The organism is Paenibacillus sp. DCT19 (genome assembly GCF_003268635.1).
Taxonomy (GTDB): domain Bacteria; phylum Bacillota; class Bacilli; order Paenibacillales; family Paenibacillaceae; genus Paenibacillus.
On sequence record NZ_CP029639.1, the window covers coordinates 3,412,250 to 3,527,592 of the forward strand.

Consider the following 115,343-nt stretch of genomic DNA (forward strand, 5'->3'; position numbering starts at 1 on the left):
TGGCAACCGTTGCATTAACAGGTAAGATCAGCGGCGTAACAATGCGGAAGAACACACCGAACACACTTGCGCCTTCCAGAAATGCTACCTCGTCCAGCGCTCTTGGAATCGTTTTGATGAAGCCACTGTACAAGAAAACACTAAAGGCTGTATTTAGCGCAGCATAGATTAGAATAACACTTGTGATACTGCCATAGAAGCCTAAGCCCTGCACCACGCGAATCGTTGTGATGATCGACATTGGAGCAATCAGACCCATGAAGAAATACATATAGATCGTGCCTGATAATTTCGTTTCCCGACGAGCTAGAATGAACGCTGCTGCTGAAGAGGCAACGATGTTGATGATAGACGATATACCTGTAATCCAGATGCTGTTGAGAAATGCCCGGGATAGACCACCTTCTTGGAAAACCCGAACATAGTTCGAGAACTGCCATGTGTCAGGCAACCGTAGAGAGAAGCTGAGCACCTCTGCACTGGTTTTGAATGATCCAAGAATCAGGATGACAAGCGGCAACAATACGATCAGGGAGGCCAGAATGAGGAACCCTTCCACGATATAATTGCGGATAGCAAGTTTGCGTGTATAGCCCATCTTATTCCGTAACCTCCTTACGCCGCATGAAAATCAATAGCGGTATAGCGATAATGGTGACAACTACGAACAGTAGCGTGTTCACTGCGGTACCCAGACCCCAGTTACCTTCACCGAAGGAACGTAGAATGATCGTACCTACAACCTGTGATGCATTACCTGGTCCGCCGCCTGTCATGACGTATACCTCGGAGAACACTTTCAGTCCACCAATCAACGTTAGCATCAGGTTAATGTTAATCGCTGGTAGCAGAAGTGGCAGTGTAATTTTGAAAAAACTTCTCCATGAGCTTGCACCATCGATCTTGGCAGCCTCGTAATATTCCTGCGAAATAGACTGTAGACCAGCCAGATAGATGGCCATCTGGAATCCGGCGCTCTGCCAGATTGAGACGATGGCAATCGTCCAGATCACAATGGAGGGGTTGGTTAGCCAGGCTTGGCTTAATGAGTGTAGCCCGACAGCTTCCAGCATCTGATTAATTGTACCTTCGGTGCGAAGCATAGGTGTAAACAGTATGCTGATTACAAGTATGCTAAGTATGGAAGGGGAGTAGAAGATGGCGCGCAGCAGGTTTTTGGTTCGCAATCGCATATTAAGTCCCACAGCGAGCAGTAATCCGATAACGTTTTTGCCGACTACTGTAACGAGGGCAAATATCGCCGTATTTTGCAGAGCTAATATAAGCGTTTTGTCCGAGAAAATTTTCTTGAAGTTATCCCACCCGATGAAGGTTAGCTCCAGTCGATCCAGTCGCCAGTCCGTGAAGGAATAATAGAATCCCGCAATGGCAGGCACCACGAAAAAGACAGAGTAGATGATCAGTGCGGGAAATATCATGTAGTACGAATATAGGTTTTTGGTTCTTTTCATATCTCACGCTCCGTTATAGCAGGCAGTATAACTTATAATCGATTTCATTCGACCAAGTCATACTGCCCTGTATTTCAACAATGATGTTTTCCTTAGAATCCAGCTACACCTTTATCCTGCATCAATTGGCTGAATTTCTCATCCCAGGATTTCAATACTTCTTCCGGCGTTAAACCACCTGCGAATTGATCCTGTAACAAACGGTACAGTTCGCTGCGATCCACTAACATGAATGCATCTGTCGTCAGGACTGTTTTCTTCGGCGTAATATAGTTGTCTACGATATCTTGTTTGTATGCCGGCAGCTCCGGCGTTGTCACATCATTGAAGTTCGATACATAGCCTTTGGAATCTACAATCCGTTGGGCTACATCCTTAGAAGCGATAAAGTCGAGGAACTGTTTGGCCTCTTCCAGATGCTTGGATTTCTTCGGAATAAACAACTGTCCACCGAGTGGACTTGCCCCCAGACTTGCCTCCTCAGTCGACGGAATAGGGAATACACCCAGCTCCATACTTGGATCCTGCTCGGCAACACCTTCAATCAACCAATCACCCATAAACATCATGGCCACTTCTTTGTTCAGGAATTTACCCACGGCCATATCATAGCTGTCACTGAGCACATCGGTGTTGGTGTACCCTTTGGTGTACACTTCGTACTGCTGTTCCAAGAATGTCTTGAATTCTGGAACGTCAGACCACTTCTTCTTGTTACTATTCAGGTCATCAAAAAATGTCGGTTCATTCTTCGCTACAAAATCCGCAAACGCGGCAGCAGGCCAGATGTTCGCTGCCCATGCATCTTTGTAAGGCATGAATACTGGCGTTATGCCGCTAGCTTTGATCTTCTCGCAGACCGCCAAAAACTGCTCATAGTTGGTTGGGATCGTTAAACCGAGTTCTTCAAAAATCTGTTTGTTATAAACGACGCCTTGCATCCCCGTATCTTGGCTGACATGGAAACTGTAGATGTGACCACCAGCCGAAAGTACGTCCTTATTCACAATACGACTCGCCCAAGGTTCGTCATCCAGAATCTCAAAGTTACGTTCAAGGTTGAGATCCGTAACTGCACTGGCAAGATTGTACTGGATGATATCAGGCGTTTCGTCTACCGCAAGCTTCGTCTGAAGTACAGTAGTTGTCTGCTCGGCAGGAATTAACTGCAGATTGACCTTTACATTAGTCTGCTTCTCGAACTCATCGAGGATATCTTGCTGAATAAAAGCTGAATCCTGAGAACTCTTAGAAATGGCTAATTCCAATGTGACCTTGGCTTTATTGTCCCCGCCTGTCGAACTGCCAGTGCTGGAATCACCTGCACCACAAGCTGTTAATGAGATGGTTAGTAGACTAGCCAGCACCACCGTAGCAACCTTTTTTTGTTTAAGTATCTTCAATGTGAATCCCCCTCTATAACATGTGATTGAATCCGTTTACATTCCCGATTATAAATTTTTCCTCATCCAAGGTACATGTCTGTGCTTGAAGGTTGATGTGTAATATCCTGAACTTGAAATCGCTATCATTTCATATAATCCCATGATACAGTTATGGATGACTAATAGAATAGACATCTTGATGCGAAAGGAGACTCCCTATGAAAATGACGAAATTCATACATAGATCCACGCAATTCAGTTTACAAACCAAGGTTTTTTTGACCTTTTTGGCATTACTTTTGTTTGTTTTATGTTGTTTTCTCGTGTACGTCAATGTCGTCGTTATTCGTCCGCTCAAACAAAAAACAGTGCAGGATACACTAGTGACTACAACAAAAGTGAGAGAACAAGTAGATCTATACTTGGATCAACAGAACCAGCTCTCCCAGCGGCTTTTGTCGAGCAAAGACATCTTTACCACGATGGACAAGAGTTCTTCTGCACATAGTGATTACGAGCGGCTAAAACAAATTCGCAAGCTGAAGGACATTATTTTCCAAGCGATTGGACCAAGCATGAATATTAAGGATATGTCCATTTATGACAAGCAAGGTATACTTCTTACTTCGTATTTAGGAGCAGGTCAACCACCCGTTTCTATTCACACATTGTTAGGAGATAGTAAGGTTGGGCGAGAATGGGCAGGGAACGGTTTTATTCTACTGAGGCAGGGAGATATCATATCTTTTGTACGAACGGTGAATGATCAGAATGGTAAAGTGTACGGTTATCTATCCATCCAGATGGATCAAATGGTAATTCAGAACCTGACCGAAGGAATTACAGCCGGCGAAGTTTATATTTTGAACCAACAGGGAGAGCAGATGACAGGTACTGATCTTGGCATAAAAGCGAAGCAATGGACGATACCTCCATTGGAGGAAGGTCTGGAAGTCGATGAACATAACAATTACGTTACCTACTCCACATCTTCTAGTACCGGATGGGTTACGTATATCGTTACGCCTAGCAAGTCGGTGTTAGGCTCGATCCAGAAGGTTCAGACGATTTCCATTTTGCTGATTACAGCACTCATGCTCATTTCTTTCGTCTATATTTACTTATCTACTCGTAATCTGTTGCTTCCAATTCGTAAACTTCGCAGTCAAATTTGGCGCATCAACTACAGTAATCTCAACCTGAAGGTCGATGATCGGCCGAAAAACAATGATCTCTTATTGCTGAACGAAGCATTCCAGGATCTAATGGAACGACTGCAACAATCTATCGATCGGGAGAAAACGGCGCTACATGAAGAGGTAAAAGCAAGAAATTCAGCACTGCAGGCTCAGATAGCGCCTCACTTTATCCATAATGTTCTTTATTTGATCAGCATTGCTGCTCAAGAGGGTAAAACCAAAGTGGTGTCGGATATGTGCAAGCATCTCTCGGAGAGCCTACGTTATATCGTTTCTTCTCCTTACGCGCATGTGACTTTATCTGAAGAGCTTGAGCATACGAGACATTATCTATCACTTGTGCAGCAAAATATGAAGACGATCTGGAATGGGATATCCATGCAGATCCATTAGCGAAGGAAGTTCGTTTACCACGCCTGGTGATTCAGCCTTTTGTAGAGAATTGCATTGAACATGCATTTTGCAATACATCTCCGCCGTGGCATATCCAGATTACCGTGAAGCAATATAACGGATTATGGGCGCTTGAGATTAGAGACAATGGAGAGGGCTTTTCTGCTGAGAAGATTCAAGAGATTCTAGCGAATATTCAGCATTCCCGCTCAGGGGCAAACATGATGAACAATCAAGAGACGGCACTGGGCAATATGGGGATTGTCAACAGCGTTAATCGGCTCAAACTGATGTATAGCAACCGGCTATTTTTTAATATATTCAATAATCAAGGCCATGGAGCAAAAGGAGCAACGATTCAAATCATCGGCTCGTTAACCGAGGATTTTTATTAAATGGGGAGGGCAGATAACCATGTATAATGTCATGATTGTCGAGGATAGTAAACCGATATTGCGTAATATCAGATCACATTTGGATACATTGAATTTGCCGCTTCGAGTAACGGCTACGGCAACTAACGGAGAGGAGGCACTGGCAATCATTCGGCAGGAACCAATTCATCTGTTGTTAACGGATATCAGAATGCCTAAGATGGATGGCTTAACGTTAATTGAACAAGCCAAGCTTACGAACCCCTATCTCAAGGTAGTGCTGATCAGCGGTTATAGTGATTTTGAATATACACGCAAAGCATTGAACCTGCAGGTGTTTGACTATTTATTGAAACCTGTGGAGCGAGAGGCTTTGGAGGAAGTGATGGGAAGGATTGTGGAGCAGCTTGATCGACTTATATCCAGAAGCCTGCAAGAATTGCAGGAGATCGTTGACCCTGAATGTTATGCTGAACTTACGTTTGGTGAGGAATTCCCGCTATACTCACATATGATGATTATTCTACGGAAGCAGCCTTTCAGTCAGGGGAAGGATCGCTGGAGTTTGGAGACGTTGAAGCAAAGTCTAGCAGAGTTTTTCCATGCTCAGCCATGTCGCGTATTGCTAACGCAGACCCCGCATCAATATATTATTATGGCAAACAGAGGCGCGTTGGATTGGTATTCTTCCATGCACGAATGTCTCGAATCATTGCGGCGGCATCTGCTCGAAGCGGGGATGGATGGAATGATTGGAGGTCAGTTGATGTCCGCTGATTCGGATCAGTTATCTGAGCTCTATTACCGGATCACTTCAGTTCTAACGACCCAGCAGCGATTAAAGCATGGACTGGTGCTGGATACGGGAAATCCTGTCTCGATAGCAAGATCAGAAACAAATGGTCTGGATTCTTCGTTGGAATCTACTTTTGTGCACATGATACAAGGTTGTCGGAAGGAAGCATTTGCGCTCAAGCTGACCGAGCTGATGAATCGATGGACTGAAGAGAATGCACATTGGACGGAGGTTGAGCGTTTTGTAGGACTTGTGGTGGATACCTTCGCACATCTCTATGAGGAACGAGGTTCAGGCATGCGATTAGCATTGGAGCTTAGAGCCAAACAATTATATGAGTTGAAGACTTATGCGGACTTTGGACATGAGCTACTTGAATGGACAGCCCAATGCTTCGACATGCTGCAATCGCAAGGACGGAAGAGTGGGGAGCTGCTATTTGAGCAGATTGATGAATATGTCAAAACAAATCGTTATGTCTCGTTATCTATCAGCGATCTTTCAATGAAATTTCACGTCAGTCCCTCATATATCAGCAGGGTAATCAAACATGTCACACAACGTACTTTCGTTCAGTATTATACCGAACTTCGAATTCAAGAAGCTTGCAGATTGATGGCCAGCCAACCCGACATGAAATTCAAGGAATTATCGGAGCTGTTATCGTTCAGTGATCAGCATTATTTCTCGAAAGTATTTAAGGAATATACAGGCGTCAGCCCTACGGATTACAAGGAACGCTTGCTAACCACGCAACCCGAATAACTATAGGTTAATGAATAAACAGGAGTATTTCGTGAGCAAATGCCTTGAAATCTGGATAGAATACCTTAATATTAAATAAGGTGTGGTCATGAATATAGTTTGATAACAAATAAAGCAACCTGGTTAAGGGAGACTGGAATTATGCGAAATGCATTAGATCTAAAACGTTTTTATATGGGAGCTTGTTACTATCCTGAGCATTGGGACGAGTCGTTATGGGCAGATGATTTAAAAAGAATGAAGGAAATGGGCTTTGATCTGATCCGCATCGGAGAGTTTGCATGGTCCATTTTTGAACCACAGGAAGGGCAATTCAATTTCGAATTCTTCGACCGCTTCCTTGAGCAAGCGATTACATGGGACATGAAGGTGATTATGGGAACACCAACAGCCACGCCACCAGCATGGCTTACACATAAGTATCCTGAAGTGTTGAACGTCTCAATGGAAGGCATTACATACCATCACGGCCAGCGTAGACACTATAATTATAGTAGTCCAATATATCTGGAGCTCTGCGCGCGCATTACAAGAGAGATGGCTCAACATTACAAGGATCATCCTGCGATTATCGGATGGCAGATCGATAATGAACTGAATTGTGAGACAAACGTATTTTATGCCGAAGCGGATCACCTTGCATTTCGGCGCTGGTTGCAACAAAAATATGGTGCGTTGGATAGCCTGAATCAAGCGTGGGGCACTGTCTTTTGGAATCAGACGTATGATCAATGGGAGCAAGTGCACCTCACTCGTCCAACGGTATCCGATTCACCTAATCCACATCAGGCATTGGACGAGAAACGCTTTATTTCGGATAACACGATTTCATTCGCGAAGCTCCAAGGTGACATTCTAAGAGCAGAAGCACCTAATCAATGGGTTACTACTAATGGCATATTCGGACATCTAGATAACCACAGCATGTCAGATGAGATTCTGGACTTCATGTCTTATGATTCCTATCCGCAATTTAGCACCATCTATCCAGATCCTGGAGAACAGCCGTTGCTTGATCGGAAATGGAGCTTGTCCTTGAGCAATGTCAGAGATATATCGCCGAATTTTGCTGTGTTAGAGCAGCAGTCGGGACCTGGCGGTTGGGTGAATCGAATGCAGATGCCATCCCCACATCCGGGGCAAATGCGTTTGTGGACGTATCAGAGCATTGCTCATGGTGCTGATATGATACTGTACTTCCGCTGGAGAACAGCTACCATCGGTACCGAAATCTATTGGCATGGAATTAATGACTATCATAATCAGCCGAATCGTCGGGTTGCAGAAGCGGCGACTGTGGGTAAGGAATTGCAGAAGGTGGGAGAACGTATTGTTGGCAAACGTTATGTTGCGCAAGTAGCCATGCTGCGTGATTACGATAACGAATGGGATGGCGAGCTGGATCAATGGCACGGCTCACTAAACAGACCAAGTGAGCTAAGCTGGTTTAAAGCGCTTCAATATGCACATATCCCAACAGACGTAGTGACCATTCGTCCTGGGGGTGAAACGGAACAACTGCAGGATCTTGCGAAATACCAAGTGTTAATCTATCCTCATCCTGCCATTTTACGAGAAGATACAGCTGAGATGCTTCAGAAATATGTAGAAAATGGTGGGTCAGTTGTATTCGGCTGCCGGACAGGGTACAAAAATGAGTCTGGTCATTGTCGTATGCAGCCGCTGCCAGGTCCAGTTGCAGAACTCAGTGGCATTCAAGTTGAGGATTTTACAATGGTTAATGGTACAGCTAGTCCAGTAAGCGTACAACTGAGCCAACATACGAACCTGTTTAATGCTCCAAGCTTCAATGATATTCTGCGGGTACATGCAGATACGGTTGAAGTGCTCGGCACATATGCATCCAGTTATTATAAAGGTAAACCGGCATTAACGGTTAATCGTGTTGGTAAAGGCAAGGTATATTATTGGGGAGCAGCCTTTGATCTGTCCGTAGCAGCTGAGCTGTTAAGTCAGCTTCAGATTACATCTCCACTTAAGGACTGGTGCGAGGTGCCTGAAACGGTTGAGGTCGCTATTCGTGCTGATGATCATGATGAACTCGTATTCTTACTGAACTACAGTAGTGAAGCAGCCGAGATTAAGCTTCATGTACCTACAGAAGAGTTGCTCCAGGGCAGCCAGCTTCAAGGGACGGTTACGCTGGAACCTTATGGGGTATGGGTCCTGAAGAGATAGAGCGCGAGCAGACAGAAGATAGTACGATGAGCATTAGTTGTTCATTGTACTATCTTTTTTTGTTTTCACACGTTGGCTTATAGGTAGGAAAATTGTTCATCAAGTCAAGCGGGCTAACGGGTTTAGATAAAATGATTTCACTTAGATTACATATAATGGAGTGACGCGTGTCGTTTTATCCTCTATAGTAGTATATAGTACAGACAAGCGTTAAGGAGTCCTTATATGAGCAAACAAGCCATTCCTTTGAATTCGTTGACTGAGGTCACGAACGGAGGACATATTATTTATTTTTTCGAGGATTTCAATAGTTATGTTGATAATGCTGTATCTTATATCGTAACGGGGATCGATCAAGGTCATCATATATTACTTATTGAGGAAGCTGTCACATACGATAAGATTTTGCAAAAGCTTAAAGACAGTATATCTCATGATCAGCTTCAATATCTTCATTATGCTAACAATACAGAATACTATGGAGAACATGGTAACTTTGAGTTCCAACATATTCTTGCACATTTTGAAGATATCATGGGCTTCATTCAGGAACAAAACAAGCCTATACGCACTTGGGCGAATGTGATGACATGGGGAGATCACCCGGAAAAGCAGATTCTAGAAAATCTAGTCACTTATGAACGGCAAACCACCTGTGTTGTTCGGGATAATGGAATGTTGTCGGTTTGCGCCTATAATACGGAGATGATCTCTTCCTCATTACAGCTTAAATTAATGAGAGAGCATGAATACATGATGACAGATATGGAGTTTGTAAAATCCCCTCTGTATCACTATCGTGCTTCGGACGACGTGATTTTCCCGTCGTTATCGGTTCAAAGTCAATTGTTGTATGAACAAAAGCATCTAAAGATCGAAAAAGAAGCGGTGGAAATGGCTAGCCAAGTTAAAAGTGATTTCATAACAACGATGAATCATGAGATTAGAACACCGATGAATGGTTTGCTGGGCATCTCTGAGTTATTAGCAGCTACTGAACTGAATGCTGAACAGAGAGAGTATGTCACCACAATACAAAGTAGCGGAAAGTCTCTGCTTCGTATTGTTAATGATATCTTAGATTTTAATAAGCTGGAATCAAGCTACGATCAATTGTTAAGTGAGCCTTTCAATCCTCGTGAATCCGTCAAGGAAATGTTGGATATCCTTCATACCGCAATCTCGGAAAAAAATCTTCAAGTGAATATATCCATAGATTCTCGTATTCCACAGATTGTTGTTGGAGATGATGGTCGATTCAGACAGGTATTGCTGAATTTATTAGGAAATGCCGTGAAATTCACTCCTGTAGGAAGCATCGGCATTAATGTTGTACTTCTAAATGCCGATGGCAGCAAGCTTAAAATGCAAGTCAGCATACAGGATACGGGGACGGGAATACCCCAGGACAAGCGAAGCCAGCTGTTTCTACCATTTTACCGAGTGGATAACAGCATTACCCGACAAACAGAAGGAACAGGTCTTGGGTTAGCAATCTGTAAACGGATCATAGAGCTGATGAATGGGGACATACGCCTTGAAGACGAGCATAATGATACCCCAGGCACTACGATCACGTTCACTGCGGAGTTTAATAAATATCTAGAGGTTGATCTTTGAACTGGTATCATCGAACTTTGAAATAACTAGTTACTACGGAAAGTAGGATGCCAAGTGTTAACGTTGAAGAAGGTTGAGCTTCAGGGACATGATGTATTTGAACTCATGCAGGGACATCTTCAAGACTCACACTGGTTAGATAGTTCCATTTATTTAACAGAAGAAGTAATTAATAAGACTGAGTTTGTAAAGATATGTAAGCATTGTTTAGTGAATTTTAACTATTACGGTCCGACTGAAGTCAACCAAGTCGAATGGAAACAGATGAAGCAAATGGCCGATTCATCTGAATCCGAAAGTACTAAACAATTGTTAGCGGAAATTGATTTTTGGGCAATCGAATGCTTCGAAAATCATTCGTGCTTCACAATCTGTGGTATATAACTTGCGGAAATACATTAAAGCGAAATTTCATACTAGTTTAATAGAGAAAAGGCAGTCGTTCTTAAGGAACGTACTGCCTTTTTCGCTTGTTGTGATGTTAATTACGACTAGTTAATCTGCTAGTTCAAGATGAGCGAGTGGATATTTTCGCAATTATAAGCAGATTGGATAAATCTATTAGAAAGGGTTCTGATATCAAATCAGACGGTAGCCCGGTGGCAAGTTGCCTGTACGTCTAATTCTACGGATCTGAGCCAGTGTCAGCCGCTCATTCGATGCGATTAGCGACTCAACATCCCCTCTGCGCAGGAAATCATCCAATTCTCGAATGCTACGGTTACCCCGCAGTACAACGAAATTATCTCTGAAGCGAGACCGATCGAACAAAACCAGAGTAGCGAACGGGTTGGTAGAGAAGAATCGCAGGCTCTCGATCCCTGTCAGGACTGAGTCAATATCGCTTATGCCGAGGTTGCCACGGTAGACTCTTCTTAATCCTCTGAAATTCTCTTCACTATACACGGTTAAGCGGGGTAGATAATTTGGGAGATTGAAGCATTTTTGTTATCCATATAATATACCTCCTTAACATAGTAAACATTCATCCTGGAAGCAGGAGATGCTATGAGACATCCTATGAAAAAGAGAGGACAAATGTGTGGACGAATCTATCGGATCAAAATGCTGATGCGAAATAGTACGCGATTATAAAATGAACTTGAATAGTGTTCTGTAGCTTGACAATCACAAATTTTTTTATAAGAACAAAGACTGAAAGATTTAAATTAACATCATAAATATTATGTAAACTAAATATAAATTTTATTTTTTACTTAGTTCAAGAAGAAATAATAAAAGTACCCAACAGAATGGGTCTGATGGGTAGTATTGTGGTTATTTACTTATTATCTTTAATGGGGAAGGCACATCAGTTATTGTTCATCAGCTTTAAGGGGTAAAATCGACCATTATGAGCTATTTTGTCCAACGGTGCATGGCCTGCTTCATTCGCATAAATGGACACTTGGAAGGTGTTTGTTCATCATCGGATAGGAAATATTGTTTCCATTCCAGGTTACCTTCCTGACCGTACCATTTCAGAGAAGGGTGCGCTGGGACAGCGTCGTAGTCCGTCAGACGTTTACGGATAAGAGTTTTCATTTTACGACCGAGAGGCGTGCTGTCATTAATGGATTCGAACACCCAACGCGGCTGAAAAGCCAACATGAAATATGGGAAATGCCGACTCGCTCTGAGCTTATGAGCAGGTGTCGCACAAAAGCAAAAATAGGGCTCCCCGTCAAAGCAAAATTCCCAAGTCGAATCATTCGGTTCTGTTGATATGTGTTCGGGCCAGGGAGATTCATCTTGTGCAGTAATCCGACTGAGTAATTCCCAGAAAAGAGACTGGTACTGTTCGACTGAGGTATGTTCAAGTAACTCCTTTGGTGTGTCACAGATAATGACTAAGGAAGCATATTGCCCTGTATCTCTGGAGATTGTTCCGTACTGACCTAACAGATGGGCTATGTCTTCGACCGCTTCTTGGGAACGTGGATCATGTGCAAAACCAAACCTTAAATGTCCGGACAGAAAGCCAACTCTTCCCGGTACACAGGGGTACGTGTTTCCATCGTCTGCGATCATATTTGAAAACTTCAAATAAGCATCCTGCTGCCAATTCGGTAATTGCTCAAACCCATGCTTTATTTGATCGGCACTGAACAGTTCCGTCATCTACTCCCAACTCCATTCCACGTGATGCTATTACAGTATTAATGGAGGAGGTATTGGGTGACTGTCCCGCAGTCGAAGTTATTCAGAAAAACACGGAGCGGATCGCTTCAACTCCGAAGTATACTCCAAAACCAATCAGACAAATACCGGACAAAATGGAGATAGAGCGCAAAACGACTTCATTCTTAAACTTGTGGAACCGACTTGCCATCCAGGCCATAATAACGTCCCAGATTAGAATGCCGATGAATATTCCCAGACTGTATAACAACAAATGTGGCGTATCGGCATGTTTGGCTGTAGTTGCGAGAATAGATCCATAGATGCCAAGCCAAAATAAAATATTGAGTGGATTGGAGAGAGCCATTAGAAATCCAGATATAAAGGACTTTTTAATTGAAACCTCTGTGAGAGAGTAGCTTTTTGTGCTTTGTTTCAGTTTGGATAGTGTCTCCACGCCCGTATACAGAAGAATAAAACTACCAAAAGACCATAGAAAGGATCTTAATAATGGCGTGTCCAAGAAATGAGCGACACCAAAATAGATGAACAACATGTACACTAAATCTGCGAACATTGCACCTAAACCAAGAATCCATGCATGCAAAAAACCGTGCCGGGCTCCCGATCCAATTGTGCAGCGTTAATGGGACCGATTGGAGCCGACAAGGATATTCCAAGAATTACATAACTCAGTAATACAGACATATCTGATTCACTCCCAGTAGACGAAATCGATCCATTGAACCTTACATCACAAAGACATGAGATGAGATGCAGGGTACAAGTTATCGTATTCTCCGTAAGAATGAAAAAGAACAACACAGAGATGTAACTATGTAGAATGAATGTTTAAAGGTTCGATTCAGGCACGATATCCAGTTGAATAGGGGTGGCATGGTATCCATTGCATGAACTCTCTTCGCATGGACATGCTGACAAACCAACAATGAGGTCGGTTAGAGCTTTCATTTCAACATAATCACCAGCACGGGACTCAGGTGCGACCACATTGATGTTTCCCTTATCATCCACTACCGTATTCATAAACAAGTTAAACGGATAATGTTGATCTGGTGGTAAAATTCCAAAAGGTGCGAGTGCCATGTTTAAATTATGATAACAACTGGCGTGATCCTTCTTGTCGTACAACACCTCATACATTTCAGGTCGACAAGCGGAGTTGAAGAAATCATGAACTCCGACAGTATCCTTAGTTATCGTTAGTATAGGTTGGTATCGATTAGAATATAGAGATTGCCCAGGTTTGATCCGGTACGAGCACAACACGTCAAGGGTTACTCCGGGATCAAGGCGATGATTAGCGTCAAGTGCATCATAAGCTACAAAGTCAACGACCTGTTGTCCTTTGAGGTCGGTTATCCGAATTAATGCTCCCTTACGAACCATAAGTGCATAGCCTGTTTTTGCAGGAATTGTAACCGGATAAGCTGGGTTCTCTTGTTTGGTTGGATTCATTCGTAAACTGACCTCCGCATACTTTTGACTACAGTATGCGGAGCATACTTCGCTTTCATGCACAAACGCAATTAGGAAGGAAATAATGGGTTACCCTTCATGCCAATCCAGAGCTCGGATGCTTCAAGCTGTCCAGCAAGATGTAACAGCCAGTCCTCACGTCCTTTGGTTGCCATCACCTGAACACCCATCGGCAAACCTTCAGGCGTCATATGAACAGGCACACTCATCGCAGGCTGACCGGTTAAATTGGCAAGCTGCGTATAAGGGGTGTATGTGAGGCTAGGTTCAAACATTTTATAGATCATATGCTGCTGTTCTAGCTTGTCTAGTTCGCTAACACGCATTAAATGTTGGATCTGCTCGGCATGAGGTGTGAGCTCTCCGATCTGAGGTGCAGGATACGCATTGACTGGCGTAACATAGAAGTCATAACGGGTGAAGAGGGTAGACATTTGCGCCGCAGCAACGTCCCATTCAGCCAAACTATGAACAAACTCAGCAGCAGATACCTTTTTGCCTGCTTCAGCTAGAACCCAAGACTCAATCTCCATATCATCTGCAGTTAGCTCTCTACCCATAGCATGCTCCATAGAAGCGATCATCGCGGCCATTTCGCCGCTATTCATCATGTAATAGTTTTCCATTAACCGTACACCATTGACTGGGCTTAATTTCTCTTCAACCTCATGGCCTTGCTCTTCTAACCAACGAACGACCTTATACACGGCTTGTTTCGCTTCCTCACTTACAGGAGTGCCTACTGGAGAATCAGTGGTATATGCAATTTTTAATTTGCGTTGATGAGGATAATTGAGGTCTGCCAAGTAGCTGCCCGGGAAAAGAGGGCATGGAAGGCAGCTTCAGGTTGAATGACTTGCAACGTATCCAGCAACGCAGCGCTGTCTCGAACCGTGCGGGATAATGCAAAATCAATAGAAGCTCCCTGCCATTGACGACCAACACCAGGTCCTACTGGAGTACGTCCTCTGGTCGGCTTCAGACCGAACAATCCGCTGAAGGAAGCAGGGATGCGGATTGAACCTCCTCCGTCACTGGCACCAGCAAGAGGTACAATTCCAGATGCTACTGCGGCTGCGGCACCTCCGCTTGAGCCACCAGGAGAGTGATTCGTATTCCATGGATTGCGTGTAGGTCCATGCAGACGGGGCTCAGTAATATTTTTCAGACCAAACTCTGGGGTGTTCGTATGTCCGATAATAATAAAACCAGCTTCACGCAGCCGAGAGACAAAGTTAGAACTTCGTAACGCCCGGTGCTCCTTCAGAAGACGGGAGCCTGAAGTTAAGATTTGACCCTCTAGGGATTGAGAAATGTCCTTAAGTAGCAAGGGAACACCAGCAAATGGTTGTTCTCCTGGGCGAATCATGCTTGCTTCCTGACGGGCTTGTGCTTCATATGTACGAATTACCGCATTAAGCTGTGGGTTCACTTCTTCAAGTCGTGCATATGCTGCTTCGAGCAGTTCGATCGGTGATACTTCACGGGAGCGTACAAGCTCTGCTAAACCAATAGCATCATAGGATGTATATGAAAATGAAGACATTAAGCATCGTTCCTTTCTAAGGTGGGTATCCAGTGTTCCATATGTCATCGTACCATCGGATTGCAGAAAAGACAAAAGCACTGTTCATCCATTGGGATAGACAGTGCTTTTTTTATAATATCGTTTGAGAAGTTAACGTATATGTTAGGGATGCATCCTGCGTAAGGAATTACTCTGTACGAAGCTTAGGGGCTGCATCAGTAACGCTTGATGAGCGCTCCTGCTGTTTGGAAATGGCAAAGAGTGCAATCCATATTAGGATAAAACCAACGAGCTGTTCCCATGTAATCAACGTACGGAAAGCGATCCAGTTAACGAGTACACCCGCCATTGGGAAGCTAAGTTCTGCCAGTGTAGCCACAGAGGCTTTTGTAGAGGACAAGCCTTTATAGTATAACAACAGGCTCAGAAGTCCAGGCAATAAAGCTTGACCCAATATATTTAGCACTACAGCCGCTTGTTCGCCTGTTCCGGAAGGCAATGTCCATGCGGCTCCTTCATGCCATGTCATCAAGAAGAGCAGGGGCAGAGCAACTACGAACCGCAGAGAAGTGACTGTCTCATATCTTGCTTGACCTAGCATCAATCGACCCATTACCGTAGATCCGCCCCATAGAGCAGCAGCTCCCAAGGATAAAAGGCTCCCTGCATGAACCCAGGTATTCCAGTTTCCAAGAGGGAGTGTGAATCCAAACGTGAGCAAATAAGTTCCTGCAAGTGCAATGAAGAATAGTCCCCCAAAGCGACGCGGCAGCGTTTCTTTGAGAAGTAGCTTAGCCAGTACAATAGCGAACAATGGCTGCATTTTTTGCAACAAGAGAACGGTATTGGGATCATTGTTGGTTAGCGCCATTGTGAACAACACCGTTGCGAGTGCTGATCCACCCCAGGAAATGAAGATTACAGCAATCCAGTGTCTAGCACGTAGATTTTTCAAGTCTGCACGGAATTTCCATAAGACAGGAATGGCGACTAGACTGACAATGATGTGCTCAATAAGTACAATTTGAGTCGAGGTCATGGTCTGAAGCAAAATAATTCGGAACAAGGGATCTACGCCCCACAATGCAGCGCCAATCACAACAAGCCAAAATCCAGTGTTGCTTCGTTCTTTCCGATAGATCGTTGAGGCAGTTTGATTCTTTTCCATATTCAGGACTCCTTCGTCAGAACACGGAATCTTCAGTTGGCAAAATCGACAAAAGCCCCCGTTCTGGTGAATCACCAAATAAACGGGGGCTCATCCATGCATATGTCGTTAGGGAAGAAGACTTCCCGTATAACGGCATGACATGTGTTGATCTTCTCTCATCCGGACTGTACCGTCGGCCTTGGAGTCTCACCAAGTCAGTCGCTGATACCTATATCAGTCAGCGAGTCGCGGGCTGGTTCCGAAGAACATCACCGCCGGTTGGGAATTGCACCCTACCCGAAGATCCTATTCAATTGTTTAGTATGTTGAACAAGTTGTAACATCAATGATTTCATCTTAATCTTGTAAGCGCTAGCAGTTCAAGTGTTTTTTTCAGAAGATGATATTCCAGCTTCCTTGCTGTCTGCGAAGAAGAACAATCTGTCCAGAATGATATGCATCATGTATGATCCATCGGCTAAGGGCAAGTCCCCAAGTGTCCTCGGTATCCATGTATTGTGCATCTAGATGAGATTGTTGCAAGGCTGCAAGTTGGGTTCGTAATTGTTCAGCAAGTGCTGTAACGCTCTTCACTAAGTCATTCCATCCTTGCTCGTCTGATGCATCTCCCGAATCACCAAATGTCGCGACATTACTTGCTGCGGCTGGAACGGAGGTAATGCCCTGTATACGTTGCGAGATGCGAAGGTTGTAATAGTGCATATGGTTTACCAGCTGCCAGATGCTCAGTCCACCTGAAGACGGAACCCAGGCAGCTTGTTCAGCGGTGAGCCCCTCCAGTGCCTTGGCTACAGGTACAATCCAACTACATTGATCCCATATGCTGTCTTTTTGCGTTAATAAGATGTCGATTGCAGATACAGTCATTCGTTGTTCCTCCTCGTTATCGTGGTTTGCTAAGTGAAATAAGTTGATCATCAGCACGACAAAATAGATGACCTGCAACTTAGATGACACTTTCATTCAGCATAGGAAATATAAGGATAAATATACCATAACTACGCGATCTTGTGATGATACATCCTTCATTATGGATTACAGAGCTACAGTGGTAACAGTCTATAATCATCTGATGTATATTTATGTTAATATTAGGAGGGACGGAGGGACATTTTGCGAAAAAGTTTAATTATAGTTGGTCTATGTTTGCTTGTTATATTAGGATTTGGCGCGATGCAAGGGTTACATGTGAATGAAATCAACGCATTGCCCCATGATGGTCAGATTGTAAAATCCAAAGAAATTCATGGTTACGGCCAAGTGGTATTGTTTGTAGATCATCAAGACCAGAGTTTTGGCATAGCCAAACTTGAAAAGAAGTTCGGTTTCTTACATCGTTTTGATGGAAGCTCATATGGTCGTACGGTCGAGGAAGGCAAGCCGTTTGAGGCTACTAGTCTAGGTGATCCTAATCGCTTTATAGTTGGGGTAGTAACACCCAGGGAATCCAACATCGAATACATAGCGGTCGGTAATCATCTGAAGGATGTTTCGTCTTCGCAATCTTACGAGCTCTCCCTTGAAGAAGTGAAAGCTCATCCGAATGACTACCAACTTGAAGAGATTGACGATCAGTATGCACTGTTTGTATTAGATGAGTATACCGAGGAGAACTGGACAATAAGAGCTTTTGATCAAGATGGAAATATCGTTGCAGACAAGATATTTGGCGATGAAGTAAGATACATGAATGAGGAGAGAGCCGATTGAAAAGAGTTATTGTTACGACGATTGGGATAATTGTGATCAGCTTTGTATTGTTAATAGGCATGAATCTCCTTGGTTCACCTTTTCCTGTCGTTGTTGAGGAGCGTCCGGCAGTTCCAGGAGAGCGCGAAGTGAAGGTTCATGAAGGAGGTAATTCAATGCTTCAATTAATCTGGTGGAAAGAGTAGGGTTGAAGCAGAGGAATTATATCAAGAAATGAAAATATCTATGAAGTGTTCTGACTGTGGGAGGTTATGGTTTTTTGGATGGGTTTGATGAGAAGCCGAGTGAGTATGTGCTAGTGATAGACAACAAGTGACCAAAAAATGTATAAAACCTTGTATAGCTACGTGCTATTCGAGGTTTTTTTAATTCCAAAATTTGCAAACTTGAAGAATTAACTATATAATACATATATACTTTATAAAAATAAGTATTAAATCATCATCGTTCAGCGCTGATTCATACCGTCATACAAGTCATATCCAACTAAAACTATGATTGGAGATGTGTCTAATGGGGAAAAGTTATTTGCTGAAAAATGGTTGTGTCGTATCAATGGATGCCTCGGTTGGTCAGTACAAAAGGGCAGACGTCTTGATTGAGGATTCTTTAATAATAGCTATCAAGCCTGATCTGGAGTGCGCCGAAGCAGAGGTTATCGATGCATCCGATATGATTGTGCTCCCAGGGCTGGTAGATACCCATCGTCATGTGTGGGAGTCCCTGGTTAAGACAACAGGAACGAATTGGTCGCTTCCTGTGTATTTGCAGAATCTCTATTATGGAGCAATGGGAAGCAAGCTTCGGCCTCAAGACAGCTACATCGCGAATTTGTTAGGATCTTTGGAAGCGCTTAATGCTGGAGTGACAACGGTATTGGATTGGAGCATGCCATACTCTTCAGAGCACACAGATGAATTGATTCGCGGGCTTCAGGATGCTGGAATTCGTGCGGTGTTTGCGCAGGGTGTTCCTGGAGAAACGAATTACTGGAATAGAGATAGTCTCCTTACATACTCCAACGATGTACGTAGAGTGAAGCAGCAATACTTCTCATCAAAGGATCAATTGCTGACGTACGGTCTTGCCATTCGAGGTCCGGAATTCAGTCACTGGGATACAACGGTCAAAGAGATTCATCTTGCAGAGGAATTAGACGCCATATGTTCCATGCATGTAGGATTCGGGACTTGGGGAAGTGTGGATCGTTCGGTAACAAAGTTACATGAGGCTGGTCTATTGAGTCCGCGAATCAATGTGGTTCATGGCAATACGATGGGAATTGATGAGTACAAAATGCTTGCTGATCAAGGTGCATCACTTTCTGTTACACCTGAGGTAGAAATGATGATGGGGCACGGATATCCGGCGACTGGATATTTTCTGGAGAATGGAGGCACACCAACACTCGGTGTGGATGTGGTAACATCTACGGGTGGCGATATGTTTTCCCAGATGAAGTTTGCCCTGCAGGCAGAGCGGTCAAGAGCGAATGAACAATTGCTGCAGCAGGGAGAAATGCCTGGAGAGCTGAATCTGCAGTCGAGTCAGGTGTTAAGATTCGCCACATCGGCTGGCGCGCAAGCGTTGGGACTGGGGCATAAGATTGGTACACTGACACCGGGCAAAGAGGCCGACCTGATTATGATTCGTGCTACGGATCTGAATCTGTTTCCGGTTCATGATCCAATTGGAGCTATTGTGCAATTCGCCAATCCATCCAACGTTGATACTGTATTTGTGGCAGGTCAACCGGTGAAGAGAGAAGGTAAGTTGTTGCATGTGGATCTAAATGCAGTTCGTCGTCAAGCGTTGGAGAGTACCAGCTATCTTCTATCACAATATCAGATGACTGATGCAGAACGGATCATCTTTTCATAATCTTGGGGTATTATTAATTGAATCGAAAATAAAATAAAGAGCGTAGATGAAGGACATCGAAAAAAAGCTTAATCCAAGAGCCGCATGGGATCATGCGGTTTTTTTTGCGCCTTGAGGAGCTTTAGACAGACAGGAATCGTGAGGGAAGGACAGCGTAAACAAACGAAATAAGCTGTTATTCACATAAATGCATATAACAACGATTTTAAACACTTTATGGATTCGAAAAAGCGAATCAAAAACTGCGCATAATATAAATTATACGCAGTTTTCGTTTAAATCGATTTTTATTATCTTTCATGGGCAAGATTTCATGATAGTTTTCGCTTAAAACGCACAACATATGACATCTCTCTAAATAAAATTTTAATCAAGCAACGCGATAACGTGTAGAATTGACTAGTTTTTTATAGGTGGTCGATAAGATAGAACAAACCACTTTTTTATAGAACAGATGAACAGGTGATACTTTCACGACGAGAGGAATTTATGTATGATCAAAAATGAATCACGATCTTCATTGTTTCGCAAAAAACCAATTGCTGTAAGTGGGGGAGAACGTAGTGCGCTGAAAAGAGTGTTAGGGCCACTGGATCTGATGACCCTTGGTGTAGGTGCTATTATCGGCACGGGTATATTTGTACTCACAGGTGTGGCCGCTGCTAAATACGCAGGACCGGGTCTCGTGCTTTCCTTTTTGCTGGCAGGGCTAATCTGTGCTTTTGCTGCACTATGTTATTCTGAATTTGCTTCAAGTGTACCCGCTTCGGGGAGTGCGTATACTTACAGTTATACTGCCTTTGGTGAAGTGATTGCTTGGATCCTTGGATGGGATCTGATTCTGGAGTATGGTTTTGCGAGTGCGGCAGTGGCTAGTGGATGGTCTGGTTATTTTCAAAGTCTATTGTCTGGATTTGGATTGCACTTACCTCATGAGCTAACGAGTGCCTTTAGTCCAGAGAAGGGAACGTATTTTGATATCACAGCAGCGGTCATTACGTTGATTATCACCTTTTTGTTAACCCGAGGAGTGAAAGAAGCAGCACGTGCCAATGGGATTATGGTTGCCCTCAAAATAATCGTTGTGTTGATCTTCATCGGTGTAGGTGTGTTCTATGTTCAGCCTGATAATTGGCAGCCATTTCTGCCTTTTGGCATTTCGGGTGTTACCGCTGGAGCGGCGACGGTATTCTTTGCGTATATCGGGTTTGATGCTGTATCTACCGCAGCGGAAGAAGTTAAGCTGCCTCAGCGAAATTTGCCGATTGGCATTATCGGATCGCTCGCGATCTGTACCGTATTATATATCGTCGTTTCGCTAATTCTGACGGGAATTGTACCGTACCATATGTTGAATGTTAGTGATCCAGTAGCTTTTGCCTTTGAGTTCGTTAACTTGCATGGCTTATCTTGGATCGTTGCACTTGGCGCTATTACGGGTATTACTACGGTACTGCTGGTGATGATGTATGGTCAGACGCGATTATTGTATTCGATGTCAAGGGACGGGCTGTTATCCCCGGTATTCTCGAAGGTTAGTGGCAAGAGTCAAACTCCTGCCGTAGGGAGCTGGGTTGCGGGGATTATTGTAGCGTTATTTTCTGGATTTATCTCCCTCGGACATCTCGCGGAATTGACCAATATCGGGACATTGTTTGCATTTGCGGTGGTCAGTCTGGGGATTATTGTGCTCCGTAAAAACAATCCTGATCTCAAACGTGGCTTCCGCGTCCCATTCGTTCCATGGATTCCGATCCTCAGCGCCATCGGCTGTGTGTATCTCATGACTCGACTTGCGATGCTCACGTGGATTACATTCTTCATCTGGTTACTGATTGGTCTGGTGATTTATTTCTTATATGGCCGCCATCACAGTCATTTGAATTCAAAATAAACCGAACAGTAATCTCGATCATTAGATCATGTGGAAACAAAATAGGTCATACCTCCTGATCTTTCGCTTATGCGAAGAAGACAGGAGGTTTTTTTATTTCAATTTCGCGGGTTATCCACTTATTTCGGCTGAATCCCATATTCGATGCTGAGATGCCACTCGCGCATCCTTCGTAATCAAAAGCGGACTTTTTGAACAACCTTTATTAGAATAGCGGTTCCTAAGACCTGTTTCATGGGTATGTATTAAGGTGCATGTAGACTCATATCATTGTCTTGGGGTTGCGGGTTGTTCCAATATGACATATATTTGGGGTTGTGACATGCCATCAGACAGAGGAGAGGGGATGTATCATGAATACACATTTACATACGAATCAACATATGAATTCGAATTTTGGGTTTGCATTAACAGACTCTGCTGTACTTACAGAGGCGAAGTTGATCATTAGACAGGAAACTGAAACTGAGCATTTAGAGTTCGACCTTGATCCACAACGCTGCTTGAAGGACGGACGTAAAGTCTCAGTTATTGCTCAGCAACTTGATGCTCCTATCGTAAGGCAAGATGCTTCCATTATATATGGGCAAGAACTGAGCTTTGTACAATATACAGTGAACTTAAATTCAGAAACGAAGCTTTCCATAGGTTCCATTGAAGGTATAGACTATAGTGTAGACTTAGGATGGTCTGATTTCACTGAAGGAGAGTACGAGCTTCGTATATCAATTCATAGGAAAACACCGCGAATCGCAGAAGTGCCGCTGGAACCAGAACAGATGGCTATGGTCAAATATGCCCAGGTGGTAACGGTTGTTATCGCACTTTTCCCAGCGCAACCTACGCAAGAGCAACTTGCATCAGCACCGGTATGGACGAGAGAACATCATGTATTTGACTCTTATGGTAGTGCTGGCTTTATACTTGCGGATCTGCCCCGCATGGTTGCGCGTGTAGAGGAGTTGCTTGGCGTGGGAAACCACAATTTAGTTGAACGTTTTAATGAAGGTGTTCTGTCTTCTCAGCTATTAAATGAAGGATTGATGGCCACTGCATGGGGCATTTCGCCTTGGTGTTATTCCATCTATGCAGCGCCTAATGGGGCTGAACAGGCTAAATTGCCGATGGACAAGCTCGGAGAAGAGCCTGTATGTACGGGAATATACCGTATTGCTGCCGAAACAACACGTTTAAGCATTATTCCTGCTAATGAGCTTGCAAACTGGCCGGCTTGCACGAACAAAGAATGGCCGCAAATTCATATTGCTGGTTCGGGAGAAACGCTACGCATGGAATTGGTTGTGCAAAATTGTGAATCTGTAAACGGACTTCACGAGAATCCACTACCGTCATTTGTGATTACACGTAGTGAGGGTCTCCCAGAGATGGTTGAGCCTTTGATAAATATCGTTATTGTCGACTGACGAATACTACTAAATAAACACTACCCATAGAATTGTGGTGACTAACATAGATGATATCTGAAGAGATCAGGGAGCAATATGCAGAGGAGCTTGAGGCATTTCATATATGGATGAAGGATGCCGGCTACACGGGTATACCGTGAAATCCTATACTGGTGATGTGGCTGAATTTCTTGTTTCGATTAAGGGTAAAGCGGTAGATCAGGTCAAAAAACTGCATGTGTTATCGTACTTGTCTCAAGCTCGGGAAAGAGGAGTAAGTGATGCGACTAGAAACCGAAAGCATGCTGCAATTCATTGCTTTTACAAATCACTCATTGAATTAGAGCTAGTAACAGCGAATCCTGCCTTTGGAATCAAGAAGTCCAAAACCGAGAAGAATCGTGCGCCCGTTTTCCTGGATGAGAGCGGGTTGGAGCGGTTCTTGCAATCGGTTGAGGGCAAGTATCGAACGCGGAATTTGGCTATTTTTCTCCTAATGGGGTATATGGGATTACGGGTCGGAGAGGTACACGCCCTTAACTGCAAGGATTATAATGCAGAGAGACGCACGCTAAATGTCTTCGGGAAAGGACGGAAGTGGCGCACGCTGCCCGTTCCTGATACAGTTGCGGATCTATTGTCCGAAGCTTTAGGGGAACGTTTAGCCCATGGCGTGCGAAGGAAGAGGCGCTCTTTGTATCACAAAAGGGTAAACGACTGTCTATTCGCAGCATTCAGCTCATCTCGACTGAAACCTTTGAACGATTCCAGCAGCAATCCCCATCCGCGCAGCGACAGAACTATTCCAGTCATAAGCTGCGGCACTCATTTGCTACGATGATGTTACGCCGAGGGGCGGATCTGCGAACGGTTCAAGAGCTACTTGGTCACTCATCTATTCAAACTACAACCGTCTACACGCATGTCACCAGTCGGGAGAAAGAGGAAGCGATGGCGCTGCTTGATGTAAAAATACCTACCTTTAACACCTAAGTAATTCATAAATAAGGAAGAAGCCGCAGATCAACGGAGATGCGGTTTTTTCCTGTTTGGGACGGAGTGTGATTAAAAATGTTTGCCTAGGTAAAATTAACTATGAAAAATCGCTTTTAGTTGAAGTTTAAAGTGTTTGATCTTTTATAGTTAGAAGTATAAATGTTATGTGATTAAAGTTATATTTTACGTAATTAATATTATGTAAACTAAACGCTAGATGGTTATTTATTATTCTAAAAATATAATAAATTGTATCAAACGTTAAAATAGTAAATGTAGAATGTCTAACTCAATTTTCTTAATTAAACGTCTTCTTAAACAATAAAAAACCATCTGGATATTCTTGAAAGGTAAATCCAGATGGTTGTATTAAATGATGATGATGCTTATTCTTAACAGCCCAATATCCATAGGGGTTATGATGTCATCAAGTTTACTATTCCAAACCTGCAATTTGCTCTTTTAATTTGTCTGCGGAAGCCTGGAAAGCGATCTTTTCCTTCTCATTCAATGGCAGTGGTAGAATCTCGCGCACACCGTGACGATCTACGACACATGGAACGCCTAGATAGACATCAGACACGCCATTGTAATCTTCAAGCAAGGTAGATACATTCAGGACAGAGCCTTCATTCCCAAGAATTGCTGCAACAATACGATCAAGTGCTAATGCGATTGCATAAGAAGTAGCGCCTTTGGCATTAATAATCTCATAGGCTGCATTCTTGGTGCGATCAAAGATATCCTCTTGCGTTTCTTCATCCAGCTCCAGGTTCGTTCCTGCAACGTTCGCAAGACTCCATACAGGTACTTCGGAATCCCCATGTTCACCGATAATATGAGCGTGGATGCTGCGTGGATCAATGCCTTTATTTTTACCAATCAGATAACGGAAACGCGCGCTATCTAGCAACGTTCCTGAGCCGATAACACGGGACGCAGGCCAGCCGCTTTGTTTCCAGGACGTGTAGGAGAGGATATCTACAGGATTAGTAGCAATCAACAAAATACCATGAGAATTAACGGCTGTGATCTTCTCAATAATGTCTTTGAAAATGCTTGCATTTTTCTTCAGCAGATCAATGCGTGTCTCGCCAGGCTTCTGTGATGCGCCCGCTGTTATGATGATGATGTCAGCGTCTTTGCAATCTGAATAATCGCCAGCCCATACTTTTACGCCCCCGGTAAAAGGAAGACCGTGGTTCATATCGAGCATTTCACCTGTTGCTTTGTCATGATTCACATCCACAAATACCAACTCGGATGAGCGCTGTCTTAACATCAGCGTGTATCCCGTTGTTGTTCCTACCGCACCCATGCCTATAATAACGACACGACTGGGTTTAAGGTTCGTACTATTTGCCATGTTTATATCCTCTCCTTTTTAGGTGTACTTCCATCCATATTAAGGGATATCTTCCGGAAAAGCGAGGTCTGTCTATAAACTTTTTCACAATAGATTTTCTGTTATGGTAATTTTACGTCGAATTATATCTTCATCCTTCGAACCCTTAATGGCCTTACAAGTGTACTTCTTGGTACTGGGTGTACGTGCCCACGAGCCTTTTCGACATGTTTTGTGGTAGAATGATTGAAGTGTATATTGTTGTGTTCGTAAAAGTGACCCGTTAAGCTAGGCATGCGCGCCTTCTTATGGGATGAGAGAGGTGGAACCACTTGCGTTGGCATTGGATCAAAATCGCGCAGACAGCTCTGCTGTGTGTAGGTATAGCAGCCATATTGGCCGCCTGCACGGATTCAGAAGAAACTCCGGTGGCTCAGCCACCTCAGGAGACGGATGAGACCGGAAATACCGGACAAACATTAACCGTTGTTCCACCAGTAAACAGTACAGAAGCGGCTGATATGGCCAAGTATCAGATTCAGACTCGCTTGACCGATTTTCAGCTCCTGAATTCGAACGGTGGTTTAGCATGGGGAGTCACAAGAAATGCACTACGGTTGTATTATACGCAGGATGAAGGGGCCACCTGGACGAATATTTCTCCTTCAGAGAATGTGCAGTTTCCAGCTAATCCACAGTACGGTCAGAGTATATATTTTGTAGACCGTACACACGGATGGATCGTGCGTGAAGGTATGGGTGGAACAGATACGATTGTGCTTCGCACCAACAATGGGGAGCTAGCTGGAGCTTATCCTCGCTGTCTAAGACCGATAAGGTGACGGCAATTTCTTTTGTTTCTCCGGAAAAAGGATGGATTCTCACTACAGTAGATACCTCGATCGGTAAACAGGACAAAAAGCTGTATGTCACTGAAGATGGTGGAACTACCTGGAAAGCGATGTCTGAGAGTGATGATGACGAGCAAACTGGTTTGGGAGAGATTCCTACACGTGGGTATACAACAGGATTAACGTTTTCAGATGCAAAACATGGATTCTTAACAGCACTTGATTTTGGGACACCGAAGTTGTACGTTACGACTAATGGTGGAGAGGATTGGAAGGCTGGAGCTTCGTTCTTCGATCGTGAGAAATTTAGTGGATGTGGTAATTTTGGTATTAGCTCACCCCAATTTTTCGGACGAGAAGCCAAAGGAGCTTGGATGGCATTATCCTGTTCAACGGGAGATCGCACCAAGTTTAATGGTTTTTTCACAGACGATGGAGGTAAGAGCTGGAGTTTATCAACGTTCTCGCTCAATAAGCAAACAGGGCTTAATCGCAATCTTGCGCCAACATTTCTTAATGCTACGCATGGATGGACGATACATGAAGGTATAACCTACCATACAGAAGATGGAGGGAAGACCTGGAGCGCACTTCCGAGAAGTAAAGTGTTCGATCAGATTCAGGAAGACTATCCGGAGATCGTGAAGATCCAGATGGTATCTACGAAGCTGGGTTGGGTGCTGGTTGAAAATACGGATACCAAACGATCCTTATTGTTGCAAACGGAAGATGGCGGTATCCGCTGGAAGGTACTATAATCGCAAGGTACAACAAATATTACAAGAAGGAAACCTAAGGGTTTCTTTTCTTTTTAGATACTTTGTGAAATAAATCACAAAATAAAAATTCAAAGGATGTTATATTGAATTCAAGAAGAGAAGGAGTGATGAAGATGAGAACAAACGAACAAACTCAATTCACGCAGGCGGACGAATTAACCAGATACATGCTTCACTTATGCTACACATGTGATGATGCCAATCGTTGCACAACCGAAGAAGCCGTGAAAGCTTGTATGGCAAATAACGCACAGGTAGACCAGCCAGAAACGGCTGAAGGCGCAGACGTAACTCGCGGGTTTATGGACATGATGTACGCTTAGGCTACTGGTAAGCTCGGAATAACATTCAAATATTAAGTCTAGATCACAGAATTTCTACAGAAACGCTCCTAAATAAGGGCGTTTCTTTTTTAGTAGGAAAGGCTAATTTGTCCTTCCGTGTGCTTCGCAAATAAAACAGCATGCGTTATCATGTAGATAATGGAATGAATATAAGAATCTAACCATTATTGATTTCGATTTAGATTGTTGGAACGAAGGGATTAATAGAATTGACGAGGATCTATTCAAAGCGTTTGGAAATCAACTAATAGGCTGGATGAAACAGAACAATAAAAGGCATTTTATCATATCTCATGATGGAAGCATAACCAATTATCGGATACTATTAGGAGAAGTTGGACTTACAAAATCGGATTTTTTGGGAGAAGCAGGCTTGTATAAGATGATTTTATAGTAACTTGAAGACCTAATTGAAAATTCCGGGGGAGTAAGTTATGGCACATGGAAGAATATTAGGAATCGAGAAGAAGTGAGTGTCGGAAGTATTAGTGATGAAGGTCAATATGGTAAGATCTTTGTTCTAGAAGATCTTATTTAGTCTGATTCTTAAATGATCATCCTATTTTATTATCAATGGAGGGATTAAAATGGGCATCATTGTTGCTATTGGTGGCGGAGAAATCAGCACATTTGAAACATATGAAATAGATCAGACGATTGTAGGCTTGAGTAATAAAATGAACCCCACAGTGGTTTTTATTCCTACTGCCAGTATGGACGCGGAAGGATATTGTGAATCCTTTGAACGGTTATATCGTGATCGATTAGGTTGTGAGGTCAAACATTTGCTTTTGACAAAATGCACATATACTAAAGATGAAATTGAAGGCATGATTATGTCGGCAGATATCGTATATGTAGGTGGCGGAAATACCAGAAAGATGTTGGACATATGGCAACAGCATGAAGTGGATAATTTACTGAAAAAGGCATACGCCTCGGGAGTTATTTTATCTGGCATGAGCGCCGGTTCAATTTGTTGGTATGAATACGGACATAGTGACTCAGGAGCGTTCGAACATACTGGAGTATGGCATTATATTAAATTAAAGGCTATGGGCATTCTGAGCGGAATTCATTGTCCGCATTACAACGAGGATATTCGATCTGTAGATTTCGCGAAAATGGTTAAGGGAATGAATATGCCTGGGATCGCCATCGAAAACAACTGTGCGGTTATTTATAAAGATGATCAATATAAAGTAATTACTTCTCAAGAAAACGCCAAAGCTTATATGATTCAAGAAATTGATCAGACCGTGATCACAAGGGAAATTTACAAACATCCGATGTATCAAGATATAACTAACATGTAAGAGCCTATAATTTATTTTTCCTATTAAAACCTCAGAGCCCTTTTAATAAATTTAGATTAAAGAAGGAGAGCAGGTGAAATCATGAAGTTTAGCTACAAGAATTTTTCCTGTGATGTAGAGATTTATCATAAAGATGATGACTTTACTGTACGATTCTACGATAAGAATAAAGAACAGGATGAGCATCAAATGATGAATTTGGTCATCGTTGACCCGGGGTACGGTTTTCTTTGCTTGAAACATAAAGGGAAGGACTCCGCGCTATTAAGTGGGTTTCTAGATGAAGAAGTGTTCATTTCGGAGGATTATGTAGATGCAGCACTTTGCATCATTGAGGATTTAAGTCCAACGTTCAAGGAAATATGCACTCCGTATCATATTAGGCTTTTCAAACAAACTAGCTTTGCTGAGTACAACGGGAGTACTGAAATATGACATATTAAATGGGTTCAAACAAGAGAAAGCTTATCGAAAGGGTGAAAGGATGAATATTCAAGATATTCCAACAGAGATTATTCAGCAGGTTGGTGAGATTCGGAACATTAGCTTTCCCAACAAGCAAGGTCATACTTCAATCGTAGCTATTTTGCATACCCCAGATAAGAAATACATCGTCAAAAAAACAGAGAGCCTCCTTTACAATGAATGGTTGTCTGAAGAATATGAAGCACTGCACCATCTCCGTCTATTAGGTTTACCTATTCCGAAAGCGTATTCATTACATATAAAGAATCAAACGAAATGGCTTTTGATGGATCACATAGAGGGCATTACGCTAAGAGAGTTTCTATCTACAGAACCTGATTCTCAAGATAAAGAAAAAGCGATCGTTAACTTTGCACGTTGTCTCAAAAAGATTCATGAGAGTTCCTGTCCGGAGGCCTTGATGAAAAATGATACGGATTGGTTGGATAACATGTTATTGAAAGCCGATTATAATCGGAATAACTTTACAGTAGACGGTACAGAAGAGCTTCTTAAACGGATCCAAGAAGTAAGGCCAGAACCAATTACGAATACGCTGATTCATGGTGATTTTACGATAGACAACGTATTGGTGCACGATTGTAATATTGTCGGTGTGATTGACTGGTCAGGCGCCGCTTATGGCGATCCTAGATATGATGTTGCATTAGCGATTAGACCGAAACATAACGCTTTTGAAGATGAGAGGGATAAGGAAATATTCTATGACGCATATGGCAAGCTAAGATTATCGGATGAAGAGTATGACTATTTTGAAGACGGCCTATATAACTTTTTCTAGTATCCCTTTTATGTGAAGAAGAATAGGGATTGGTTTCATTTCAGAATTGTAAATAACCCCATTTTGCGCATATGATGTCAATATAAATAAGCAGGTATGGAACGCAGGGAGTGTCATTGATGCAATACATCGTAAGGATGGCTACTGTAAACGATATAGACGGACTTTGCTCAATTCGGAATAACAAAGAGCTTTTCATCACTTATCTAACACAACAAGACAAACAACACGCAGTACTGGTCGTTGCTGAGACAGATCATATCATATTAGGCTTTGGCGTTTTAAAATTAAGAGGAGAGCGCATTCCGAAATTAAGTGATTTATATGTGAAAGTGACGTATCGTGGGAACGGCATAGGATCAGCTTTGATAAAGTATCGAGAACATCTTGCCAAGCAGCGAGGTTATACAGAGATGTATGTGAGTGTTGATCCCATTGAAAATCCCAAAATGATTAAACTTATTACTCATCACGGATATCATGCAATTTCAGCACCGTATTCCAAAGACGCAATTTATTACAACGAAGAAGGTACAAGCTACGAGAAGACATATACCAGAGTAGATATGAAAAAGATACTGAGCTAACGCGTATCGACAGGTAAAAGGTCTCTCTGCCGTCATAACATGAGAAGAAGGAGCTAATCATGAAATATGTGTTAGTTTTTATTTCTTTTTGCGCAATGATTATTACAGGATGCAATGACGCTACTCCGCAGTCTAGTTTATCTTTTGAATTAGAACAAGATGAGAAGCGAATCTATGAGCAATTAAAAGATGGGTTAGATGAATCCGTGTTGTTGAATGTAGATCCCATGAGTGTTGCAAAAATGTACGTTTACTCAAGTTACCAGGGTGATTATGACGTTACTTATTCCTTGTATACCCAAAGAGAAGGTTATGTTGCCTGGTCAAGAGTGGAAGATCAACAGATTCCTGAAAAGGATCGTGGTAATAAAGAACAGATTACAGCTAATTTTAGAATTATTGAACAAGGTGAATTTTACCATCAAGATGAGTACGAAGGATATATACAATATGAGAAAGAGGCAGGAGCCACATCATATTTTCAAATGATCAAAGATGAGAACAACATATGGAAAGTAGCATTTATGCCGTTACAGTAGATTAATTAGGGATGGGATAATCTATGGATATCGTAACGTCACGGATGGATCAGATCCGTACACTTGTGAATGAAATGATACTTAATATGGATAGCCCTATTCGACAACAGGAAGCATCCGTAAGACTGTATGGAGTATCGTCTTATGCAGCAATCCTTGCGTTGAAAAGAGGACTTGAGACTGAAATTAGTGCCATCGCAGGACTGCTGCACCAATTTTATTATTACAAAACGGGCATTGCTCATTATCCTGGCGTGAACAGTGCTGATACCTTAAGACCTTTATTAAGAGACTTGCAGACCTTCTCCAAGGAAGAGCAACGGTGTATTCTACGTGCAGTATTCTACCAAGATCATCTCAAGCAGGTTCACGACCCTTATGGTGAAATTATCAAGGATGCTATTATCCTTCAAGCGTATGTCCAACATATTAACCAACCTGTACCGCAGGCATTTGCACAAAGGCTTGTAAACACGCTCACTGAACTATCCATCTCTGTCGATCATACAGAAATAGATGAGATAACAGCAACGGATAGCTGTACTCACAGCGATTTCATTGATAAACGTCAAAAGTTAGCCAAGATAGCGGAAGAGTTAGCGGGACAAGTTATTGTTGGCATCCCGGGGGATCAACGATACCGTGAAATTTGTCAGTATTGGCCAGATCCAGATATACATAAGGTTTTACAAGGGAATTGGTGTGCAGCGTTTGTGTATCATTGCTGTATGTTATCTGGAATTGTTCTCCCGATCCGTTACCCCAATGCAGACTACCGTTTAGCTGGAGTAGGTGCACTGTTGGAATGGTCGCAGTTACCCGAGACAGGTTTTTTTCACCATGATCAAGATCATAACTTTATACCTGAACGTGGAGATATCGTTATATATGAGAAACTGTTATCTGATGACTCGCATGATCATGTAGGAATTGTGCTTGAACTTCACGATGATGTCATTTTGGTCGCCGAGGGAAACAAGGATAACAAGAACTACTCTGGCATCGTGAGAAGAAATAGGAATCATTGTATTTTAGGTTATATCCGAATCGACAATGAGTATCTCTACAGTTTTAATGGCATGTACGATCCTATACTTTAATAAAAAAGTGACAACAACCATTCAGTCTAATTGAAGAGAGGAAGAGATGTATGATTACGATTTATGATTGGTTTGGGTATGAAGTATCGATGAAGGAGCGTTATAAGTTAATTAAAGAAGCTGGATTTGATGGTGTTCTATTATGGTGGAGTGAACATTTTGGTCGGGGCGACTACAGGAGCGGGCCGCAGCTTGCAAGAGAAGCAGGACTTGTCATTGAGAACATCCATGCACCAATACATAATGAACATGATCTTTGGACTGATAATCTGAACGGAGAGAGCGTTACCAAAAGTTACTTACAATGTATCGTGGACTGCAACGAGTATGAAATTCCAACAATGGTTGTACATTTACCGAGTGAAGACCATCCCTACAATACATTGGGGGTAGAGAGAATGAAGAGAATAACAGAACAAGCGGAGCAATTTAATGTAAATGTTGCGTTTGAGAATTTAAGAAACTTTACTAATTTGACGCAGGTACTAGATCAAGTGGACTCCAAGCGGATTGGCTTTTGTTATGACTGTGGACACCACTATCGCTATTATCCTGGCAAAGATCTGTTATCTATGTATGGTTCCAGATTAATGGCAGTTCATTTACATGATGATAATGGAAGTCGTGAGCAGCATGGACTGCCTTTCGACGGTTCAATTGATTGGGCTACAACCATGAATCAAATTGCGGGCACAGGCTATATGGGTGCAACTGCACTAGAGCCTATGAACTGGGACTATGAAGAGCTATCCATTAAAGCATTTTTGGAGAAAGCGTTTGTTAAAGCGCAGCAGCTGGAAGCTATTAGATTCTCTATTTCATAGAAATAAAAAGATACACGATTCGAGAAAGTATGTTCAAGAGTTTAGTACCAAGAAATAGGAGGTTATTAGGTGAATAAGCAGACTGTGCACCAAACGAACAGCATATATTGGGACACCCAAGGAAATGACTTTTTAAAAGCAATCGTACTTCCGCTATATGGAGCATTTGTATCAGAAGAAAAACATCAGTTATTCGGCGATGTTTCTGGCAAAAAGTTGTTAGAAATAGGCTGTGGGAATGGCCAATCTCTACAATACCAGGGAGAGCGCCAGGCTGCTGAGCTATGGGGAATGGATATGTCCAAGAATCAAATTGAGAAGGCAGAGCAGCATCTAATAACTTGCGGTCTTTCAGCGACTTTAATCTGTTCTCCGATGGAAGAAGAATGTGGCGTTCCAAGTGACTACTTTGACATCGTTTATTCAATTTATGCAATCGGCTGGACAACCGACCTTGAAGGTACCTTCAAGAGAATCGCTTCGTATTTAAGAAAAGACGGAGTGTTCATTTTCAGTTGGTCCCACCCTGTACATAGATGTATGGTTGAAGACAATAATAGATTCGTATTGAACAAACCTTATCATGATGAATCATGGTATCTGGTCAATCCTGATGATGTTCAGGGCGAATTAACCTTATCTGATCGCACGCTATCCACTTACATCAATGCGCTGGCTGCAGCAGGGTTTGTCATTGAGCATATGATCGAAGAAACAGATCAAGACATTCTTCAACTGCACGGTGATGAGAATAATCTTGCAAAAAGAGCAACGATGTTTCCGGTAACCTTTGTAATCAAGGCGAGAAAACTATAAAAAGATATATCAGATTGATTGACTAAACAATAGAGCAGGAGTGAAGTAGTTGCCAGTATACGAGCATTCAGAGCGAGCTTTGTACCATTTCCATTTAGCCATTCAAGAGGAGGCGAATATTCTCTCTCAATTTATAGATACAGAACATGATTTATTATTTCCTTACTTTGAATGCAACTTTTCAGCTTTTCCGGAGGATCGAGATTATATTGAAAAACGCACTAGAATAAAAAGTAAAGAGAACGTGTTTAATCTGAAGAATTCATTCGTAGAGAACGAAACCGTATACTGGTACAGACCGAATGATCTGCAGGACTTGATGCATATCTTACATAGGGATCGTATTACGTATCGCTGCATTGTGCTACCTAAGAATTCGGATCTAGATCATATCCGATTCAAGTTATTTGCATACGAACATGCTGAATATCAAGGTGAAGAGACTAGAGCACTTTTCATTGACGAAAATACGCCTGATGATTACCTAGTCCATGTGCATCCAAAAGTTATACAGATCATAAGTAAGATAAAGTGAAGTTACCCTCATAAAGGAGCAAAACAGAAAATGAGCTACTACGGTGAGCTGTGTACGAGAATGTATGAAGTGGATAAGTCAATCGCAGAAGGCAGGGAGCTCGATTTCTATCTTTCTTTTGCTGATCGAGAAGATATTCGTGTACTTGAACCGATGTGTGGAAATGGGAGAATGCTGATTCCTTTTATGCAACGTGGCATTAACATCGAGGGATTTGATATTTCAGAGGATATGCTTAAGGTGTGTAGGGAGAAGGGGAAAGCATTAAACTTAGCACCGCAAGTCTACTTCCATAAGATTGAAGAGTTCGTTGCAGCTAGTCAGTACGATCTAATCATGATTCCATTTGGCTCTTTCTCGTTGTTGCCCACTGAACTGATCCAACCAAGTTTAGTTAATCTGAGATCTGCACTAAAGGAAGATGGACGTCTTCTATTAACGATCATGCTAAAAGGTAACGAGATTGAGGAGATTGCAGAATGGAGAGAAGAGAGCCAAAAGCAATTGAACGATGAACGTATTGTTCTATACAAAAAAGTGCATTATGACCAGGAGCAGTCAACACTTGTCACGAGATTGAAGTACCAACTGATTAAAGATCATACCATCGAAAAAACAGAGATTATGGATTTTTCTGTAAGACTTTATGATATTGAAGAGTTTGAGCAGCTCCTTAAGGCTAACGATTTTCACCATGTTCAGCTGCATGAGGTGAAGGATGGCTATGGCAAAGGTACTTCTTTTCATGTGTTTGAGTGTTCCTAAAACTATAATCCGGGAGAAGGATAGCCTATGATTAAAATCAGGTTTGCTGCAAATGAGGACATCCCTTACATTCAATCCATAGCGCATGAGACATGGACGTATACTTACGGCGAAATCTACGCTGAGGAGTACATTCGTGATTTTATTAGTAGAGCGTATTCTAATGAAAATTTACGTTTATCTATTGAGAGAGACAGCCAGAGTACGAAACGAAGTTTCTTAATCGCTGAATACAATGAGAAACCTGTTGGATATGCTCAGACCAGACAAGTGAATGAAGAGGAGTTTGAGTTGTTACGAATTTATGTAAGACCTGACTTTCACAAAATGGGAATCGGCAATGATTTTATACAGGAATACATGCAACTCTTAAAACCTATTCATCAATTATTTGCATGGGTAGGCAAAGATAATCAGGTTGGCAGAGCCTTCTATGCGAAGAGAGGCTTTGTACCAGTTACAGAAAAGACTGAAACGATTCAGGGACAAAATAAAACGCAAGTAAAATACGTATTGCACATATCCTAACCATGAATAGGACTGAAACGATGAGTAGAAATATTATTGTTACAGGCGGAGCCATTATCAAAGACTCTTATGGAAGAGTGTTATTACAGAGACGATCGGATTATGGTGATTGGGGATTACCTGGCGGCGGAATGGAAACTGGTGAGACCATTGAAGAGACTATGATAAGGGAAGTAAAAGAAGAAACGGGGCTTACGGTTAAGCAATATCATTTACACGCTATATATACTGGAGAGCGAATGAAGTATACATATCCTGACGGTAATAAAGTTGTATTTGTTATGTTCTTATTTAATGTGGAAGCTGACTTAGAAGGCAGCCTCGCTGAGGATGGGATTAATCTCACATATAGAGACCCACAGAACGAATCTTTGCAGCTTATGTTTAAGAGCATTGAAGACATTGACCTGAATGACATTAATATTGTGCAGAGACCTATTTTTAATGATCTGAAAGAAGGAATTACTGTTCTGTTAAGAACGTAATGAACAAATGAGTAGGAATAGTAGAAATCATAGTAAAGGTGGATCTCAATATGAATGAAGCTCTCCAAACATACCTTAAGGACATGCAATTTACAGGTGATCTCAAGAAAGACATCGAAGCCTTTTTTGCAGCGCATGAGGATGATGAGACTCTAGCACATACACTCTCGGTTGCTTCAGAAGCCAAACGTGTCGCTACGCTTTATGGAGCTGATCCTGTAAAAGCTGAACAGGCTGCCTTGCTTCACGATATTAGCAATGTTGTTCCTGTTGCTGTAATGTTGGATTTAGCGAAGAAACTCTCTATAGAAATCATGGATGAAGAGTATAGCTATGGTCGTATCGTACATCAGAAGCTATCCAAAGCTATGGCGAGGCAACTCTTCAACATTACCGATCTAGAGATATTAGACGCAATCGAATGTCACACAACTTTGAAAGCAGAAGCCTCTCTTATGGACAAGGTTCTCTTCATTTCAGACAAAATTTCTTGGGAGCTTCCAGGGGATCACCAATACTTACTTGAAGCTAGGTACAAAGTGGATGAGTTAAAATTAAATGAAGGCATTCTGATTTATCTGAATCAGGTGTGGGATAATCGTTCCAAGCTAAAATTGATACATCCATGGCTAATTCAAGCACGAGCAGAGCTTATGTCCACGTTTCCTGAATTAGAAACAGAACGATTTGTATTAAGACAGATCATACATGATGATGCGAATGATATATTTCAAACCTTTTCTCTGGATGAGGTGACAAAATATTATGATGTGGAGAGCTTTACGAATATTGAACAAGCAGAGAAGCTCATTCAAACCTGGCATCATAGATTCGAGAACACGCAGGCGATTCGCTGGGGATCGCTTTGAAGTCTGACAACCGAGTCGTAGGGACATGTGGGTTTCACGGTTGGGCGAAGAATCATCATAAAGCGGCAATCGGGTATGAGCTTACTCCACAATACTGGCGTCAAGGGTTATGACAGAGGTTTTAGGGAAGATCATCGAGTACGGGTTCACTACGCTTGAATTAAACCGAATCGAAGCCTTTGTTGAACCTGAGAATGTCAGCTCTAGAAAAGTGCTTGAGAAGGTGGGCTTCCAAGCAGAGGGATTATTAAAGGATAATTACTACTGGAAGAACCGATTTGTAGATAACGTCATCTATGCTTTAATTAAAAATGACTTTAAGAAGATGACATGATGAGTATCAATCTTACTTACAAGGAGCTAAACCTATGTCACTAGGTCTCATCATCGTACTTGTCGTGATCTGGTATTATTATAAGATTCCGAGGAAAGATCAGATAGATACTCAGGCCATCCCGAACGCTTACTGTATCGAATCTAATAACGAAATGCCAATGCAAGATCATTATGAATGTGCAGCATTTTCTAGTGCTTTCGTTCTGAGAAACTTTGGTGTCGACGCTGATGGTCAGAAGTTATATGAGAAGTATCCGAGGAAATTGCTCGATGGAACCATTAGTCCTAAGGGGATTATTGTCTTTTTCCAAAGACTGGGGTATGATGCATCTTACCTACGTGGAGACATCGACACGTTGAAGAAGCAAATAAGTCTAGGTACCCCTGTGATTATGTTCATTCGAGTAAACCCAAAGCAACGATATTTGCATTTTGTTCCAGTTGTAGGTTATGATGAAACGCATTTTTATTTAGTAGATTCATTAAGTCACACCATCAATTGTAACGAAGCGCATTATAATAGAAAAATCTCATTTCGTGAGCTGGAAGGGTTATGGAGAACCTGGCTTCCTTTTTGCCAAAATTCGTATATCGTCGTTAAGCACAAAGAAAAACGCAGAGTGGGAGAAGCAGATGATTGAACTAGATATGGTTATGCACCTGTTAATTGATAGTTGTCCTTCTTACAAGGAACGATCAGAGAACTATATGAAAGAAAATTACGAAGAAGGCGAAGAACGGCTGCTTTATATGGAAATGTCTGATCTGGCTGAACATATTGTTGCTCTGTATAAGAACAAACAAACCGATGAATTTGAGAAGCTATTTGAAACCATAGAACTTCTACATACTGAAGGAGACAGGGATGTTAGAGTGTTAGCATCCGTAGGTCTTTTGGAGGATATTCAGAATCATATTCTACGCGATGAGAAGTTGACACTGTCAGCATTTGAGATACATCTGGGATCAGTGTCACTAGAATGGTGGACGCACTTGATTAATGCTTGGGAAGGCAAAAGTGACTACCTTGGTGGACCCGTTAAGAATTAGAAGCTATTCAAAAAGTAAAAAAAAGCCTAACACAACACACAACAACTAGAGGTGAACATATGAAAGAGAAGTTAATCCTTGATATAAGACTATTTGAGGAGCCAACACGTAACAAACCTCTTCCCCCCTATGCAGGAAACATATATGAGGTACATCAAGAGATTCATCACATCTCCACCAGATTTGCGAGAAAACTAAGAGAGCAGGGCTTCATTACGGGACGTTATGATCATCTATATATTGTACTAAGTCCTTTCCTTGAGGAGCATACAATAGCAGAGTCGAGTAGACCAACGGAAAAATGGATGAAGTATTGTGATGTGGATGTCTCTCCAACCGTATTTAATCGTAAAACGGATCAAGAAAAAGAGCAGTTCATGACGGATCTGTTCGCAAAAGTATTGAACCAAATAGCATTGGACGATGATCAGAAGGATATGGTGAGCAATACTCACGATCTGTTACAGCAATTAGGCAGTGAGATCGAAATTACACATATCTCGAAGATAACCAATAAATTCAGCGCCAAAGTAACATATCAAATTCGGCCTTTCAATAAGAAGTCGCAGGCGATCATTGAATATCACGATTCAGTCAGTCAAGAGATAAGGAAATGTGTGTTTCAAGAATTGAACATGTACGAGGATATATACTTTTTGGTCGCTTCAGTATCGCTAAAAAACGGGACATTGTACTTCAAACCAAGGGTTTCAGAACGTGCGACTTATCATATTAAGTCATACCAAACCCCAATTCATGTTCATATTGCTGATATTCCAGTTATAAGTTAACCTCACCGAAAGATGAACGCTTAGGTTCATTTTTCGGTTCTTTCCGTTTTGTTGCTCAAATATTTAATCCAATGAACAAGTTTTATGCTTGGCCGCATATACATTACTGAAACAGGTCAAGACTTCGGCTTTCCTAGGTAAGATTATGAACGGAGGGAGAGACATGGGCATTGAATCATCTTGGATGTTTGATTTGTTTGGAACGGTCTTTCCAATTGTGTTTGTACTGATTATAGGCATTGTATTGTTATCCGTGGGCAAAGAAGTGTTGAGATGGGGACGTAACAATACCGAACCACTACTTACGGTTCCTTCACGAATTACAGGCAGGAGAATGCAGGTTAGTCAGTCGCACGCTGAATCCGGCAGTTCGGCCCGTACATTGTATTACGTCACCTTTGAAGTGGAGAGTGGGGATCGTCTTGAATTCAAAGTGAGAGGCGAAGAGTACGGTCTATGCTCGGAGGGAGATGAAGGTCGTCTTTCCTTCAAGGGTACACGTTATGTAGGCTTTGAGCGCAACAATCGACGGTATACAGAGCGTGTACACGGATAATTCGACTGGCTTGCGCCATCGTGGCGTAAGCTTTTTTTAATGTCTTTTTGGTGGACAAGCGTTTCTTAACAGGGTAAACGTGTTTTTATATATAAGAGAGATTCTTTTTCCAAATCCTGATGCCTTCATTCGACATATGTTTGTCCGATAAGGGTCATCCTAATTCATAGATTATAGAGGAGGAATAGTTATGTCATTCACAGATCAAGTCGTCGTTGTGACAGGAGCAGCTCAGGGGATTGGGCGTAGTGTGGCGGAGGCCTATGCCGTTGCAGGCGCAAAAGTAGTATTGGCAGACTACCAGGAAGCAGAGGGCGCAGCAGCGGCGGCTTCCATACGTAATGAAGGAGGCGAAGCCATCTTTGTTCAGTGTGATGTTCGGAAAGAGGAGGAAATTACGAACCTGATCAACACAACGCTGGAGGCATTCGATCACATTAATATATTGATTAACAATGCAGGCGTCGCTAGATGGAAATCTCCTTACGAGCTTACGGTAGACGAGTGGGACGATGTGCTTAATACCAATGTAAGAAGCACCTTTCTTGCAAGCCGTGAAGCAGCGAAGCATATGAAGAAAAATGAACATGGTGGTGCCATCATCAATATGGCATCGACAAGAGCATCGATGTCTGAGCCTGAAACGGAAGCTTATGCAGCATCCAAAGGAGCTATCGTCGCACTTACACATGCTATGGCGGTCTCACTGGGTAAAGATCATATTCGGGTCAATTGTATCAGTCCCGGATGGATTGAAACAGGAAACGTCGATGAATTGAAACAAGCAGATCATGAACAACATCCTGCAGGACGTGTGGGCATCCCTTCAGATATCTCCCGCGCATGTTTATATTTGTCGGATCCGAGCAATACCTTTGTCACAGGGACCAACCTGATTATTGACGGAGGCATGACTCGAAAAATGATATATGAGGACTAAAACCGGGATTTATTTAATCAGGTACTTCCCGTCACTCAATAGCGTACTTAAGCCCAAGTTAAGCACTTGGGCTTATTTGATTTTAATAACTCGGTTGCTATAATGAATGTGATTTTACAACAGTATAGGAATGGAGGGAGTTTATGTTCGGGAAATCATCCCGGAAAGTACTTTGGCTCTTATTGCTGATTGGAGGGATCATAATGACTGGCTTTGAATCGACTGCTGAGGCTAGCCCTGATGTTAGAGCTGCCTGGGTGTGGCAGGCGAATTCGATCCGTGACGGAGGAGATGAGCTGCTTGCGAATGCAGCTAAACATAAGATTAATAGACTCTATGTAAATGTGAATATGAACCTTTCAACAGAGATATACCGTGAATTCATTGCCAAAGCGACTAAAGCGGGTATTGCCGTTGAAGCACTCGGAGGGGATCCATCTTGGGCGATTGAAGGTCGTGAGGGCCCTATGCTTCGACTGGCTTCTTGGGTGAGTGAGTATAATCTTGCGGTGGAAGCAGCAGAAAGGTTCGATGCGATCCATCTGGATGTTAAGCCTTATGTTCTAGCAGCGTGGAAAACGGATACGGCAGCGTTAGTGCAATCCTGGATGAATAATATGACGTTGTTACAGCAACAAGTAGAACAAAATGGAAACATTCAGGTGAATGTGGATTTACCTTTTTGGCTCAATTCGTATACAGTAGCAGGGAAAAGGACAACCGAAGATGCAGATAACGAAACGTTATCGCACTGGTTCATCGAGCGGTTTGATCATATTACTTTACTCGTATACCGAGATACTGCACAAGGAAATAACGGAATTATTCGCTTAATTGAAAAAGATATGAACGAGGCAGATGCCCAGGAGGTGTCTGTAACCGTTGGGTGAACACCAAACCGATGCCCGGTGAAGAATTCACCACTTTTGCAGATAAAGGAACAGCCGAGCTTGAAGCCGTGTTGAGTGAAGTAGCAGATTCGTTTCGTGACCATACGTCTTATGCTGGAGCAGCAGTACATGACATTGTATATTGGAGCCAGCTAGCTCCAGAAGATGAACCCGCACCGGCACCTGCTCCTGAGAATCCGGTTAGTCCACCCGAAATTCGTGGAACTTACATCTGGGAGGCTTCTCAGGTAACTAACGATGGCGGGGAACATATTCTCGAATTTGCAAAAGAAAAAAGTATTAACTTTTTGTATGTCCGCCTTGACTTGGAGCAGCCTTACTCTAGCTACCGATCATTTGTGAAGCGTGCTGCGGCTCAAGGGATCGAGATTCATGCCATGGGCGGCCATCCCATCTGGGGAAAAACCGAGAATCGCCCACGTATTCAGCGTTTAATTGATTATGTCGGCAATTACAACGCTGAAGTTGAACCAGATGAACAGTTTAAGGGGATTCATCTGGACATTGAGCCCTACACCTTGCCTGAATGGCAATCAGATCAGGATAAGCTGCTCAGCGAGTGGGCAGGCAATATTGCTTATTTTCACGAAGAAACGAAGAAATATGGAAATTTGGAAACGAGTGCAGATCTGGCCGTATGGCTCGATACTTTTCCACTGCCAGGCAAGAACGTCTCGGTCACTGAATTTATGATTGACACATTGGATCATGTCTCACTTATGGCATTCCGTAATACAGCTGAAGGTTCCAACGGTATCGCCGCCGTCGTTAGCCAGGAGATGGAGATGGCTGATCGATTAGGCAAACCGTTAATGATTTCAGTTGAAATTAAGGAGAATCATGAAGGCAAGCATATTTCTTTTTATGAGGCAGGCGCGTCAGAGATGGAACGTCAATTAGCTTTGTTGCCAAACCTTCTGTCTAACTTCCAAGCCTATCAAGGTAATATTGTACATGCTTATGATTATTGGGTGGAAGCCAAGCCTTAAATAGGCGAGTTATATAGGAAATTGGATCTCCCGGAATCTCACACGTGCTGAGGTTCCGGGCTTTTTTTTGTGAAAATCCGATATCATCGTGTCACCGAATAGGCTCCTGCACAATACGATATACGGTGATGAAGAGCTGATGCAGAGGAGGAAGCAGATCATGGCTGTAATCAAAGCCAACTCAGAAGATGTCAAGCTGCTTGCTAGGCTGTTGAGAGCAGAGGCTGAGGGTGACGGCGAACAAGGCATGTTGTTAGTCGGTAACGTTGGCGTAAACCGTGTACTGGTGGACTGCTTGGATTTTCGGGATATCCGAGATATCAATCGCATGGTGTTTCAGAACCCTGGTGGTTTCGAGTCTACACAGAAGGGATACTTTTATCAGCGAGCAAGACAGTCCGAGATTCGTCTAGCCCAGCGCGTGATTAACGGGGAGCGTATCTGGCCAGCAAGCAATGCCTTATGGTTTTTCCGCCCTGTAGGTGATTGCCCACCAACATGGTATGACCAGCAAAATACGGGTCGTTTCAAAGCACATTGTTTCTTTAGTCCTACAGGGGATGACTGTCCAGAGGTTTATTAGTATGTGTTTGATTAAGCTAACGCTATTAAGAAATTAATTTTTGGGAGGAATCATCAATGATTAATCAGCCTTATCAGCCAACACAGGTAATGGGTCAACAAGCGAATTCGCAAGTACAAGGAGCATCTTACAAAATCGGTAACGGAGCACCTTCTATGTCCCCAACACCAGGAATGGTGTCACCAAGCTCTACATCTGTTCCGCCGCTTGTCTCCAGTGGCAGCCCAATGACACCTACAGGAACTGTTGTAACAACAACTGCTCCTCAGTTTGAACAATCCTACATCGAGAATATCCTGCGTCTGAATCTGGGTAAATTCGGTACATTCTATATGACGTATGAAGGCAACAAAGAATGGAATGCGCGGATTTTCCAAGGTGTTATTGAAGCTGCCGGTCGTGACCATATTATCATTAGTGATCCAAAAACAGGCAGACGTATTATGCTCTTGATGGTTAACTTCGACTACGCGACATTTGATGAGCCGCTGTTGTATCAATATCCTGGTGTTATTGGTAACTACCCACAAGCACCGAGCAGACGTTAGTCCTTAACATATAGGACGATAAGTAACATACCTAGAACATAGTTCTCCATAGGTTGCTTCTGAATGTAGTTCAAATGCTATGTTCAAAAGCAGCCTTTTATTTAGGGTATATTCTCAACTTGAATCCACCATTGAACTAAAGGTAAGGTTAAATAAAATTATTTCAACCAAGTAACCTTATGATCAGGTAGTGGCACTTATAGATAAGACATGGGCATTGGAATGGAAGATGCGTCATGTTTAGACTGATAAACAGGAGATTTAATACGTTCGACATAAGGAAGGAACTGATTAGTAGTGAAATCATGGATTGAAGGTGCTGTACGCGGTGAGCCTGATGCATATGAACATCTGGTTACGCAATTCCGGGGAATGGCTCATGCTGTGGCGTACCATATACTTAAGGACGATTTTTGGGCTGAGGATGTTGTACAGGAAGCTTTCACTGAGGCGTTTGCAAATCTGACTCGATTGGACAAGCCTGAAGCGTTTCCTGGTTGGTTCAAAGTGATTGTAGAGCGGCAGTGTTACCGCTGGTTGCGACGTAAACGGCATGTCACCATTCCCGTAGAAGAGCTCTCGCATATCCACCAGGAAGAGCAGACGAATGATCCCGAGCAGCTATTGTTGCTAAAGGAACAAAATCGCATGTTATATGACTCTATTGGAAGTCTGCCCTCATCGATGCAGCTTGTTGTAGATATGTTTTATTTCAAAGGGTACTCGCTGAACGAAATTTCGGAATTTTTGAATGTATCTGTCTCTGCGTTGAAAAAAAGATTGTTTGATGCCCGCAAAAAACTTAGACGCCACATCCCTGTGGTTGACGTAACTTCCGTATTTACCAATCTCTATGAAGGAGGAAAAGACATGCTTCATATTACGAATGGCGACCATGCAGCAGATCGTATCAGACAGAGTGGAATTCAGGGGACGTTCTTGTCTGGAGAGAGCTATATCCATTTGGCCCTGTCTATCGGGACATGGCGGAGCGGGAGGGGAGAAGTAGACGTGCAGCCTATCTAGAACATGAGCTAGGTATCCCCCAATCCGTTTATTTACAAATTGCCGAGCTGGAACAGAAACTTCACTCTTTGCATAACGAAAAGGAGATTGTTTTCTGGTTTGAGTATGACCTGTATGATCAAACGATGCTATCGTACCTGCTACACTTTTTCCAAGGACAATCGCTCGGAGATACGACCTTGCATCTGTTATGCATAGATTCTCATCCCGAGATTGAACACTTCCGAGGGCTTGGACAGCTCACACCTAAACAAATTGGTCGCTTATCCGGGACATGGCATGTCATAGGGGCTGAAGAGATGGAAGCTGGGCGTTTGTTCTGGGAAGCCTATACTTCACCGAACATCCAGGATCATATGGAGTTCTTGACCAAGGATACGTCAGCGTATCCCTTTGCACATACTGCATTTCAGGCGCATCTGTCCCGACTACCTTCAATCACGAATGGATTGGGAATCATCGAACAGACGACTTTAGAAGCAATCAGAGAGGGGATTAATCGCCCGTATCCACTATTCAAGCATGTTGGGAACCAACTTCATTGGCTTGGGATGGGGATTTGGAGTATTGGGCTCATCTGCGCAGAATGTCATCTGAGCCGTATGCGTTACTTTCGCTAACTGGTGAAACGAGCTTTCCTGATTTCAAGCAGCATAGTGATGAGTTTCGGAATGCCGTTCTCTCTTTAACCCCTCTTGGAATTCAGGTATTAAATGAGGAAGTGGATTGGGCAAGCCTTCGAAGAGAAGAAGCCTGGTTCGGCGGATTAAGGAACGAGGCAGGCAAAGAGCCGCGCTGGCGCTGGGATCGTACATCGAAGAATGGGGTAGATTCGAATAAAGTTTAATAAGAACTTGAAATCAAATATGTTAAAGAAATGGCGTTTTCATGTTATTTGTAAAAGAAAAAGCTAGTTTACGTCATTTCAGTGTCATAGGACACGGATTGACTGTGTAGTTTAGAGTTATATAATAAAAGAAGCATATCCATGTTATTCGACACGATAAGACGGAGGTGGGAGTATTGGGAAGTTGAAACTGCATATGAGCGGCAGAATGGCTAATATCCTACATTTTCGAAGGAGGTGGACCTATTTGCCGAAGAATAACGGCGAATAGGATGAACATTTGAGTGACCCCTTACCGAGTATTATAAACTTAGTATTAATCGGTGTACTTGTATTAATGAATGGTTTCTTCGTATCGGCAGAATTTGCGATGGTAAAAGTTCGCGGCAGCCGCATCGAAGCTTTGGTGGAATCAGGCAACAAAAATGCAATCTATGCTTCCAACATTGTGCGTAATCTAGATGCTTATCTATCTGCCTGTCAGTTAGGGATAACGCTAGCTTCACTAGGACTTGGGTGGCTGGGAGAACCAGCAATCGCTCACTTACTTGAGCCAATGTTTACAGCATTTGGGTTAGGTCCTGTCTACGTGCATGGCGTTTCGATTGCCATTGCTTTTGTAATTATTACGATTTTGCATATTGTACTCGGGGAACTTGCTCCCAAAACGATAGCAATCCGTAAATCGGAGACGGTCACGTTATGGTCTGCGGCACTGCTTACGTTTTTCTACAAATTGATGTATCCCTTTATATGGGCTTTAAATGGAATGGCTAACAGCCTGTTGCGTTTAATCCGGATGGCACCGGCCTCCGAGTTAGATGAAGCGCATAGCGAAGATGAAATACGCATTCTCATGAAAGAAAGCAATAAGAGCGGTTTAATTGACAATACTGAATTGGCGCTTGTTGATAATATATTTGATTTTACGGCAACGACCGCCCGTGAAATTATGATTCCGCGGACGGAAATGATCTGTCTGAACGCCAATCAGTCGATGCTGGAGAATCTGGAAATCGCCAGTGAAAGCATGAGAACCCGTTATCCGGTATATAACGGTGACAAGGATCATATCATCGGTTTTATTCACATCAAAGATCTGATGAAATCTCAGTTGACCGATACGATCTCAGTTATTCGTCCAATTCTTGCCGTGCCTGATTCAACACCAATCAGTGACTTGCTCAAACGCATGCAGCGCAGTAAGACGCAAATTGCGATTCTGATTGATGAGTATGGAGGCACCTCGGGACTTGTAACGCTTGAGGATATTATGGAAGAGATCGTTGGTGAGATTCAGGACGAATTCGATCAGGAACGTCCTGCGATTGAACAAGTGGATGAGATGGAATACTCGATTGACGGGCTTATGCTGATTGAAGAAGTAAGTGAGCGTTTCGGATTAGAGATGGATCGATCGGATTATGATACGATTGGTGGATGGTTATACTCCCGAGTTGAGACAATTCCGCCTGAGGTGGGACAATCGGTAGAGTACGGCGGGCATCTATTCGTAATCCAGGAGACAGAGCACAAACGAATCTCCCGTGTAAATGTGATTAAGTTAGAGATGTTAGTGGAGGAAGAAGGGGCTTGATATAAGCTCTAGAAGTAGAAGTAGAATTCATACTCATGTTATCTCTATCCTATAAAAGTAAGAAACCGTACAGTGTTTTCACTCACTGTACGGTTTTTCTTTAGTTAGTATAACAGGTAGTACATACCTCCTTGCCGGAGAAGGAAAGTAAAATTCACAATGTTCAGTTTGAAACGAATGATCGGTATACTTCGTAACATCAAATATGGATATCCATATTTATTCATATAATGAAATGGAGGATGAGCCAGATGTTAAACAAGCGTTTGAATGCAATCCTTAAAGTTACACTGGCAGTAGCTTTGACTTTACCTGTATTCCTAACCATAACTGACGGAGAACTTCAAGCAGCTTCAGAAAGGTCTGTTGTCAAACCAAGAGCTTTGACCCCACCGCCCCCAGAGACGCAAAGCATTCAGAGCTTGGAGCAATTAACACATATTTATAAAGCAAATGGCACGGTCGTTCCAGCAGGTGGACTTTCTGTTCATGTGTATACCAACACGGCAACATATAATCAGATGAAATATTTAGCAGTGGATTATCGTCTTGAACGTTGGGACGGATCCACTTGGATCACGTATCGCTCAGGTACATCAACGAAAAGTAATACAAATGTGTTAAAGGCTAATTCCAATTGGACCGTTATATCTGGTTACTACTATCGTGTAGTCAGTGTGCATACCGCAATGGACGGATCAGACACCGAGAAGACAACACATATATCTGACACGGTATTGTTCTAGCAATTATTGTGATCAACGACTGGTCGAAGGAAACCTTTGCTTCTGCAGATCATTGGCAATAGCTAGCATTTCCGCTTTGTTAATCGTACCAAACATGCTCACATTAGTTGATCCCATCATCCATTGGAACGTGTTATACGGTGGACCAATTGCTATAAGTGCTTCGCTGCCATCATCCAAACGAACCATATTCGTCTCACGTAACACGGGTGCTGTATCAACTTGACCAGGTCGGATCCACATATAATCAAATTGAATGACTTCTTCTTCGTTATCATTCACCCAAGTAGAATAACGCACACGCATATGATCTGACTCATAGTCTCTGTCATCAGACGAGTTCGACTGCTCGCTATCTTCCTCACGATCTTCTAGGAGCAGTTCGAACTTCACATGTGTGAATCGTTCAGGAATGGCGTTGGATAAGAGAAAATCGCCAAGAAAACCTGAACGAGCCTGCTCTTCAGTGACTTCAACAGGACCAAATGTACGGTCGTATTCAACAGGCAGGTCAGCACCCTCAATGATGGTAATTGTAGGAGCATCCTCAATGCCTGGTTCAGGTGGTGGAGGAGTTCTGGCCGTTGAAGGATCTTTCCCAACGATCTGTTCCGTACCATCTTTGATGACGATGGATTTCATTCCATTTCCCCAATCTTTTATCGTTTGCATAAAAGGGGATACGGCCTGTGTACCGGCAGGCACACTGAACAACAATGCGCCTAAGGCAACGGAAGCTGCCACAACACCAGATAACCAGAAGGTTTGTTTTCGTCTTCTGCGTTTACCTATTTTATTAATCTCCGTTTGCACATTAAGCCAGGATTCCTGCATGTTCTTGGTTTGTTCCTTACTAGGGGTAGGGGGAGTTGAAGCAGCCCGTCGGAATGCTTCATCAAAAGCTAAATCGAAGGCATCATCAAAATAGTCATCTTCTAGCTCTTCGTATGACTCGTGATCATGCTTATCTAATTTGCCTTTGCTCAATGCTGCCACCCCATTCCTTATGTAGTTGCTTCTTAATGCTTCCCCGAGCACGGAATAACCGTTGCTTAACAATCTCTTCCGATGTATTCAAAATCTCAGCCATCTCCCGGTAAGAGAGTCCGTCTTTCCATCGCATCTCGATCAGAACACGATATTCAGGTTTGAGTTGGCTGAGGTAAAATTCAATAGATTCCTGCATCATTTGTGTTTCAACTGTGGTTTCGACAGAAGCTGAAGTCTGATTAATCGTCTCCATATCTATAAAAACACTATCCGTATCCAGTTGGTTACGGTTATTTTTATTTTTTCTCAAATAATTAATGGCTGTATTTCGTGTTACGACCTTAAGCCATGCTTTTAGTTTTATTTCACTCTCGAAAAGAGGTTTGTTTTTAATGATTTTGATAAAAGCTTCCTGAATGATATCTTCAGCAGCGGCACGCTCTTTGATGATATAAACGATAAGACCATGTACCATATTATAATATTCATAATACACTTCTTCCTGAAGTGTTGGACTCAAATTATGGAAATCTGAGGCTAAAAGTAATTGGAGCCGATTAGCCATGATGTTCTCCTTTCTGGTGAAGAATCTACAAACATTGGTATCATTTCATTTTACAGCATTATATGGAAGTCTAACAATATCATCGTTTTACATACTGAACGAAAAATATTAAAAAGAGACCGCCTAATCTAACCATAATTATGGTTGATTAAGCAGTCTTTTGTTGTAGTTTTACCTATAGATGTTGTTGCTAGAATGCATGAGTCCTATTAGAAAGCCCAGTCACCTTTCAGGAAGATCGCTTCACGTTCACCACTTGTTGTAATTCCATAGATGTCTGTCTCGGGTGAGCCCATCATGAAATCGACATGAGTAATACTTGTATTCATACCACGAGCTGCGAGTTCTTCTGGGGACATTTTTTTGCCACCATCGATATTAAAGGCGTATGAACTACCAATTGCAAGATGACAGGAAGCATTCTCATCATAAAGTGTTGTGTAATACAAAATGCCACTTTCAGAGATTGGAGAGTGGTAAGGTACCAGCGCAACTTCACCCAAATAATGAGAACCTTCGTCCATATTAATCAGACGTTCAAGCGTATCATGTCCTTCCTCCGCATGAAAATCAACAATTCGCCCATTCTCGAACGTCAGCGTGAAACGATCAATAATGCTTCCACCATAACTCAGTGGTTTCGTGCTGGATACTGTACCATTAACGCCGTGTTTTGCTGGAGCTGTGAACACTTCTTCTGTTGGGATATTAGCTACAAAAGGAGTACCTCGTTCATTCACGCTTCCTGCCTGAGCCCAAATGTGTCCTTCTGGAAGCTCAACGGTGAGATCCGTACCAGGTGAGATAAAGTGCAGTGCACGATACTTTTTGTTATTAAGGGCAACAGCCTTGTGCTCTAAACGCTCGATGTGCTGTTCCCAAGCTTGGATAGGCTCTTCTAAATCAGCGCGTACGGCAGCGAAGATAGCTTCCCATAGCTGTTCCATCTGTTCAGAGGCAGGCAGATCAGGGAATACTTTGGCAGCCCAGTCTGGTGAAGGGCAGGCTACACCTGTCCAGCTCATTTTATCTGCCTGCTGATACTGACGGTATTTAGCAAGTGCCTGACCATAGGTTCGTTGATGCGTCGAAATACGTTCTGGATCGATTCCTTTCAACAAGTCAGGGCTTGATGACAGGACAGTTAAGAATGCCGCGTTGTTTGCAGCAAGTTCTTCAAGCTCAGCAGCATGCCATTTCGGAGGATCTTGGAATGATTGTTCCGGAGCCATCTCGAAACGTAGTCGATTTACAGTTTCATCACTGAATTTAACGATTACTTTTTTGGCACCTGCTTCATACCCCTTCCGTACCAACAAACGTACAAATTCAACCGTATCGATCATGGCACTAATCACGAAAATTTGTCCTGGTTGTACGTTTGCTCCTACTTTGACAGCGAGCTCTGCGTAACGATCTAGCTTTTGTTCAAATGTTAACATCTGATTGTCTCCTAACTTTAAAAGTAGTTTTTATCTATTGTTTTATACCAGAACCTTGCATTCAATGTTAAATTTATCGATATAAACAAAGGAAGAGAGAGGAAGTTATCCTCTCTCATGAGATTCGCAGAGATTTAGAATGCCCAGTTTCCGTTCAGGAAGATGGCTTCTTCTGAACCTTCCGAAGTAACGCCGTGAATATTCATTTCTCCTGATCCAATCATAAAGTCCACATGCGTAAGACTGGAGTTCAATCCAGCGTCAATAAGTTCTTCCTTTGACATGGATTTACCGCCTTCAAGACAGAAAGCATAGGCATTACCGATTGCCAAGTGGTTAGATGCATTTTCATCAAACAGCGTGTTGTAGAACAAAATATTGGTATCGGAGATCGGTGATTGATGAGGAACGAGAGCAACCTCGCCTAGATAATGAGCACCTTCATCCATTTCGACCAGGTTTTTGAGAGCGTCGTAACCCTGTTCAGCGGTATAATCCACAACTCGGCCATTCTCAAAGGTAAGGGAGAAGCCATCGATCAGGTTACCGCCATAACTAAGTGGTTTCGTGCTGCGAACGGTACCATGAACACCGGATTTTAAAGGTGCGGTAAATACCTCTTCTGTAGGCATGTTAGCGACGAACACATGACCTTGTTCATTGACACTGCCACCAGAAACCCATAGATGTCCTTCTGGAAGTTCGATTGTCAAGTCTGTTCCCGGAGCTGTGTAGTGAAGTTTCTTATACTTCTTCTGATTAAGCAGATCCGCACGGGAATCAAGGTTGAGCAGATGTGTTTTCCATTCAGCGACAGCGTCCTGCTCGCCAATACGAACCGTTTTGAAGATGACATCCCATAATTTATCGATTTGTTGAGCTTCCGGAACATCCGGGAAGACTTTAGCGGCCCATTCTGGTGATGGAACAGCAACAATTGACCAGCTAAACTTATCTGCCATTTGCAATGCACGATATTTTTCTAGCGCTTTGGCACGAACTTTCTGGCTAGTCACGATTCGTTCCTGTGCGACTCCGTTCAAGAGATCCGGATTCTCGGCGATAACGTGCAGGACTGCTGCGCCTTCTTCGACAAGCTCGGTCATTTCAGCTGCGAACCACTTAGGCTCGATTGAGAAAGACTCTTCTGGAGCCAGATCATAGTGAAGACGAGTAACAACCTCATCACTCCAATTCACTTTGACCAGTTTGGCACCTGTGTTATAAGCTGCTTTTACGATGAGACGAACAAAATGTGCTGCAGTGATTGGTGCATTCACCACAAGTGTTTGCCCAGGGTGGACGTTAACTCCAACTTTTACGGCCAGTTCCGCATACTGCTGTAGATTTGTTTCGAAATTGTTCATGCTATATTCTCCTCCAGTAATCATAATTTGTCGTAGCCCTCGTTGGCTGATACAGCCCTCATTACGGGTATGTAAGGATTATAAAAGCTCCTTCATTGAATAAGGTATACGTTGCTACGATATATATTGTACAATTAACCAATAATAATTACCAAACCAGGTTTACCATAAAATGTGGAGAACCTTTCTAGATGAGAGATTAAAGGAGAGAACGAGAGTGAATATTGAAGTGATTCGCGCTGAAATGCGCCGTGAAGATGAAAAATTGTATGTAGGGAATACCGTTTTCAAGGCAGAAGGAACCCAGTCACATTATGAGATTACCTTTATGAGCAAAAACGGTAAGGATTGGGATTATAGTCTTCATTTCACCGAGCAATCCGGAGACGAAGAAGAACTGCTTCGGATGGACGAGCTGTTGGAGAATGATGATGATCTCTACAATCAGTTGCTTGATGCTGCGCTGGATGCTTATCCTGCATAATTGCAATAACATACATGAACATATATTTTGGTTCTATTATGAAATCACGCTGATTATACTAGACGGTGTATGCCTGTTAAAGGGTGTACACCGTTTATTTTTCTGAATATGGAATAGAAATGCCAGAAAAGGGAAGTCTACGACAGAAGCATCGAGTATAGAGGGACAATCCGCCTGAATGGGAGGTAACCGTGAATGGCATCTGACAATCTGATTACATCAGGAATGACGGGTCTTGAAGAAGTCGCACACGATATCCTCAGCATGCGTACACTATTTGTGAATGTGATATTCATCGGTGAACCAGGAAGCAGGAAATGGGTACTCGTGGACACGGGAATGGCGAAGTTCACTGATCATATTGTTGAAGTTGCAGCAGAGCGATTCAGCGGGCCGCCATCTGCTATTATTTTGACCCACGGGCATTTCGACCATGTAGGTACCGTCATTGAGCTTGAACAGTTTTGGGGCGTACCCGTGTATGCGCATCCGCAGGAAATCCCCTATTTGACGGGGCTGAAAGACTATCCGCCTGCTGATCCTACTGTTGGTGGTGGAATAATGGCACGATTGTCCTTTGCTTACCCGAATGAAGCGATTAATCTGGATGATCGGATTTTCAGTTTGCCAGATGATCATTCTGTTCCGGGAGCTCCTGGATGGCAATGGGTGCATACCCCAGGACATACGCCAGGTCACATCTCACTTTTCCGGGATCAGGATCGTATCCTTATTGCAGGAGATGCCATTATCTCTGTGAAGCAGGAATCGCTCTGGAGTGTGCTGCTTCAGGACAAACAGTTGCACGGGCCACCCGCATACTTTACGACTGATTGGCAGGCAGCTCATCGATCCGTTCAACAGCTTCGACAGCTTGAACCCAGCATGGTCGTTACAGGTCATGGCCATTGTCTTACTGGAGAGATGCTAAGTGAATCACTGCGTAAGCTGGATCTTGATTTTGAAGAAACGACTGTACCGGATCATGGGAAATATGTAGATTAGACTACACAAACTATAATAAATAATAAAACATAACCGAATTAAGGCAGCGGCGATGGATGCTTGCTGTCTTTTTTCTATATGTCATGGATCGTTCGTTGATGGATGTGTTCTATATCATAGATTGGTATTTTGCGCCAAGTCATGATATATTCGAGCCGTATAGTATAAACCTTAGTATGCACAGGAGGTACATATAACAATGACACATCAGAATCAAGCGGTTGAAGAACAATTTGGCGGCATCCCCGCTGTATGGCTTCGCTTTAATCAATTTGAAGCGGCAGTTATCCCGAGTGTAGGAGGGAACCTTGTAGCTTATCGGGATACAGAGCAGGGGCATCGCTATTTGCGGGAGCCTGACCTGAACAATATGGATGCATTCCGAGCAGCACCTGCGGTGTACGGTATTCCAATTCTATCTCCTCCCAACCGGTATGAGGATGGACGCTTTCCGTGGGACGGTGAAATCTATCAACTTCCTGTAAACGAACCAGCAACGGGCAATCATCTACATGGTTTTCTGCACGATGTGGAATGGAACGTGGAGGGATATGGAGCTAACGAGCTGGAGAGCTATGTTCTTTTGACTCAGGAAGTGAAAGAGGGACACCCATTCCATAAATATCTACCGTTTACGTTTACAGTGACACTAAGGTACGCATTGAATCAAGATGGACTGCAACAACAATTAAAAGTAAGAAACAACGGAACGAAGCGTATGCCTAATTTATTTGCTTTCCATACAGCGATTAGCGTACCTTTTGATTCAGCGAGTAAGCGTTCGGATTATACAGCCAAAATTACGATTGGACAGCGACGTGAGTTGAATGAACGCTCCTTGCCTACAGGTGAATTTCAACCGCTTACACCGGATGAAGAGAAGTTGAAGGCAGAAGGCGTGAGTCCGTTTTTTGCTGCGATGGACAACCACTATACGGCTGTACCACAAAATGGACGTAATTATATGGAACTGACGGATCATCGTACAGGTCACAAGCTGGTTTATGATGTAGGTACGTCCTACAAACACTGGATGATCTGGAACAACAATATGGAGGATAACTTCTTCTGTCCTGAGCCTCAGATGAATCTTGTCAATGCACCGAATGTGAAAGGGGCTTCTGCAGAAGAGATCGGGCTCATTGGTCTTGAAGCCGGAGAGATCTTTGAACAGACAAGTCGCCTGTACCCAATCCCTGCTCAAAAATAATGCCACGCCCGTTTTGCGGTACGCTTACAATTTTGTCGAAAAGGTGAAAATTAACCCTTATCTCATGTATACTATGGCTATATGGGTTTAACTAAACTTTTACACTAGAACGAAGAGGACAGAAATAACGTGGAGAAGCGAAGCGTTCGCCTTTATCCCCGGATTTCCCCTTGACAAGAGGAATCAAAAAAATCTGGGGATAACAGCGATCGGAAGGTTGTTCTGTCATCGTAGTGGTCAGTGTAAATCATTTTTAGTTAAACATATATAGATACACCCACTTTTGAGAAAACCCAGACCATTTTTTTGGAGGAGGAAAAGCAAGTGGAATACCGCATTGAAAGAGATACACTTGGAGAAATGAAAGTACCTGCTGACAGATTATGGGGAGCTCAAACCCAACGTAGTAAAGAGAATTTTCCGATTGGGCTCGAACATATGCCAATGGAAATTATCCGCTCACTCGCTATTTTGAAGAAAAGCGCTGCGGCGAGTAACCATAAATTAGGTAAGTTGTCTGCTGCCAAAACCGATGCGATTGCATACGCTGCCGATGAGATCATCGCTGGGCGAATTGACGATCATTTTCCGCTTGTAGTATGGCAAACGGGTAGTGGTACACAATCCAACATGAATGTGAACGAAGTTATCGCTAATCTCGGTAACCAATTGCTAGAGCAAAAGGGTAAGGAAGAACGCCTTCATCCAAACGATGATGTCAACATGTCCCAGAGCTCGAATGATACGTTCCCAACAGCGCTGCATGTCGCAGGCGTACTTGCTGTTGAAGATCAACTTTTGCCAGCGATCGCTGTACTGAAGAAAACGTTGGCGGATAAATCCGAAGCGTTCAAAGATATCATTAAAATTGGACGTACTCACCTTCAGGATGCCACTCCGATTACATTGGGTCAGGAAATTAGCGGTTGGGAAGCGATGCTCGCGAAGAGTGAACGCATGATCCGCGAAAGTGCGCAATACATGAAGGAACTTGCGATCGGTGGTACAGCGGTAGGAACGGGTATTAATGCACATCCGGACTTTGGTGATTTCACAGCCAAAGAGATTGGCAAACATACAGGTAAAGATTTTGTATCCGCGCCGAACAAATTCCATGCCCTCACAAGCCATGATGAGGTCGTTTACGCACACGGTGCAGTAAAAGCGCTTGCAGCGGATCTCATGAAAATTGCCAACGATGTACGCTGGCTTGCGAGTGGTCCGCGTAGTGGTCTGGGTGAAATTAGCATTCCTGAGAACGAGCCAGGCAGCTCCATCATGCCAGGTAAGGTTAATCCTACGCAAAGCGAAGCGTTAACGATGGTGGTTACACAAGTCATGGGTAACGATGCAGCGATCGGATTCGCTGCGAGCCAAGGTAATTTTGAACTCAACGTATTCAAGCCGGTGATTATCTATAATTTCCTTCAATCGGTACAACTACTTGCAGACTCCATCATTGCCTTTAATGATAAGTGTGCAGTAGGCATCGAGCCTAATCTGGGTCAGATTGAACATAACCTGAACAACTCGCTAATGTTGGTTACTGCACTCAACCCGCATATCGGTTACGAGAATGCAGCAAAAATAGCGAAGCTTGCGCATAAGGAAGGCTTGTCTCTAAAAGAAGCAGCACTGCAAACCGGGTTGCTTACTGAAGAGCAGTTCAATCAGTACGTAGACCCGGCGAAGATGATCGCTCCAAAAGCTTAAGGAATGAATATATTTATGAAAAGAATGATAAGAAGCGACCTGTGAGAACAGGTCGTTTTTTTCTTGTGAAGAATAATAATTGATAATGCTTGTCAGCAATGTACGCATGCATATAAAATACATATGCAAGTATAATCGTATTTGTTCAAAAAGTAGCTTATAGTTATTGATTGGTTTATATCATTGGAGGTTAAGTGGTGCTAAAAAGGAGAAGATTCACAATACGCTCCAAAATATTAATAGGTTATCTTGTGGTTGTATTGTTATTTGGAGCCGTTCTGATAGTTCTGACAGCTCTGATTAACACATTGCAGAAAGAAAATGACTTTATCAGCCATCATGACCTGGATGTACACAATTTGACCAACTCTATTGAAAAAGCTGTTCTCGATATGGAGACAGGGCAGCGTGGATTCATGCTTACAGGAAACGAGACGTACTTAGAACCTTACATACAAGGTCTCGGCCAATGGAATTCTCATTACACTGCCCTCTATGAATTAGTGAATGATAATCCGTCACAGCAACTCAGTCTGGAAAATATTAAGACACATATCACACGCTGGATTGAAGTAGCTGGCGAACCTTCTATTGAACTGAAAAGGCAGGAAGATCAGGAGCAGGTACTTGCATTTTTCCAATCCGATCCTGGTAAAACCGAAATAGATCTATTAAGATCACAGCTCACGAACTTCCGAAACACAGAAATTGCTCTGACCGAAGCAAGGGTTACCGATCTGGCAGCCCGCAGCTCAACACTACTGACGGTCATGTACAGCTTGTGGGGAGTCATTGCTATACTGTCCGTTCTAGCGGCAATCGTAATCTCAGGCAATATTATAAAAACATTACGCGATGTTAAACAAACGATTAGTGAGATTTATAAAGGCGGAAACCTCACACAACGTATCCATGTACGCACCAATGATGAGGTTGGCGACCTAGGCGATGAGACGAACAAACTGCTGGATACCGTACAAGAGCAGAATCGTACCAAAGAGCGAATTACTGAAATTGCCACGTTGATGCAGAACCCGACGACACTAGAGGGGTTGTCACGGCGGTTTCTGAATGAGCTTGCTATGCTATTAGAAATTCCTTATAGCGTCTTATACTACTGGAAAGACAATCGACTGTTGCGTGTTGCTGCATATGCGGCTGATGGAGACAAAGAACGATCACTAGGTAAAGTTTCACTGGCACCTGGAGAGGGGCTTGTAGGGCAAAGTGCGAATGAGCAACGGATGCTGCGCTTAAATGACCTACCGCAAAATTACATTCGTATCTCGTCCGGGCTTGGACATGCACCTGCAACATCACTTACGGTTATTCCCGTCATTTTCGAAGGAAAAACGATTGCTGTAATTGAACTTGCGTCGATGAAGCCACTACAGGATAGCGAGATTGCACTACTCAACGAACTGATTGATATATTTGGTGTATCGCTTCATTCGACAGTGACGCGTATGGAACTGCAGCAGTTGTATGATGAGTCGCAGGTTCTCAATGAAGAGTTACAGGCACAGTCTGAGAAGCTTCAGGTGCAAACGGAAGAAATGTTATCACAGACAGAGGAGCTTCAGATGCAGACCGAAGAGCTGCACATGCTAAATGAGCGTCTAGAAGAACAAAAGAATGTAGCTGAGTCCTCAGCTAGTGAACTAGCTGAAGTTGCCGATCAATTACGCACTAGCTCAGGGTACAAATCCGAGTTCCTTGCCAATATGTCTCATGAACTACGTACTCCGCTCAACAGTATGTTAATACTTTCTGAAATTCTGGCAGAGAACAAAAATCAGCATTTAAATAAAGAAGAGCAGAAATACGCATCCGTGATCCATGCATCAGGCAAAGACTTGCTTAATCTGATTAATGACATACTCGATCTGTCCAAAGTCGAAGCTGGCGAGATGGAAGTCGACTTTAATGACGTATATCTGGACAGTTTGCCGGAGATGATGAATCAATATTTCTTAAAAATAGCTGAGCAAAAGGGAATTGATTTCCGCATCCAGTTGCACAGCAATCTCCCAGAAACGATTATCTCTGACGAGATGCGTTTGCATCAGATTCTTAGAAACTTACTCTCGAATGCGTTTAAGTTTACGAAACAGGGTGAAGTTGCTCTTACCATTTCCAGAGTGAATTTACCAAGTGCAATGAATAAGGGACAAGAAGACGAAGTTATCGCGTTCTCGGTTAGTGATACAGGGATCGGTATTGCAGAACATAAGCTGGTACAGATCTTTGATGCGTTCAAGCAGGCGGATGGAGATACAGCGCGGAAGTATGGCGGAACAGGTCTAGGACTTTCCATTTCCCAATCACTAGCGAGTTTGTTGGGAGGTTCCATCTCGGCAACGAGCCGGGAAGGGGAGGGAAGTGTATTTACGTTGTTCCTACCGCTGCATTACGATGAACAAGAAGATGTATATGATTCCAGACTCTTCACAAACGAGGTGGCTTCAACGATACCTCAGCTTCCGGACAATACATCTTCAAGAGTGCCACACACTTCGTCTGACATATCACCCAATGAGATGTTGTTAACACCTTTGGAAGAGTCACTGCTGCGCGGACGTCAGGTGCTTGTTGTAGATGATGATATTCGCAACGTGTATGCGTTAGCTAACGCTTTAGAACAGTACGATATGCGTGTGATCACTGCTCAGAACGGCTACGAATGCCTCGAAATGCTGGAAAGTGGTGAGGCCAAGCCTGATATCATTATGATGGATATTATGATGCCAGAATTGGACGGATACGAAACTACACGCCAGATTCGAAACAGATTAAATCTGACGAGTCTGCCCATCATCGCGTTAACAGCGAAGGCAATGAAAGAGGATCGTGACAAATGTCTGGCTGCAGGAGCGTCGGATTACATCAGTAAACCGTTAAATATGAAAGAGGTTATATCTCGGATGAAATTATGGCTGAGCCATGAACCGCTCGGAATATAAATTGTTTTTTAAGTTTAAGGTATCATGATTCATAAAAAACATCTTTAAACCCATGAACATGGTGTAGCGTAAGCTTCCCATCGAGTCATGGGTTTTATTTTTTTTAGATGTAAGCTATTTCCAAGACAATGATGTTATAATACTTAACAACAAATATGGTTTTTTATGAAGATGTGCTACAGAAGAAGTGGAAAACTACATTTTGACTCATGAAAAAGAAATATATATTCAGATTATTTAACCTTTATTGTTATATATATGGGAGGTCATGTCCATGCAACTTACGGTAAAAGAAGCTTTGCAGGTATATCCTTTGTCCGAAGCGAAATTGGTCGCAGGTGGAGAGGGAACTTCACGGATGATGAAATCCGTCAATGTCATGGACGCTCCAGATATCGCGGATTGGATTAAATCAGGAGAGTTGTTATTCACCACAGCTTTTATTATGAAAGACAATGAAACGGATGCCCTTCATCTGATGCGTAAATTGAATGAACGTGGCTGTGCAGGCCTTGGGATTAAGCTTGGGCGTTTCTGGAATTGTATTCCACAGGGCATTATTGAAGAAGCGGATCGCTTACGTCTGCCACTACTTGAACTTCCGTTTCAATTCACGTTCTCAGATCAGATGAATGCCTTGTTCAAAGTAGAGCACGAGCGAACTCATCGCTTGCTGCATGAGGTGGTACAGAAGCAGAAGAAGCTCATGCATTTTGCACTGCAACAACAGGAGCACCGGAATGTATTTGCAGAGATTGCGACCGTACTAAATTACCCGATTGCTGTAATCGGGTCTCGCGGACATGTATTATACGGCAGTGATGGAATAGCGGGTGATGCTATTGCTCAAGGTTGGCCGTGGAAATCCATTATGCACCGTGTGAAGTGGAACCAAGGTAGTTGTCATCGTGTACCGATCAAGCAAAGCGATGAGCAATACGGATTTTTGCTTGTATTCACGGATTCTGCCCTCTCGCTGCGAGCGGAGGAAGAGTTGTTTCAGCAAGCCGCAGATGTACTCGCGTTTTATATGGATATGACATATCGCGAACATATTAATCCAACAGTGCAGGACGAGATGCGTACGTTGCTCACACAATACTTGGAACATAAGTTAAGTGTTGAAGAATTAACGAAGCTGAGTGAAAACAAGGGTATACATCTCTTCCAAGGCACATATCAGTGTGTATTGATTACACTTGAACCTTCCGTTTTTGCAGAGGGCAAACTGTTGAAACAAATTCATCGTGAGCTGCAATATAATCCGTTAATGCAATTTACGGCATCCCAGCACTTTCAGATCGAAGATGCTATTCTGTCTATCTATACCTGCCCTACGGGTCGGGATTACGGTGAGGAATTATCTAGTTTTCTGCTTAGTCGATTCGCAGACGTGCTGAAAGCACAAGAGGTCAAAGGGGAATCCTCCCCACGGTTCTGGATTTCCAAAATGAAGCATGAACCGAAGTCACTCCGTGAAGCATACCAGGAATGTTTGGATACACGTCAGCTGGCGCGTCGATTCGGGATGAAGGATCGTGCCCTTCAGTTTGAAATGCTGGAATTCGCCTATGTGTTTCAATACGTACCGGATAACATTATGGAGAATTATTGCAACAAAGTATTGGAGCCGTTATTAGCAAGAGAAGGAGACCCTAATCAGGTCTTGATGAATACACTGGAATCTTTCATTGAAAATGATGGATTAATTAACGAAGCGGCTAAGCAGCTGTTTGTACACCGGAATACAGTAACCTACCGGATGGAGAAGGTTAGCAGTTTGCTGCAGATGGACTTTAAGAAAACGAATGATCTCCTCAAATTAAAGCTGGTATTCACGTTCCGTAAGTTTATTCGTGATAAGACCACGATTAGGGGTTAAGCGAACCTGGATTAACGTTGTGCAATATTCCAATAGGATAATTCCTTACATCAATTACCGTAATCTCTAGAGAGGTTACGGTTTTTTTGTATTTTCCAACTATGATTAAGATGCATTCCGTGCATTACAACCAAATTACAAACTTCATGTTATGTTATATGACAAAAGTGCGTCAATATCATTGCTGGGTGATAGGGCGATACGTAAAATAAAGAACAACAATTCACAGTAGACCGGAGGTTATCACATGAGCGACTTCATTAAACTCGTAAACAACTGGTCTATCACGCAGTTTGTGCATACGTTTGGCGGTTTATTTGAGGAATCACCTTGGGTGGCAGAGCTTTCATGGCCAACAAGGCCATTCGATTCATTTGAACAGATGATGAAAGTTATGACGAGCATGGTTTTGGTTTCAAACGAGGACGTACAGCTACAACTGTTGCGCAAACACCCTGATCTTGGAGCTAGAATTCGTATGAGTAACCATTCGGTGAAGGAACAGTCCGGGGCTGGTCTTGATCATTTAACCGAGGCGCAATACAACGAGCTCCGAGAATTAAATCGAGAATATACAAGCCGGTTCGGCTTTCCTTTTATATTGGCAGTGAAGGGTCATACAGCAGATTCAATTCTAGAAGCCATCCGGCAACGTAATCGCCGTAGTCCAGAAGAGGAGTTCCATTCGGCACTCAAAGAGGTTTTCAAAATTGCTTCAATTCGTTTGGAGCAATGGATAGATCAGATGGGGGATGAACATGAATTGGTCGTTCGAACTGCGAAGACGCAGCAAAGAACGATGTATTGCGGTAAGGGGGACATCTGGGTCTATCGTTCCTATGCAAAACCGTTAACTGGAATACAGGTAATACCTGAATCTCCCTTTGCGGGAAGGAGTAATGTTTTATTCGGGGTGAATGTGAAAGTCGCGATACAAGGTGATCATTTATTACCTTCTTTTGCTGAAGCGAATCATTCCGACACACTTACGTCCGAAGCTATGAATCAGTTCGTTCTTAAGCATGCTGCCGAATACACCGGCGCTACAATGGAGGGGTTTCTCGCATACGTTAGTGAGCGATTTCTTGTAACCTATCCGCAGATTAGCAAGATTCAGATGACGGGAGATCAGATCCTTTTTGAGGATACTTTAATTCACACAGAAGGTCGTTATCGAGCCAGTGACCTCGTATATCGTTATTCACAGAATGATCGAGCTACGGCGGCGATTGAAGCACAACATGTCGGTAATCGCGTAGAGTTGAACAATCAGTTCAGCGGTATTGCAGATCTTAAGCTCATCAAGGTTCAAGGTGGTGAATTAACAGATCTTACAAGTGAAACCGACACAGCATCGGCAGAATTAGCACGTAGTCCACTTGCTCTTTATCTGAATGTGAATTGGCGTTATGAAGATCCAAGAGATGGGATACATGATGAACGGGGACGTTACGTTCCTGCGGAGCAAGTGAGAGATGTAGCTGCTGCTGCATTTCATGATTGTACATCGGCTTCGATTCAACATCTGCTGTATCAGATTGGACGCCGTTTGCTAAGTCGATTTGATCAATTGTCTGAGGTGTCCTTTGAATCCAATAGCCGGACATGGGTGGAAGCTGTAAGCGAAAATCAGGAAAGTGAGAGTTCTCATAAGTACGCTGTATATACAGAGCCTAACCCTTCATATGGATTTCAGGGTTTCTCCATGACACGAGACGATCTTGAGATTCGTCCAATCACCTCCAAGAAAGAAGGTGCATGATGACTAAAGCGTCTGCAGGACGAATTACTACACATGTATTAGATACATCCAGAGGCATTCCTGCTGATGGGGTTGCAATTGAATTGTATGCCCTAACCTGGGATGAAGACAAGGAAATTAGAACCAAGATTGCAGAATCCATCACCAACCTCGACGGAAGATTAGACCCCCCACTGATCGGGAACGGCGAACTGAGTAAAGGAATTTATGAGATTCAGTTCAATGTCGAGAACTATTATGCACAGCGACCTTTGGAAGAAATGGGGCAACCGTTATGGGGAGTTGTGCCGATTCGATTCACGGTATCGGATGCAACAATCCATTATCATATTCCGCTGTTAATAGCTCCAGGTGGCTACAGTACATACCGAGGAAGCTAACGTTGCAAAGTTAATACGCATTACAACAACGGGATGAAGCGAACCGCTTTGGGCCGATTTATTCAGCCAGGGTATGTGGTCTAAGACGTATTACAGAGGGGGTTGAATGATGACAGAATTTGACGTTCAACCACAACCAGGGGCGGATAAGACCAATATGTCTTTACCTGAATTGGAGCTTGTAGAATTACAAGCTATGCTGGATTGGCTGTCCACCTACGGAGCGGATTCACAGGGTGGCGTCACACGATTATTGTATGACAATGCTTGGTCTGAAGCACAGCATGCCTTAGCCAAACAGATGACAGAGAAGGGATTAGTTCCAGCGTTCGATCAAGCAGGCAATTTATATGGAACGTTAAGCAGTAAGGAATCGGTATCTTCGGCTCAGGATGGAGTAGCTACCTACCCCATTGTTACTGGTTCTCATATAGATTCAGTAGTCCATGGCGGCAAATATGATGGAGCTTATGGTATTGTCGCCGGCATCCTTGCGCTTGAATACTTACACAAGCACTTCGGCAGACCGAAGCGGACACTACAGGTGGTATCACTCTGCGAAGAAGAAGGCAGCCGATTTCCCTTTGCATACTGGGGATCGAGGAGCATAACCGGTGTGACAACATTGGAGGAAGTTCAGTACCTGCTTGATCAACAGGGAGTATCCTTCTCGGAAGCGATCTCGGGGGCTGGCTTTGGACCAGATCGTGGCTTGAAGCCTGCTGCCCAAACCTATGGTGCATTTATTGAACTTCATATTGAACAGGGTCAAGTATTGGAACGAAACTCGTGTTCGATTGGGATTGTATCCGATATCGTAGGACAGAGACGATACAGCATTACGGTTAAAGGTGAGGCGAACCATGCGGGTACTACACCTATGTCATGGCGCAAAGATGCGCTGGCGGGTGCAGCCGACATGATTGTTGCGGTTCGAAGGATTGCCCTGCAGACAGGCGAACCGTTCGTGGCTACGGTGGGTCGAATCACGGCAGAGCCGGGCGTGGGCAATGTTGTTGCCGCCAAAGCTACATTCTCCCTTGATATTCGACATGTCAGACAAGAGATCTTAGATCGTTGTTGGCAAGAGATGTTACAGACATTTAGCCGTATTGCTGGTGAAGAACACCTTCGTTTGGAATGGGATGAACACCTCTCAGTTACACCAACCCCCATGAATGAGAAGATCCGGCAAGATATCCAGGAGATCTGTGAACGTGAGCAAATATCTTATTTGCATATGCCCAGCGGGGCAGGACATGATTCACAAATTTTCCAGTCCGCCTGTCCAACGGCGATGATTTTTGTGCCAAGTCAACAGGGCATTAGCCACAATCCCCGTGAATTTACAACTGAAGCGGATTTGATGAATGGTTTTAGGGTACTTGTTCGTTTGCTCTATAAGTATGGCTATGAGGATTGAGTGACATATCGTTGTAGCTTTTGCAAGTAGGTGGAGCCATATAGGCGCAGAGACGGAGCTACATTTTTATAGTGGGAAAGGAGGAATTTTATGCAGAATCAGATGCCAATATCAAGAGGGAATATGGTGACTTCTCCTCATTACCTGGCGAGCGCTGTGGGAAGCGCAATCCTCGGACAGGGCGGAAATGCTTATGATGCAGCAATCTCGGTAAGTGTAACACTCGGGGTGGTGTATCCACATATGACAGGCCCAGGAGGAGATGCCTTCTTCCTTATGCACGATGGAGCTACGGGGGAAATTACGGGTTATAACGGAAGTGGGCGCGCTGCTACAGGCATCAATGCAGATACTTTCAAATCCATGGGTATGACCTCTATTCCCATGCGAGGTGTGCTAAGTGCAATAACCGTGCCCGGTATGGTTGATGCTTGGTGGGAAGTCTGGTCTCGATATGGAAGGCTACCGTGGGCGCAGTTGCTCGAACCCGCAATTCGTTATGCAGAGAATGGGTGTCCCGTATCACGTGACCTCCGTATATGGCTGGAACGTAATGAAGCATTGATTATGGAGCAGGCGTCGCTTCGAGCATCCTTCGCTCCATTAGGCACACTTTTACAAGAAGGAGAGCTATTAGTTCAGCCTGAGCTTGCCTCTTCCCTGCGTATGATTCAAGCCGATGGTCGAGAGAGCTTTTATAACGGAGAGCTGGCGAATCAACTAACATCAGCTATTCGTGAAGATGGAGGCATGCTTGCACCTATCGATTTTGCTAGTCACCAAGGCGAGTGGGTGAAGCCAATCAGCACAGAATACCGGGGCTATGAAGTGCATCAGATGCCTCCCAACTCCCAAGGCTTTTCTCTGTTAATGATGTTAAATATGCTGGAGCATGTTGATATATCCTCAGTACCACGTACATCACCTGAGTTCTATCACCTTGTGACAGAAGTGGTGAAGAAGGTTTTTCGCGACAGGGATCGATATCTTACAGATCCAGACTTTAGAGACATCCCGTTAGATCGTCTGTTATCCAAAGAATATGGGGATGAGCTATGGAATGAAATTCACACGTTCCCGCCGGTTGCTCAACCCTTTTTATCTAAAATGATTGGTCAGGATACTGCTTATGCTGCAGTGGTGGATCAGGAAGGGAACGCAGTGTCGTTTATTCAAAGTCTATATTTCGATTTTGGCTCCGCTTATGTCCCCGGGGATACAGGCATTATTATGCAGAATCGTGGATCTTTTTTCTCGCTTAATCCGCTGGATGCGAACGTACTGGAGCCTGGCAAAAGAACCTTTCATACACTTATGCCTGGACTCATCACACATAACGGGAAACCGTATATGCTTCTAGGCACACAAGGAGGAGAGGGGCAGCCTCAGACCCAAATATCTATGATTACCGGTGTAATCGACTATGGATTAACGATTCAAGAAGCGATCAATTTGCCTCGCTGGTTGTATGGCCGAACGTGGGGAGAGAAGAATGATCAGCTGCGTGTGGAGAACCGTTATCACAATGACGTATGCGAGACCCTGACAAGTTGGGGACATAAAGTCGAAGTTCGAGCACCGTGGGATGATGTTATGGGACAGTCGCAAGGCATAGTTATTCGAGCGGATGGCATGATCAGTGGAGCGGCAGACCCAAGAGGCGATGGTATGGCTATCGGCTGGTAACGTCCCACTTATAGTTTTAATGATAGTCAAATGATAAATAGTAACAAAGCCAATAAATAGAGACGGATCGCGATATGATGGGGGAGATTACGATGGGAACAATTCTACTAAAAGGTGCACAGTTGGTCACGATGAATGCGATGGAAGACGTATTCACGGGAGATCTACTAATCGAGGATAACAAAATTAAAGAAATTGCCGTGAACATTAATGTTGAAGCAGATCAAGTCATAGATGCGCGTGGCAAAGTGCTCCTGCCTGGTTTTGTTCAGACCCATATTCATCTGTGTCAAACCTTGTTTCGCGGACGAGCGGATGATCTGGAATTAATGGATTGGCTACGTCAACGAATCTGGCCGCTTGAAGCAGCGCATGATGAGGAGTCCGTCTATTATTCGGCTATGCTTGGCTTAGGCGAGTTAATCTCAAGCGGAACGACAACCATTCTGGATATGGAGACTGTGCACCATACCGAATCAGCGTTTCAGGCCATGGCTGAGAGTGGAATACGTGTGATCTCTGGCAAGGTCATGATGGATCATGGTGATGAAGTCCCTGAACCTTTGCGTGAAAATACCGCTACTTCCTTGCAACAAAGTGTCGATCTGCTGGAGAAATGGAACGGGTTCGGAGGTGGACGGATTCAATATGCGTTTTGTCCACGGTTTGTAGTGTCTTGCACAGAAGAACTGCTAATCGAAGTTCGTGACTTATCGAACCAATATCATGTGAAGGTGCATACGCATGCTTCTGAGAATCGCGGAGAGATTGAGCTGGTTGAACACGAGCGCGGTATGCGTAACATCGTGTACCTTGATCATATTGGATTAGCTACGCCTAGACTGGTACTGGCTCATTGTGTGTGGCTCAGTGAAGAAGAGAAGCAGATTATCCGTAAACGTGGTGTCAAAGTCACCCACTGCCCCGGATCGAATATGAAGCTATCTTCTGGCATTGCGGATATTCCTGATCTGCTCAATCGACAAATCGCGGTAGGGATCGGTGCGGACGGCGCTCCATGCAATAATAACCTAGATATGTTTCAGGAAATGCGCCTAACTGCGCTAATTCAAAAGGTACCACATGGGCCTACCGTAATGGATGCACGTACTGTGCTGCGCATGGCAACTATGGGAGGTGCAGAAGTGCTTGGCATGTCCAAGGAGATTGGAAGTCTTGAAGTTGGCAAAAAGGCAGATATGGTTCTGCTGGATTTGGATGATTTCCATACCTATCCCTCATATGAGACAGATGTGTATTCGCGTGTAGTTTACTCAGCGACACGTAGCTGTGTAGACACCGTCATTATAGACGGAGCTATTGTGCTCAACCATCGTAAGATCCAAACCATTGATCGAGGCATTGTCCTGCGCGAATCAGACAAGAGCATTGCCAGATTGATGAAGCGGATTTAACCGATATAACGACGAATTCGGAGTCTAGCTAAACAGTGCATTCTTCGTGAAGGTTGGCCGGATTTACAAGAAAGGTGGAGACGAATATGGAGATGCATGATCTGAGTGCAATTGCAGCGACTTGTAGCAAACGCTGTGTACTTGCCACAGCAATCAAGGTAGAGGGTCATGCTTACCGTAAACAAGGTGTCTCTATGCTTTTGACCGAAGATGGCAGCATGTACGGTAGCATCAGCCCGGGATGTCTGGAGAGTGATCTACAGGCTCGTGTGGAGCGCATTCTGGATACTGGACAAATAGAGATCGTGGAATATGATATGCGTCCTGAGGATGATCTGTCATGGGGTGAAACGGTGGGCTGTGGTGGTTTGGTCATTGTTCTGCTTGAGCCAGTTCAAGGAACCCTGCAATCCATGCTAGTGAGGATGAACGAATGTTTACAAACGGGAGCTGTTGTTCAATTTACACGTATATTTCAGCAAGGGTTCTCCAAGGTGGATTATCGTCTGAGTCTCACACGCATCGCGGATGATAAAGCCCATATATTTGAATTTGAACATAGTGCCTTAACGGAGCATATTCGAGCCAACGAATCCAGCCACCACGCTAAACCTCAGCCTATTTCAAGATTGAAAGAATCAGAGAGTGTGTACAATGGAACCAAACTTGAATCAGCTTCAGTGAAGGCCAACCCTTGGGATTTACCTTCTCTACTTACTTCCACTTATCATGCTAAACCCCGATTAGTCATTATTGGGGCAGGCAATGATGTACTTCCGGTAGTGAAGCTGGCTCAATTAGCAGGTTTTCGCATCGTCGTTGCTGACTGGAGAGAGTCGTTATGTACGGCTGAACGTTTTCCAGGCGTAGGGCTGTGTCTAGGATTTCCGCGCGAGATTCTTTCTGCTCTTCAGTTGAATAGAGAAGACTACATTCTCTTAATGAGTCATCAATTCCCAAGGGAGCGAGAGATTCTGGAGCTACTTAGCGAGGTGGAGTATGCATATTTAGGTATTATGGGCTCGAAGACAAGAACAGAGCGTCTATTAAACGGACTACCACCGTTATCTCATGTTCATTCTCCTGTCGGGCTAAGCATCGGAGCAGAAGGTCCGGATGAGATTGCTATTAGCATCGCAGCAGAGCTTATCGCCAGTAAACGGAGCGTGGCCGCTGCGCGTCGAAAGGCTCAGAAGGAGGTCGAACATGGGACTGACGGGTATTCTGCTTGCAGCAGGTAAAAGCACTCGCCTGGGTCGGGATAAGTTATCAGTGGTGATGCCTGACGGGAGGGCATTGGCAGCCTGGTCTTTGGAAGCCGCGCTAGGTTCAACATTAGAGCGAGTTATATGTGTTGTCAAACCAGAGGATACCTTATCGTGGATGCCAAGAGAGTGGCTGAGTTCAGCATCCTATGCTTATCAATCTGAAGCGAAGCTGTTAATCTCCATCTGTGATGATTACGCCATGGGCATGGCTCACTCGTTACATTGTGGATTACAAACTGCCAAACAATATGAGCCAGATGGGTATATGATCATGCTGGCAGATCAGCCACTTGTAGAAACTTCGCAGATAAACGAGATTATAACGATTTTCCAAACTCATAAACAATCCGATTATGTTGCAGCCACAGATTGCGCAGGTGGTAAACCGCCTGTAGCTTTTCGCTCCCATTTGCTTGGTCAACTCTTATCTCTTAGCGGTGATGAGGGTGCACGGAGGATCATGCACAACCCCCAGTTCACCGGCACATACGTCCCCTTCTCTGCTCCTAGCTTCTGGGACGCGGATACGGAAGAGGAGTTAGAACGGATCGTGCGACATATTGAGTATGATCATTCATCCCGAGATACACATCCATTGAAATAGAATAGATAGGAGAAAAATTCACATCACCTTATATTATCTAAACCATATCTCTTAATAGGTCAGCCAGTCCGATGGACTGGTCTATTTGTGTTTTCCTATGTCACATTTGAATCGGTTTACCATGCATTAAGCACAATTCTAACTTTTGTTTTATACATTTATCCAAAAGCATGTAAACATAATTGACGTTATAACTGTACTCCAATATGATTTGAACAATTATTCGGATCTTATAAAGCATGTCGCAAAATAGATCTAATCAAACGTATCAACGACATATGGGTCATAGCCACCCTCCCGTTAAATGAAGAGAGAGAAAGGAGTGGGATGATGGTCATGCCAGCGTACGGATCAGGTGCAATACCAACAGTATGGCAGCCCCAGGATTTACATGAACTGAGAGAGCTGAAGAGTAGGCTTCAAGGTAGATATTGCTTTGCTGCTGGTGGAACGTTACTTCGAACGCAGTGGGAAGGTGGTTTGATTGCTTCTCCTGAGCATTTGATATGCCTTTCCAGGCTTCCGGGCGTAAGTGATATATATATGGAAGAGCATCAGTTGGTGATTGGTGCATTGACTCGTCTGAACAGATGTGAGGCAGATACAATGGTGGCACAATTTCCGCTCTTGCAGGAGGCTATTCGCGTGATTGCTGCTCCTTCCATCCGAAACGTGGCAACGTTAGGTGGCAATATTGTTTCTGGTGTAGGTGACACAATCCCTGCCTTGTTAGTCTACGATGCAGAGATAAACTGGATGACAGATCAAGGTATGAAAAGGTGTAGCTTGGCCTCATGGCTAAATGGAGGAGAGGACGGACGCCGAAATCCGGAAGATGTGCTGGTCTCCATTCATATTCCGATGCAAGACAAGGATTCGATGTCGGCTGGAATTGAGCACTATGGTTCAATCAATAAGGAGATAAGTTACTATCGCAAGTTAGGGCGGCGTGAAACCTTTAGTGCTTCACTAGTGACGATCGCAATGCATGGCGAAATTGGCCTGGATGGTCGTTGGAAACAGATTGCGATCGCTGCTGGCGGAGGATCGGGTATGGCAATGCGGCTACCTCTGTCTGAACAGCTGCTTCGTGATGAAGTGGCCTCGGTAGGGCAAGCAGCTGCTCTTGCATCGACGGTTATAACTGAATTCATAACGTATGGCGATGCATTCGCCTCTGAACAATATCGGAAACAAACTGCTGGCAATTTGCTTGGTGCTGGTCTGTGGGAAGCATTGAATTGATTGGGATGTAACCGATCAGGAAGGGGAGACGAGGATGCTATTGAATCGAGAAGTTAGTGGGAAACGCTGGCATTTGCGCCCAGATGGGATCGGTAAAGTGACAGGACAACTCCAATATCTGACGGATATGACACACCCGGAAATGGTCTATGGAAGAGTGCTTCGAAGCGTCTATCCTTTTGCACGAATTATTTCAATTGATACGACCGAAGCGGAAGCTATGGAAGGTGTTCTGGCCGTTCTTACGTCGAAAGACGTACCTGGCCTGAATCGTTTTGGCATCGCAACTCCAGATCAACCTGTATTCTGTGAGGATGTTGTACGTTATGTTGGAGATGCGATTGCAGCGGTGGCTGCCATCTCTCCTGAGCATGCAGCACTTGCGTTGGATGCCATTCGTGTTGAATACGAAGAATTAGCTCCATTGGACAGTACAGATGAAGCACTTGCTCCAGGTGCACCTGAACTGCATGAGCATGGACCGGGCAACGTATTACATCGTACCGAAATTAAACGTGGCAATATCGAGGAAGCTTTTGCAGCCTGTGAACATGTGGTGAGTGAGACGTATTATACCCCTCGCCAGATGCATGCATATATGGAGACAGAAGGTGGACTTTTTGTTCCCGATGACGCGGGTAGACTTCACGTGTATGCAGCTACACAACACGGGTATAAAGATCGGATGCAGCTCGCACGAATTATTGGTTGTCCAGAGGAAGATATCCGGGTCGTATCCTCACCGATCGGTGGTTCTTTTGGTGGAAAAGATGAATTGAACGTCCAGCCTTATGGTGCACTCTTAGCTCTTCGCTGTTTACGTCCTGTGAAGATGCATAATTCGCGGAAAGAATCTGTTCGTGCTGGCCTGAAACGGCATCCGATGAAGATTGAGATGCAGACAGGTATGAGCCGCGAAGGTATTATTCAGGCTCATCGAGTTCGAATTACGGCGGATACCGGTGCATATGCCACGTTAGGGGCGCCCGTGCTTAATTTTGCAACAGAGCATTGTCTTGGTCCCTATTCTATTCCGCATGTTGATGTGGAAGGGGTCTCTGTGTATACCAATAACGGTTTATCTGGTGAGTTTCGTGGGTTTGGTGGGAATCAAGCAATCTTTGCAATGGAAGGGCAGATGGATCGTCTGGCTGAAATAATGAAAATGAACCCATGGGAATTCAGGAGACGTAATATGAGAGGCAAATCAGATCCCGGACCGCTTAATCAGCGTATTCTCGTTACAGATGGTCTCTCTCAGGTATGGGAGGCAATGGAACGCTCTGATTTATGGCAAAAACATCAGCAGTCATCTTCCAGTGCTTCGCTTCCTCCATGGATCAAACGTGGAGTTGGTGCAGCTCTGGCTATGCATGGCGCAGGGTTAGGCTATGGAATTCCTGATCCAGCTGGAGGCCGGATATCCTTGAACAAGGATGGGAAGATTGAGGTGGCTTTCAGTTACGAAGAGTTTGGTCAAGGTCTCATCGCTACATTGGAGATTATGCTCTGTGACTTGTTTCAATGCAGTACGTCGGATCTTAGCATCATCATTGGAGATACAGATCGGGTGCCTCATAGCGGTTCTAGTACCGCATCCCGTTCAACCACGATGGCGTGGATGGCACTGCAACGTTTGCATACACCATTTCGTTCAAAACTGTTGTCAGTCGCTGCTGCACATGTGGGCTTGCAGAAGATGAACTTGTAACCGGGTCTGGGGGATCTGGCGGAAAGGTCAGCTACAGTCAACCGAAATGCTGATTTCCTATGAGGATTTAGTGCAGCAAGGTGAAGAGGAAGAATGGATTTTTGATACACAATTCGCATACCCAACAACGCCAGATGAGGTCGTAGGTGGCCACTATCTATACACGTATGCAGCCGTTGCCGCAGAGGTTGAAGTGAATACATTAACTGGAGAGGCCAAGTTACTGGATACGCACCATGTCGTTGCCGCAGGACCTGTCATCAATCCCATGGGTTTCATTGGACAGATTGAAGGCGGCAGTGTGATGGCACTCGGATTTACATTAACTGAGGATGCACTCATGCAGAATAGCCGCTATGTAACGACCAACCTTGATACCTACTTAATCCCGACTATTCGAGATATTCATACTGACTTGAAGGTAGAGGCAATTGAAGATCTACCTGAGGGCGATCCGTTTGGGCCAAGAGGGATTGGCGAGATTGGATCTGTGGCGCTAGCTCCAGCAATAACAGCTGCGATTCAACATGCGACAGGTGTATGGTTGAACCGCTTGCCTGTGCCGCGTGAACAACTGATGAAGCCAGTCGATGTACCGCTACAGGAAGGAGTGCAACCCTCATGAGTGAACCGCTAGGTAACTACTGGACAGCCGTTATTAATGGTGAAGAGCAGCGATTACAGGTCAGTCCAACGACTAGGCTTGTTGATATTCTAAGGACACATATGAATCTGACCGGTACCAAAATATCTTGCGAGGTAGGTCGCTGCGGTTCATGCATGGTTCTGGTCGATGGCGATCCAGTCAATTCCTGCTTAATGATGGCTTATCAATGCCAAGGTCGTGAGATCACAACGATTGAAGGATTGAGCGGAGAACAACAAGGGGATCTGCACCCGATTCAACAAGCCTTTGTTGAAGAAGGAGGATTCCAATGTGGGTACTGTACGCCCGGGATGGTGATATCCACCAAAGCATTGCTGGATCAACACCCGCAGCCAACGCAAGAACAGATTGAAATTGGCCTCTGCGGCAACTTATGTCGTTGTACTGGATATGGCGGTATACTTCGTGCCGTAAAGCGGGCAGGAGAGAGCTTGTGCGCAGCGGATACGGTTACTAAGAATAAGGAGAAGGAACGAGATGATTATGGTGTAGTGGAGTCTTAGAATCATAACGTTAATAAGACCGGGTGCTGGAGTGGATTTTTCCATAACGCATCCGGTCTTTTCTATGTAAAGCTCGTGCTAGTTAGCTATCTAAAAAAGAAGCTTCATCTCTAACGAACCTGATTGCACTTAATAGCGGCAAAATTCTACTTTCGGAATGCTAACGAATCGTTGGCACGTTAATACGTCTTTGGGCACGAGAATTAGCTCCATTTGCCGTGTATCTTTATAATAAGCTCGATTGAAAGGTGAGAACACGATGGGGGTGAAGCACCAACTTGTAAATAAGGCATTCATTCCATCGATATTTTGAACATTTGTTGGCTTTGAAATGAAGCTATCTAAAAAATACTGTAATTGACTCATATTAAACATACGTAATAAATATTATGTAAACTCATTATTTTCGATATCAGCCATAAGCTGTGTCTATAAGCTTTTAGAAATCCATAGGTGGTTTTTGGGGCTTATTGAGCTGTTTTTTGACCCTTACGATTGAACGGAACGTATTAAGTTATTTACCTTAAAATTTCTAGAATTAATGATTATATTAATCAATAAGATGAAGTTTATAATCGTTTTCGATATCTCCCCTAATCATTCAATTTGTTTCCTGTATTCGAAAGAATACGCTTATAAAATCGTTGTTTATCGAACTGATGACGTATAAATTCATCGATGTTGTCACTCGTTTGATTAATAATGTAATTATATGGTTTAAAAGGAAGCGGAGATGCGGATATTTTGAGAGATACAACTCCATTTCGCTTCAAAACAGACCTTGAAAATACAAAAAAAACGTCCTTTCTTGCTAATGGCACGATGGAGCGAAAAGTTGAGAAATAGGGCTGTTACGCGGTTTTTAGATCATTTCCATATGGATTTGCGATGGATTTAGCAACGCTTTCAATGTATGCTTTTGAAAACTGGAAAGGAAGTGGGAAAATGGAACGCGAACTGGCGTTGGAAATTGTCAGAGTAACAGAATTGGCTGCTTTAGCCTCAGCACCATGGATGGGAAGAGGAGACAAGAACAGCGCAGATGAAGCGGCTACTTTGGCCATGCGCGCCATGTTCGATTCCGTGTCTATTCGCGGCACGGTAGTAATCGGTGAAGGTGAAATGGACGAAGCGCCCATGTTGTATATCGGTGAGGAAGTGGGCAACGCGGAAGGACCTGAGGTTGACGTAGCTGTAGACCCTCTGGAAGGTACAGAAATCGTAGCTAAAGGCCTAAATAATGCTTTATCGGTTATTGCGGTAGCTGGGAAAGGAAACCTGCTCCATGCACCGGACATGTATATGGAGAAGCTAGCTGTAGGCCCTGCTCTCGTAGGCAAGGTCAGCATTGAGGATCCTGTTGAAGTTACTTTGGAAAAGGCGGCTGCCGCTCTAAACAAAAACATTTCGGATCTGACTGTCATGATTCTGGATCGTGTCCGTCACGAAAGTACCATCAAAACGCTGCGTAAGGTTGGGGTACGGATCAAATTCCTCAGTGACGGCGACGTTGCAGGTGCAATGGCTCCAGCTTTCCCGGAAGCGGGCATTGATCTGTATGTTGGATCTGGTGGTGCTCCTGAAGGTGTGCTGGCTGCTGCCGCATTATCATGCTTAGGTGGCGAAATTCAAGGTCGCTTAATGCCGGCCAATGCCGACGAGTTCCAGCGCTGCTTGCAGATGGGAATTGATAACCCCTATAAAGTATTAACAATGCAAGATATGATTGGCACGGAAGATGTTATTTTTGCAGCAACAGGTGTGACCCCAGGCGAAATTCTGGGAGGGGTACGTTATTTAGCGGATGATCGGGCTGAGACGGATTCCATTGTTATGCGTGCCAAAACGAAAACGATCCGGTTCATTCGTTCACAGCATTTCTTGCCGAACAAGGAAGTGTTGCACAAGGTAAGACAACTCCAGTCCATTCCAGAACCGTCTGATCGCATCCCAAATCATATGAAGACGATGGAACAGGCTGAGTTTAGCCAATCTTCTGTGGACCACAGTCTAATGACTTCAGCAGAGCACGGTTAAGGGCTAGTCTGGCTTGGAAATAGGATCAAGTAAGTGACAATTGAGTTTTAACTAAGCTCTAACTAATCGACCTTCTATATAACAAATAAAGATGGGGATTCTGCCTTTCGCAGATCCTCATTTTTTTGTGTCAAAAGCATTGACAACGTTTACAACCATGAGAAAATGTACGCGCGTACATAAAATGATGAAATTTAAAACTTATATGTGAATATTGACATGAATAACGGTCATGTCCTATCAATGTAATTCAGTCAAAGGGGGTGAACATCGTGGCATCACGTAAAGAAGTGGCTGAACTTGCTGGTGTCTCTGAGGCTACCGTGTCCCGTGTGTTAAATGGTGTTGGTCCGATCAAAGAGGAAACCAAACGCAAAGTGCTTCAAGCTGCTGAGCAACTTGGGTACGTTCCAAGTGCACTCGCTCGTAGTTTTGCCAGGAGCAAAAGCGGTAATCTCGGTGTTGTGATGCCCTATGTTCCCAAAGCTCATTTGTTCTCTGCCTATTTTTTCTCAGAAATGTTAAGTGGTATCGGGAACAAAGCGCGGGAAAGTGGAATGGATCTGCTCGTCATGTTTCGAACACCGGATGAGGTCATGAATTATACAGATCTGTTCCGCAGACAGAAGATAGATGCTTGCATCATTCTCGGTGCGAGGGACGATCCGGGAGAGCTGGCGGCATTGCAACAGCTTCATCAGGAAGGGCATCCATTCTGCGTTATGAATCAGCATTTTGCAGGTCAATCGTTCGTGGAAGTGGATGCGGATCATATTGAGGGTAGCCGGCAAGCCATTCGCCATCTCACCGATCAGGGCTACCGTAAGATAGCTTTTCTCAATGGACCAGACAGCTATTCCAACAGTCAAGAACGGTTGCAGGGTGTTCAGATGGGGATGCAGGAAGCCCAAATGGAGCTTGATTCCAGCCTGTTATTGAAAGGTAACTACAGTAGACGAAGTGGTCTGGAAGTTGCAGGGCATATAGCTGATCGTTTGCATGAGATTGATGCTGTATTCGCAGCAAACGACCGGATGGCCATTGGTGTAATGCATGGGTTGCGTGAACGTGGCATATCGGTTCAGGATTTTCCTGCTTTTGTAGGGTACGATGACTCCGATGCCGCCGAAATGGCGGTTCCACCGTTAACCAGTGTACGGGTTCCCTTTTATGAAATGGGGGAGCTTGCTGCCAGGAAACTTATTGACGAGAAGGTAGGATCGCAGCCTGCGAACGTCTCCAGTTTATCTTCAGTCTCAACCAGACATCTGCTGCCCACCGAGTTAATTGTACGTGCTTCATCGATCCGCTAATGGTAGATAAACAACTTGATTCCCAAGGAGGAAATGATCATGTCAAAACATCTTCGTGTAGGAATGGTCGGATACAAATTTATGGGCAAGGCACACAGTAATGCTTATCGAAGTCTACCGATGTTTTTCCCTTCAGCGCCTTTGCAGCCTGAAATGTCCGTCATCTGCGGGCGTAACGAGCAAGGTGTACAAGAGGCTGCTAATCAGTTCGGATGGTCTGAAAGTGTAACGGATTGGCGTGAACTGGTGAAGCGGGATGACATTGATCTTATCGATATTAACGCACCAAGTGATGCACACAAAGAGATTGCAATTGAAGCTGCACGTCAGGGTAAGCACCTATTCTGCGAGAAACCACTGGCACTATCCCTAGCGGATTCACGTGAGATGCTCCAAGCTGCCGAGGAAGCGGGCATCGCTCACATGGTAGGGTTCAACTATCGTTTCTCCCCAGCAGTGCAGTTAGCCAAAGATCTGGTGCAGAGTGGGCGCTTGGGTAAGATCTATCACTTCCGTGCATTTTTCCTGCAAGACTGGATTATGGATCCGTCCTTTCCGCTCGTATGGCGATTGCAAAAAGAAGTCGCTGGCTCCGGTTCGCATGGCGATCTCGGCGCACATCTGATCGACCTGGCTCGCTTCCTTGTCGGTGAGTTCAAGGAAGTCATCGGTATGAGCGAGACATTCATCAAAGAACGCCCACTGGCTTCGGAAATGACAGGGTTAAGTGCCAAAGGCAACGCAACCAGCGATGCACCGAAAGGCGAAGTTACCGTCGATGACGCAACGCTGTTCTTGGCGAAGTTTGCAGATGGAGCACTGGGAAGCTTCGAGGCTACACGTTTTGCAGCCGGTCACCGCAGCACTAACTCCTTCGAGATTAATGGCAGTCTCGGCAGTGTGCGGTTCGACTTCGAACGCATGAATGAATTGGAAGTTTATTTCACCAAAGATGAAGAGGATGTACAAGGATTCCGGCGTGTACTGGCAACAGATCCAGCACACAAATATGCCGATGCCTGGTGGCCTGCCGGACACACGATTGGATTTGAACATACGTTCACTCACGAGATGTTAGAACTAGTTACTGCGATATCAGAAGGTCGTCAGCCATCACCAAGTTTCCATGACGGTGTAGCCTGTCAAGCAGTGCTTGAAGCTGTTGAACGCTCCATCGATGAGCGGCGTTGGGTATCCCTTGAAGAGATGTAAGTTTGAGTGCTTTTAGGTTAAACGTGAAGATATCTTAGGAAAGCGAGTGATTAAGTGATGAGTAAAGCATTGATCGTATGGGGCGGTTGGGATGGACACGAACCCGAGCAGGTAGCAGCTATTTTTGAACGTATTTTGAAGGAAGAGCAGTTCGAGGTTGAGGTGTCGGATACACTTGAGGCTTATGCAGACGCTGAGAAGCTGCTTGGTCTTGATCTGATCGTACCACTTTGGACCATGGGACAGATTGAACAAGAACTGGTCAACAACGTATCTGCGGCGGTGCAGAGTGGTGTAGGCTTGGCAGGTCTTCATGGTGGAATGTGTGATGCATTCCGTAATAATGTAGATTGGCAATTCATGACAGGTGGCCAGTGGGTCGCACATCCAGGTAACGATGGGGTGGAGTACACCATTAATATGAAGCGTGGCTCTAGTCCACTGCTTGACCACATTGAGGATTTTCAGGTGAAAACAGAGCAGTACTATCTTCACGTAGACCCTGCAGTAGAAGTGCTAGCGACAACACGTTTCCCTGTCGTAAGTGGTCCTCACGCGGCCAATGGACCTGTAGACATGCCCGTAGTATGGACGAAGCGCTGGGGAGCAGGACGTGTATTCTATAATTCACTTGGACATCATGCCGATATCGTTGAGATGGAGCAGGTAACTGAAATGATGAGAAGTGGCTTCAAATGGACAGCCGCAGGCAAACAACTTGCGAAGCAGAATAAGGGCACGAAGAATGAAGTATATACAGGGATGGCTGACAACCAAACGTAATGTGACAGTAGGACAGTAGTAGACCCACTAGTATGATGGGGTATGGCAAAAATGCCAACGTGTATCAACCATTCTAAGCGTTTACGTATCAGAATAATCATACAAAATCATAATCCTATGTTTCCACATTTCTGTTCAATGGCGAAGGGAGCCCAAGTATGAGCGTTATGAAAGTTGGCATTATTGGCTGTGGTAAAATCAGCGGCATTTATATGGAGAATTGTCATCGGTTTGATGTACTTGAACTCGTGGCAGTTGCAGATCTAGATCAGAAGCGAGCTGAGGAACAAGCAGCAGCTTATCAAGTTCCTAAAGTGTATACGGTAGAAGAGATACTGGCGGATCCTGAGATCGAACTGATTATCAATCTAACGATTCCTTCCGTTCATGCGAATGTATGTCTGCAAGCACTGGAAGCGGGCAAACATGTGTATGTAGAGAAACCTCTTGCGGTTACTCGTGAAGAAGGTCTTGCCGTATTAGAGACAGCCAAACGAAAAGGATTGTTGGTGGGCTGTGCCCCCGAGACGTTCTTCGGTTCAGGCATTCAAACTGCCCTTAAACTAGTTGAAGAAGGTGTGATTGGCAAACCTGTTTCGGCAACGGCTTTCATGATGGGTCGAGGTCACGAGCACTGGCATCCAGACCCTGAGTTCTATTATGCATCAGGTGGCGGTCCGATGTTCGATATGGGACCGTACTATCTTACAGCACTGGTGCAACTTCTGGGCCCGATCTCAACCATCGCTGGTATGACGGGTAAAGCAATGAATGAACGGACAATTACGAGTGAGAAAAAACGAGGACAAACCATTCCTGTTGAAATTCCAACACATGTAACAGGACTGCTGCAGTTCGAACAAGGTGCTATTGGCACGCTCATTACAAGCTTTGATGTGTTTGGTGGCAGTGTGTTGCCTCCGATTGAGATCTATGGTACGCATGGCACATTACAGGTGCCTGACCCTAATACCTTCGGAGGGCCAGTCCGTTATAGACTTCTGGGAGAACAAGAGTGGACAGAGGTACCTCTACTGCCTGGTTACCAGGAAAATACGCGCGGAATTGGTGTAGCGGATATGGCATATGCAGCGCATAGTGGGCGAGCACATCGAGCGAGTGGAGAGCTTGCGTACCATGTGTTAGAAGCAATGTGGGCATTCCATGATTCATCGGATGATCAGACATTTTATCAAATGAAAAGCACTTGTCAGCGTCCGGCGGCATTACCGGAGAATCTTCCTCTATTCACGCTTGATCAATAAGTTAAATCATGTTACGATTCGCAGCCTGGTCTCCTTGTATAAGGATTCCAGGCTGTTCCTGTTTGTTGTGACAAGCAGGGTGACTTCATTCTGTACGAAATTTAGGCTACAATGGACAATAATATAGAAATGAAAGAGGTAGGTAAGCATGGTACGTTTCGGAGTCGTAGGCACCAACTGGATTACAGAAAGGTTACTTGAGGCCGCAGCACATGTGGAGGGTTTCACACTGACTGCCGTATATTCGCGAAGTGCTGAGAAAGCAGATACTTTTGCAGACCAATACAGGGCACCACACCGATTCACGAACATGGAAGAGATGGCAGCAAGTGATGAGATTGATGCTGTATATATCGCAACGCCTAATACATATCATGCGGAGCAGGCAGAGTTATTTCTAAGAAATAAGAAGCATGTTTTGTGCGAGAAACCGCTAGCTGCCAATAGTGCAGAAGTTCGCCGATTAGTGGATGCTGCTCATGAATCAGGGGTTCTGCTAATGGAAGCAATGAAATCCACACTAGTACCGACGTTCAAAACGGTTCAATCGAACCTTCACAAAATTGGCCCTGTTCGCAAGTATGTAGCAGGATACTCCCAGTACTCTTCACGCTATGACAAGTACAAGGAGGGCATTGTCCTCAACGCGTTTAAGCCAGAACTAGCCAATGGCGCACTTATGGATCTGGGCGTATATTGTCTATATCCATTGATTACGCTGTTTGGTGCACCTAATCAAGTACAGTCTCAGGCGTATATGTTGGCATCCGGTGTGGATGGTCAGGGAAGTGTTATTCTGAATTATGATGAGATGGACGCGGTTGTGACCTATTCCAAAATCTCTAATTCCCATGTACCTACTGAAATTATGGGTGAGCTGGGCAGTATTCTGATTGATAAAATTGGTTCGCCCGAACAAGCGGAGATTCGTTACAATGATGGTACAGTGGAGAAGCTCGAAACAGAGCAAATTTATCCAACGATGTTCTATGAAGTTCAAGAGTTCGTAAATCTGGTTCAAGCAGGTAAACAGGAATCGGACATGAATACGTATGAACGTTCATATGAAACGATGGTAGTTATGGATCGGATTCGAAAACAAATCGGACTTGTTTTCCCAAATGATAAATAGTTAGAAGGAGGGTTAACGGATGCAAAAGGTATTAATTCTTGGGGGCACACGGTTCTTCGGCAAACGTCTGGTGGATCATTTGCTGTGGGAAGGGAAATCTCAGATTACAGTTGCGACTCGGGGCAAAACACGTGTGGATTTCGGGAATGAAGTGAACCGGATTAAGATGGATCGTGAAGATCCACAATCACTCGCAAAGGTTGCTCAAACAGACCAGTGGGATGTGGTGTATGACAATATCTGTTACTCACCCGATGCAGCCAAATCGGCATGTGAAGCATTTGCGGGTCGTACCAAAAGATATGTGCTAACCTCTACACTCTCCGTTTACGGTGATCCTAAACCCGGATTTACGGAGGAGGATTTTGATCCGTATACTTATCCGCTGCAATATGGAAATCATGAGCAGTTTTCTTATGGGGAAGGTAAACGTCTTGCGGAGGCTGTATTTTTTCAGGAAGCCAATTTTCCGGTTGTTGCCATGCGAATTCCAATTGTATTAGGGATCGATGATTATACAAAACGATTGCATTTTCATATTGAACATGTGCAAAAGGGAAAACCGATCGGCATGCCGAATCCGGAAGCGGAGATTGGATTCATTAATTCTACAGAAGCAGCTAGATTCCTCGCCTGGCTTGGACATTCTTCCATTACTGGGCCTGTTAATGCTGCCTCCCTAGGTGCCATCAAGTTGTCAGAAATGATGAAGCTCATTGAATCCGTAACGGGGATGCAGTCCCAGATCCTATCAGAGACAGGTGAGGAAGATATGTCACCTTTTGGCATAAGTGAATCCTGGACGATGAATACTGATAAGGCTGAACAAGCAGGTTATACGTTCGAATCTTTGGAAGACTGGTTTCCTGGTCTCGTTCGTGAAGTGGCTCTGGCTCTACAATCTGAAAGCTAATTCATTCCGTCTTTTTTCGTCACCTATTGCATATCCTGAATTACCGAGTATAATACTTGGTAAATAGACGAAAAGGGGATGCAATAAACGATGAAAACACATGCCGAATTGAACTCGCTTCTTGTTGACGATTATCTGGATCTCCTGAATATGGCTAAGCAACTAGGGGACACAGAATGGGAGCAATCCATCCTAGCTGCATTGAAAGAAGAAGTTGAAGCTAATCGCCATCTGGATTCTATGGCAGTAAGACATGACCTATGGATGCAGTTTGAAGATATAAATGAGCAGATGCATGCGTTGTTAATTCAATTGAAGCATGCAGAGGATGCTGAGGATAAAGAACAGATTATTGAATCCATCTGGGGCTTGAAAGTAGATCGTACCGCAATTACACGAAAGCTTGAGACCATGAGCAGATCTAATTCTGGTCAATCTTAATTCACTTCATTTTCATACTAAATATATACACATGCCCACTTGCTTCTTTCTATGGAGAGATAAGCAAGTGGGCTTTTTTGAATTGAATTGAAGATGTCTGTAGGGTATGACTCGGATTAGGCTGAATCCCATATTCGAAGCTGAGATGCCGCTAGCGCATCCTTCGTAATCAAAAGCGGAATTTTTGAACAACCTCTATTAGTTGTTTGTCTAGGGTTATTTTGATAATGTATGTATAAGATGTACAAGATACGTATGGTTTCTAACGATAACGAAGATGAGTGGGTTGAGCACACATGGGAATAGATCTGGAGAAACAGCGACTAAGTATAGAAGCAGCTAAATTGTATTATCAGTCTGATTATAGCCAGCAGGATATTGCCGGCAGGCTCGGTGTGTCACGTCCAACCGTGTCCCGGTTGCTGCAGTATGCCAAAGACCGGGGTTATGTCCGAATTGAGATTATGGATCCCTTAGAAGATATCGATATTATCGCTGGGAATTAAAAGCCAAGTATGATCTCGAAACAGCGCTTGTATGTTTTGCACCTCTGAAAAGTGATGAAGAGATACAGAAGCAGATTAGTAAGAGAGCTGCTGATTATCTGCAGGATACCGTTCAAGATGCGGACATTATTGGTGTAACGTGGGGAACAACGATGCATGCCGTCGCTCGCCAGCTTCGTCCTAAGCAGGTTAAGGGCGTAGAGGTTGTTCAATTAAAGGGAGGCGTAAGCCACTCGCATGTGAATACCTATGCAGCCGAGATTGTTCATCTATTTGCTGAAGCGTTCCATACCGTCCCACGATATTTACCGCTCCCGGTGATCTTTGATTCTATCGAAGTGAAGAACATGGTGGAGGCTGATCGGCACATCGGTAGAATTGTGGAGCTAGGCCGGCAGGCGAATATAGCTATTTTTACGGTCGGTACTGTGAAGGAAGATGCACTTTTGTTCAAGCTCGGTTATTTCAGTGAAGAGGAGCAGCAATTGCTGATACATACTGGAGCGGGTGATATATGCTCTCGTTTCTTCAATAGTGAAGGCAAGCTAATCAGTGAAGAGATTAATAGCAGAACCGTAGGCATCGACCTGTCTGAGCTGAAAAATAAGGAGAAGTCTATTCTTGTCGCTGGTGGCCAACGCAAAATTGAAGCGATTCATGCCGCACTAAAGGGACAGTATGCGAACATTCTGGTTACGGATCAGTACACAGCCCAAGCATTGCTTCGTCTTTAGTTATAAGAGTGACAACATCTGCCATGTTCACATGGTGGATGTTTTGCTGTGTAGAGTAAAAGCTAAGATGTGCAGCCCTTGGGTAAGTATAAATAAGACTTTGTCATCGTTAGAATCTCAATAGCACGACGTGAACAAAAGTTCAGTTTGATTATTACATATGTTCATGTTAGTGTAAGGTATAGAATACATCGTTTATATAAAGGGAGAGATATTGAATGACTACACTACAATTAGCTAAAATGATCGACCATACCTTGCTTCGTGCAGACGCTACACAGAGCGAGATGGTTAAACTGACTGAGGAAGCAAAACAATATCAATTTGCATCTGTATGTGTAAATCCAGGTTGGGTTGCTTATGCTGCTGAACAATTAAAAGGTACTGGCGTTGATATCTGTACTGTTATTGGTTTCCCATTGGGGGCTTCTACTTCGGAAACGAAAGCATTCGAAACGACAGATGCTATTGCCAAAGGTGCAACTGAAGTGGATATGGTTATTAACATTAGTGCATTGAAAGATGGCAAAGACGATTACGTTGAGCAAGACATTCGTGCAGTGGTTGAAGCAGCAGCAGGTAAAGCGTTGGTCAAAGTCATTATCGAAACTTGCTTGTTGACTGATGATGAAAAAGTACGTGCATGCCAAGCAGCTATAAGAGCTGGAGCTGACTTCGTTAAAACATCAACTGGATTCTCAACTGGAGGAGCAACGCCTGAGGATATCGCTTTGATGCGTCGTACAGTAGGTCCAGATGTAGGTGTGAAAGCTTCCGGTGGCGTTCGTAGCCTTGAAGACATGCAAAAAATGATTGAAGCTGGCGCAACACGAATTGGCGCAAGCTCTGGCGTTAAAATCATGCAAGGCGGACAATCCACGGCTTCTTATTAATCAGCAGAACTTTGTCTCATTCGTTTAAGTTAGATTGTAATCACAGTTTAAAGAAGTGATGTAAACGAATTGAGCTTGTCTGGATGCCCGCATAATCGTTGTTTTACAAGCTTATGCGGGTTAAACAGGCAGGACACATAAAATGTAGCAATTTGCAGTGATGTATTGTAAGCGCTTCATTATATTTTCGTAAACATTCATTTTCATTACATTACAATGCATAGAACCTTTGAGCTGATCGAACAACTGGCTTAACTACCTTCAAAGGAGAGATGACATGAAATTTTTAATCGCTATACTAGGCTTACTCGTTGTATTTGGACTGGCTTATATCGCCAGCAACGGCAAGAAACAGATTCGCTACCGCCCGCTTGCGGTAATGGTTGTTTTACAGATTATACTGGCATATTTCTTGCTGAATACGGTGGCAGGTACGTATCTCGTAGGCAAATTCTCTACTGCATTTAAGGCATTGCTGGACTATGCGAATGAGGGAATTGCGTTTGTATTTGGTGATTTAGTAACCATTGGGGCAGATGGCGGAGGTGCTCCGTTCTTTTTGACCGTACTGATGCCGATTGTGGTCATCTCTGCCTTGATTGGGATATTACAGTATATCCGAATCTTGCCTTTTGTTATAAAATATATTGGTCTGGTATTAAGCAAAATCAACGGAATGGGCAAACTGGAATCATATAACGCGGTTGCTTCTGCTATTCTGGGGCAATCTGAAGTGTTCATATCCGTAAAAAAACAAATTGGTTTATTGCCGAAACATCGGCTCTATACCTTGTGTGCCTCAGCGATGTCCACGGTATCGATGTCCATTGTCGGTGCCTATATGACGATGATTGATCCGAAATATGTGGTGACGGCGCTCGTGCTCAACCTATTTGGCGGTTTTATCATTGCTTCTATTGTGAACCCTTATCAGGTTACACCGGAAGAAGATATATTGGAGGTTCAGGAAGAGGAGAAGCAATCGTTCTTCGAAATGCTAGGTGAGTACATTCTAGATGGATTCAAAGTAGCCATTGTGGTTGCTGCGATGCTCATCGGTTTTGTCGCGCTGATTGCCTTGATTAATGGTATTTTCAGTGCGGTGCTCGGTATTTCATTCCAGGAACTGCTCGGTTATGTGTTTGCACCCTTTGCCTTTGTTATGGGGATTCCTTGGAAAGAGGCGATTCAAGCGGGAAGCATTATGGCAACGAAGATGGTCTCTAATGAATTCGTAGCTATGCTTGATCTTAGTAATCAAACAGCATTGTCGGAGAGAACGACCGGGATCGTATCTGTCTTCCTCGTATCGTTCGCCAATTTCTCTTCCATCGGTATTATTGCCGGTGCGGTTAAAGGACTTCATGAGAAACAAGGTAATGTGGTGGCCCGCTTCGGTCTGAAGCTGCTTTATGGTGCATCGCTTGTCAGCGTGCTGTCTGCGATCATCACTGGACTGTACTTGTAAGCTGGATTATTGGAAGGAGTGCTTCATTCATGTCAACATTCAAAAGAGTACATCTAATCGTTATGGATTCTGTAGGAATCGGCGAAGCGCCAGATGCAGCAGAATTTGATGATTTTGATGTAGATACGTTCGGTCACATTGCCCGTGAACGTGGAGGTCTGAAGATGCCGCATATGGCGAGTCTTGGAATGTCTAATATTAAAGAAATCGAGGGAATTCCTGTAGCGGCTGCGCCTAAAGCGTATTACACCAAAATGCAGGAAGCGTCCAAAGGTAAAGATACCATGACAGGTCACTGGGAGATCATGGGCTTGTATATCGATACACCTTTCCGTGTGTTTGAAAATGGGTTCCCGGATGAGCTGATTCAGCGCATTGAAGAAAAAACAGGTCGTAAAGTGATTGGTAATAAACCTGCGAGCGGCACGGAAATTCTGGATGAACTAGGTGCTGAGCATGTTGAAACAGGCGCGCTGATCGTATATACGTCCGCTGACTCGGTACTGCAAATTGCTGCGCATGAAGATGTCGTTCCTTTGAAGGAACTATATGAGATCTGTGCGTTCTGTCGTGAAATTACACTTGAAGATCCGTACATGCTCGGTCGTATAATTGCACGTCCTTTCGTGGGTGAAGCAGGTGACTGGAAACGGACAGCGAACCGTCATGACTATGCGCTCAAACCGTTTGGCCGCACTGTGATGAATGAGTTGAAAGATGGCGGGTTTGATGTAATTGCTTTGGGTAAAATCGCTGACATTTATGATGGCGAAGGTGTGACCAAAGCGGTACGCACCGTTTCCAATATGGATGGGATGGACAAGTTGTCCGAAACGATGGACGAGCAGTTCACTGGACTTAGCTTCTTGAACCTCGTTGATTTTGATGCCCTCTACGGTCACCGTCGTGATCCACAAGGGTATGCACAAGCACTTGAAGATTATGATGCACGTCTGCCAGAGATCTTTGCAAAAATGACAAGCGATGATCTGTTGCTGATTACAGCCGATCATGGTAATGATCCAACATACCGTGGTACAGACCACACACGTGAATATGTACCATTGTTGGCATACTCCCCACGCTTCAGTGAGGGCAAACAGCTTGATCTGCGCAGTACCTTTGCTGATCTTGGAGCAACGGTAGCGGAGAACTTTGGTGTGAAAATGCCAGAGTATGGTACAAGCTTCTTGAAGGATCTGAAATAAGTCCGTAGGGGTTGAACCACGGAATCTATTCTAACTGAAGCGAAACTTCAGACAAGCGCATGAATTTGAAACGCAAACCATGGTCAGGGATCGGGGTAAACTATAGTTACTCCGGTTCCTCGTCCATTATATAGACGAACGTATACAACTTATTGGAGGAGATTATTCTATGAGTACACATATCGGAGCAAAACCTGGAGATATTGCTGAAACGATCCTTTTGCCAGGAGATCCACTACGCGCAAAATACATTGCTGATACGTATCTAGAAGACGTTGTATGTTACAACGAGGTTCGCGGTATGCTTGGCTTTACAGGTACATATCAAGGGCACCGCATTTCGGTGCAAGGTTCAGGTATGGGGATTCCATCCTTTGCCATCTATGCGAATGAGTTGATTAGTGAGTATGGTGTGAAAAACTTGATTCGTGTAGGAACTTGCGGCGGGATGCAGGAGCATGTACGTGTACGTGACGTTATCCTTGCACAAGCAGCATGTACCGATTCCAGTATGAATAAACACGTATTCGGTGGATATGATTTCTCACCAATCGCAACGTTCTCATTGCTCAAAGAAGCATATGACCGTGCCACAGCTAAAGGCATGAAGATCCATGTCGGTAACGTCTTCAGTTCCGATTCTTTCTATCGCGACGATCGTTCTGTAACGGAAAAATTGATGAAACACGGTGTGCTTGGCGTAGAAATGGAAACAACAGCATTGTACACCATTGCTGCCAAATTCGGCGTTAATGCACTTACAATCCTGACCGTAAGCGACCACCTGCTCACAGGCGAAGAAACGTCAGCAGAAGAGCGCCAAAAAACATTCAATGACATGATGGTCGTAGCACTGGACACAGCAATTACTTTGTAATAGAGGTTGTTCAAAAAGTCCGCTTTTGATTACGAAGGATGCCTGACGGCATCTTAGCTTCGAATATGGGATCCAGCCGAAATGTCCGTTGCTCACGTAGCTTAATCTACGCTCCGCTACTCCATTTCTATCTTCATCCCATCTTCTCGGTACTGAAAACCGACCTTTTTGAACACGCACTAATAGAACATCCATTGCCAGAACGAACTTTGCATAAAGGTTTACTGCACTAAAAATAATTTGATTTTATCGAAACTTTTGTTTGGAGCACGGAGTGGAGGCAATGGAATCGATTCTGTAGAAGCGAGCGTTCGCCTTTGTCTTCACATTTCCACCTCAGTAGAGGTAGACAACAGCGATCGTAAGAACGATCCTGAACCGAAACAGACTCCGCATAAAGGTTTACTGCACCAAAAATAATTTGATTTTATCGAAACTTTTGTTTGGAGCACGGAGTGGAGGCAATGGAGTCGATTCTGTAGAAGCGAAGCGCTCGCCTTTGTCTTCACATTTCAACCTCATAAGAGGTGATTCAGAGAAATGTGAAGACAACAGCGATCGAAAGAACGATCCATTACCGGAACGGTTTCCCTACAAAGTGTTCTGTAAAATCAACATACACAAGGAGAGAGCATCATGAGAATGGTAGACATTATTGCCAAGAAACGTGACCGAAAAGAATTAACAACAGAAGAGATCGATTTCGTCGTTCAAGGATATACACAAGGAGAAATTCCAGACTATCAAGTCAGCGCATGGGCAATGGCTGTATTTTTCAACGATATGACGGACAAGGAACGTGCTGATCTGACGATGTCGATGGTGAATTCGGGTGAAACGATCGACCTATCCGCTATTGAAGGCATCAAAGTAGACAAACACTCCACAGGTGGCGTGGGCGATACAACAACGCTTGTACTGGCGCCACTTGTAGCCGCGTTGGACGTACCCGTTGCCAAAATGTCCGGTCGTGGACTTGGTCACACAGGTGGAACAACAGATAAACTTGAATCCGTTGCTGGTTTTCACGTGGAGCTTGAAAAAGAAGAGTTCATTCGACTCGTTAACGAGCACAAGGTAGCGGTAATTGGACAAAGTGGTAACCTTACGCCTGCAGATAAGAAGCTATATGCTTTGCGTGACGTAACAGCAACCGTAAACTCCATTCCACTGATCGCAAGTTCTATCATGAGTAAGAAAATTGCAGCAGGTGCGGATGCCATCGTGTTGGACGTGAAAACAGGCGCTGGTGCATTTATGAAAACGGCAGAAGATGCTAAAGAACTTGCACATGCGATGGTGAGCATCGGTAACAATGTTGGACGTAAAACAATGGCTGTTATCTCCGACATGTCCCAACCGCTGGGTCTAGCTATTGGTAATGCACTTGAAGTAAAAGAAGCCATTCTTACACTGCAAGGTAAAGGTCCTAAAGATCTGGAAGAGCTGTGTCTGGCACTTGGACGCCAAATGGTATTCCTCGCTGGCAAAGCAGATTCTCTAGAGCAAGCTGAAGAGAAATTGAAAGAAGTGATCCAGAACGGTAAAGCACTGGAGAAATTCAAACATTTCTTGGCGAATCAAGGTGGAGATGCTTCTGTCGTGGATCATCCAGATCGATTGCCACAAGCCCAATACCTCATTGAGGTACCTGCAGACCAAGACGGTTTCGTATCAGAAATTGTTGCGGATGAGATTGGTACAGCTGCGATGCTGCTTGGTGCGGGTCGTGCAACCAAAGAGTCCGAGATCGATCTTGCTGTTGGTCTGATGTTGAATAAAAAAGTGGGTGACCCTGTCAAAGCAGGCGAATCACTTGTAACGATCCACGCTAATCGTGAAGATGTGGCGGATGTAATCGCGAAGATTAAAGAAAATATTACGATTGCAGATAAAGCAGATGCCCCTGTATTGGTGCATGATATCGTAACCGAATAATTTAAAACTCAATCAGCCGAGTATGCGGTTGAGCATGCAACCCCCGAATCTATGTATGACATAGGTACGGGGGTTGTTTTCTTTTACAGAACAAGAATACGTTTATCTTGCTTCGCTATGTAATTTTTTATTTACGTAAACATCAGGATTTGAGATAATATTAGAGTTATATTTTACCTTTTAAGGAGGGAAGAAGTAGGCTGGATAACAAGATCCAAATATTCCTGAGTTTTAAATGTGTAGAGTTTCATGAAGTACATACGAGTAAGGAGTTAACGTTGTTTAGCAAATCTCAGCAAATTTGTTAAAAGATCAGAGTATCGTATTATATCATGATTCTATTATTCGCATCAACAGTGCAATTCAAGGCTGAAGCAGCAAGTTCTAATGTTTGCCCCAGGTGAACTGGAAGCGGGCCAATCATGCAATGGGGTGGCACCGTGCTTCTGGCAGCTGCGGAAATGCAACGAAATCGATCCTAGTATTATTATGGAGCAGGTGCATCACTTTGACAAAGCGCCATGGCAAGATGCCGATGCAACGACGAAATCTGAGATTACGTCTTCCATTGATGGTTACAATGATTTATGGGGAACGAAATAGAAAGTACAGTCTACAATGGTCATCGGATGCACACATGTATCTGGTGAACAAATGGAATGAATACTTGGTGCAGGTGCGCGATTAATGATGCAAACCATACCATAGAAAAGGTACTACAATTAATTCAGTTATTTCCTTCTTCCGTAAAAACTTCAAACCGGCCAGGAGAAACTAAATATGATCTTGGTACGTTTATGAGTGGCGTGGTTCACTATTGTATATAGTGTACAATGCGAACATGTACGGGAAGATACAGTTAAAGCAATATCCGCATCGGACGATTTTGGCCAAGCACTCTCACAACAGCAATTTCCCAATGCATTTGCAGCATATCGATCAGCAGTCCAAAAGAATTAGATAACATCGACTTACCAGACAGTCATGCCTATTTTCGTAGATAACAGCACTGGGCAGAGCATTGAGTATAATCCTTTAGCTGTACCTAGCAACTTCCCAACGAGAATTACGATTCCTGCACTGAAAGGAATTGTGAATAGTCAAGTATAATTACAACACTCGAGAAACCAAACATGGTCGAGTGGGCAATAGTCTCACTGAGAGATCGCCATTAGTTACCCTACATACATTGGAGATACAGGTACCTTCACACTGATGAGCATGCTGTAACTCGTGTACCTTCTGAAGCACCGGTTGATAAATGGTGGGAACGGCAATGGTGATGGAAGCTCGAATGACACGCTCTCATACTCTCCTCTAGATTGTTGTATACAAAGCCATGCTGCCCAATTTATCCAAGAATATCGGGATAATCAATCCAATAGTTTGGATCAGCTTTGGAGTATATAAAGTTAAACGATTCTGGAAAGCCTGCCAACAAGAAAGCCTGGAATGGTTGGTTAAATAGCTTCTCCCAATAAAGAAGTACAGAACAATAAAACTGTACAAATGTACAAAGAAAACACACTATTAACGTATAGTGTGTTTTTTGCATTTCGTATTTACCGTTGCATGTTGACGTCAAAATTGAAGTGACCGCTCCGTTAATTGCTATTCCGTTTCTCATACGCCAATAGAATCTGCACTTGTGTAAATGTATGGTGTGGATGGCTCAGACACAGGAGTAACCTGTGTAGCCCGAATCTCAATGGTGTCTTTGCCATCGATTTGAGCAGAACCAATCGTGCCGTTAATTTGCACCCAACTATCCGTTGGAAAGGTATTGGCGCCTTCAATGTGAATCTTTACACCAAATGGCGCCGCATCTGCGGGACAGCACATCACAAGAAATCGTCCCAATGCAAAATGAGATTCTTGCTCCATACTTTCGTCACGATATACGAATCCTGTTAACGAGATTTCTTTGCCAGCAAATTGGCGCTGAAACATGTCGATCGTGCCAAGCGTTTCGGAGAAAACCTCAGGATAGACTTGGATAACCGACTCTTCATATAATTTCTCTGCTAAGTCGGCAAATTCTCTACTATATTCATCTGGAGGAATAAATTGTACGTCAGCTGTGGATGCCGTCGTAACTGTTGGCTGTTGTTGGCTCAAGTCCTGCACGTTCAGTTTGGCTGCGGCCTCAGGCAAAGGCTCTTTACGCCGAATCTCCGGAGGCGCATAGGTGAGCGACATTCCTTTCTGGCTCGCCATAGAGCTACCCAAAGCCTGATCTGGCAGTAGGAAGCCAAATACTAAGGAAGGGCAATCAAGCCGTATACGACGGAACTACGGACAAAGCCTGCAGGTGGTGGATGTTCACAGTCGCAATGGACCTCACTTTTACTGAAAAGACCATGCCACGCCATAATGATGGCAATAAATAAAAAGGGAATCGGACAGCATAATAGTAACTTCTGCATCGTAGGTGCTAAGTAATAATGTAGAGAATCCGTTGAATTCAGGTGAAAATATAGAAAGCAATGCCACCCATCCAGCCTGCACGAATCAGACTATGCCATTGGATGTTATTTGGCTTGTGGAACATATTTCTCGTGACCGTCTGAGCCGGATTGTTCATCTTGTCTTCACCTCTTTTATTGATTGATCCTTCATATAACAATCAGGTTCATGCCAGCATATTAATCAACCATGATCCTGCGAATACAAGCGTAATAATGGCTAGGCTTAGTCAATAACAAAGCGAGTACGGAAGGTAGATAGCAGCATGAGTGTACTTTTGAAATCAAGCATTGGGCCGAGTACAAGGAAGGAAACTAACGGACCAAGTGCAAACGTATGTGAGAACGCCGAAGCCACAAAGGCATCGGATGTGGAGCACAAGGATAATACATAGGCAAACCCCATCATGAAAACATAGGAAGCCACAGGGCCGTTACCTAGGGAAATCAGGTCGCTTCGGCTAATAAAAGTCTGGATACACGCGGTAATCAAGGCACCAATCACTAAATATTTGCTCATATCCACGAATTCGTCTCCAGCATGAATGAAGAAGCTACGCCAATTTTTAACATGATTGTGGTCGTGAGCACTTCCGTGTGCGTGTGAGTGTGGTTGTCCATCTTAAAACCGGGATGTGTCTTCACATCGGTAATAGCTGCTTTTGGCGTGCGGAGCGGATTAGTACGTACAAAATATACACTAAACCACCAACAGAAGCTGCTACTGCAAATGCAAGCCCATACGTGCAATCGTAATTTCGGGAGAGAGGGAAAAGCCAGCAGCGTAGCTGTGAATACAATGGGATTCACCACAGGTCCACTCAGAATAAAAGTAACCGCGATGTAAGCGGGCATACCTTTATGCATCAGTCGCCGCACGACGGGGATCAACGCACTCACAGATCGGAAAATAATGCCCAATAGACCAGCTACGAGCACTCCGCCAATCGGGTTTTTGGGTGAGTCTACGCACCATTTCTTCAGATACGAACCATTGCATAAGTGACGATAGAGCACACCCATTATAAAAAAGGGGCAGCCTCTAAGAAAATACTGACGAAAATGGTTTTCATATTTTGCAAAGCTTCGCTATTCAAGCAGCACTTAGATCAGGAGCAAGTGTAATAAGTACAGGAACTAGAAAGGCACAAGGGATAAGGAAGGTTAAGACCTTCACATGGGCTGCCATCTTCATCACAAACAGACCTCCACAACTGAGACTTTGCTAGAATATATGCTTGTACGTGCAGGACATACATCATTGTAAGCTCTAATCAATATTTTTACGATTAATGAACGATTAGAACGCCATGGAGTGACAAGCAATATACAAATACGATATATTTCTGTAAGTTGTTAATCGTAATAATTACGATTAACAACTTGAACAAAGTATACTAGACCGATTAAAAGGATTAGCGTGTGCAAATGTAACAGACCCAATAGACTGGAGGAAGCAGCAATGGCGGATCAACAAATAAAAGAAAAGTGCCCGTAACCGTCCTAAGCGGATATCTGGGTGCAGGCAAGACAACGTTACTTAATCACGTGCTGCATAATCGAGAAGGCATGCGTTGCGGTCATCGTAAATGACCTTAGTGAGGTTAACATCGATGCTGGCTTAATTCGGGATGGCGGTGGATTATCCCGTATAGATGAAAGCTTGTAGAGATGTCTAATGGCTGCATCTGCTGCACATTGAGGGAAGATCTGCTGAAAGAAGTAGAACGACTTGCACTGGATGGTTCGTTTGACTACATATTGATCGAATCCACAGGCATAGGCGAGCCGGTACCTGTTGCTCAGACGTTTACGTATATTGATGAGGAGCTTGGGATAGATCTCACTCAATTTACTCGTCTGGACACGATGTAACGGTTGTGGACGCAGCTCAGTTCTGGCGTGACTTTTACTCGAAAGAAAGCTGAAGGATCGTGGACAGGAAGCAGGCGAGGACGACGTGCGTGGAATCGTACATCTGCTAACGGATCAGGTAGAATTTTGTGATGTGCTCATCCTCAACAAATGTGATCTGGCCACGGAGGAAGAACTGTCTAAGCTCGAAAAGCATTACATGCGATGCAACCGGAAGCCAAATTGATCCGCACGACACATGGACAGATCGATCCGCATGAAATTTTGAACACAGGCCGATTCAATTTTGAAAAAGCAAGTCAGTCTGCAGGTTGGATTCGTGAACTGATGAAAGAAAACATACACCAGAGACAGAGGAATATGGCATCCATTCTTTTGTATATCATCGTAAACGTCCATTTCACCCAGAACGGTTACTTCACTGGATTGCCAAGTGGCCAGAACCGATTGTGCGTTCCAAAGGCTTGATGTGGATGGCAACACGGAACCATATGGCGATCTCTTTCAGTCATGCAGGCACATCCAAGCAGCTCTCGCCAGCAGGAATATGGGTAGGAGCAATGAGTGAAGAGGAACGTCAGTTACATTTTGGCGACACGCTACCCGCAATTCCAGACTGGGATGATGAGTGGGGAGACCGAGTAACCAAGCTTGTATTTATCGGTATTGATATGGATCGGGCAGAGATTGAGCGTACTCTCGATGAGACACTTCTAACCGAAGAAGAGATGCATATGAATTGGAGAGAGCTGAAAGATCCTTTTCCACAGTGGACTAGAAGCTGAAGAGTTGACAAAAGAAAGAGCATAGGCTAGTATCGTTAAATAGTAATAATTACGATTAAATAAGAGGAGGCAACAACCATGAGAGTCATTGTTACTTTAGCCTGCACTGAGTGCGGAGATCGCAACTATACAACGACGAAGAATAAGCGTAATCATCCCGAACGCCTGGAGATGAAGAAATACTCGCCACGATTGAAGAAGATGACGATTCACCGGGAAACACGATAATTTTTTTGTCATTTTTACATCGTAATAATTACGAAAAGAGGAAGAATCATGTTACTATCCTCCATGCGTGATGTGGTGTTTGGATATGGGAAAGAACCTGTTATTGATCAACTGTCGTTGGATATTCATGTGGGAGAATTCGTAGGCATTACAGGTCCCAATGGTTCTGCGAAGACAACCATGCTGAAATTGCTGCTAGGGCTGCTTAAGCCCTGGAGCGGTTCGGTACATATGAACATTCAGAATATCCGCGGTAAAAAGTTAGAGATTGGTTATGTGCCTCAGCAGGTGGCATCATTCAATAGCGGTTTTCCCAGCACCGTGATTGAATTGGTACGATCAGGATGTTATCGCAAGCTCGGGCTATTTCGGAAGTTTACCACCGATCAGGAAGCGATAGTGGAGCGCAGCCTTCGTGAAGTGGGCATGTGGGAATACAGAAATACGCGAGTAGGCGAACTATCCGGTGGACAGAAGCAGCGTATCTGTATTGCAAGAGCTCTGGCAGGACAGCCGCAAGTGCTTGTGTTAGATGAGCCGACAACGGGGATGGATCGACGCAGTCGGGAAGGCTTCTATGACTTGATGCGCCACTACGCAGATGTTCACGGCCTCACGATCATTATGGTTACACATGGTCTGGAAGAGATGGGCAACCGATTAGATCGAACGATTACGTTGGAGCGGCAAGAAAGTGAGGAATGGCAGTGTTTGAGTACGAATTCATGCAGCGTGCCTTTTGGGCAGGTGGATTAATTGGCGTCATTGCTCCCATCTTGGGAGTTTACCTTATGCTTCGAAGACAGGTTCTAATGGCTGATACTTTATCTCATGTGTCGTTAGCAGGGGTGGCGCTTGGTTCGGTTATGAATTTGAATCCGGTCATCAGTGGTTTCGCTATTGCGGTCATTGGTGCATTACTGGTTGAACAATTGCGGAGAAGTTATCGAACCTATAGTGAGGTTCCTGTCGCCATTATTATGACATCAGGACTTGCACTTGCCGTTGTACTTATGAGCTTGAAAACCAATCTGTCCAAAACCTTCAGCTCCTATCTGTTTGGTTCCATTGTTGCCGTCAGTAATATACAGCTGCTGATGATGGTCGTGGTATGTATTATCGGTTTAGCCTTTTTCATTGTGCTACGAAGACCGCTATACAATTTAACGTTTGATGAAGAGACGGCCTCCATCGGTGGTGTTCAGGTTAAAGGGTTATCATTCGCGTTTGCCGTTCTTACAGGAATGACGGTTGCAGCAGCCATGCCAATTGTTGGTGTGTTGCTCGTATCTGCACTCATTGTGCTTCCAGCAGCGCTCGCATTAAGAGTATCACGTAGTTTTGCTACAGCGATTGTTATTGCTGTAGTCACAGGACTTATCGGAATTTTTAGCGGTCTGACAACTTCTTATCATTTGAACACACCACCAGGAGGTACGATTGCACTAATCCTGTTGGTATTTCTATTGACTGGAATATCAGCACAAAAGCTGATTTCACTATATAACCGTAAACGTCACCGCGTAGCACAAACACAACAAAGAGCCATACTATCTATCCATTCAAAGGAGAATATATAATATGAAATTTAGCAAAACAGCAGCATTTGGACTTTTCTTCAGCCTCGCACTTGTTGTCGCAGGTTGTGGACAGACGAAGTCCGCTACAGAGACAGATCCATCTACAGCTAGTACCCCAGCAGCGACGGAGCGTAAATTAAATGTGCAAGTAAGCTTCTATCCGATGTATGAATTCACCAAAAATGTCGCGGGCGACCTGGCAGATGTACATACACTTGTTCCGGCTGGTATGGAGCCTCATGATTGGGAGCCAACACCTCAAGATATGGCTAGCATCGAGAAAGCAGATGTACTTGTATACAACGGAGCTGGCATGGAGTCTTGGATTGATCAAGTGAAAGATAGCTTGAGTAATGACAAACTGATACAAGTCGAAGCAAGCAAAGGTATCAACCTGCTTGAAGGCGGAGAGCATGACCATGGTGACTCAGAAGCGGAAGACCACGACCATAATCATGCCAGCGAAGGAACAACAGAAGAGCACGACCATGACCACGATCATGCTGAATCAGCAACGACAGAAGAACATGATCATGATCATGGAGACGAAAAAGCTACGGCGGAGCATGATCACGACCATGCAGACGAAGCAACGACAGAGGATCATGCCCATAGCCATAGTCATGATCACGGTGGACTTGATCCACACGTATGGTTGTCACCGGCATTAGCGATACAAGAAGTCCGTAACATTGAAGCTGGCTTAGCAGAAGCTGCGCCAGAGTATGCTGATCAATTCAAACAAAATGCGGATGCGTACGTAGCTAAACTAGAAGCATTGCATACCGATTTCAAAGCAGCTGTCACAGATAGTAAACGGAAAGATTTTATTACACAGCATGCTGCTTTTGGTTATCTTGCACAGGAATATGGATTGCAGCAAGTCCCTATCGCAGGATTGTCTCCTGAACAAGAGCCATCCGCAGCACAGATGGCCTCGGTAATCGATTTTGCGAAGGAACATCAGGTGAAAACCATTTTCTTCGAAACACTCGTTTCTTCTAAAGTATCTGAGACAATTGCGAATGAAGTGGGTGCGAAGACGGCTGTGTTGAATCCAATTGAAGGGTTAACTGAGGATGAGATTACAGCAGGAATGGACTACATCAGCGTAATGAGACAGAATTTAGATGCATTGAAACTAGCGCTGAACGAATAGATATCTGATTTGATGCAAATTAACGAAAGAGGTACAATAATAAAATATGCTGAGGAAGGCACGTGATGTCATTCCTTTGCCGACTGGCGAAGCAGAGAGCACAGGGATGTGCTCTCTTCGTTGTCTGCGGCGACCGGATATGGAGCGGGAGTAGGGGGAGCCTTTATATGAGTATTGATCCAGAATTAGATGTAATCGAATCGAACCTGAACCACAAGGAACTAAACGGAGCTGATTCCATAGTGTTCGATAGGCTTACCGTGAATCAGGCGAGTGCAGATCAAGAAGAGCTTCTGAGTGAGCAGCCCGCTCACCTATGGAGAAGACGCAAATTAGAGCTGATGTCCTGGACGGAACGTGATAAACAGACGGTAATTGCGAAAAGGACGACTCTGTGGAATGGTGTAGAGGTCGATGTCGAGCTTGCTGAGGCACTCACTCTGCTTCAGAATGCAGGGATTGCTACTGAGTTTTCTTGTGCAGGTGTAAGTCCCTTAGATGAACCTATCGATCATTCCCTCTATGCGTATGTTACACTAGTGAAAAGTGAAGCAGCCGATCGATTCGTCCAATATGCGATACAAAATATGCGTCATAGACTTCTTGTTACATTGGAGACAGGCAGTGGACGTTATGATTTATCTTCTTTTTTCATCGGACATAATCGCAGTTTCTGTTGGTGGATGCAACAATGTGCCGCTCATTTTATGAAAGGAAACGATTAACTCTTCAGTAACGTAATATACGGATAAGTCTAATTATTCATCATTTTTGTGGCAAGGGAGGTGGGACGGTACTTGAATAAATGGCTCAAAACAATATTGTTTCTAATCGTCTCTGTATTTCTCACACGATTTATTCCATTCTCATCTTTATTTCGAAACCTAGATACGATGATCCACGAATTCGCGCATGCGCTGACGACACTGCTGTTGTCTGGCAAGGTATTACGGATTGAACTGTACGCGGATCATAGCGGAGTAACTTATTCCACCATGCTCACGCCAGGCCGATCCATCCTTGTCTCCTTAGCAGGCTATATCTTAGCATCACTGTTCGCCTGGTTGTTGTTCTATCTATACCGGAAAGGACGACATATGTTGGGTCTAGGTATTATAACTGCTATAGCCCTTGTGTCCTTGCTGCTCTATGTAAGAGGAGAGTTTGGCATGTTGTGGCTAACCGGCTTTATTGCCTTAAACGTAGTGATAATGATTTTTGGCGCCAAAATCGTGAAGTTCTACTACCTATTCCTCGCATTTCTAACCTTAGAAGAGTCTGTCTTGAGTGCAATGTATGTCGGATTACTATCCTGGACACAGCCTTCTAGAGCAGGCGATGCAGCCAATCTCGCGCAGCAAACGTTCATGCCTGCAATGTTCTGGGAACATTGTTTGCCTTGTTCGCGCTATGGTGTGCTAAGGGCGCATTAACGTTATTTTTCCGGAAAGAAAGTGGAAGTGGCCGTACAACGCGTTCTCGCGGCTAATTGAGCGATGACCACACAATAGAGGGACTCCCGTCTTCTGGGAAGTCCCTTTTAGCATTACTTACGTAGTTAGTCTCCCAGGTTATCCCACAGGACATAAAAATAATGGATCTCCTCCAAGAGCGCCTGATCATCTTGCGCAGCAACACCACCCCTGATTCGAGCGAGTGTGCCCAAAATATCATAGATGGTTTCACGTTCTACGCTGAACTGGATACGGTTGACGATGTGATCCCATGCGTTCATGGCATACTCTGCTTCAGACTTGGCTTCACGCCACTGCTTATTCTGAACTTGCTTCTCAAGTGACTGTACCGACTCCAGTAAACGATCCTCCGTACCGAAAGGCCTTTTAAGAAACGGTCCAGAGGCAAGAATGACGCAGAACAAAATAAGTAGAGTAATCGGAATAACATATAGTAACCAGATTCGTATTTTCATTCAAGTCCTCCTGCGTCAGTATGGACGGAACGTTCTCTTCGAAAATTTTGAAATGTCTGAAATCAAGAGAGAGACGTTGAATTAGAAAGGTCCTTCGTAATCTCCCATATCTGTTTTCTCGGTGAAATGATCTTCAAAGAGATCGATATAAAGCTTGTCGTTTGGCAAAATCGCGGCAAATGAAATGTCCTGAATCGTCAGCTTTTTCTTTTTTAATTGCGCCGTTAACCACTTCATATCTTTGTGGCGTTCCTCCAGGTTTTGCTTGATTAGAACACCGTCAATAATTAATTCGGTCATTAATCGGCTTTTGGGTGGGTGCAAATGCATATCTTTCGCTGTCAATGGCTGATGTTCTGGTTTGAGTACAACCGAGATACTCCCATCGGGCTCAAGGATCGCGTAACTAAGCGTGGTAATGTCGAATACATCCTTCTGACGAAGCATCATGGTGAGTTCATCGAACTTCACCCTCATTTTGCTCAGATTGTGTTCTAGGATTTTGCCATCCTGTACGACCAAAGTGGGGTCAGAGTCCAGCAATTTCGTGATGGTACGACTCTTTAGCGTAATATATTGAAAGATGATGGTGACAATCGTGAATATGGTTAAAGCCACAAAATGTATCCATCCTTTAGATGATAGATCTGTCGCAAACGTTCCTGCAATCGAACCAATCGTAATACCATTAATATAATCAAAGTAGGTTAGATTACCCATCTGCTGTTTACCCAATACTCTGGTATAGATCATCAGCGTCAAAAATGCGATTATGGAGCGCACTGCAACGACCCATGTTTCTTCCATCATGTGATGCTCACCAGCCTTCACTTCATCCAACCGTTAGCGGATTCGAATATCTACAGGTTTATAGAGAAGAGTTTATATCCAGCACTTTTCCAAGAACTATAACAAGTTTTTCCAACGTCATTGCATATTATTCGAATTGAAGGGATGAGGGAGTGAGGAAGTACGGAGTGGAAAATGAAAAATCCGAAGCGGACTTTGCAGCCTGCTTCGGATGATATGAAAGATCGAATGATTGAATTTCGCTATTTCCTGCACACAAGAAGAGTACAAGATAGAAGAGAATTACACACCCGCATACGCCATAAATCCGCCATCCACTGGAATAACGGTACCTGTAACGAAACCAGACTGACTGTCATCCGCAAGCCACATTAGTGTACCGAGTAAATCCTCTGGTTTGCCGAAACGACGCATCGGTGTATGCGCAATAATTTTGCTAGAACGCTCTGTTGGTGAGCCATCTGGCTGCAATAACAAATTACGGTTTTGTTCTGTGAGAAAGAATCCTGGCGCAATCGCATTAACTCGAATTCCAGATTCAGCTAGGTGAACAGCGAGCCATTGTGTGAAGTTATTAATCGCTGCTTTAGCCGCACTGTATGCTGGAACTTTGGTCATAGGAGACGGGGCACTCATCGACGAAATGTTAATAACGGTTGCCTGCGCATCTCGTTCGACCATCTGTCTTGCAAAGATCTGTGTAGGAATGAGAGAGCCGACAAAATTAAGATCCATCACCTGACGGAAACCCTCTACACTTACATCAAAAAAAGTCGTTACATCCGCTTGGTCCAGATCCTCAAGTTTAAAAATTTCGTTCGTTGTGTTAGCACTAGCGTTATTGCCACCTGCACCGTTAATCAGAATGTCACAGGGTCCCAGTTGTTCTAGCACCACTGCGGCAGCGGATTGCACACTTTCCGCCTGAGTAACGTCACAAGCAACCGCAATTGCTGTACCTCCAGCAGCTTCAATCGAAGCAACGACAGCTTCTCCCTTAGATACAGTACGATTGAGTATAGCTACTTTTGCGCCATGGCGAGCAAGCTCTTCGGCCATCGAACGACATAGCACACCTGCGCCTCCCGTTATGACAGCGACTTTCCCCTCTAAGCGAGAGGTGCGTTCACCGATTACTTCACTCATGCTTTTGCCCTCCTTTGTAGAGAATCCCACACGCCCCAAAGGTACATAATTCCCATAGCACGGTCATAGAGTCCGTATCCCGGTCTGCATTGTTCGCCCCATAAATGACGTCCATGATCTGGTCTGGCATACCCTTCATACCCAATATCATGATAGGCTTCGACAATACCCGCGATATCGACATTACCGTCTTGACTGCGGTGAGAGGTTTCGATGAAGTCTCCATTATCGTAGACCCTTACATTACGAATATGGGCAAAAGGAATGCGATTCTTGAATTCATGGATCATTCCGATAATATCATTATTAAGATTAGCGCCAAGCGAACCGCTACACAAGGTCACACAGTTACTTGGGCTATCATACAGTTCAAGATATTTCCTTACATTATCCTGATTGATAATGATCTTAGGCAAACCAAAGATTGGCCATGGCGGATCATCCGGGTGGATCGCCATTTTGATGCCTAATTGTTCAGCAGTTGGAATGATCTCCTGCAAGAAATAACGAGCATTTTCCCACATGTGATCCTCTGTTACATCTTTATAGGCTTCAAATAGCCCTGTTAAATACTGCAATCGTTCGGGTTCCCAGCCAGGCATCGTTAATGCAGAATTTTCGGTAATGTTACGAACGAGTTCCAATGGTTCAATATCTGCAATCTTGCTACTTTCATAGAAGAGGGCAGTAGAGCCGTCCTCCAGTTCCTTATGAAGATCCGTGCGTAACCAGTCAAAGATTGGCATGAAATTATAACAAATAACCTTAACACCGACCTGAGCCAGCTTTTCCATCGTTTTTTTGTAATTGGTAATGTATTGATCCCGACTTGGTAGACCTAATTTGATATCTTCATGCACATTAACACTTTCAACGACGTCTAAATGTAATCCAGCCTGATCCGCAGCAGCTTTCACTGCCAGGATTTTGTCCATTGGCCATTCGTCACCTGCTGGAACATCATGCAGTGCCCACACAATGCCTTCGACACCCGGAATTTGCCGGATGTGATCCAGAGATACCGTATCATTGCCTTCGCCAAACCAGCGAAAAACCATTTTCATCACGTTCACCTCATCAAGTTTAGTAAGAAAGCATGGTTGCATCATTACATCAGTGTCGTGCGATCGATAGGGTTCGAATGATGCAACATATTGTAAATCAAGTAAGGCAGCGCAAACCTTAAATATGTACCTATTTTGAAGCAGACATAGAGCTGTAGTAGTGCGTTAACCGAAAATCAAATGCTTAAAGATCTTCAAGTTTGTTCTACTAACATACTACCATACAAGTGTGATGGTATGGAAGCGCTTTATATTGATTTATTGTGGTTTTATATAGATTTTGATGTGATTTGCTTGAATATCATTGCAGTTTGTCGACAGAAGTAGTAATATTCAATTATTAGTTTAAATGTTTAAACCAACAGACAATCGATTAATGAAACTATAGAGGTGAACCATGGGACAAAAAGCGCTACATATTTTTCAAAATTGCATTCCTTTATTTCAGGTACTCAGTGATAACCATCGGCAATCAATCCTGCTCATGCTTAGTGAACAAGGCAAGATGACGGTTAATGAAATTACAGAACAATCCAGCTTGTCACGACCTGCCATTTCCCATCATCTCAAGTTACTGCTTGAAAAAGGTCTGATCTCGGTGGAACAGAAGGGCACCCAACGTTATTACTCTGCATCGCTTCAATCCTCGGTTGCATTGTTGAAGGAACTGGTTGCAGCTATGGAAGAAGAGTGCATATAAGTTTGCAAGAGATTGTTGAATAGACTAGGTATTAAAACCAATATAGATAAACATAGCCCCAAGTGAAGTCCGATTGGACTTTATGCGATCAATAGGTTCGTAAGTTTAAACGCTTCATCATTATAACTTCAAAGGAGCATGATAATATGAGCACCCTACAAGAAATCAGCAGTCGTGAAGTTGAGGAGATTCTACAGCACCAGCATGAATTTTTCCGCTCAGGAGCAACACGTTCTGTGGAATATCGAATCGAACAACTCAAGCGCCTTAAACAAGCGATTCAACAATACGAGAGTAAACTGATCGAAGCACTATATCACGATCTAGGCAAGAGCGAGTTCGAATCCTATACCACCGAAGTTGGATTTATGTTGGACAGCATCACGCACACGATAAAAAAAGTGAAGAAATGGGTTAAACCGGTCAAAGTGAAAACACAAATGGCTTTGATTGGCTCCAAGAGCTATATTATCCCTGAACCTTATGGCTCAGTACTGATTATCGGACCGTTCAATTATCCATTTCAGCTGTTGATCGAACCGTTAGTAGGTGCAATTGCAGCAGGCAATACAGCTGTGCTCAAAGCATCGGAGAACACACCTGCAGTATCGGCCGTTGTTCGTGAGTTGATTGCTTCTGTATTTGAACCTTCCTATGTAAAAGTGGTTGAAGGAGCGAAGGACACGACCACAGCACTTATTAATGCACCGTTTGACTATATCTTTTTTACGGGAAGCGTCCCCGTCGGGAAGATTGTCATGGAGGCTGCGGCCAAAAACTTGGTTCCTGTGACGTTAGAGCTTGGAGGCAAAAGCCCTGTTATTGTAGATGAGCATGCGGATCTCAAAGTGGCGGCACAGCGCATTATGTGGGGTAAGTTACTTAATACGGGTCAGACTTGTATAGCGCCTGATTATCTGCTTGTACATGAACGCGTGAAGGATCAACTGATCACGGAGATGAAGCAAGCGGTGGAGTCCTTCTACGGTTCTGATATCCAGCATAATCGGGATTATGGACGAATCGTAAATAACGCTCATTTCAAGCGGTTAACAACCATTATTGAACGCGATCAGGCTCAGGTGATATACGGTGGACAGTCAGATGAAGATGATCGTTATATTGAGCCAACCCTGATTGACGTAAGTTCATGGGATGCAGCCAGCATGGAGGACGAGATTTTTGGACCGATTTTGCCGATTATCACCTACAAACACATAAACGAAGCCATTGCTGGTATTCTGAAACGCCCGAAACCACTGGCTCTTTACCTATTCACGACAGATATACAGTTGCAAGATAAGGTTATGTCGGAGGTGTCCTTTGGTGGTGGATGTATTAACGATACCATTACACATGTGGCTAACCCTCAACTGCCATTTGGTGGAGTAGGGAACTCTGGCGTTGGCTCTTATCACGGAAAATTCAGTATTGAGACATTCTCACATTTCAAAAGTGTGCTTAAAAAGAGTACAAAGTTGAATCTGCCTATTCTGTATCCACCTTATGCAGGCAAACTCAAAACCATCAAGCGGTTGTTAAAATAGTTTACTTCTCGTTCGCTCGTTCCATTCGGTATTGAGAAGGTGATATCCCTGACCAGCGCTTGAATTGACGACTGAAATGAGCAATGTCCTTGTAACCAAGCATGGATGAAATTTGCTGGATCGATCGAGTTGAATTAACCAGTAATAGCTTCGCTTCATGCAAAACCATTTCGGACAAAACAACGCGCGGAGATTGCCCAAATACCTGTTTGAATACCCGATTACAATGAGAAGAGCTGATTCCCAGTTCTGACGCAATATCGTCGATGCCATAGTGTGTATCTGTTTCCCGACCTTGCTTGAATTGTTGGCTTACCAAGCCCTGTAGACGATTCCGTATTTGATGAGCGAGTTCGATCTTCTCATAGCTGTCTGTAAATGACTGAGCTACTTCTTGCGAGACAGCTTCCCACAAGTGACCGAACAATTCAAATACAGCGGATTGAAGCTGCATACGTTGCACCATGGCACTGGGAGTAGGATGAGGGGCAGTGTTCATTAATTTACGAAGTACAGGCTCAATTTTTTGTGTCACTGTGCTATCTGAACTGAACAAAACTTGTTTAATTCGTGCAAGCAGGGAAAGAAACAATTGATCATCGATATCAAAGTGCATGCAGAAATATGTAAAACCTTGATCATTACGACTTTGGCTGGAATGAATGCTACCTGGAGGAATCAGGAGTAATTCGCCAGCCTTTTGCTTGTAAACGTGACCGTTAACCGTCATCAATTGTTCGCCCTCTGTTACATAATTCAATTCATACTGAGGATGCTCATGTGCCGGATAATCCCAATCTGCAGCAACACTGCGCAAGTGGATCGCAAATAGATTGACGGTCGTCTGTACATCCGGGTAAAAGACTTCATGTACACTTTCTCCTAGAAGCGGAGGCAGATAGGTAGAAGACATATTAACTCTCCTTCAATAGTTAGAATAGTTGATTCAGAGGTTACCGCCTTTTTTGAACAGTTACTAAAAGATAGATAGTAAGACTTAATAATTAATTGTAAGCGCTTTATTATATTGTACTACATTAGCTCGATTTGGGTAAATATCCGATTGATTTGACCATGGTATCCAATTCGACGCCCATGATAGGATGGGGCTAATGAAAACGCATGCAAACCATTTGAGAGGGGTTATATTTTATGAGCGCGTCCAAATCTATTTTTTATAATGCCCATCACTCACCGATTGGCGCTTTTGCTAGTTTTACTTTAGGTTATAAGGGAGCGAAGGGTGGACTCGGACTGGAACTGGGAAAGCCAGCAGATCAGAATATCTATATTGGTGTTCAGTCTAGAGATGGCGAGACATATCAAGCCCTTCCATTTTATGAAGCGACAGAAGACGAAAGTGTTAGATATGACGTGGAGAAGCTGGAAAGTGCAGATGCAGAGCAAGAAGCAGGACAACCCGAAGTTGCAGGATCCACAGCATCTTCTACAAGAGCACAGCAGCCGTATATTTCGGCTTTCCGAGATGAGGAGATCACTCGTAAGTTCACTTCCGGAACCGATACGTGGACAGCAGGAGATCTAACTTTCCGCATATACTCACCGGTACGTCCTGTACCAGAGCCGCTGAAGGGTGAGCGTGAAGCGTTGATGGATGCACTGGTACCTGCGGTACTTGTTGAGATGACGATTGATAATACGAAGGGACAACAGGCACGCAAAGCGTATTTTGGCTATCAAGGCAATGATCCTTATTCAGCAATGAGAATGATTGGTGGTCCAGAAGGCGGCGCTTTAACCGGTGTTGGTCAAGGGCGCTTAACTGCGATCATGTCTACGGATGATGGACTGTGGCCAGCTTTGGGTTTCACATTAGAGAAAATTCTTCAAGATAAACATGTCGAAAATCTTGCGTTTGGCCTGGGCGGTACGGCTGCATTGTTAATGGAGGTTCCGGCAGGCGAGACGCGTACATACCGTTTTGCGGTCTGCTTCTATCGCGGAGGCATTGCTACCTCTGGAATCGATACGACTTATTGGTACACTCGATATTTTGCAAATATACAGGAAGTAGGGCAGTATGCGCTTAATCGGTACAATGAATTGGCAGCATCCTGTGAGGAGGCTGATCAACGCCTAGGAACGGCTTCTCTCTCAGAAGATCAGGCTTTCATGCTTGCTCATTCCATTCACAGTTATTATGCAAGCACACAATTGCTTGATGCGGACGGAGATCCGTTCTGGATTGTCAACGAAGGGGAATATCGCATGATGAATACACTGGATCTGACGGCAGATCAGTTGTATTTCGAATTGGCTCTTAATCCGTGGACGGTGCGGAACGAGCTGGAATGGTTTGTGAAGCGGTACAGCTACACAGATCATGTTCGTTTTCCAGGTGAAGAGCAAGAATACCCCGGTGGGATCACGTTCACGCATGATATTGGAGTAGCGAATGTATTTTCTAGACCCGGACATTCCGCTTACGAGCTTGTGGGCATTGACGATTGTTTCTCTCAGATGAGCCATGAGGAATTAGTGAACTGGCTCTGCTGTGCGACGGTATACATTGAGCAGACGCAGGATCACAGCTTTGTCCAAGAAATGTTACCTGTTATTCAGGATTGCTTCCAAAGCATGCTTAACCGAGATCACCCGGAAGAACAGCAGCGTAACGGTCTCATGGGGCTGGATAGCAGTCGTACCAAAGGCGGAGCAGAGATCACAACCTATGATAGTCTGGACGTGTCACTGGGCAGTCTCGTAACAATATCTATCTGGCAGGAAAATGCTGGGCCGTTTATGTCGCACTAGAGAAGCTGTTTGCAACAGAGAAGCTTGCAGACCTGTCTCATCAGGCGGGACGCCAAGCTGATCTTTGTGCAGCAAGTGTGGCAGCACAGTTAACCGAAGCGGGGTATATTCCAGCGGTTATTGCGGAGAACAATGATTCTCGAATCATCCCAGCAATCGAAGGCTTGGTATTCCCGTATTTCACAGGATGTGAAGGTGCGCTTGATGTTAATGGCCGCTTCAGCTCCTATCTGCAAGCACTGAGAACGCATTTGAACACAGTTCTAATACCAGGTACTTGTCTGTTTGAGGATGGTGGATGGAAGCTGTCTTCGACAAGCAACAATTCATGGCTTAGCAAAATCTATTTATCTCAATTCATCACACGAGAGATTCTGGGGCTTGAGTGGGACGAATCCGGCAAACAAGCCGATGCTGCCCATGTAAACTGGTTATTGCATCCGGAAGAGTCCTACTGGTGCTGGAGTGACCAGATTCTATCTGGCGTTGCAGTAGGAAGTAAATATTATCCGCGCGGAGTAACCTCCATTTTGTGGCTGCTTGAAGGTAAAGGTCATCAATTAGGACGTATCTACGCAAGTAAGGAGGCTGTCCAATGAGTCAATCCATCGTTCAGACGGACTTATCGGGTCCACAATATGATGCATGGCTGTCTTATCGTTCAGGTTCATCCAGAAGAGGGGGAGTAGTGAAACATGCTCCTTCCTGGATTCAGCACATTATTGTAAATGAAGAGCATCAGGTCTTATCTACGGCTGCTGCTGAACTTATACAGGGAGTAGAGAATCTATATGGGGTGAAACCAACTCTCAATCAAGCTCAATCCGCTCAAACGAACTCAGATGTAACACCAGGCATATGGCTTGGCACTTGGTCAGGTTCATCCAGCGCAGCTGGACAATTCAGTGAGGGTGAACGCAACTCCGTTCAGGGAGAAGGCTACATTATTCGTTTTAATGAAGAGCAAGGTCAATTGGCCATTGGAGCCGAATCCGCTCAAGGTGTCCTTTATGGTACGTTTCATGTACTGAGAGAGCTCACGCTAGCTCAAGAAAGTTCGATTGATGCAGAACCTTTGGAGTCTAGATTACGTTACATTACAGAACAACCACGCAATTCTCTACGAATGATTAATCAGTGGGATAATGTGGATGGCAGTATTGAGCGAGGTTATGCTGGGGAATCCATCTTCTATGAAAAAGGTGAATTCACCCGCGATCTTGGACGGATTCGAGATTATGCACGGCTCCTTGCTTCAACCGGGATCAACGCGATCTCCATCAATAATGTGAATGTGCATCAACGTGAGTCCCTGTTTCTGACTGAACAGTTCTTAGGCGACGTGGCACGAGTTGCCTCTGAGTTCAGAGCGTATGGCATTCAGCTTTTCCTCAGTGTCAATTACGCAAGTCCAATCGAGATCGGTGGATTGAATACAGCAGATCCTCTCGATGAGCAAGTTCGTGAATGGTGGAATGTGCAGACCGCTAAAGTGTATGCCGCCATACCTGATTTTGGAGGTTATTTGGTAAAAGCAGATTCAGAAAATCGACCTGGTCCCTTCACATACAATCGTGATCATGCAGATGGAGCCAATATGCTTGCAGAAGCACTCCATCCATTCAATGGAGTTGTAATCTGGCGCTGCTTCGTCTATAACTGCAAACAGGATTGGCGTGATCGCTCCACGGATCGTGCACGTGCCGCTTATGATCATTTCACTCCGCTCGATGGCCGCTTTGCGGACAATGTCATTTTGCAGATCAAAAATGGTCCCATGGACTTCCAGGTTCGTGAAGCAGTATCTCCACTGTTTGGTGCCATGGAGCAGACGAATCAAGTGATTGAGTTTCAGATTACGCAGGAATATACGGGTCAGCAGCGTCATCTGTGTTATTTGGTACCACAATGGAAGGATGTTTTGGATTTTGATACGTATGCCAAAGGCGAAGGGTCTGAGGTTAAACGCATTGTCGATGGATCGATGTTCAACAGACCTTATAGTGGCTTTGCAGCCGTCTCGAACATCGGTGCAGATGCTTGCTGGACAGGACACCGCTTGCTCAGGCTAACTTATATGGGTATGGACGACTAGCTTGGAATCCTGAGTTGTCAGCGGAAGAGATCGCTGAGGAATGGATTCGCCTAACGTTTGGACAAGACGAAGAGTTGATTCATACCATCTCAGGCATGTTGCTGAGCTCACTGGACATTTATGAGAACTATACAGCACCTCTTGGGGTAGGCTGGATGGTTAATCCGAATCATCATTATGGCCCTAACGTTGATGGATATGAGTATTCCAAATGGGGAACTTACCACTTTGCCGATTGCGAAGGCATTGGTGTGGATCGAACGGTGCGTAGTGGCACGGGGTATACTTCCCAGTATCATCTGCAGAACATGGACAAGTATGAGTCCCTTGAACAGTGTCCGGATGAATTGATATTATTTTTCCATCATGTACCTTATACGCATGTGCTTCACTCCGGCAAAACGGTCATTCAACACATTTATGATACTCACTTTGAAGGAGCAACGCAGGCGGAAGAGCTGGCTAATCAATGGAGAAGCCTTGAAGGCAAGATTGATGCAAGCATATATGACAAGGTTGCTTCATTGCAGGAGGAACAGGCTGAACATGCGAAAGAATGGCGAGACATGATTAATACTTACTTTTATCGTAAGAGTGGCATTGATGATGAACAGGGCAGAACGATTTATTAACGTTAGATAGAACCTATACCTTAGAGATCATTCGTGTATGGACAGAAGAAGGAGGCACAGCATGAGACAACATTCAATTCCTGAGACAATGATGGCAGCGGTTATGAAGGAGCCAGGGCACATCCTCATTGAAGAGCAGAAAGTTCCGATTCCTAAGGCAGATGAGGTACTCATCCAAGTCATGGCTGTAGGCGTATGTGGGTCTGATGTACATTATTTCGAACATGGTCGAATTGGGCGCTTCGTCGTGGAAAATCCGATTATACTGGGTCATGAGTGTGCTGGAATCGTGGCAGCGGTGGGCTCTGATGTGACCAGGCTCAAGCAGGGAGACCGCGTAGCCATCGAACCTGGGGTAACCTGTGGCAGGTGTTCGGCTTGTAAGGAGGGGCGCTATAATTTGTGTCCGGATGTGCAATTCTTGGCGACACCTCCTGTCGATGGAGCATTTGTTCAATACATGACGATACGTGAAGATATGGCATTTCCGATTCCAGACCATCTTTCGTTTGAGGAAGCAGCCTTGAACGAACCATTCTCGGTAGGTATTCATGCCGCACGTCGTAGCAAGCTTGCTCCGGGAACAACGTTAGCCATTATGGGCATGGGGCCAGTAGGCTTAATGGCTGTAGCCGCGGCGAAGTCGTTCGGAGTCGAGCGAATTATTGTAACAGACTTGGAAGAAGTTCGACTTGACGCCGCACGCCGACTCGGAGCTACGCACACAATCAATGTACGGAATGAAGACGCACTTTCAATCATTCGTGAACTCACGAATGGTCAAGGTGTTGATACCGCGTGGGAAACTGCCGGCAATCCCAAAGCACTACAGACAGCGCTGTATTCACTACGTCGCGGAGGGAAACTCGCCATTGTTGGTTTACCTGCTCAGGACGAAATAGCGCTGAATGTTCCTTTTATTGCGGATAATGAGGTCGATATTTACGGGATATTCCGCTATGCGAATACGTATAGTGCAGGGATTGAATTCTTGAGCTCTGGTAAACATGACGTGATGACGCTGATTACCGATCGTTATAGCCTGGAGGACACGCAGCAGGCGATGGAGCGAGCTTTGCACAACAAAAGCGGAAGTCTTAAAGTGATGGTTTACCCTAATGGGATGTAATGAAATAACCAATCCTTGAAAGGTCATAAGAACGGGCAGCGGTTGTTCGATAATCGTTGCTGTTAAGCCCCGGTTAGTGGGGCTTATTTTTTTATTTTACAGTCATAATAAGCTATACAAGCCCATATAAAGTGGTATAATTCTTGGAAGATTTTAATATATGGCATGCTCGTATGTACGTGAGTAGGTTAATTTTACAGTTAGCGAAAGGATATGAAGGTTGTGAGAACACATGAATTTACGATTCACACGGATTTTCACCGAGATGATCTGATGTCTGTTTCTTCTCAAGCATCACGTTTTGCCTCCGATATTTCAATGTCGTTTCTGGATGCTGATTATGAACGTCGAGTTGATGTCAAAAGCTTGCTCGGTATGGCTCTTCTGCCTATAAGGCAAGGGAGTATTGTCAGATTGCAAACCAGAGGTTGGGATGAGCTTGAGGCTCTAGAGTACATGTTAGATGTGCTGGAGAAGGGAAGAAAATAACTTCAGAAGAGGTGCAAATAACGTCGAATTGTAAAATTTTTAACGTTTGATCAATTCCTGCTGGTGCTTCTTGCAAAAAAGAGTATAATAAAATTTAGTTTGATTCTAGGAAGTACCCATTTTAAAGGAGTGTAAATAGATATGCCAAAAGCTGATATCCATCCAAAGACACAAATCGTAATTTTCTACGATGCAAGCGCTGATTACAAATTCTTGAGTTCTTCGACTAAATTCTCGAACGAAACAATGGAATGGGAAGATGGTAACACTTACCCAGTAATCCGTGTGGACACTAGCTCCGCATCCCACCCGTTCTTCACTGGTAAACAAAGAAACGTGGACATCGGTGGTCGTGTTGACAAGTTCAACCGTAAATACAACCTCAAAAACTAGTCTGTCCATAGATTGCATGAAAGCCTTGGGAATTCGTTCCCAAGGTTTTTTTGTTTCTCTTGAGAATTGCGTGTGAATGGTAGCCATGTGTGTTGTCAAACGAACTTTAGACATGATTCTGCATATTTAGGATTGCGCTTACATCACATTCAAGGGTACACTAAGAAACAGAGCAAGATCATATTGAAGGAGGACATTAACATGAGTAGCATTACACATATGGTCACTTTTACACTTTACGTGGGCAAGGATACGCCTGAGGCAGAGTCCTTTTTGCAGGAAAGCCAAACGGCGCTAGCAGCGATCCCAGGTGTGGAGCAGTTTCAAGTATTTCGCCAAGTGAGCGAGAAAAATGAATTCGATTACAGCTTTTCGATGGTTTTTGCGAATCAAGCTGCGTATGATGCATACAACAACCACCCGGTTCATGTCCAATATGTAGCAGAACGCTGGGAAAAAGAAGTCAGTCGTTTCCAAGAAATTGATCTGATCCAACATACATCATAAATTAAAATCATAGTTGTTCATACGGAATACCGAAATCGTTTTCCATAAAGGTAGGTGTTGATGTTGAAACAATTGGATCTCACAGGAAAGACGGCGTTGGTTACTGGAGCGACCGGTCAATTAGGAAGAGTGATTGCGCGTACCCTCGCTGATTGTGGTGCTGATATTGCCTTGCATTACATAAATAATGAGACCAAGGCTCGGGAGCTTCAACGTGAAATTGAGAGCATGGGCAAACAAGCCATTATTGTTCAAGGTGACATTACCAAACCTGAGACGGCTCCACGTTTGCAAGAACAAATTCAATCTAGCCTAGGTGGGGTAGATATCGTTGTGGCGAATGCTGTCATTCAATATGCGTGGACAACGGTGTTAGAACAGGCGCCTGAAGACTACCTCGGACAATTCGAGTCTTGTGTAATGCAGAGCGTCTATCTAGCCAAAGCCTTTATTCCTTATATGAAAGAGGTTAAAGGTGGGCGATTTATAGGCATTAACACCGAATGTGCAATGCAAAATTTCGAGACACAGTCCGCATATACTGCGGGTAAACGTGGAATGGATGGCTTGTACCGTGTACTAGCAAAAGAAGTCGGCGAATATCAAATCACCGTTAATCAGGTAGCTCCTGGCTGGACAATTAGCGAGCGTGATCGTTCTAGTGAACCGGGACATGATGAAGGCTATACACGTACTGTTCCGCTGAAACGAAGAGGGGAAGACCAGGAAATTGCCAATGCCGTGGCTTT

109 protein-coding genes, 8 pseudogenes and 1 riboswitch (2 of these 118 running past the window's edge) are annotated in these 115,343 nt (G+C 44.0%); of the genes and pseudogenes, 93 read left to right on the forward strand and 24 right to left on the reverse strand.

The features are described from left to right. From DMB88_RS15590 to DMB88_RS15600, 3 genes are all read right to left on the reverse strand, one after another. On the reverse strand, positions 1-598 hold the 5' portion of the coding sequence (locus DMB88_RS15590) for a carbohydrate ABC transporter permease (protein WP_128102097.1). It extends 233 nt beyond the left edge of the window; the window shows 598 of its 831 coding nt (coding positions 1-598); its start codon is at positions 596-598; its stop codon lies off the left edge, out of view. Between the two features lies 1 nt (position 599). Continuing rightward, positions 600-1,472, reverse strand: coding sequence for a carbohydrate ABC transporter permease (locus tag DMB88_RS15595; RefSeq protein ID WP_128102098.1), 873 nt, complete (start codon positions 1,470-1,472; stop codon positions 600-602). 92 nt (positions 1,473-1,564) lie between these two features. Then, entirely contained in the window at positions 1,565-2,875 is a 1,311-nt protein-coding gene (locus DMB88_RS15600; protein ID WP_128102099.1) for an ABC transporter substrate-binding protein, read from the reverse strand. 200 nt (positions 2,876-3,075) lie between these two features. Here DMB88_RS15600 and DMB88_RS15605 point away from each other — a divergent pair, with 200 nt between their 5' ends. The 5 genes from DMB88_RS15605 (at position 3,076) to DMB88_RS15620 (ending at position 10,203) form a co-directional block, all read left to right on the forward strand. Beyond that, positions 3,076-4,449, forward strand: a complete 1,374-nt coding sequence (locus DMB88_RS15605) for a sensor histidine kinase (protein WP_254438192.1) — start codon at positions 3,076-3,078, stop codon at positions 4,447-4,449. 26 nt (positions 4,450-4,475) lie between these two features. Next, positions 4,476-4,844, forward strand: a complete 369-nt coding sequence (locus DMB88_RS31230; RefSeq protein ID WP_254438193.1) for a sensor histidine kinase — start codon at positions 4,476-4,478, stop codon at positions 4,842-4,844. Positions 4,845-4,863: 19 nt separating this feature from the next. Further along, entirely contained in the window at positions 4,864-6,384 is a 1,521-nt protein-coding gene (locus tag DMB88_RS15610) for a response regulator (RefSeq protein ID WP_128102100.1), read from the forward strand. Positions 6,385-6,525: 141 nt separating this feature from the next. Next, positions 6,526-8,583, forward strand: a complete 2,058-nt coding sequence (locus tag DMB88_RS15615) for a beta-galactosidase (RefSeq protein WP_128102101.1) — start codon at positions 6,526-6,528, stop codon at positions 8,581-8,583. Between the two features lie 225 nt (positions 8,584-8,808). Continuing rightward, positions 8,809-10,203 carry an ATP-binding protein gene (locus DMB88_RS15620; protein ID WP_128102102.1) on the forward strand — a complete coding sequence of 465 codons (1,395 nt, stop codon included), beginning with the start codon at positions 8,809-8,811 and terminating at the stop codon, positions 10,201-10,203. Positions 10,204-10,782: 579 nt separating this feature from the next. Here the strand turns inward: DMB88_RS15620 and DMB88_RS15625 are convergent. The 7 genes and pseudogenes from DMB88_RS15625 to DMB88_RS15655 form a co-directional block, all read right to left on the reverse strand. After that, entirely contained in the window at positions 10,783-11,109 is a 327-nt protein-coding gene (locus tag DMB88_RS15625; protein ID WP_128102103.1) for a hypothetical protein, read from the reverse strand. Between the two features lie 453 nt (positions 11,110-11,562). Next, the gene (locus tag DMB88_RS15630) at positions 11,563-12,324 is read right to left on the reverse strand and encodes a YqcI/YcgG family protein (RefSeq protein WP_128102104.1); all 762 of its coding nucleotides are present in this window, start codon (positions 12,322-12,324) and stop codon (positions 11,563-11,565) included. A gap of 82 nt (positions 12,325-12,406) precedes the next feature. Continuing rightward, positions 12,407-13,032 (reverse strand): annotated as a pseudogene (locus tag DMB88_RS15635) (LysE family transporter). Between the two features lie 144 nt (positions 13,033-13,176). Continuing rightward, positions 13,177-13,803 carry a DUF1989 domain-containing protein gene (locus tag DMB88_RS15640; RefSeq protein WP_128102105.1) on the reverse strand — a complete coding sequence of 209 codons (627 nt, stop codon included), beginning with the start codon at positions 13,801-13,803 and terminating at the stop codon, positions 13,177-13,179. A gap of 71 nt (positions 13,804-13,874) precedes the next feature. Next, a pseudogene (locus DMB88_RS15645) lies at positions 13,875-15,370 on the reverse strand (amidase). Positions 15,371-15,539: 169 nt separating this feature from the next. Beyond that, the gene (locus DMB88_RS15650) at positions 15,540-16,520 is read right to left on the reverse strand and encodes a DMT family transporter (protein WP_128102106.1); all 981 of its coding nucleotides are present in this window, start codon (positions 16,518-16,520) and stop codon (positions 15,540-15,542) included. Positions 16,521-16,666: 146 nt separating this feature from the next. Next, positions 16,667-16,811, reverse strand: a riboswitch (FMN riboswitch). Positions 16,812-16,895: 84 nt separating this feature from the next. After that, a complete protein-coding gene (locus DMB88_RS15655) occupies positions 16,896-17,390 on the reverse strand; it encodes a DinB family protein (RefSeq protein WP_128102107.1) in 495 nt (164 codons plus the stop codon). A 246-nt stretch (positions 17,391-17,636) separates the two neighbouring features. On the opposite strand from DMB88_RS15655, the gene DMB88_RS15660 reads away from it, so the two are divergent. From DMB88_RS15660 to DMB88_RS15685, 6 genes and pseudogenes are all read left to right on the forward strand, one after another. Beyond that, positions 17,637-18,233 carry a hypothetical protein gene (locus tag DMB88_RS15660; RefSeq protein WP_128102108.1) on the forward strand — a complete coding sequence of 199 codons (597 nt, stop codon included), beginning with the start codon at positions 17,637-17,639 and terminating at the stop codon, positions 18,231-18,233. Next, a complete protein-coding gene (locus tag DMB88_RS15665) occupies positions 18,230-18,418 on the forward strand; it encodes a hypothetical protein (protein WP_128102109.1) in 189 nt (62 codons plus the stop codon). The genes DMB88_RS15660 and DMB88_RS15665 overlap by 4 nt, the downstream gene beginning before the upstream one ends. Before the next feature lie 328 nt (positions 18,419-18,746). After that, entirely contained in the window at positions 18,747-20,114 is a 1,368-nt protein-coding gene (locus tag DMB88_RS15670) for an amidohydrolase family protein (protein WP_128102110.1), read from the forward strand. A 493-nt stretch (positions 20,115-20,607) separates the two neighbouring features. After that, complete coding sequence (locus DMB88_RS15675; RefSeq protein ID WP_128102111.1) at positions 20,608-22,008, forward strand: branched-chain amino acid transporter BcaP; 1,401 nt, start codon at positions 20,608-20,610, stop codon at positions 22,006-22,008. A gap of 353 nt (positions 22,009-22,361) precedes the next feature. Continuing rightward, complete coding sequence (locus DMB88_RS15680) at positions 22,362-23,432, forward strand: hypothetical protein (protein WP_128102112.1); 1,071 nt, start codon at positions 22,362-22,364, stop codon at positions 23,430-23,432. 50 nt (positions 23,433-23,482) lie between these two features. Next, positions 23,483-24,407: pseudogene (locus tag DMB88_RS15685) on the forward strand (tyrosine-type recombinase/integrase). A gap of 439 nt (positions 24,408-24,846) precedes the next feature. On the opposite strand, the gene DMB88_RS15690 reads toward DMB88_RS15685, so the two are convergent. Further along, positions 24,847-25,776 carry an L-lactate dehydrogenase gene (locus DMB88_RS15690; RefSeq protein WP_128102113.1) on the reverse strand — a complete coding sequence of 310 codons (930 nt, stop codon included), beginning with the start codon at positions 25,774-25,776 and terminating at the stop codon, positions 24,847-24,849. 311 nt (positions 25,777-26,087) lie between these two features. On the opposite strand from DMB88_RS15690, the gene DMB88_RS15695 reads away from it, so the two are divergent. From DMB88_RS15695 to DMB88_RS15835, 31 genes and pseudogenes are all read left to right on the forward strand, one after another. Then, a complete protein-coding gene (locus DMB88_RS15695) occupies positions 26,088-26,597 on the forward strand; it encodes a beta propeller repeat protein (protein WP_128102114.1) in 510 nt (169 codons plus the stop codon). Beyond that, complete coding sequence (locus tag DMB88_RS15700; RefSeq protein WP_128102115.1) at positions 26,594-27,364, forward strand: WD40/YVTN/BNR-like repeat-containing protein; 771 nt, start codon at positions 26,594-26,596, stop codon at positions 27,362-27,364. Before DMB88_RS15695 ends, DMB88_RS15700 begins: the two co-directional genes overlap by 4 nt. 134 nt (positions 27,365-27,498) lie before the next feature. After that, positions 27,499-27,708: a hypothetical protein gene (locus DMB88_RS15705; RefSeq protein WP_128102116.1), complete on the forward strand. Its 210-nt coding sequence runs from the start codon at positions 27,499-27,501 to the stop codon at positions 27,706-27,708. Between the two features lie 608 nt (positions 27,709-28,316). Further along, a complete protein-coding gene (locus DMB88_RS15710; protein WP_128102117.1) occupies positions 28,317-29,045 on the forward strand; it encodes a Type 1 glutamine amidotransferase-like domain-containing protein in 729 nt (242 codons plus the stop codon). Between the two features lie 81 nt (positions 29,046-29,126). Further along, positions 29,127-29,480 (forward strand): hypothetical protein, encoded by a 354-nt coding sequence (locus DMB88_RS15715; protein ID WP_128102118.1) that lies wholly within the window; start codon positions 29,127-29,129, stop codon positions 29,478-29,480. A gap of 49 nt (positions 29,481-29,529) precedes the next feature. Continuing rightward, complete coding sequence (locus DMB88_RS15720) at positions 29,530-30,312, forward strand: phosphotransferase family protein (protein ID WP_128102119.1); 783 nt, start codon at positions 29,530-29,532, stop codon at positions 30,310-30,312. A 119-nt stretch (positions 30,313-30,431) separates the two neighbouring features. Further along, the gene (locus DMB88_RS15725) at positions 30,432-30,899 is read left to right on the forward strand and encodes a GNAT family N-acetyltransferase (protein WP_128102120.1); all 468 of its coding nucleotides are present in this window, start codon (positions 30,432-30,434) and stop codon (positions 30,897-30,899) included. 59 nt (positions 30,900-30,958) lie between these two features. After that, positions 30,959-31,438: an RNA polymerase subunit sigma gene (locus DMB88_RS15730; protein ID WP_128102121.1), complete on the forward strand. Its 480-nt coding sequence runs from the start codon at positions 30,959-30,961 to the stop codon at positions 31,436-31,438. Between the two features lie 23 nt (positions 31,439-31,461). After that, positions 31,462-32,538: a CHAP domain-containing protein gene (locus DMB88_RS15735; protein ID WP_128102122.1), complete on the forward strand. Its 1,077-nt coding sequence runs from the start codon at positions 31,462-31,464 to the stop codon at positions 32,536-32,538. A gap of 50 nt (positions 32,539-32,588) precedes the next feature. Continuing rightward, positions 32,589-33,362, forward strand: coding sequence for a sugar phosphate isomerase/epimerase family protein (locus DMB88_RS15740; protein ID WP_128102123.1), 774 nt, complete (start codon positions 32,589-32,591; stop codon positions 33,360-33,362). Positions 33,363-33,431: 69 nt separating this feature from the next. Continuing rightward, a complete protein-coding gene (locus DMB88_RS15745; RefSeq protein WP_128102124.1) occupies positions 33,432-34,178 on the forward strand; it encodes a class I SAM-dependent methyltransferase in 747 nt (248 codons plus the stop codon). A 49-nt stretch (positions 34,179-34,227) separates the two neighbouring features. Next, positions 34,228-34,713, forward strand: coding sequence for a hypothetical protein (locus tag DMB88_RS15750; protein ID WP_128102125.1), 486 nt, complete (start codon positions 34,228-34,230; stop codon positions 34,711-34,713). Between the two features lie 30 nt (positions 34,714-34,743). Continuing rightward, a complete protein-coding gene (locus tag DMB88_RS15755; protein ID WP_128102126.1) occupies positions 34,744-35,478 on the forward strand; it encodes a class I SAM-dependent methyltransferase in 735 nt (244 codons plus the stop codon). A 27-nt stretch (positions 35,479-35,505) separates the two neighbouring features. Then, positions 35,506-36,006: a GNAT family N-acetyltransferase gene (locus DMB88_RS15760; RefSeq protein ID WP_128102127.1), complete on the forward strand. Its 501-nt coding sequence runs from the start codon at positions 35,506-35,508 to the stop codon at positions 36,004-36,006. Positions 36,007-36,026: 20 nt separating this feature from the next. Continuing rightward, a complete protein-coding gene (locus DMB88_RS15765) occupies positions 36,027-36,491 on the forward strand; it encodes an NUDIX domain-containing protein (protein WP_128102128.1) in 465 nt (154 codons plus the stop codon). Between the two features lie 50 nt (positions 36,492-36,541). After that, on the forward strand, positions 36,542-37,360 hold the full coding sequence (gene yqeK, locus DMB88_RS32045; protein ID WP_174715293.1) for a bis(5'-nucleosyl)-tetraphosphatase (symmetrical) YqeK: 819 nt from the start codon (positions 36,542-36,544) through the stop codon (positions 37,358-37,360). Continuing rightward, a pseudogene (locus DMB88_RS32050) lies at positions 37,357-37,694 on the forward strand (GNAT family N-acetyltransferase). Before yqeK ends, DMB88_RS32050 begins: the two are co-directional and overlap by 4 nt. A 34-nt stretch (positions 37,695-37,728) precedes the next feature. Beyond that, positions 37,729-38,337 carry a cysteine peptidase family C39 domain-containing protein gene (locus DMB88_RS15780; protein WP_128102130.1) on the forward strand — a complete coding sequence of 203 codons (609 nt, stop codon included), beginning with the start codon at positions 37,729-37,731 and terminating at the stop codon, positions 38,335-38,337. Further along, the gene (locus DMB88_RS15785; protein ID WP_128102131.1) at positions 38,330-38,746 is read left to right on the forward strand and encodes a DUF7674 family protein; all 417 of its coding nucleotides are present in this window, start codon (positions 38,330-38,332) and stop codon (positions 38,744-38,746) included. The genes DMB88_RS15780 and DMB88_RS15785 overlap by 8 nt, the downstream gene beginning before the upstream one ends. A 59-nt stretch (positions 38,747-38,805) precedes the next feature. Beyond that, on the forward strand, positions 38,806-39,537 hold the full coding sequence (locus DMB88_RS15790) for a hypothetical protein (RefSeq protein ID WP_128102132.1): 732 nt from the start codon (positions 38,806-38,808) through the stop codon (positions 39,535-39,537). Between the two features lie 163 nt (positions 39,538-39,700). Then, positions 39,701-40,093, forward strand: coding sequence for a DUF2500 domain-containing protein (locus DMB88_RS15795; RefSeq protein ID WP_128102133.1), 393 nt, complete (start codon positions 39,701-39,703; stop codon positions 40,091-40,093). A gap of 190 nt (positions 40,094-40,283) precedes the next feature. After that, entirely contained in the window at positions 40,284-41,033 is a 750-nt protein-coding gene (locus tag DMB88_RS15800) for an SDR family NAD(P)-dependent oxidoreductase (protein ID WP_128102134.1), read from the forward strand. Between the two features lie 203 nt (positions 41,034-41,236). Continuing rightward, positions 41,237-41,923 (forward strand): hypothetical protein, encoded by a 687-nt coding sequence (locus DMB88_RS15805; RefSeq protein ID WP_128102135.1) that lies wholly within the window; start codon positions 41,237-41,239, stop codon positions 41,921-41,923. Then, complete coding sequence (locus DMB88_RS15810) at positions 41,920-42,933, forward strand: hypothetical protein (RefSeq protein WP_128102136.1); 1,014 nt, start codon at positions 41,920-41,922, stop codon at positions 42,931-42,933. Before DMB88_RS15805 ends, DMB88_RS15810 begins: the two co-directional genes overlap by 4 nt. Positions 42,934-43,093: 160 nt before the next feature. Further along, the gene (locus DMB88_RS15815; protein WP_128102137.1) at positions 43,094-43,516 is read left to right on the forward strand and encodes a cell wall hydrolase; all 423 of its coding nucleotides are present in this window, start codon (positions 43,094-43,096) and stop codon (positions 43,514-43,516) included. A gap of 155 nt (positions 43,517-43,671) precedes the next feature. Continuing rightward, positions 43,672-44,064 (forward strand): spore coat protein GerQ, encoded by a 393-nt coding sequence (gene gerQ / locus DMB88_RS15820; protein WP_254438647.1) that lies wholly within the window; start codon positions 43,672-43,674, stop codon positions 44,062-44,064. A 297-nt stretch (positions 44,065-44,361) separates the two neighbouring features. Beyond that, complete coding sequence (locus DMB88_RS31245) at positions 44,362-45,090, forward strand: RNA polymerase sigma factor (protein ID WP_254438194.1); 729 nt, start codon at positions 44,362-44,364, stop codon at positions 45,088-45,090. Beyond that, the gene (locus DMB88_RS31250; protein ID WP_254438195.1) at positions 45,048-45,710 is read left to right on the forward strand and encodes a DUF1835 domain-containing protein; all 663 of its coding nucleotides are present in this window, start codon (positions 45,048-45,050) and stop codon (positions 45,708-45,710) included. The genes DMB88_RS31245 and DMB88_RS31250 overlap by 43 nt, the downstream gene beginning before the upstream one ends. A gap of 101 nt (positions 45,711-45,811) precedes the next feature. Further along, on the forward strand, positions 45,812-45,937 hold the full coding sequence (locus tag DMB88_RS31745; RefSeq protein WP_302476273.1) for a hypothetical protein: 126 nt from the start codon (positions 45,812-45,814) through the stop codon (positions 45,935-45,937). 280 nt (positions 45,938-46,217) lie between these two features. After that, positions 46,218-47,534, forward strand: a complete 1,317-nt coding sequence (locus tag DMB88_RS15830; protein ID WP_128102139.1) for a hemolysin family protein — start codon at positions 46,218-46,220, stop codon at positions 47,532-47,534. Positions 47,535-47,785: 251 nt separating this feature from the next. Beyond that, positions 47,786-48,280: a hypothetical protein gene (locus DMB88_RS15835; protein WP_128102140.1), complete on the forward strand. Its 495-nt coding sequence runs from the start codon at positions 47,786-47,788 to the stop codon at positions 48,278-48,280. Between the two features lie 12 nt (positions 48,281-48,292). On the opposite strand, the gene DMB88_RS15840 is transcribed toward DMB88_RS15835, so the two are convergent. The 4 genes from DMB88_RS15840 to DMB88_RS15855 form a co-directional block, all read right to left on the reverse strand. Further along, positions 48,293-49,267 carry a hypothetical protein gene (locus DMB88_RS15840; RefSeq protein ID WP_128102141.1) on the reverse strand — a complete coding sequence of 325 codons (975 nt, stop codon included), beginning with the start codon at positions 49,265-49,267 and terminating at the stop codon, positions 48,293-48,295. Then, positions 49,245-49,835, reverse strand: a complete 591-nt coding sequence (locus DMB88_RS15845) for an RNA polymerase sigma factor (RefSeq protein WP_128102142.1) — start codon at positions 49,833-49,835, stop codon at positions 49,245-49,247. The genes DMB88_RS15840 and DMB88_RS15845 overlap by 23 nt, the downstream gene beginning before the upstream one ends. Before the next feature lie 209 nt (positions 49,836-50,044). After that, positions 50,045-51,277, reverse strand: coding sequence for an aminopeptidase (locus DMB88_RS15850; protein ID WP_128102143.1), 1,233 nt, complete (start codon positions 51,275-51,277; stop codon positions 50,045-50,047). A gap of 134 nt (positions 51,278-51,411) precedes the next feature. Then, positions 51,412-52,644 carry an aminopeptidase gene (locus DMB88_RS15855; protein ID WP_128102144.1) on the reverse strand — a complete coding sequence of 411 codons (1,233 nt, stop codon included), beginning with the start codon at positions 52,642-52,644 and terminating at the stop codon, positions 51,412-51,414. A 217-nt stretch (positions 52,645-52,861) separates the two neighbouring features. Here DMB88_RS15855 and DMB88_RS15860 point away from each other — a divergent pair, with 217 nt between their 5' ends. The 32 genes and pseudogenes from DMB88_RS15860 (at position 52,862) to DMB88_RS16010 (ending at position 91,888) form a co-directional block, all read left to right on the forward strand. Continuing rightward, positions 52,862-53,128, forward strand: a complete 267-nt coding sequence (locus tag DMB88_RS15860) for a hypothetical protein (RefSeq protein WP_174715294.1) — start codon at positions 52,862-52,864, stop codon at positions 53,126-53,128. 195 nt (positions 53,129-53,323) lie between these two features. Beyond that, on the forward strand, positions 53,324-54,133 hold the full coding sequence (locus DMB88_RS15865; protein WP_128102146.1) for an MBL fold metallo-hydrolase: 810 nt from the start codon (positions 53,324-53,326) through the stop codon (positions 54,131-54,133). A gap of 199 nt (positions 54,134-54,332) precedes the next feature. Beyond that, positions 54,333-55,343 carry an aldose 1-epimerase gene (locus DMB88_RS15870; RefSeq protein WP_128102147.1) on the forward strand — a complete coding sequence of 337 codons (1,011 nt, stop codon included), beginning with the start codon at positions 54,333-54,335 and terminating at the stop codon, positions 55,341-55,343. Positions 55,344-55,667: 324 nt separating this feature from the next. Further along, entirely contained in the window at positions 55,668-57,056 is a 1,389-nt protein-coding gene (gene fumC / locus DMB88_RS15875; protein ID WP_128102148.1) for a class II fumarate hydratase, read from the forward strand. A 197-nt stretch (positions 57,057-57,253) separates the two neighbouring features. After that, positions 57,254-60,019, forward strand: a complete 2,766-nt coding sequence (locus DMB88_RS15880; RefSeq protein WP_128102149.1) for a CHASE3 domain-containing protein — start codon at positions 57,254-57,256, stop codon at positions 60,017-60,019. Positions 60,020-60,293: 274 nt separating this feature from the next. Then, the gene (locus DMB88_RS15885; protein WP_128102150.1) at positions 60,294-61,901 is read left to right on the forward strand and encodes a PucR family transcriptional regulator; all 1,608 of its coding nucleotides are present in this window, start codon (positions 60,294-60,296) and stop codon (positions 61,899-61,901) included. A 247-nt stretch (positions 61,902-62,148) separates the two neighbouring features. Then, entirely contained in the window at positions 62,149-63,663 is a 1,515-nt protein-coding gene (gene uraD, locus DMB88_RS15890; RefSeq protein WP_128102151.1) for a 2-oxo-4-hydroxy-4-carboxy-5-ureidoimidazoline decarboxylase, read from the forward strand. Beyond that, a complete protein-coding gene (gene uraH / locus DMB88_RS15895; protein ID WP_254438196.1) occupies positions 63,660-64,043 on the forward strand; it encodes a hydroxyisourate hydrolase in 384 nt (127 codons plus the stop codon). Before uraD ends, uraH begins: the two co-directional genes overlap by 4 nt. A 106-nt stretch (positions 64,044-64,149) precedes the next feature. After that, a complete protein-coding gene (locus DMB88_RS15900) occupies positions 64,150-65,466 on the forward strand; it encodes a Zn-dependent hydrolase (protein WP_254438197.1) in 1,317 nt (438 codons plus the stop codon). 90 nt (positions 65,467-65,556) lie between these two features. Beyond that, positions 65,557-67,152 (forward strand): gamma-glutamyltransferase, encoded by a 1,596-nt coding sequence (ggt, locus tag DMB88_RS15905; RefSeq protein ID WP_128102152.1) that lies wholly within the window; start codon positions 65,557-65,559, stop codon positions 67,150-67,152. Positions 67,153-67,244: 92 nt separating this feature from the next. Beyond that, a complete protein-coding gene (locus tag DMB88_RS15910; protein ID WP_128102153.1) occupies positions 67,245-68,567 on the forward strand; it encodes a 5'-deoxyadenosine deaminase in 1,323 nt (440 codons plus the stop codon). Between the two features lie 86 nt (positions 68,568-68,653). Beyond that, positions 68,654-69,808: an XdhC family protein gene (locus DMB88_RS30250; protein WP_164848703.1), complete on the forward strand. Its 1,155-nt coding sequence runs from the start codon at positions 68,654-68,656 to the stop codon at positions 69,806-69,808. Then, positions 69,774-70,439, forward strand: a complete 666-nt coding sequence (locus DMB88_RS15920; RefSeq protein ID WP_164848704.1) for an NTP transferase domain-containing protein — start codon at positions 69,774-69,776, stop codon at positions 70,437-70,439. Before DMB88_RS30250 ends, DMB88_RS15920 begins: the two co-directional genes overlap by 35 nt. A gap of 336 nt (positions 70,440-70,775) precedes the next feature. Further along, entirely contained in the window at positions 70,776-71,684 is a 909-nt protein-coding gene (locus DMB88_RS15925) for an FAD binding domain-containing protein (protein WP_164848705.1), read from the forward strand. 34 nt (positions 71,685-71,718) lie between these two features. Further along, the gene (locus DMB88_RS15930) at positions 71,719-73,395 is read left to right on the forward strand and encodes a molybdopterin cofactor-binding domain-containing protein (protein WP_368028193.1); all 1,677 of its coding nucleotides are present in this window, start codon (positions 71,719-71,721) and stop codon (positions 73,393-73,395) included. 70 nt (positions 73,396-73,465) lie between these two features. Further along, positions 73,466-74,020 (forward strand): molybdopterin cofactor-binding domain-containing protein, encoded by a 555-nt coding sequence (locus tag DMB88_RS32055; protein WP_368028194.1) that lies wholly within the window; start codon positions 73,466-73,468, stop codon positions 74,018-74,020. Beyond that, positions 74,017-74,565 (forward strand): (2Fe-2S)-binding protein, encoded by a 549-nt coding sequence (locus DMB88_RS15935; protein ID WP_128102156.1) that lies wholly within the window; start codon positions 74,017-74,019, stop codon positions 74,563-74,565. Before DMB88_RS32055 ends, DMB88_RS15935 begins: the two co-directional genes overlap by 4 nt. A 945-nt stretch (positions 74,566-75,510) precedes the next feature. Next, the gene (glpX, locus tag DMB88_RS15940; protein WP_128102157.1) at positions 75,511-76,602 is read left to right on the forward strand and encodes a class II fructose-bisphosphatase; all 1,092 of its coding nucleotides are present in this window, start codon (positions 75,511-75,513) and stop codon (positions 76,600-76,602) included. Between the two features lie 263 nt (positions 76,603-76,865). Beyond that, the gene (locus DMB88_RS15945; RefSeq protein ID WP_128102158.1) at positions 76,866-77,915 is read left to right on the forward strand and encodes a LacI family DNA-binding transcriptional regulator; all 1,050 of its coding nucleotides are present in this window, start codon (positions 76,866-76,868) and stop codon (positions 77,913-77,915) included. 39 nt (positions 77,916-77,954) lie between these two features. Continuing rightward, positions 77,955-79,127: a Gfo/Idh/MocA family protein gene (locus tag DMB88_RS15950; protein ID WP_128102159.1), complete on the forward strand. Its 1,173-nt coding sequence runs from the start codon at positions 77,955-77,957 to the stop codon at positions 79,125-79,127. A 57-nt stretch (positions 79,128-79,184) separates the two neighbouring features. Then, the gene (locus DMB88_RS15955) at positions 79,185-79,910 is read left to right on the forward strand and encodes a ThuA domain-containing protein (RefSeq protein ID WP_128102160.1); all 726 of its coding nucleotides are present in this window, start codon (positions 79,185-79,187) and stop codon (positions 79,908-79,910) included. 158 nt (positions 79,911-80,068) lie between these two features. Continuing rightward, complete coding sequence (locus tag DMB88_RS15960; RefSeq protein WP_128102161.1) at positions 80,069-81,175, forward strand: Gfo/Idh/MocA family protein; 1,107 nt, start codon at positions 80,069-80,071, stop codon at positions 81,173-81,175. 148 nt (positions 81,176-81,323) lie between these two features. Next, the gene (locus DMB88_RS15965) at positions 81,324-82,307 is read left to right on the forward strand and encodes a Gfo/Idh/MocA family protein (RefSeq protein WP_128102162.1); all 984 of its coding nucleotides are present in this window, start codon (positions 81,324-81,326) and stop codon (positions 82,305-82,307) included. A gap of 19 nt (positions 82,308-82,326) precedes the next feature. Then, a complete protein-coding gene (locus tag DMB88_RS15970) occupies positions 82,327-83,220 on the forward strand; it encodes an NAD-dependent epimerase/dehydratase family protein (protein ID WP_128102163.1) in 894 nt (297 codons plus the stop codon). A 90-nt stretch (positions 83,221-83,310) separates the two neighbouring features. Next, positions 83,311-83,661: a hypothetical protein gene (locus tag DMB88_RS15975; RefSeq protein ID WP_128102164.1), complete on the forward strand. Its 351-nt coding sequence runs from the start codon at positions 83,311-83,313 to the stop codon at positions 83,659-83,661. Positions 83,662-83,963: 302 nt separating this feature from the next. Continuing rightward, positions 83,964-84,901, forward strand: a pseudogene (locus DMB88_RS15980) (sugar-binding transcriptional regulator). A 218-nt stretch (positions 84,902-85,119) separates the two neighbouring features. Further along, on the forward strand, positions 85,120-85,794 hold the full coding sequence (gene deoC / locus DMB88_RS15985) for a deoxyribose-phosphate aldolase (protein ID WP_128102165.1): 675 nt from the start codon (positions 85,120-85,122) through the stop codon (positions 85,792-85,794). Positions 85,795-86,071: 277 nt separating this feature from the next. Continuing rightward, positions 86,072-87,262, forward strand: coding sequence for a NupC/NupG family nucleoside CNT transporter (locus DMB88_RS15990; protein ID WP_128102166.1), 1,191 nt, complete (start codon positions 86,072-86,074; stop codon positions 87,260-87,262). 29 nt (positions 87,263-87,291) lie between these two features. Then, positions 87,292-88,470 carry a phosphopentomutase gene (gene deoB, locus DMB88_RS15995; RefSeq protein ID WP_128102167.1) on the forward strand — a complete coding sequence of 393 codons (1,179 nt, stop codon included), beginning with the start codon at positions 87,292-87,294 and terminating at the stop codon, positions 88,468-88,470. Between the two features lie 169 nt (positions 88,471-88,639). Further along, on the forward strand, positions 88,640-89,347 hold the full coding sequence (deoD, locus tag DMB88_RS16000; RefSeq protein ID WP_056691414.1) for a purine-nucleoside phosphorylase: 708 nt from the start codon (positions 88,640-88,642) through the stop codon (positions 89,345-89,347). Between the two features lie 636 nt (positions 89,348-89,983). Beyond that, the gene (locus tag DMB88_RS16005) at positions 89,984-91,285 is read left to right on the forward strand and encodes a pyrimidine-nucleoside phosphorylase (protein ID WP_128102168.1); all 1,302 of its coding nucleotides are present in this window, start codon (positions 89,984-89,986) and stop codon (positions 91,283-91,285) included. A 387-nt stretch (positions 91,286-91,672) separates the two neighbouring features. After that, positions 91,673-91,888, forward strand: a complete 216-nt coding sequence (locus DMB88_RS16010; RefSeq protein WP_128102169.1) for a hypothetical protein — start codon at positions 91,673-91,675, stop codon at positions 91,886-91,888. Positions 91,889-92,908: 1,020 nt separating this feature from the next. On the opposite strand, the gene DMB88_RS16015 is transcribed toward DMB88_RS16010, so the two are convergent. From DMB88_RS16015 to DMB88_RS31260, 4 genes are all read right to left on the reverse strand, one after another. Further along, positions 92,909-93,502, reverse strand: coding sequence for a TIGR03943 family putative permease subunit (locus DMB88_RS16015; protein ID WP_368028195.1), 594 nt, complete (start codon positions 93,500-93,502; stop codon positions 92,909-92,911). Between the two features lie 41 nt (positions 93,503-93,543). Next, positions 93,544-93,711 (reverse strand): hypothetical protein, encoded by a 168-nt coding sequence (locus DMB88_RS32060; RefSeq protein WP_368028196.1) that lies wholly within the window; start codon positions 93,709-93,711, stop codon positions 93,544-93,546. Between the two features lie 265 nt (positions 93,712-93,976). Beyond that, positions 93,977-94,270 (reverse strand): permease, encoded by a 294-nt coding sequence (locus DMB88_RS31255; RefSeq protein WP_254438648.1) that lies wholly within the window; start codon positions 94,268-94,270, stop codon positions 93,977-93,979. Next, positions 94,267-94,773, reverse strand: a complete 507-nt coding sequence (locus DMB88_RS31260; RefSeq protein ID WP_254438198.1) for a permease — start codon at positions 94,771-94,773, stop codon at positions 94,267-94,269. The genes DMB88_RS31255 and DMB88_RS31260 overlap by 4 nt, the downstream gene beginning before the upstream one ends. Before the next feature lie 525 nt (positions 94,774-95,298). On the opposite strand from DMB88_RS31260, the pseudogene DMB88_RS31265 reads away from it, so the two are divergent. From DMB88_RS31265 to DMB88_RS16055, 10 genes and pseudogenes are all read left to right on the forward strand, one after another. Continuing rightward, positions 95,299-95,625, forward strand: a pseudogene (locus DMB88_RS31265) (GTP-binding protein). 133 nt (positions 95,626-95,758) lie between these two features. Continuing rightward, entirely contained in the window at positions 95,759-95,851 is a 93-nt protein-coding gene (locus DMB88_RS31270; protein WP_254438649.1) for a hypothetical protein, read from the forward strand. Further along, a complete protein-coding gene (locus DMB88_RS31275) occupies positions 95,830-96,093 on the forward strand; it encodes a hypothetical protein (RefSeq protein ID WP_254438199.1) in 264 nt (87 codons plus the stop codon). The genes DMB88_RS31270 and DMB88_RS31275 overlap by 22 nt, the downstream gene beginning before the upstream one ends. Continuing rightward, positions 96,051-96,410, forward strand: coding sequence for a CobW C-terminal domain-containing protein (locus DMB88_RS31280; protein ID WP_254438650.1), 360 nt, complete (start codon positions 96,051-96,053; stop codon positions 96,408-96,410). Before DMB88_RS31275 ends, DMB88_RS31280 begins: the two co-directional genes overlap by 43 nt. A 78-nt stretch (positions 96,411-96,488) precedes the next feature. Then, positions 96,489-96,638, forward strand: a complete 150-nt coding sequence (gene rpmG / locus DMB88_RS16030; protein WP_036613813.1) for a 50S ribosomal protein L33 — start codon at positions 96,489-96,491, stop codon at positions 96,636-96,638. A gap of 48 nt (positions 96,639-96,686) precedes the next feature. Then, a complete protein-coding gene (locus tag DMB88_RS16035) occupies positions 96,687-97,394 on the forward strand; it encodes a metal ABC transporter ATP-binding protein (protein ID WP_128102170.1) in 708 nt (235 codons plus the stop codon). After that, entirely contained in the window at positions 97,340-98,218 is an 879-nt protein-coding gene (locus DMB88_RS16040) for a metal ABC transporter permease (RefSeq protein ID WP_128102171.1), read from the forward strand. The genes DMB88_RS16035 and DMB88_RS16040 overlap by 55 nt, the downstream gene beginning before the upstream one ends. Position 98,219: 1 nt before the next feature. Beyond that, positions 98,220-99,377 (forward strand): metal ABC transporter substrate-binding protein, encoded by a 1,158-nt coding sequence (locus tag DMB88_RS16045; RefSeq protein ID WP_128102172.1) that lies wholly within the window; start codon positions 98,220-98,222, stop codon positions 99,375-99,377. A gap of 167 nt (positions 99,378-99,544) precedes the next feature. Continuing rightward, positions 99,545-100,102 carry a hypothetical protein gene (locus DMB88_RS16050; RefSeq protein ID WP_254438200.1) on the forward strand — a complete coding sequence of 186 codons (558 nt, stop codon included), beginning with the start codon at positions 99,545-99,547 and terminating at the stop codon, positions 100,100-100,102. A 72-nt stretch (positions 100,103-100,174) separates the two neighbouring features. Next, positions 100,175-100,810 carry a M50 family metallopeptidase gene (locus DMB88_RS16055; RefSeq protein ID WP_254438201.1) on the forward strand — a complete coding sequence of 212 codons (636 nt, stop codon included), beginning with the start codon at positions 100,175-100,177 and terminating at the stop codon, positions 100,808-100,810. Between the two features lie 125 nt (positions 100,811-100,935). Here DMB88_RS16055 and DMB88_RS16060 read toward each other — a convergent pair whose 3' ends face one another. The 4 genes from DMB88_RS16060 to uxuA all read right to left on the reverse strand — a co-directional run bounded on the left by DMB88_RS16060 (position 100,936) and on the right by uxuA (position 104,327). Beyond that, positions 100,936-101,307 (reverse strand): DUF4363 family protein, encoded by a 372-nt coding sequence (locus DMB88_RS16060; protein WP_128102173.1) that lies wholly within the window; start codon positions 101,305-101,307, stop codon positions 100,936-100,938. 81 nt (positions 101,308-101,388) lie between these two features. Beyond that, entirely contained in the window at positions 101,389-102,117 is a 729-nt protein-coding gene (locus DMB88_RS16065; RefSeq protein ID WP_128102174.1) for a DUF421 domain-containing protein, read from the reverse strand. A 282-nt stretch (positions 102,118-102,399) separates the two neighbouring features. Next, positions 102,400-103,263 carry an SDR family oxidoreductase gene (locus DMB88_RS16070; RefSeq protein ID WP_128102175.1) on the reverse strand — a complete coding sequence of 288 codons (864 nt, stop codon included), beginning with the start codon at positions 103,261-103,263 and terminating at the stop codon, positions 102,400-102,402. Continuing rightward, positions 103,260-104,327, reverse strand: a complete 1,068-nt coding sequence (gene uxuA, locus DMB88_RS16075; protein WP_128102176.1) for a mannonate dehydratase — start codon at positions 104,325-104,327, stop codon at positions 103,260-103,262. Before uxuA ends, DMB88_RS16070 begins: the two co-directional genes overlap by 4 nt. A gap of 397 nt (positions 104,328-104,724) precedes the next feature. On the opposite strand from uxuA, the gene DMB88_RS16080 reads away from it, so the two are divergent. Both DMB88_RS16080 and DMB88_RS16085 read left to right on the forward strand, forming a co-directional pair. Beyond that, entirely contained in the window at positions 104,725-105,027 is a 303-nt protein-coding gene (locus DMB88_RS16080) for an ArsR/SmtB family transcription factor (protein ID WP_128102177.1), read from the forward strand. Between the two features lie 122 nt (positions 105,028-105,149). Then, positions 105,150-106,574: an aldehyde dehydrogenase gene (locus DMB88_RS16085; RefSeq protein WP_368028371.1), complete on the forward strand. Its 1,425-nt coding sequence runs from the start codon at positions 105,150-105,152 to the stop codon at positions 106,572-106,574. A gap of 1 nt (position 106,575) precedes the next feature. Here the strand turns inward: DMB88_RS16085 and DMB88_RS16090 are convergent, their stop codons facing one another. Next, entirely contained in the window at positions 106,576-107,487 is a 912-nt protein-coding gene (locus tag DMB88_RS16090) for an AraC family transcriptional regulator (protein WP_128102179.1), read from the reverse strand. Between the two features lie 239 nt (positions 107,488-107,726). On the opposite strand from DMB88_RS16090, the pseudogene DMB88_RS16095 reads away from it, so the two are divergent. The 7 genes and pseudogenes from DMB88_RS16095 to DMB88_RS16125 form a co-directional block, all read left to right on the forward strand. Continuing rightward, a pseudogene (locus DMB88_RS16095) lies at positions 107,727-109,948 on the forward strand (glycoside hydrolase family 52 protein). Then, positions 109,945-112,076, forward strand: a pseudogene (locus DMB88_RS16100) (alpha-glucuronidase family glycosyl hydrolase). Before DMB88_RS16095 ends, DMB88_RS16100 begins: the two co-directional pseudogenes overlap by 4 nt. 61 nt (positions 112,077-112,137) lie before the next feature. Continuing rightward, positions 112,138-113,205 (forward strand): NAD(P)-dependent alcohol dehydrogenase, encoded by a 1,068-nt coding sequence (locus tag DMB88_RS16105; protein WP_128102180.1) that lies wholly within the window; start codon positions 112,138-112,140, stop codon positions 113,203-113,205. Between the two features lie 222 nt (positions 113,206-113,427). After that, positions 113,428-113,694: an HPr family phosphocarrier protein gene (locus DMB88_RS16110; RefSeq protein ID WP_251382048.1), complete on the forward strand. Its 267-nt coding sequence runs from the start codon at positions 113,428-113,430 to the stop codon at positions 113,692-113,694. 141 nt (positions 113,695-113,835) lie between these two features. Beyond that, positions 113,836-114,087, forward strand: coding sequence for a type B 50S ribosomal protein L31 (locus DMB88_RS16115; protein ID WP_056691355.1), 252 nt, complete (start codon positions 113,836-113,838; stop codon positions 114,085-114,087). Between the two features lie 201 nt (positions 114,088-114,288). Then, the gene (locus DMB88_RS16120) at positions 114,289-114,594 is read left to right on the forward strand and encodes a Dabb family protein (RefSeq protein WP_174715295.1); all 306 of its coding nucleotides are present in this window, start codon (positions 114,289-114,291) and stop codon (positions 114,592-114,594) included. 60 nt (positions 114,595-114,654) lie between these two features. Beyond that, a protein-coding gene (locus DMB88_RS16125) for an SDR family NAD(P)-dependent oxidoreductase (RefSeq protein ID WP_128102182.1) crosses the window boundary here: on the forward strand, positions 114,655-115,343 show its 5' portion. 79 nt of this gene lie beyond the right edge of the window; the window shows 689 of its 768 coding nt (coding positions 1-689); the start codon lies at positions 114,655-114,657; its stop codon lies off the right edge, out of view.

What these genes read in the sequence shown, in the direction of transcription:
- yqeK (WP_174715293.1), top strand. Translation starts at nt 36,542, where the DNA reads ATGAATGAAGCTCTCCAAACATACCTTAAGGACATGCAATTTACAGGT.
- DMB88_RS15920 (WP_164848704.1), top strand. Translation starts at nt 69,774, where the DNA reads ATGGGACTGACGGGTATTCTGCTTGCAGCAGGTAAAAGCACTCGCCTG.
- DMB88_RS15835 (WP_128102140.1), top strand. Translation starts at nt 47,786, where the DNA reads ATGTTAAACAAGCGTTTGAATGCAATCCTTAAAGTTACACTGGCAGTA.
- DMB88_RS15705 (WP_128102116.1), top strand. Translation starts at nt 27,499, where the DNA reads ATGAGAACAAACGAACAAACTCAATTCACGCAGGCGGACGAATTAACC.
- DMB88_RS16065 (WP_128102174.1), bottom strand. Translation starts at nt 102,117, where the DNA reads ATGATGGAAGAAACATGGGTCGTTGCAGTGCGCTCCATAATCGCATTT.
- uraD (WP_128102151.1), top strand. Translation starts at nt 62,149, where the DNA reads ATGAGCGACTTCATTAAACTCGTAAACAACTGGTCTATCACGCAGTTT.
- DMB88_RS15780 (WP_128102130.1), top strand. Translation starts at nt 37,729, where the DNA reads ATGTCACTAGGTCTCATCATCGTACTTGTCGTGATCTGGTATTATTAT.
- DMB88_RS16120 (WP_174715295.1), top strand. Translation starts at nt 114,289, where the DNA reads ATGAGTAGCATTACACATATGGTCACTTTTACACTTTACGTGGGCAAG.
- uraH (WP_254438196.1), top strand. Translation starts at nt 63,660, where the DNA reads ATGATGACTAAAGCGTCTGCAGGACGAATTACTACACATGTATTAGAT.
- DMB88_RS15870 (WP_128102147.1), top strand. Translation starts at nt 54,333, where the DNA reads ATGACACATCAGAATCAAGCGGTTGAAGAACAATTTGGCGGCATCCCC.
- DMB88_RS15605 (WP_254438192.1), top strand. Translation starts at nt 3,076, where the DNA reads ATGAAAATGACGAAATTCATACATAGATCCACGCAATTCAGTTTACAA.
- DMB88_RS15910 (WP_128102153.1), top strand. Translation starts at nt 67,245, where the DNA reads ATGGGAACAATTCTACTAAAAGGTGCACAGTTGGTCACGATGAATGCG.
- deoB (WP_128102167.1), top strand. Translation starts at nt 87,292, where the DNA reads ATGTCAACATTCAAAAGAGTACATCTAATCGTTATGGATTCTGTAGGA.
- DMB88_RS15710 (WP_128102117.1), top strand. Translation starts at nt 28,317, where the DNA reads ATGGGCATCATTGTTGCTATTGGTGGCGGAGAAATCAGCACATTTGAA.
- DMB88_RS15845 (WP_128102142.1), bottom strand. Translation starts at nt 49,835, where the DNA reads ATGGCTAATCGGCTCCAATTACTTTTAGCCTCAGATTTCCATAATTTG.
- uxuA (WP_128102176.1), bottom strand. Translation starts at nt 104,327, where the DNA reads ATGAAAATGGTTTTTCGCTGGTTTGGCGAAGGCAATGATACGGTATCT.
- DMB88_RS15850 (WP_128102143.1), bottom strand. Translation starts at nt 51,277, where the DNA reads ATGTTAACATTTGAACAAAAGCTAGATCGTTACGCAGAGCTCGCTGTC.
- DMB88_RS15935 (WP_128102156.1), top strand. Translation starts at nt 74,017, where the DNA reads ATGAGTGAACCGCTAGGTAACTACTGGACAGCCGTTATTAATGGTGAA.
- DMB88_RS16060 (WP_128102173.1), bottom strand. Translation starts at nt 101,307, where the DNA reads ATGAAAATACGAATCTGGTTACTATATGTTATTCCGATTACTCTACTT.
- DMB88_RS16035 (WP_128102170.1), top strand. Translation starts at nt 96,687, where the DNA reads ATGTTACTATCCTCCATGCGTGATGTGGTGTTTGGATATGGGAAAGAA.
- DMB88_RS15795 (WP_128102133.1), top strand. Translation starts at nt 39,701, where the DNA reads ATGGGCATTGAATCATCTTGGATGTTTGATTTGTTTGGAACGGTCTTT.
- DMB88_RS15815 (WP_128102137.1), top strand. Translation starts at nt 43,094, where the DNA reads ATGGCTGTAATCAAAGCCAACTCAGAAGATGTCAAGCTGCTTGCTAGG.
- DMB88_RS15650 (WP_128102106.1), bottom strand. Translation starts at nt 16,520, where the DNA reads ATGGAAAAGAATCAAACTGCCTCAACGATCTATCGGAAAGAACGAAGC.
- DMB88_RS15735 (WP_128102122.1), top strand. Translation starts at nt 31,462, where the DNA reads ATGGATATCGTAACGTCACGGATGGATCAGATCCGTACACTTGTGAAT.
- DMB88_RS15595 (WP_128102098.1), bottom strand. Translation starts at nt 1,472, where the DNA reads ATGAAAAGAACCAAAAACCTATATTCGTACTACATGATATTTCCCGCA.
- DMB88_RS15760 (WP_128102127.1), top strand. Translation starts at nt 35,506, where the DNA reads ATGATTAAAATCAGGTTTGCTGCAAATGAGGACATCCCTTACATTCAA.
- DMB88_RS15730 (WP_128102121.1), top strand. Translation starts at nt 30,959, where the DNA reads ATGAAATATGTGTTAGTTTTTATTTCTTTTTGCGCAATGATTATTACA.
- DMB88_RS31250 (WP_254438195.1), top strand. Translation starts at nt 45,048, where the DNA reads ATGGCGGAGCGGGAGGGGAGAAGTAGACGTGCAGCCTATCTAGAACAT.
- DMB88_RS31275 (WP_254438199.1), top strand. Translation starts at nt 95,830, where the DNA reads ATGCAACCGGAAGCCAAATTGATCCGCACGACACATGGACAGATCGAT.
- DMB88_RS15975 (WP_128102164.1), top strand. Translation starts at nt 83,311, where the DNA reads ATGAAAACACATGCCGAATTGAACTCGCTTCTTGTTGACGATTATCTG.
- DMB88_RS15765 (WP_128102128.1), top strand. Translation starts at nt 36,027, where the DNA reads ATGAGTAGAAATATTATTGTTACAGGCGGAGCCATTATCAAAGACTCT.
- DMB88_RS16070 (WP_128102175.1), bottom strand. Translation starts at nt 103,263, where the DNA reads ATGAGTGAAGTAATCGGTGAACGCACCTCTCGCTTAGAGGGGAAAGTC.
- DMB88_RS31255 (WP_254438648.1), bottom strand. Translation starts at nt 94,270, where the DNA reads ATGAGCAAATATTTAGTGATTGGTGCCTTGATTACCGCGTGTATCCAG.
- DMB88_RS15670 (WP_128102110.1), top strand. Translation starts at nt 18,747, where the DNA reads ATGGGGAAAAGTTATTTGCTGAAAAATGGTTGTGTCGTATCAATGGAT.
- DMB88_RS15630 (WP_128102104.1), bottom strand. Translation starts at nt 12,324, where the DNA reads ATGACGGAACTGTTCAGTGCCGATCAAATAAAGCATGGGTTTGAGCAA.
- DMB88_RS15620 (WP_128102102.1), top strand. Translation starts at nt 8,809, where the DNA reads ATGAGCAAACAAGCCATTCCTTTGAATTCGTTGACTGAGGTCACGAAC.
- DMB88_RS15615 (WP_128102101.1), top strand. Translation starts at nt 6,526, where the DNA reads ATGCGAAATGCATTAGATCTAAAACGTTTTTATATGGGAGCTTGTTAC.
- DMB88_RS15610 (WP_128102100.1), top strand. Translation starts at nt 4,864, where the DNA reads ATGTATAATGTCATGATTGTCGAGGATAGTAAACCGATATTGCGTAAT.
- DMB88_RS16045 (WP_128102172.1), top strand. Translation starts at nt 98,220, where the DNA reads ATGAAATTTAGCAAAACAGCAGCATTTGGACTTTTCTTCAGCCTCGCA.
- rpmG (WP_036613813.1), top strand. Translation starts at nt 96,489, where the DNA reads ATGAGAGTCATTGTTACTTTAGCCTGCACTGAGTGCGGAGATCGCAAC.
- DMB88_RS15955 (WP_128102160.1), top strand. Translation starts at nt 79,185, where the DNA reads ATGAGTAAAGCATTGATCGTATGGGGCGGTTGGGATGGACACGAACCC.
- DMB88_RS15805 (WP_128102135.1), top strand. Translation starts at nt 41,237, where the DNA reads ATGACTGGCTTTGAATCGACTGCTGAGGCTAGCCCTGATGTTAGAGCT.
- DMB88_RS15655 (WP_128102107.1), bottom strand. Translation starts at nt 17,390, where the DNA reads ATGACTGTATCTGCAATCGACATCTTATTAACGCAAAAAGACAGCATA.
- glpX (WP_128102157.1), top strand. Translation starts at nt 75,511, where the DNA reads ATGGAACGCGAACTGGCGTTGGAAATTGTCAGAGTAACAGAATTGGCT.
- deoD (WP_056691414.1), top strand. Translation starts at nt 88,640, where the DNA reads ATGAGTACACATATCGGAGCAAAACCTGGAGATATTGCTGAAACGATC.
- DMB88_RS15865 (WP_128102146.1), top strand. Translation starts at nt 53,324, where the DNA reads ATGGCATCTGACAATCTGATTACATCAGGAATGACGGGTCTTGAAGAA.
- DMB88_RS16050 (WP_254438200.1), top strand. Translation starts at nt 99,545, where the DNA reads ATGAGTATTGATCCAGAATTAGATGTAATCGAATCGAACCTGAACCAC.
- DMB88_RS16115 (WP_056691355.1), top strand. Translation starts at nt 113,836, where the DNA reads ATGCCAAAAGCTGATATCCATCCAAAGACACAAATCGTAATTTTCTAC.
- DMB88_RS15950 (WP_128102159.1), top strand. Translation starts at nt 77,955, where the DNA reads ATGTCAAAACATCTTCGTGTAGGAATGGTCGGATACAAATTTATGGGC.
- DMB88_RS15960 (WP_128102161.1), top strand. Translation starts at nt 80,069, where the DNA reads ATGAGCGTTATGAAAGTTGGCATTATTGGCTGTGGTAAAATCAGCGGC.
- DMB88_RS15800 (WP_128102134.1), top strand. Translation starts at nt 40,284, where the DNA reads ATGTCATTCACAGATCAAGTCGTCGTTGTGACAGGAGCAGCTCAGGGG.
- DMB88_RS15725 (WP_128102120.1), top strand. Translation starts at nt 30,432, where the DNA reads ATGCAATACATCGTAAGGATGGCTACTGTAAACGATATAGACGGACTT.
- DMB88_RS15900 (WP_254438197.1), top strand. Translation starts at nt 64,150, where the DNA reads ATGATGACAGAATTTGACGTTCAACCACAACCAGGGGCGGATAAGACC.
- DMB88_RS15925 (WP_164848705.1), top strand. Translation starts at nt 70,776, where the DNA reads ATGCCAGCGTACGGATCAGGTGCAATACCAACAGTATGGCAGCCCCAG.
- DMB88_RS16080 (WP_128102177.1), top strand. Translation starts at nt 104,725, where the DNA reads ATGGGACAAAAAGCGCTACATATTTTTCAAAATTGCATTCCTTTATTT.
- DMB88_RS15970 (WP_128102163.1), top strand. Translation starts at nt 82,327, where the DNA reads ATGCAAAAGGTATTAATTCTTGGGGGCACACGGTTCTTCGGCAAACGT.
- DMB88_RS15930 (WP_368028193.1), top strand. Translation starts at nt 71,719, where the DNA reads ATGCTATTGAATCGAGAAGTTAGTGGGAAACGCTGGCATTTGCGCCCA.
- DMB88_RS15885 (WP_128102150.1), top strand. Translation starts at nt 60,294, where the DNA reads ATGCAACTTACGGTAAAAGAAGCTTTGCAGGTATATCCTTTGTCCGAA.
- DMB88_RS16005 (WP_128102168.1), top strand. Translation starts at nt 89,984, where the DNA reads ATGAGAATGGTAGACATTATTGCCAAGAAACGTGACCGAAAAGAATTA.
- DMB88_RS31260 (WP_254438198.1), bottom strand. Translation starts at nt 94,773, where the DNA reads ATGGGTGTGCTCTATCGTCACTTATGCAATGGTTCGTATCTGAAGAAA.
- DMB88_RS16010 (WP_128102169.1), top strand. Translation starts at nt 91,673, where the DNA reads ATGTTTGCCCCAGGTGAACTGGAAGCGGGCCAATCATGCAATGGGGTG.
- DMB88_RS15680 (WP_128102112.1), top strand. Translation starts at nt 22,362, where the DNA reads ATGAATACACATTTACATACGAATCAACATATGAATTCGAATTTTGGG.
- DMB88_RS15690 (WP_128102113.1), bottom strand. Translation starts at nt 25,776, where the DNA reads ATGGCAAATAGTACGAACCTTAAACCCAGTCGTGTCGTTATTATAGGC.
- DMB88_RS15785 (WP_128102131.1), top strand. Translation starts at nt 38,330, where the DNA reads ATGATTGAACTAGATATGGTTATGCACCTGTTAATTGATAGTTGTCCT.
- DMB88_RS16040 (WP_128102171.1), top strand. Translation starts at nt 97,340, where the DNA reads ATGGCAGTGTTTGAGTACGAATTCATGCAGCGTGCCTTTTGGGCAGGT.
- DMB88_RS15790 (WP_128102132.1), top strand. Translation starts at nt 38,806, where the DNA reads ATGAAAGAGAAGTTAATCCTTGATATAAGACTATTTGAGGAGCCAACA.
- DMB88_RS15755 (WP_128102126.1), top strand. Translation starts at nt 34,744, where the DNA reads ATGAGCTACTACGGTGAGCTGTGTACGAGAATGTATGAAGTGGATAAG.
- DMB88_RS15965 (WP_128102162.1), top strand. Translation starts at nt 81,324, where the DNA reads ATGGTACGTTTCGGAGTCGTAGGCACCAACTGGATTACAGAAAGGTTA.
- ggt (WP_128102152.1), top strand. Translation starts at nt 65,557, where the DNA reads ATGCAGAATCAGATGCCAATATCAAGAGGGAATATGGTGACTTCTCCT.
- DMB88_RS32060 (WP_368028196.1), bottom strand. Translation starts at nt 93,711, where the DNA reads ATGCAGAAGTTACTATTATGCTGTCCGATTCCCTTTTTATTTATTGCC.
- DMB88_RS15715 (WP_128102118.1), top strand. Translation starts at nt 29,127, where the DNA reads ATGAAGTTTAGCTACAAGAATTTTTCCTGTGATGTAGAGATTTATCAT.
- gerQ (WP_254438647.1), top strand. Translation starts at nt 43,672, where the DNA reads ATGTCCCCAACACCAGGAATGGTGTCACCAAGCTCTACATCTGTTCCG.
- DMB88_RS16105 (WP_128102180.1), top strand. Translation starts at nt 112,138, where the DNA reads ATGAGACAACATTCAATTCCTGAGACAATGATGGCAGCGGTTATGAAG.
- DMB88_RS30250 (WP_164848703.1), top strand. Translation starts at nt 68,654, where the DNA reads ATGGAGATGCATGATCTGAGTGCAATTGCAGCGACTTGTAGCAAACGC.
- DMB88_RS16090 (WP_128102179.1), bottom strand. Translation starts at nt 107,487, where the DNA reads ATGTCTTCTACCTATCTGCCTCCGCTTCTAGGAGAAAGTGTACATGAA.
- DMB88_RS15720 (WP_128102119.1), top strand. Translation starts at nt 29,530, where the DNA reads ATGAATATTCAAGATATTCCAACAGAGATTATTCAGCAGGTTGGTGAG.
- DMB88_RS15990 (WP_128102166.1), top strand. Translation starts at nt 86,072, where the DNA reads ATGAAATTTTTAATCGCTATACTAGGCTTACTCGTTGTATTTGGACTG.
- deoC (WP_128102165.1), top strand. Translation starts at nt 85,120, where the DNA reads ATGACTACACTACAATTAGCTAAAATGATCGACCATACCTTGCTTCGT.
- DMB88_RS15640 (WP_128102105.1), bottom strand. Translation starts at nt 13,803, where the DNA reads ATGAATCCAACCAAACAAGAGAACCCAGCTTATCCGGTTACAATTCCT.
- DMB88_RS15855 (WP_128102144.1), bottom strand. Translation starts at nt 52,644, where the DNA reads ATGAACAATTTCGAAACAAATCTACAGCAGTATGCGGAACTGGCCGTA.
- DMB88_RS15740 (WP_128102123.1), top strand. Translation starts at nt 32,589, where the DNA reads ATGATTACGATTTATGATTGGTTTGGGTATGAAGTATCGATGAAGGAG.
- DMB88_RS15675 (WP_128102111.1), top strand. Translation starts at nt 20,608, where the DNA reads ATGATCAAAAATGAATCACGATCTTCATTGTTTCGCAAAAAACCAATT.
- DMB88_RS16015 (WP_368028195.1), bottom strand. Translation starts at nt 93,502, where the DNA reads ATGGCGAGCCAGAAAGGAATGTCGCTCACCTATGCGCCTCCGGAGATT.